Annotated in this window: 109 protein-coding genes and 1 pseudogene (1 of these 110 cut by a window edge); 67 read left to right on the forward strand and 43 right to left on the reverse strand. The window is 64.3% G+C overall.

The window, feature by feature from the left end; translation table 11 throughout:
• The 6 genes from MFF62_RS06375 to MFF62_RS06400 form a co-directional block, all read right to left on the reverse strand.
• A protein-coding gene (locus tag MFF62_RS06375; protein ID WP_238261337.1) for an amidohydrolase family protein crosses the window boundary here: on the reverse strand, positions 1-692 show its 5' portion. 448 nt of this gene lie to the left of the window's left edge; the window shows 692 of its 1,140 coding nt (coding positions 1-692); the start codon lies at positions 690-692; its stop codon lies off the left edge, out of view.
• A 156-nt stretch (positions 693-848) separates the two neighbouring features.
• On the reverse strand, positions 849-1,712 hold the full coding sequence (locus MFF62_RS06380; protein ID WP_238261338.1) for a fumarylacetoacetate hydrolase family protein: 864 nt from the start codon (positions 1,710-1,712) through the stop codon (positions 849-851).
• Between the two features lie 57 nt (positions 1,713-1,769).
• Entirely contained in the window at positions 1,770-3,047 is a 1,278-nt protein-coding gene (locus MFF62_RS06385; RefSeq protein WP_238261340.1) for an MFS transporter, read from the reverse strand.
• A 45-nt stretch (positions 3,048-3,092) separates the two neighbouring features.
• The gene (locus tag MFF62_RS06390) at positions 3,093-3,608 is read right to left on the reverse strand and encodes a flavin reductase family protein (protein ID WP_238261342.1); all 516 of its coding nucleotides are present in this window, start codon (positions 3,606-3,608) and stop codon (positions 3,093-3,095) included.
• Positions 3,605-4,519, reverse strand: a complete 915-nt coding sequence (locus tag MFF62_RS06395; protein ID WP_238261344.1) for a VOC family protein — start codon at positions 4,517-4,519, stop codon at positions 3,605-3,607. The genes MFF62_RS06390 and MFF62_RS06395 overlap by 4 nt, the downstream gene beginning before the upstream one ends.
• 10 nt (positions 4,520-4,529) lie before the next feature.
• Entirely contained in the window at positions 4,530-5,786 is a 1,257-nt protein-coding gene (locus MFF62_RS06400; protein WP_238261346.1) for an acyl-CoA dehydrogenase family protein, read from the reverse strand.
• Positions 5,787-5,899: 113 nt separating this feature from the next.
• On the opposite strand from MFF62_RS06400, the gene MFF62_RS06405 reads away from it, so the two are divergent.
• On the forward strand, positions 5,900-6,922 hold the full coding sequence (locus MFF62_RS06405; protein WP_238261348.1) for an amidohydrolase family protein: 1,023 nt from the start codon (positions 5,900-5,902) through the stop codon (positions 6,920-6,922).
• A gap of 61 nt (positions 6,923-6,983) precedes the next feature.
• Here the strand turns inward: MFF62_RS06405 and MFF62_RS06410 are convergent, their stop codons facing one another.
• A complete protein-coding gene (locus MFF62_RS06410; protein WP_238261350.1) occupies positions 6,984-8,444 on the reverse strand; it encodes an aldehyde dehydrogenase family protein in 1,461 nt (486 codons plus the stop codon).
• A gap of 174 nt (positions 8,445-8,618) precedes the next feature.
• Positions 8,619-9,533: a LysR family transcriptional regulator gene (locus MFF62_RS06415; protein WP_238261352.1), complete on the reverse strand. Its 915-nt coding sequence runs from the start codon at positions 9,531-9,533 to the stop codon at positions 8,619-8,621.
• A gap of 193 nt (positions 9,534-9,726) precedes the next feature.
• Between MFF62_RS06415 and MFF62_RS06420 the strand changes: the two genes are divergently transcribed.
• From MFF62_RS06420 to MFF62_RS06430, 3 genes and pseudogenes are all read left to right on the forward strand, one after another.
• Entirely contained in the window at positions 9,727-10,710 is a 984-nt protein-coding gene (locus tag MFF62_RS06420) for a Bug family tripartite tricarboxylate transporter substrate binding protein (protein WP_238261354.1), read from the forward strand.
• 20 nt (positions 10,711-10,730) lie between these two features.
• A pseudogene (locus MFF62_RS06425) lies at positions 10,731-11,870 on the forward strand (C45 family autoproteolytic acyltransferase/hydolase).
• 67 nt (positions 11,871-11,937) lie between these two features.
• Positions 11,938-13,317 carry an L-serine ammonia-lyase gene (locus MFF62_RS06430; protein ID WP_238261356.1) on the forward strand — a complete coding sequence of 460 codons (1,380 nt, stop codon included), beginning with the start codon at positions 11,938-11,940 and terminating at the stop codon, positions 13,315-13,317.
• Positions 13,318-13,372: 55 nt separating this feature from the next.
• Here MFF62_RS06430 and MFF62_RS06435 read toward each other — a convergent pair whose 3' ends face one another.
• On the reverse strand, positions 13,373-14,704 hold the full coding sequence (locus MFF62_RS06435) for an MFS transporter (protein WP_238261357.1): 1,332 nt from the start codon (positions 14,702-14,704) through the stop codon (positions 13,373-13,375).
• A gap of 266 nt (positions 14,705-14,970) precedes the next feature.
• Between MFF62_RS06435 and MFF62_RS06440 the strand changes: the two genes are divergently transcribed.
• Entirely contained in the window at positions 14,971-15,477 is a 507-nt protein-coding gene (locus MFF62_RS06440) for a 2,4'-dihydroxyacetophenone dioxygenase family protein (RefSeq protein ID WP_238261359.1), read from the forward strand.
• Positions 15,478-15,491: 14 nt separating this feature from the next.
• Here the strand turns inward: MFF62_RS06440 and MFF62_RS06445 are convergent, their stop codons facing one another.
• A complete protein-coding gene (locus tag MFF62_RS06445) occupies positions 15,492-16,148 on the reverse strand; it encodes a Crp/Fnr family transcriptional regulator (RefSeq protein ID WP_238261361.1) in 657 nt (218 codons plus the stop codon).
• A 220-nt stretch (positions 16,149-16,368) separates the two neighbouring features.
• Between MFF62_RS06445 and MFF62_RS06450 the strand changes: the two genes are divergently transcribed.
• Positions 16,369-17,406, forward strand: coding sequence for a LacI family DNA-binding transcriptional regulator (locus MFF62_RS06450; protein WP_238261363.1), 1,038 nt, complete (start codon positions 16,369-16,371; stop codon positions 17,404-17,406).
• Here the strand turns inward: MFF62_RS06450 and MFF62_RS06455 are convergent.
• Entirely contained in the window at positions 17,403-17,906 is a 504-nt protein-coding gene (locus tag MFF62_RS06455) for a carboxymuconolactone decarboxylase family protein (RefSeq protein ID WP_238261364.1), read from the reverse strand. The genes MFF62_RS06450 and MFF62_RS06455 overlap by 4 nt on opposite strands.
• A gap of 176 nt (positions 17,907-18,082) precedes the next feature.
• On the opposite strand from MFF62_RS06455, the gene MFF62_RS06460 reads away from it, so the two are divergent.
• The 4 genes from MFF62_RS06460 (at position 18,083) to MFF62_RS06475 (ending at position 21,017) form a co-directional block, all read left to right on the forward strand.
• Positions 18,083-19,066, forward strand: coding sequence for a Bug family tripartite tricarboxylate transporter substrate binding protein (locus MFF62_RS06460; RefSeq protein WP_238261367.1), 984 nt, complete (start codon positions 18,083-18,085; stop codon positions 19,064-19,066).
• Positions 19,067-19,070: 4 nt separating this feature from the next.
• Positions 19,071-19,847, forward strand: coding sequence for an SDR family NAD(P)-dependent oxidoreductase (locus MFF62_RS06465; protein WP_238261369.1), 777 nt, complete (start codon positions 19,071-19,073; stop codon positions 19,845-19,847).
• A gap of 99 nt (positions 19,848-19,946) precedes the next feature.
• Positions 19,947-20,477, forward strand: coding sequence for a VOC family protein (locus MFF62_RS06470; RefSeq protein WP_238261371.1), 531 nt, complete (start codon positions 19,947-19,949; stop codon positions 20,475-20,477).
• A gap of 33 nt (positions 20,478-20,510) precedes the next feature.
• Positions 20,511-21,017: a 2,4'-dihydroxyacetophenone dioxygenase family protein gene (locus MFF62_RS06475; RefSeq protein WP_238261373.1), complete on the forward strand. Its 507-nt coding sequence runs from the start codon at positions 20,511-20,513 to the stop codon at positions 21,015-21,017.
• A 457-nt stretch (positions 21,018-21,474) separates the two neighbouring features.
• Here MFF62_RS06475 and MFF62_RS06480 read toward each other — a convergent pair whose 3' ends face one another.
• Positions 21,475-22,308, reverse strand: a complete 834-nt coding sequence (locus tag MFF62_RS06480; RefSeq protein WP_238261375.1) for an oxidoreductase — start codon at positions 22,306-22,308, stop codon at positions 21,475-21,477.
• Positions 22,309-22,463: 155 nt separating this feature from the next.
• Here MFF62_RS06480 and MFF62_RS06485 point away from each other — a divergent pair, with 155 nt between their 5' ends.
• The gene (locus tag MFF62_RS06485; RefSeq protein WP_238261377.1) at positions 22,464-23,372 is read left to right on the forward strand and encodes an AraC family transcriptional regulator; all 909 of its coding nucleotides are present in this window, start codon (positions 22,464-22,466) and stop codon (positions 23,370-23,372) included.
• A 52-nt stretch (positions 23,373-23,424) separates the two neighbouring features.
• Here MFF62_RS06485 and MFF62_RS06490 read toward each other — a convergent pair whose 3' ends face one another.
• Positions 23,425-23,814 (reverse strand): tautomerase family protein, encoded by a 390-nt coding sequence (locus tag MFF62_RS06490; RefSeq protein WP_238261379.1) that lies wholly within the window; start codon positions 23,812-23,814, stop codon positions 23,425-23,427.
• Between the two features lie 127 nt (positions 23,815-23,941).
• Here MFF62_RS06490 and MFF62_RS06495 point away from each other — a divergent pair, with 127 nt between their 5' ends.
• A complete protein-coding gene (locus tag MFF62_RS06495) occupies positions 23,942-24,664 on the forward strand; it encodes a YoaK family protein (RefSeq protein WP_238261381.1) in 723 nt (240 codons plus the stop codon).
• 44 nt (positions 24,665-24,708) lie between these two features.
• Here the strand turns inward: MFF62_RS06495 and MFF62_RS06500 are convergent, their stop codons facing one another.
• Positions 24,709-24,978, reverse strand: a complete 270-nt coding sequence (locus MFF62_RS06500) for a DUF4148 domain-containing protein (protein WP_238261382.1) — start codon at positions 24,976-24,978, stop codon at positions 24,709-24,711.
• Positions 24,979-25,378: 400 nt separating this feature from the next.
• Positions 25,379-26,254, reverse strand: coding sequence for a hypothetical protein (locus MFF62_RS06505; protein WP_238261384.1), 876 nt, complete (start codon positions 26,252-26,254; stop codon positions 25,379-25,381).
• Between the two features lie 821 nt (positions 26,255-27,075).
• Between MFF62_RS06505 and MFF62_RS06510 the strand changes: the two genes are divergently transcribed.
• Positions 27,076-27,822, forward strand: coding sequence for a YoaK family protein (locus tag MFF62_RS06510; RefSeq protein ID WP_238261386.1), 747 nt, complete (start codon positions 27,076-27,078; stop codon positions 27,820-27,822).
• A gap of 27 nt (positions 27,823-27,849) precedes the next feature.
• Here the strand turns inward: MFF62_RS06510 and MFF62_RS30745 are convergent, their stop codons facing one another.
• Together MFF62_RS30745 and MFF62_RS06525 are read right to left on the reverse strand one after the other, a co-directional pair.
• Positions 27,850-29,439: a methyl-accepting chemotaxis protein gene (locus MFF62_RS30745; RefSeq protein ID WP_283205317.1), complete on the reverse strand. Its 1,590-nt coding sequence runs from the start codon at positions 29,437-29,439 to the stop codon at positions 27,850-27,852.
• 300 nt (positions 29,440-29,739) lie between these two features.
• Positions 29,740-30,633 (reverse strand): LysR family transcriptional regulator, encoded by an 894-nt coding sequence (locus MFF62_RS06525; RefSeq protein ID WP_238261388.1) that lies wholly within the window; start codon positions 30,631-30,633, stop codon positions 29,740-29,742.
• A 112-nt stretch (positions 30,634-30,745) separates the two neighbouring features.
• On the opposite strand from MFF62_RS06525, the gene MFF62_RS06530 reads away from it, so the two are divergent.
• A complete protein-coding gene (locus MFF62_RS06530; protein ID WP_238261390.1) occupies positions 30,746-31,489 on the forward strand; it encodes an SDR family oxidoreductase in 744 nt (247 codons plus the stop codon).
• A 68-nt stretch (positions 31,490-31,557) separates the two neighbouring features.
• Here MFF62_RS06530 and MFF62_RS06535 read toward each other — a convergent pair whose 3' ends face one another.
• Positions 31,558-32,526: a LysR family transcriptional regulator gene (locus MFF62_RS06535; protein ID WP_238261392.1), complete on the reverse strand. Its 969-nt coding sequence runs from the start codon at positions 32,524-32,526 to the stop codon at positions 31,558-31,560.
• A gap of 136 nt (positions 32,527-32,662) precedes the next feature.
• On the opposite strand from MFF62_RS06535, the gene gtdA reads away from it, so the two are divergent.
• The 6 genes from gtdA to MFF62_RS06565 all read left to right on the forward strand — a co-directional run bounded on the left by gtdA (position 32,663) and on the right by MFF62_RS06565 (position 38,417).
• Complete coding sequence (gtdA, locus tag MFF62_RS06540) at positions 32,663-33,709, forward strand: gentisate 1,2-dioxygenase (protein ID WP_238261394.1); 1,047 nt, start codon at positions 32,663-32,665, stop codon at positions 33,707-33,709.
• 90 nt (positions 33,710-33,799) lie between these two features.
• Positions 33,800-34,498, forward strand: coding sequence for a fumarylacetoacetate hydrolase family protein (locus tag MFF62_RS06545; RefSeq protein WP_238261396.1), 699 nt, complete (start codon positions 33,800-33,802; stop codon positions 34,496-34,498).
• A gap of 15 nt (positions 34,499-34,513) precedes the next feature.
• Positions 34,514-35,155 (forward strand): maleylacetoacetate isomerase, encoded by a 642-nt coding sequence (gene maiA / locus MFF62_RS06550; RefSeq protein ID WP_238261398.1) that lies wholly within the window; start codon positions 34,514-34,516, stop codon positions 35,153-35,155.
• Between the two features lie 30 nt (positions 35,156-35,185).
• Positions 35,186-36,400: a 3-hydroxybenzoate 6-monooxygenase gene (locus MFF62_RS06555; protein WP_238261400.1), complete on the forward strand. Its 1,215-nt coding sequence runs from the start codon at positions 35,186-35,188 to the stop codon at positions 36,398-36,400.
• A gap of 124 nt (positions 36,401-36,524) precedes the next feature.
• Positions 36,525-37,871 (forward strand): aromatic acid/H+ symport family MFS transporter, encoded by a 1,347-nt coding sequence (locus MFF62_RS06560; RefSeq protein WP_238261402.1) that lies wholly within the window; start codon positions 36,525-36,527, stop codon positions 37,869-37,871.
• Positions 37,872-37,943: 72 nt separating this feature from the next.
• Complete coding sequence (locus MFF62_RS06565) at positions 37,944-38,417, forward strand: RidA family protein (RefSeq protein WP_238261404.1); 474 nt, start codon at positions 37,944-37,946, stop codon at positions 38,415-38,417.
• A 53-nt stretch (positions 38,418-38,470) separates the two neighbouring features.
• On the opposite strand, the gene MFF62_RS06570 is transcribed toward MFF62_RS06565, so the two are convergent.
• Together MFF62_RS06570 and MFF62_RS06575 are read right to left on the reverse strand one after the other, a co-directional pair.
• Entirely contained in the window at positions 38,471-39,289 is an 819-nt protein-coding gene (locus tag MFF62_RS06570) for a hypothetical protein (protein WP_238261406.1), read from the reverse strand.
• A 625-nt stretch (positions 39,290-39,914) separates the two neighbouring features.
• Positions 39,915-40,445 carry an SRPBCC family protein gene (locus tag MFF62_RS06575; RefSeq protein WP_238261408.1) on the reverse strand — a complete coding sequence of 177 codons (531 nt, stop codon included), beginning with the start codon at positions 40,443-40,445 and terminating at the stop codon, positions 39,915-39,917.
• Positions 40,446-40,532: 87 nt separating this feature from the next.
• Here MFF62_RS06575 and MFF62_RS06580 point away from each other — a divergent pair, with 87 nt between their 5' ends.
• The 4 genes from MFF62_RS06580 to MFF62_RS06595 all read left to right on the forward strand — a co-directional run bounded on the left by MFF62_RS06580 (position 40,533) and on the right by MFF62_RS06595 (position 44,920).
• Positions 40,533-40,841, forward strand: a complete 309-nt coding sequence (locus MFF62_RS06580) for an EthD family reductase (RefSeq protein ID WP_238261410.1) — start codon at positions 40,533-40,535, stop codon at positions 40,839-40,841.
• A gap of 217 nt (positions 40,842-41,058) precedes the next feature.
• Positions 41,059-41,766, forward strand: coding sequence for a gluconate 2-dehydrogenase subunit 3 family protein (locus MFF62_RS06585; protein WP_238261412.1), 708 nt, complete (start codon positions 41,059-41,061; stop codon positions 41,764-41,766).
• Positions 41,767-41,876: 110 nt separating this feature from the next.
• Positions 41,877-43,646 carry a GMC family oxidoreductase gene (locus tag MFF62_RS06590; protein ID WP_238261414.1) on the forward strand — a complete coding sequence of 590 codons (1,770 nt, stop codon included), beginning with the start codon at positions 41,877-41,879 and terminating at the stop codon, positions 43,644-43,646.
• An 11-nt stretch (positions 43,647-43,657) separates the two neighbouring features.
• Positions 43,658-44,920, forward strand: coding sequence for a c-type cytochrome (locus tag MFF62_RS06595; RefSeq protein WP_238261415.1), 1,263 nt, complete (start codon positions 43,658-43,660; stop codon positions 44,918-44,920).
• A gap of 68 nt (positions 44,921-44,988) precedes the next feature.
• Here MFF62_RS06595 and MFF62_RS06600 read toward each other — a convergent pair whose 3' ends face one another.
• Positions 44,989-45,591, reverse strand: a complete 603-nt coding sequence (locus tag MFF62_RS06600) for a DUF2239 family protein (RefSeq protein ID WP_238261417.1) — start codon at positions 45,589-45,591, stop codon at positions 44,989-44,991.
• Positions 45,592-45,710: 119 nt separating this feature from the next.
• On the opposite strand from MFF62_RS06600, the gene MFF62_RS06605 reads away from it, so the two are divergent.
• Both MFF62_RS06605 and MFF62_RS06610 read left to right on the forward strand, forming a co-directional pair.
• The gene (locus tag MFF62_RS06605) at positions 45,711-45,920 is read left to right on the forward strand and encodes a YoaK family protein (RefSeq protein WP_238261419.1); all 210 of its coding nucleotides are present in this window, start codon (positions 45,711-45,713) and stop codon (positions 45,918-45,920) included.
• Positions 45,921-46,023: 103 nt separating this feature from the next.
• Positions 46,024-46,449: a DUF4279 domain-containing protein gene (locus MFF62_RS06610; protein ID WP_238261420.1), complete on the forward strand. Its 426-nt coding sequence runs from the start codon at positions 46,024-46,026 to the stop codon at positions 46,447-46,449.
• Positions 46,450-46,670: 221 nt separating this feature from the next.
• On the opposite strand, the gene MFF62_RS06615 is transcribed toward MFF62_RS06610, so the two are convergent.
• Complete coding sequence (locus MFF62_RS06615; RefSeq protein ID WP_238261422.1) at positions 46,671-47,711, reverse strand: AraC family transcriptional regulator; 1,041 nt, start codon at positions 47,709-47,711, stop codon at positions 46,671-46,673.
• Between the two features lie 76 nt (positions 47,712-47,787).
• On the opposite strand from MFF62_RS06615, the gene MFF62_RS06620 reads away from it, so the two are divergent.
• Positions 47,788-48,993, forward strand: coding sequence for an MFS transporter (locus MFF62_RS06620; protein ID WP_238262159.1), 1,206 nt, complete (start codon positions 47,788-47,790; stop codon positions 48,991-48,993).
• 521 nt (positions 48,994-49,514) lie between these two features.
• Here the strand turns inward: MFF62_RS06620 and MFF62_RS06625 are convergent.
• Complete coding sequence (locus MFF62_RS06625) at positions 49,515-50,351, reverse strand: amidohydrolase family protein (RefSeq protein ID WP_238261424.1); 837 nt, start codon at positions 50,349-50,351, stop codon at positions 49,515-49,517.
• Between the two features lie 101 nt (positions 50,352-50,452).
• Here MFF62_RS06625 and MFF62_RS06630 point away from each other — a divergent pair, with 101 nt between their 5' ends.
• From MFF62_RS06630 to MFF62_RS06640, 3 genes are all read left to right on the forward strand, one after another.
• Positions 50,453-51,214, forward strand: coding sequence for a GntR family transcriptional regulator (locus tag MFF62_RS06630; protein WP_238261426.1), 762 nt, complete (start codon positions 50,453-50,455; stop codon positions 51,212-51,214).
• Positions 51,215-51,251: 37 nt separating this feature from the next.
• Entirely contained in the window at positions 51,252-52,226 is a 975-nt protein-coding gene (locus MFF62_RS06635; RefSeq protein ID WP_238261428.1) for a tripartite tricarboxylate transporter substrate binding protein, read from the forward strand.
• A 77-nt stretch (positions 52,227-52,303) separates the two neighbouring features.
• Positions 52,304-53,302 carry a Bug family tripartite tricarboxylate transporter substrate binding protein gene (locus MFF62_RS06640; RefSeq protein ID WP_238261430.1) on the forward strand — a complete coding sequence of 333 codons (999 nt, stop codon included), beginning with the start codon at positions 52,304-52,306 and terminating at the stop codon, positions 53,300-53,302.
• Between the two features lie 172 nt (positions 53,303-53,474).
• On the opposite strand, the gene MFF62_RS06645 is transcribed toward MFF62_RS06640, so the two are convergent.
• The gene (locus MFF62_RS06645) at positions 53,475-54,449 is read right to left on the reverse strand and encodes an alpha/beta fold hydrolase (protein ID WP_238261432.1); all 975 of its coding nucleotides are present in this window, start codon (positions 54,447-54,449) and stop codon (positions 53,475-53,477) included.
• Between the two features lie 75 nt (positions 54,450-54,524).
• Between MFF62_RS06645 and MFF62_RS06650 the strand changes: the two genes are divergently transcribed.
• Positions 54,525-54,932 carry an Rrf2 family transcriptional regulator gene (locus MFF62_RS06650; protein ID WP_238261433.1) on the forward strand — a complete coding sequence of 136 codons (408 nt, stop codon included), beginning with the start codon at positions 54,525-54,527 and terminating at the stop codon, positions 54,930-54,932.
• Positions 54,933-55,114: 182 nt separating this feature from the next.
• Positions 55,115-55,486 (forward strand): single-stranded DNA-binding protein, encoded by a 372-nt coding sequence (locus MFF62_RS06655; RefSeq protein ID WP_238261435.1) that lies wholly within the window; start codon positions 55,115-55,117, stop codon positions 55,484-55,486.
• A gap of 383 nt (positions 55,487-55,869) precedes the next feature.
• On the opposite strand, the gene MFF62_RS06660 is transcribed toward MFF62_RS06655, so the two are convergent.
• The 3 genes from MFF62_RS06660 to MFF62_RS06670 form a co-directional block, all read right to left on the reverse strand.
• A complete protein-coding gene (locus MFF62_RS06660) occupies positions 55,870-56,250 on the reverse strand; it encodes an oxidoreductase (protein WP_283205325.1) in 381 nt (126 codons plus the stop codon).
• Between the two features lie 191 nt (positions 56,251-56,441).
• Complete coding sequence (locus MFF62_RS06665; RefSeq protein WP_238261439.1) at positions 56,442-56,789, reverse strand: YggL 50S ribosome-binding family protein; 348 nt, start codon at positions 56,787-56,789, stop codon at positions 56,442-56,444.
• A gap of 67 nt (positions 56,790-56,856) precedes the next feature.
• Positions 56,857-57,438: a DUF1294 domain-containing protein gene (locus MFF62_RS06670; protein ID WP_238261441.1), complete on the reverse strand. Its 582-nt coding sequence runs from the start codon at positions 57,436-57,438 to the stop codon at positions 56,857-56,859.
• A gap of 95 nt (positions 57,439-57,533) precedes the next feature.
• Here MFF62_RS06670 and MFF62_RS06675 point away from each other — a divergent pair, with 95 nt between their 5' ends.
• Positions 57,534-58,058 (forward strand): DUF3455 domain-containing protein, encoded by a 525-nt coding sequence (locus MFF62_RS06675; RefSeq protein ID WP_238261443.1) that lies wholly within the window; start codon positions 57,534-57,536, stop codon positions 58,056-58,058.
• Between the two features lie 99 nt (positions 58,059-58,157).
• Here the strand turns inward: MFF62_RS06675 and MFF62_RS06680 are convergent, their stop codons facing one another.
• From MFF62_RS06680 to MFF62_RS06690, 3 genes are all read right to left on the reverse strand, one after another.
• On the reverse strand, positions 58,158-59,204 hold the full coding sequence (locus MFF62_RS06680; protein ID WP_404990701.1) for a porin: 1,047 nt from the start codon (positions 59,202-59,204) through the stop codon (positions 58,158-58,160).
• 334 nt (positions 59,205-59,538) lie between these two features.
• Entirely contained in the window at positions 59,539-60,648 is a 1,110-nt protein-coding gene (locus MFF62_RS06685) for a CoA transferase (RefSeq protein WP_238261446.1), read from the reverse strand.
• 7 nt (positions 60,649-60,655) lie between these two features.
• Positions 60,656-61,642, reverse strand: a complete 987-nt coding sequence (locus MFF62_RS06690) for a tripartite tricarboxylate transporter substrate binding protein (RefSeq protein ID WP_238262161.1) — start codon at positions 61,640-61,642, stop codon at positions 60,656-60,658.
• 124 nt (positions 61,643-61,766) lie between these two features.
• Here MFF62_RS06690 and MFF62_RS06695 point away from each other — a divergent pair, with 124 nt between their 5' ends.
• The 5 genes from MFF62_RS06695 to MFF62_RS06715 all read left to right on the forward strand — a co-directional run bounded on the left by MFF62_RS06695 (position 61,767) and on the right by MFF62_RS06715 (position 67,007).
• Positions 61,767-62,750: a LysR family transcriptional regulator gene (locus MFF62_RS06695; RefSeq protein ID WP_238261448.1), complete on the forward strand. Its 984-nt coding sequence runs from the start codon at positions 61,767-61,769 to the stop codon at positions 62,748-62,750.
• Between the two features lie 183 nt (positions 62,751-62,933).
• Positions 62,934-63,584, forward strand: coding sequence for a GbsR/MarR family transcriptional regulator (locus MFF62_RS06700; protein WP_238261450.1), 651 nt, complete (start codon positions 62,934-62,936; stop codon positions 63,582-63,584).
• Positions 63,585-63,587: 3 nt separating this feature from the next.
• Entirely contained in the window at positions 63,588-64,952 is a 1,365-nt protein-coding gene (locus tag MFF62_RS06705) for a cytochrome ubiquinol oxidase subunit I (protein ID WP_238261452.1), read from the forward strand.
• Complete coding sequence (locus MFF62_RS06710; RefSeq protein ID WP_238261454.1) at positions 64,949-65,986, forward strand: cytochrome d ubiquinol oxidase subunit II; 1,038 nt, start codon at positions 64,949-64,951, stop codon at positions 65,984-65,986. Before MFF62_RS06705 ends, MFF62_RS06710 begins: the two co-directional genes overlap by 4 nt.
• A 73-nt stretch (positions 65,987-66,059) precedes the next feature.
• The gene (locus tag MFF62_RS06715; RefSeq protein WP_238261456.1) at positions 66,060-67,007 is read left to right on the forward strand and encodes an oxygenase MpaB family protein; all 948 of its coding nucleotides are present in this window, start codon (positions 66,060-66,062) and stop codon (positions 67,005-67,007) included.
• A gap of 10 nt (positions 67,008-67,017) precedes the next feature.
• On the opposite strand, the gene MFF62_RS06720 is transcribed toward MFF62_RS06715, so the two are convergent.
• Together MFF62_RS06720 and MFF62_RS06725 are read right to left on the reverse strand one after the other, a co-directional pair.
• Positions 67,018-68,562, reverse strand: coding sequence for an MDR family MFS transporter (locus tag MFF62_RS06720; RefSeq protein WP_238261458.1), 1,545 nt, complete (start codon positions 68,560-68,562; stop codon positions 67,018-67,020).
• Positions 68,563-68,826: 264 nt separating this feature from the next.
• The gene (locus tag MFF62_RS06725) at positions 68,827-70,797 is read right to left on the reverse strand and encodes a methyl-accepting chemotaxis protein (protein WP_238261460.1); all 1,971 of its coding nucleotides are present in this window, start codon (positions 70,795-70,797) and stop codon (positions 68,827-68,829) included.
• A gap of 919 nt (positions 70,798-71,716) precedes the next feature.
• Here MFF62_RS06725 and MFF62_RS06730 point away from each other — a divergent pair.
• The 11 genes from MFF62_RS06730 to rfbG all read left to right on the forward strand — a co-directional run bounded on the left by MFF62_RS06730 (position 71,717) and on the right by rfbG (position 82,219).
• A complete protein-coding gene (locus MFF62_RS06730; RefSeq protein ID WP_238261462.1) occupies positions 71,717-72,037 on the forward strand; it encodes an RNA chaperone Hfq in 321 nt (106 codons plus the stop codon).
• A 276-nt stretch (positions 72,038-72,313) separates the two neighbouring features.
• The gene (locus MFF62_RS06735) at positions 72,314-73,492 is read left to right on the forward strand and encodes a FliC/FljB family flagellin (protein ID WP_238261463.1); all 1,179 of its coding nucleotides are present in this window, start codon (positions 72,314-72,316) and stop codon (positions 73,490-73,492) included.
• A gap of 115 nt (positions 73,493-73,607) precedes the next feature.
• Positions 73,608-73,988, forward strand: a complete 381-nt coding sequence (locus MFF62_RS06740) for a flagellar protein FlaG (RefSeq protein ID WP_238261465.1) — start codon at positions 73,608-73,610, stop codon at positions 73,986-73,988.
• A 48-nt stretch (positions 73,989-74,036) separates the two neighbouring features.
• Complete coding sequence (fliD, locus tag MFF62_RS06745) at positions 74,037-75,452, forward strand: flagellar filament capping protein FliD (protein WP_238261467.1); 1,416 nt, start codon at positions 74,037-74,039, stop codon at positions 75,450-75,452.
• A 17-nt stretch (positions 75,453-75,469) separates the two neighbouring features.
• Positions 75,470-75,907, forward strand: coding sequence for a flagellar export chaperone FliS (gene fliS / locus MFF62_RS06750; protein WP_238261469.1), 438 nt, complete (start codon positions 75,470-75,472; stop codon positions 75,905-75,907).
• Positions 75,907-76,236 (forward strand): flagellar protein FliT, encoded by a 330-nt coding sequence (locus MFF62_RS06755; protein ID WP_238261471.1) that lies wholly within the window; start codon positions 75,907-75,909, stop codon positions 76,234-76,236. The genes fliS and MFF62_RS06755 overlap by 1 nt, the downstream gene beginning before the upstream one ends.
• A gap of 71 nt (positions 76,237-76,307) precedes the next feature.
• Positions 76,308-77,657: a flagellar hook-length control protein FliK gene (fliK, locus tag MFF62_RS06760; protein ID WP_238261474.1), complete on the forward strand. Its 1,350-nt coding sequence runs from the start codon at positions 76,308-76,310 to the stop codon at positions 77,655-77,657.
• Positions 77,654-77,932: an EscU/YscU/HrcU family type III secretion system export apparatus switch protein gene (locus MFF62_RS06765; protein WP_238261476.1), complete on the forward strand. Its 279-nt coding sequence runs from the start codon at positions 77,654-77,656 to the stop codon at positions 77,930-77,932. Before fliK ends, MFF62_RS06765 begins: the two co-directional genes overlap by 4 nt.
• A gap of 173 nt (positions 77,933-78,105) precedes the next feature.
• Entirely contained in the window at positions 78,106-80,379 is a 2,274-nt protein-coding gene (locus MFF62_RS06770) for an O-linked N-acetylglucosamine transferase, SPINDLY family protein (protein ID WP_238261478.1), read from the forward strand.
• Positions 80,376-81,149, forward strand: coding sequence for a glucose-1-phosphate cytidylyltransferase (gene rfbF, locus MFF62_RS06775; RefSeq protein ID WP_238261480.1), 774 nt, complete (start codon positions 80,376-80,378; stop codon positions 81,147-81,149). The genes MFF62_RS06770 and rfbF overlap by 4 nt, the downstream gene beginning before the upstream one ends.
• Positions 81,149-82,219 carry a CDP-glucose 4,6-dehydratase gene (rfbG, locus tag MFF62_RS06780; RefSeq protein ID WP_238261481.1) on the forward strand — a complete coding sequence of 357 codons (1,071 nt, stop codon included), beginning with the start codon at positions 81,149-81,151 and terminating at the stop codon, positions 82,217-82,219. The genes rfbF and rfbG overlap by 1 nt, the downstream gene beginning before the upstream one ends.
• A 14-nt stretch (positions 82,220-82,233) precedes the next feature.
• Here rfbG and MFF62_RS06785 read toward each other — a convergent pair whose 3' ends face one another.
• The 6 genes from MFF62_RS06785 to fliE all read right to left on the reverse strand — a co-directional run bounded on the left by MFF62_RS06785 (position 82,234) and on the right by fliE (position 87,462).
• Positions 82,234-82,722 carry an acyltransferase gene (locus MFF62_RS06785; RefSeq protein ID WP_238261482.1) on the reverse strand — a complete coding sequence of 163 codons (489 nt, stop codon included), beginning with the start codon at positions 82,720-82,722 and terminating at the stop codon, positions 82,234-82,236.
• A complete protein-coding gene (locus MFF62_RS06790) occupies positions 82,719-83,606 on the reverse strand; it encodes an NAD-dependent epimerase/dehydratase family protein (RefSeq protein WP_238261484.1) in 888 nt (295 codons plus the stop codon). The genes MFF62_RS06785 and MFF62_RS06790 overlap by 4 nt, the downstream gene beginning before the upstream one ends.
• Positions 83,607-83,616: 10 nt before the next feature.
• Positions 83,617-84,180, reverse strand: a complete 564-nt coding sequence (locus MFF62_RS06795; RefSeq protein WP_238261485.1) for a dTDP-4-dehydrorhamnose 3,5-epimerase family protein — start codon at positions 84,178-84,180, stop codon at positions 83,617-83,619.
• A 2-nt stretch (positions 84,181-84,182) separates the two neighbouring features.
• Entirely contained in the window at positions 84,183-85,499 is a 1,317-nt protein-coding gene (gene rfbH / locus MFF62_RS06800) for a lipopolysaccharide biosynthesis protein RfbH (RefSeq protein WP_238261487.1), read from the reverse strand.
• Positions 85,500-85,560: 61 nt separating this feature from the next.
• A complete protein-coding gene (locus MFF62_RS30750; RefSeq protein WP_283205318.1) occupies positions 85,561-87,081 on the reverse strand; it encodes an alpha/beta fold hydrolase in 1,521 nt (506 codons plus the stop codon).
• Between the two features lie 60 nt (positions 87,082-87,141).
• A complete protein-coding gene (gene fliE, locus MFF62_RS06815; RefSeq protein ID WP_238261489.1) occupies positions 87,142-87,462 on the reverse strand; it encodes a flagellar hook-basal body complex protein FliE in 321 nt (106 codons plus the stop codon).
• A 361-nt stretch (positions 87,463-87,823) separates the two neighbouring features.
• Here fliE and fliF point away from each other — a divergent pair, with 361 nt between their 5' ends.
• The 7 genes from fliF (at position 87,824) to MFF62_RS06850 (ending at position 95,897) form a co-directional block, all read left to right on the forward strand.
• The gene (gene fliF / locus MFF62_RS06820) at positions 87,824-89,503 is read left to right on the forward strand and encodes a flagellar basal-body MS-ring/collar protein FliF (RefSeq protein WP_238261491.1); all 1,680 of its coding nucleotides are present in this window, start codon (positions 87,824-87,826) and stop codon (positions 89,501-89,503) included.
• Positions 89,490-90,509, forward strand: a complete 1,020-nt coding sequence (gene fliG, locus MFF62_RS06825) for a flagellar motor switch protein FliG (protein ID WP_238261493.1) — start codon at positions 89,490-89,492, stop codon at positions 90,507-90,509. Before fliF ends, fliG begins: the two co-directional genes overlap by 14 nt.
• Complete coding sequence (fliH, locus tag MFF62_RS06830) at positions 90,496-91,332, forward strand: flagellar assembly protein FliH (RefSeq protein WP_238261495.1); 837 nt, start codon at positions 90,496-90,498, stop codon at positions 91,330-91,332. The genes fliG and fliH overlap by 14 nt, the downstream gene beginning before the upstream one ends.
• Positions 91,325-92,782, forward strand: coding sequence for a flagellar protein export ATPase FliI (gene fliI / locus MFF62_RS06835; RefSeq protein ID WP_238261497.1), 1,458 nt, complete (start codon positions 91,325-91,327; stop codon positions 92,780-92,782). Before fliH ends, fliI begins: the two co-directional genes overlap by 8 nt.
• Entirely contained in the window at positions 92,775-93,227 is a 453-nt protein-coding gene (gene fliJ, locus MFF62_RS06840; protein ID WP_238261499.1) for a flagellar export protein FliJ, read from the forward strand. Before fliI ends, fliJ begins: the two co-directional genes overlap by 8 nt.
• 16 nt (positions 93,228-93,243) lie before the next feature.
• Positions 93,244-94,725, forward strand: coding sequence for a flagellar hook-length control protein FliK (locus MFF62_RS06845; protein WP_238261501.1), 1,482 nt, complete (start codon positions 93,244-93,246; stop codon positions 94,723-94,725).
• Between the two features lie 161 nt (positions 94,726-94,886).
• Entirely contained in the window at positions 94,887-95,897 is a 1,011-nt protein-coding gene (locus tag MFF62_RS06850; protein ID WP_238261503.1) for an alpha/beta fold hydrolase, read from the forward strand.
• 63 nt (positions 95,898-95,960) lie between these two features.
• Here MFF62_RS06850 and MFF62_RS06855 read toward each other — a convergent pair whose 3' ends face one another.
• The gene (locus MFF62_RS06855) at positions 95,961-96,425 is read right to left on the reverse strand and encodes a helix-turn-helix domain-containing protein (protein WP_238261505.1); all 465 of its coding nucleotides are present in this window, start codon (positions 96,423-96,425) and stop codon (positions 95,961-95,963) included.
• Positions 96,426-96,536: 111 nt separating this feature from the next.
• Here MFF62_RS06855 and alkB point away from each other — a divergent pair, with 111 nt between their 5' ends.
• Positions 96,537-97,199 carry a DNA oxidative demethylase AlkB gene (alkB, locus tag MFF62_RS06860; protein ID WP_238261507.1) on the forward strand — a complete coding sequence of 221 codons (663 nt, stop codon included), beginning with the start codon at positions 96,537-96,539 and terminating at the stop codon, positions 97,197-97,199.
• A gap of 127 nt (positions 97,200-97,326) precedes the next feature.
• A complete protein-coding gene (locus MFF62_RS06865) occupies positions 97,327-98,778 on the forward strand; it encodes an SLC13 family permease (protein ID WP_238261509.1) in 1,452 nt (483 codons plus the stop codon).
• On the opposite strand, the gene MFF62_RS06870 is transcribed toward MFF62_RS06865, so the two are convergent.
• The gene (locus MFF62_RS06870) at positions 98,779-99,036 is read right to left on the reverse strand and encodes a helix-turn-helix domain-containing protein (RefSeq protein ID WP_238261511.1); all 258 of its coding nucleotides are present in this window, start codon (positions 99,034-99,036) and stop codon (positions 98,779-98,781) included.
• Positions 99,037-99,213: 177 nt separating this feature from the next.
• Positions 99,214-99,915, reverse strand: a complete 702-nt coding sequence (locus MFF62_RS06875) for a GntR family transcriptional regulator (RefSeq protein ID WP_238261513.1) — start codon at positions 99,913-99,915, stop codon at positions 99,214-99,216.
• A 150-nt stretch (positions 99,916-100,065) separates the two neighbouring features.
• On the opposite strand from MFF62_RS06875, the gene araD reads away from it, so the two are divergent.
• The 7 genes from araD to MFF62_RS06910 all read left to right on the forward strand — a co-directional run bounded on the left by araD (position 100,066) and on the right by MFF62_RS06910 (position 108,372).
• Entirely contained in the window at positions 100,066-101,805 is a 1,740-nt protein-coding gene (gene araD / locus MFF62_RS06880) for an L-arabinonate dehydratase (protein ID WP_238261516.1), read from the forward strand.
• A gap of 9 nt (positions 101,806-101,814) precedes the next feature.
• On the forward strand, positions 101,815-102,534 hold the full coding sequence (locus MFF62_RS06885) for a ribonuclease activity regulator RraA (RefSeq protein WP_238261518.1): 720 nt from the start codon (positions 101,815-101,817) through the stop codon (positions 102,532-102,534).
• 240 nt (positions 102,535-102,774) lie between these two features.
• The gene (locus MFF62_RS06890; protein ID WP_238261520.1) at positions 102,775-103,743 is read left to right on the forward strand and encodes a Bug family tripartite tricarboxylate transporter substrate binding protein; all 969 of its coding nucleotides are present in this window, start codon (positions 102,775-102,777) and stop codon (positions 103,741-103,743) included.
• Between the two features lie 38 nt (positions 103,744-103,781).
• Positions 103,782-104,717, forward strand: a complete 936-nt coding sequence (locus tag MFF62_RS06895; protein ID WP_238261522.1) for a 2-hydroxyacid dehydrogenase — start codon at positions 103,782-103,784, stop codon at positions 104,715-104,717.
• A gap of 97 nt (positions 104,718-104,814) precedes the next feature.
• A complete protein-coding gene (locus MFF62_RS06900; protein ID WP_238261524.1) occupies positions 104,815-105,696 on the forward strand; it encodes an intradiol ring-cleavage dioxygenase in 882 nt (293 codons plus the stop codon).
• Between the two features lie 414 nt (positions 105,697-106,110).
• On the forward strand, positions 106,111-107,700 hold the full coding sequence (locus tag MFF62_RS06905; RefSeq protein ID WP_238261526.1) for an EAL domain-containing protein: 1,590 nt from the start codon (positions 106,111-106,113) through the stop codon (positions 107,698-107,700).
• 51 nt (positions 107,701-107,751) lie between these two features.
• Positions 107,752-108,372, forward strand: a complete 621-nt coding sequence (locus MFF62_RS06910) for a LysE family translocator (RefSeq protein WP_238261528.1) — start codon at positions 107,752-107,754, stop codon at positions 108,370-108,372.
• A 42-nt stretch (positions 108,373-108,414) separates the two neighbouring features.
• Here MFF62_RS06910 and MFF62_RS06915 read toward each other — a convergent pair whose 3' ends face one another.
• Both MFF62_RS06915 and MFF62_RS06920 read right to left on the reverse strand, forming a co-directional pair.
• Entirely contained in the window at positions 108,415-109,404 is a 990-nt protein-coding gene (locus MFF62_RS06915) for a tripartite tricarboxylate transporter substrate binding protein (protein ID WP_404990685.1), read from the reverse strand.
• Between the two features lie 104 nt (positions 109,405-109,508).
• Positions 109,509-110,435 carry a LysR family transcriptional regulator gene (locus MFF62_RS06920; protein WP_238261531.1) on the reverse strand — a complete coding sequence of 309 codons (927 nt, stop codon included), beginning with the start codon at positions 110,433-110,435 and terminating at the stop codon, positions 109,509-109,511.
• A gap of 345 nt (positions 110,436-110,780) precedes the next feature.
• Here MFF62_RS06920 and MFF62_RS06925 point away from each other — a divergent pair, with 345 nt between their 5' ends.
• Entirely contained in the window at positions 110,781-111,254 is a 474-nt protein-coding gene (locus MFF62_RS06925) for a polyhydroxyalkanoate granule-associated phasin (RefSeq protein ID WP_238261533.1), read from the forward strand.
• Positions 111,255-111,414: 160 nt separating this feature from the next.
• On the forward strand, positions 111,415-111,816 hold the full coding sequence (locus tag MFF62_RS06930) for a hypothetical protein (RefSeq protein ID WP_238261535.1): 402 nt from the start codon (positions 111,415-111,417) through the stop codon (positions 111,814-111,816).
• Positions 111,817-111,823: the final 7 nt, after the last annotated feature.

Genomic DNA, 111,823 nt, shown 5'->3' on the forward strand with positions numbered 1-111,823 from the left:
TGCGGAAACTCGATCAGCGAATCGGGATGCTCGGGCAGCAGGCCGCGATGGCATTGGCACGACGTGGGATGCACGTAGACCACCGCGCGGCGGCGGTTCAGCTCCGCGAAGACCGGCGCGAAATCGGCATGGCCCAGGTACTTGTCGCCGTAATTGGTCATGAGTCCAATGCCGTCGGCCTTCAACACGTCGAACGCATGGGTGATTTCCGCCATCGCCGCGCCGACATCGGGCAACGGCAGCGCGCTGAACGTGCCGAAGCGGGTGGGATGGTCGCTGACCATCTGCGCGGCGAACTCGTTGCAGGCGCGCGTGAGCTGCCGCGTCTTGGCCATGTCCGGCATCCACAGCGGCGGGGCCGACACCACGGCGGTGGTAATGCCCTGCCGGTCCATCACGCCCAGCGAGTCGGCCACCTTCCACTGCGGCGCCACGCGATTCGGCGCCGGCGCGCCGATGGCTTCCTCGCCCATGGTCTTGCGGAAGACCGGCGGAAGAATATGGTGGTGCACGTCGATGCGCTGCACGCCCGCCAGGCTGTCCTGCGCCAGGGGTCGGGCTTGCGGCTGCGCGCCCGCCGGCACGGCCTGGCTTGCCAGCAGGCCGCCCAGCATCGCGCCCATCCTGCGGCGCATCGGGCTGGCCAGGGGTGCGCCCGTCGGATGATCTACGTCTTCGTTATTGGTATGCATTGGCGCAATCGTGTGGAGGTTGCGGGTGGAGGTTGGACTGCTGGCATGCCGTTTGTCCGGGCAACAGGCCGCCCTGCTCGCGCGGTGGCAGGCATGGCGGGCCGGTTGCCCGGCGGCGGTACGGGTGCTTGAGTGCTGCGGTGCTGCGGGTGCGCGTCAGGCCGGTTCGGCCACCACGCGGTTCTCGATATGGCCGATGCCTTCGATCTCCGCACGCATGACGTCGCCCACCTTCAGGTAGGACGGCGGGTCCATCGCCACGCCAACGCCAGACGGCGTGCCGGTGGCCAGCAGGTCGCCGGGCTCCAGCGTGAAGGCCTTCGACAGATGCACCACCTGGTCGTAGATGTCATGGATCATGGCGCCCGTCTCATCGTCCTGACGCAGTTCATCGTTGACCCACATCCGCAGGCGCAGCGCGTGCGGGTCGCCGAGTTCGTCGGGGGTCACGATCCACGGGCCGATGGGACCGCACGTGTCGAACGACTTGCCGATGGTCATGGTCTGCGAGGCCAGTTGCCAGTCGCGCACGGACACGTCGTTGCACACCATGTAGCCGGCGATGATGGACGGCGCGTCTTCACGGCTCACGTTGCGGCAGCGGCTGCCGATCACTGCGCACAGTTCCACCTCGTAGTCGAGCTGCTGCGAGACGGCCGGCATGTGGACATCGCCAAACGGGTCGTTGATGCACGACACCTGCTTGTTGAACCACACCTGCACAGGCGGCGTATGAACACCCACCTTGGCCGCCTCGGCCACGTGCTTGCGGTAGTTCATGCCGATGGCCAGGTATTTCGACGGCCGGGGCACGGGCGCCAGCAACGTGACCTCAGACAGCGACGCGGTGAAGCCGCCGCGCACGGCGCGCGCGCGATCCAGCGCTTCGGGGCCGGACTGCAGCAGTTCCAGCATGGTGTCCGGCAGTGCGGGGTCGTTGCGCGGCAGGTCGATCACGAGGTCTCCCTCGACCTTGCCGATGGAGGTGTTGCCTTGATGGAGATAGGTAACGAGCTTCATGATGAGACGATGATTCCGAAATGGTTGTAGAACAAAGGGAATGCGTAAGGACGGCGTTCAGACCGCCGTCGCGCGTGACGGCTCGTCTTGCCCGGCCGGTTGTGCATTGGCCTGTACCGGATACGGATACTGTCGCGGCAGCCGCAGCAGCATCAGCGCCGCGCAAGCCAGCACCGCGACAAAGCCGATGAGCGCCGGGCGGTAGGAGCCCGCCAGGTCATAGGTGGCCCCCATCACGAACGGGCCCAGCCCGGTGCCGACCGTGAATGCCGCGAACAGGTAGCCGTAGATCTGGCCGAATGCGCGCAGGCCGAAGTAGCGGCTTTGCAGATAGGCGATCAGGTCCACTTCGGCACCCATGCCGATGCCCACCAGCACCGCGCCCACTGTGGTAAGCGCCACGTCGCTGCTGCCGAGCAGCGTCAACACGCCCAGCGCCGGCAGCAGCACGAAGGCGATGGCGACATGCGGACCAAAGAAGTGGTCCAGCAGATAGCCGCACAGCAGGCGGCCTACGATCAGCGACGCGCCGATGCCGGAGAACACCGTCACCGCCTGGCTGGACGGAATGCCCCGGTCGGTCAGCAACGGCACCAGATGCACGATGGTCCCGTTGGCGACGATCGGGATGCACAGGAACACCACCGCCAGCACCCAGAAATCCTTGTGGCAAATCGCCTCGCTGGCCACCAGGCCCGGCAGTTGCCGCGCACGCGCCGCCACGCTGCCGGCGTCGGCCGACACGTCGCGTACCAGCAGGGCCACCGCAGGAAACGCGATGCAGAACACGGTGACACCCACCGCCACGAAGGCGCCGCGCCAGCCAAAGTGGTCGAGATAGGCCTGCGTCAACCGTGGCACCAGCGCCGCGCCAAGTCCGACGCCAGTCATCGCAATGCCCATGGCCAGACCGCGCTGGCGATCGAATGCGGCGGCAATCGCCTTGGCATAGGGCAGCGGCGCCTGGCCGGCACTGAACAGCCCCATGACCGAGAACATCGCCAGGAAAGCGAACGGCACGGCCGGCGCCAGCGACATGGCGGCAATGGCCAGCGAGAACAGCGTGATGGCGGTGAGCGTCACGCGCTTGATGCCCCGGGCATCGATCAGCTTGCCGGCGAACGGCGTGGCGATGGCCGCGAAGATCGAGCCCATCATCACGGCCGCCGACAGCACGCTGCGGTTCCAGCCGAACTCGGCCATGATCGGCTTCATGAGCACCGATGCCGAGAACTGCAGCACGGTCACGTTGCCAACGATCAGCCCGAGTACCGAGCCGATGACGATCCACCAGTGACCGCGAAACAGTTGAGTGGGACGGTTGGGGGCATGCACGATTGTCTCCAGATTGTTATGTCTTATGGTTGTAGCCGGCCGGTACTAGGGGTGCAGCGCCGGCGCGCGTTCCATGAACTTGCCCGCATGAAACAGCAGCGGCGACTCCGCGCCATAGCCGAACCGTTCCACCTGCCCCAGCATCATCACGTGGTCGCCAAACGGCACGACAGTGGTGATGCGGCACTCGAAGCAGGCCAGCGCGCCTTCCAGCAAGGGCACATCGCCCAGGCCGGGGCGCACGCCGTCGCCGACGATGGCGAACTTGTCTGGCGAGGGCCTGGCGAAATGCGCCGCAAGGTGCTGCTGCTCCGCCGTCAGCACATGCACGGCAAAGTATTCCGACTCCGAGAACGCGCGCAGGCTGGGTGCGCGGTCGCTCAGGTACCAGGCCACCAATGGCGGATCCAGCGACACGGAGCAGAAGGAGTTGATGGTCAGCGCCGCGCGTTGGCCGTCGGGGGTGCAGGTAGTAACAATGCAGACGCCCGTGGCAAACCGTCCCAGCGCATTGCGCAGGTCCCGGCTGTCGATAGGCGAGGTCATGACGTCGGCGCTCATGAGCGGATCTCCTCGGTAGCGGGCACGGCATTGGCGCCTGCGCCGGTAAAGCAGCGCGGGTCGCGGGTCGAGCCCCAGTAATCCAGTGACAACGGCGAAGGTTCGATGCGGCGCGGCGCGCGCGGGAAGGTCTCCGGAAACGCCTCCATGCCAAAGCTGTATTCCATCGTCAGGCCGTCCGGATCCAGGAAGTACAGGAAGACGCTGTCGGACGCCGGATGCCGGCCCGGCCCGAATACCACGTCGGAACCGGCCGCCTTCAGCCGCGTCAACGCCCGGCCAATATCGTCGATCTCGGTGACCATGTAGTTGACGTGGTGCAGGCAATGGCGGTCGAACTTCGCGATGCCGATGCCGTGGTGGTAGGGATTCGGCCAGCAGCGCATGAACGTGATGAAGTCGCCTACCGAATCCGATTCACGGAAGTTCAGCACGTCGCGCCAGAACGCGACGGCGCGCGCGGCATCGGGCGTGTTGAACACCACGTGGCCCAGACGCTGGATGCGGGTCACCGTTGGCGCGAACGGCCGCGCCGAGTCCGGCGCCGGCACGTAGAACTCCAGCATGGCACCCACCAGCGGCTCGAACACGCGGATCGCGCGCGCCTGCGCCCTAGCCGCGCAAATGGCGGCTGGCACCTCTTCCACGGGCAGGCCGGCGGCCGCCAGGCGATCCAGCAGCGGCGCGAACTGGGCGGCGTCTTCCAGCATGAAGCCCGCGCAGCGCAGCCCTGCTTGCTCGCCGGGAAACAGCACAAGGCTGTGGTGATCGTGGTCGCAGCGCAGCCGGATCTCGCCTTCGCTGCCGGTATCCACGTACTGCAAACCCACCACGTCCTCGTAGAAGCGGCGCGAGCGCTGCAGATCGGTCACATTGAGTTCGATGCGGCCCAGTTTCTGGTGTCGGATCATCGCGTGCCCCTCAATACTGCCCGCGCGGTTGCAAGCCGAGCCGCATCTGTCCGTACATGCTGGACACGGCGTGCCAGTTGACGCTGATGTGGTGGGCCACCGCGTTGATGTCGCGCCATGCACGCTGCACGCCGTTGTCCAACTGGATGCCGGTGCCGCCCACCACGTCATACAGTTCGTTGATGGCCTCCACGCAGAGCTGCACGGCATAGGCGTGACCGCGCCGCAGCGTGATGCGCTGCGCGGCGCTCAGCTTGGTGCCGGCGGCCACCAGGTCCGTGGCCAGTTGCAGGTCACGCTGCAGGATCAGTTGGGCGGCGTCCACGGCGGCTTCTCCGCGCGCCACCGCCGACTGCACGTGGCCAAACTGCGCGATCGATTGCCCGCCGCCCGCGAACGCGCCGCGTGTGGCACGCGCCGCCACACCGTCGACAAATTCGTCCAGCGCGCCGCGCAATGCGGACACAGCGGGGTTGGCCAGCAGCGGCGGGAATCCGCTCAGGAACGGCAGCCGGTAGATCAGCGACGCATGCAGTTCGGCACCGGGCCCGGCCTGCTCCAGCACATCAGCGAAAGCCACCGTGCGATGCTCCGGCACGAAAACCGGCTCGGTGATGGCGATGTCCTTGCTGCCGGTACCTGCCAGGCCAACCGTGTGCCAGGTATCGACGATCTCGTACTCGCCCTTGGGCACCAGCAGGAACACCGGACGCGGAGGCTGGCCCTCTTCCTGCTGGACCATCGCGCCAAGCGACATCCATTGGGCGTTGTCGCAGTTGCTGCCGAAGCTCCAGCGGCCTTGCAGGCGGAAACCGCCGGCCACCGGCTCGGCCTTGCCGGTCGGGGCGATGCACGAGGCGATCAGCGCGTCGGGCGATGCACCCCACACATCCTGCTGGGCCTCGCCCGGGAACATGCCCAGCACCCATGACGCCGCCGCGCTCAGGCCATAGCACCAGCCGGTGGAAGTGCATCCGCGCCCGAGTTCGAACGCCAGGCGGCGCAGCACTTCGAGCCCGAGTTCGTGTCCGCCGAAGCGCTTGGGCTGGACCACGCGGTACAGGCCGGCGGCGGTCAGCTGTTCCGTGATGTCCGTCGAGACGCGGCGGTCCAGCTCCGTCTGGCGGGCGCGTTGCGCAATGATCGGGCGAAGCCGCGCGGCGGCCTCCATCAGCTTGGTCTGCACGGCGGTGTCGGCAATCGTTGCCGGCGCCGATGCCGGGTTCAGTGCAGTGGGGCGATCCAGTACAGCTTGGGTTGTGGACATCGAACGACTCTCCTAAATTGTTGCAAAAGCAACCTATCCGTGCTCGAATTAAAGCGCATGACAGTTGCTTTTGCAACCGTTTAGCGCGCACTTCCCTATCAGGAGATACCCGAATGAACGCCCCCACCCTACCCGCCCGTTGCGGCTGCATCGACGTCCACACCCATGTGATACCGGCCGAATTTCCCCGGTATCTCGGCAATCGGGCCAACGTGCCGTGGCCGTCGATGCGCGACGCGCAGCCCTGCCATCGGCACGTTGTCATTTCGGGGCAGGTCTACCGCACGGTGCCGCACCACGCATGGGACACCGACGCCCGGCTAGCCGACATGGACGCTACCAACGTGAGCCACCAGGTGCTCTCGCCGATGCCGGAGCTGCTGTCGTACTGGATGGATGCGGAAGATGCCGGCGTGCTGTCGCGCTACCTGAACGAAACGCTCGCCGGCATGGTGGCGCGCGCACCGGCCCGCTTCAGCGCACTGGGCGCGGCACCGCTACAGGATGTGGACCGTGCCATCGCCGAACTCGACCATGCGGTGCACACGCTGGGGCTGGCAGGGATTGAAGTGGGCAGCAATGTGATGGGCGTGCCGATTGGCGACCCGCGCTTCTGGCCGTTCTTCGAGGCGGCGCAAGCGTGCAATGCGGCGATCTTCGTGCATCCGCTGCGCCCGGCCGGCATGGAGCGGCTGGTCGGTCCAGCGGCACTGGAGCAGATCGTCGCCTTCCCGGGCGAGATTGGCCTGGCGGCGGCATCGCTGATCACGGGCGGTCTGCTCGCGCGTTTTCCGAAGCTGCGGATCGCCCTGAGCCACGGGGGCGGATCGATCCAGGCACTGGTGCCTCGCATGCAGTTCGCCTGGGAAAAACAGAGCGCATTGCGTGACGCCATCGAACAGGCACCCGCCGAGGCAGCGCGCGCGCTGTACTACGACGATCTGCTCTACAGCCCCGAGGCCATTCGCGCGCTGGTGGATCTGGTCGGCGACCATCGCGTCATGATTGGCACCGACTATCCCTTCGCGATCATGGACCCGGACCCCGCCGCACGCGTTGCGTCGCTTGGCCTGTCGAACGATGTGATGGACCGGCTGCGGTGGAGGAATGCCGCCGCGTGGCTGGGCCGGATCTGACGCACCACGTTCACCCCGCCCGCCGCAATCCGGGCGGCGGGGTGCGCGGGCTCAATGGAGCTCAATGGTGATGCGGAATGAAATCCTGGGTGATCTGCTTGTACTCCAGGAAGTCTTCCACCGAAGCCAGGCCACCAAGCCGTCCCAGCCCGCTTGACTTGAATCCGCCCTCTTCCATTTCCACGGCGAGGTTGGCCCAGCTATTGATCGAGACAAGCCCTGCCTGCAGGCGCCGCGCCACGCGGATCGGGCGATCGGCATCGCGGCTCCACACGCAGGCACTCAACCCGTAGTCGCTGTCGTTGGCCAGGGCGATGGCCTCGGCCTCGGTGTCGAACAACTGCAGGGTCTGGACCGGGCCAAACGTTTCCTCGCGCGCGATCGGCAAACGCTGGTCGGCAATTTCCAGCAGCGTCGGCCGATAGAATGCGCCGCCCGCCAGCGCAGGGTCCTGCGCGGGTCCGCCTCGCACGATGGGCCTGGCGCCCGCCGCGATGGCTGCTTCCACCGCCGCATCCACACGCGTCACCGCTGCCTTGTCGATCAGCGGTCCCATCTGGCTCGATGACTCGCGGGCCGGGCCCACGCGTACTGCCTCCAAGCGCTGCGCCAGGCCGGCACGCACGGCATCGGCAATGCCACGCTGCACCAGGACGCGGCTGCCCGTCATGCAGAACTGCCCCGCGAACACCGTGCAGGACTTCTCCAGCACCGGCAACACGGCCGCCAGGTCGGCATCGTCGAACACGAGGTGCGGCGTCTTGCCACCGAGTTCGAGCCCGACGCGCTTGAGCCGGTCTGCCGCCGCGCGGGCAATGGCCCGTCCGGTCACCGTGCTCCCGGTAAAGCTGACCACTGGCACCAGCGGCGAATCCACCAGCAGACGTGCGCCTTCGGCGCCCGATTCGGTGACGATATTGACCACGCCCTTTGGCAACTCCGGTACGCTTGCGATGATGCTGGCGAGCAGCGCGGCGGTCTGCGCGGCCTGATGCGGCATCTTGACCACCGCCGTGCAGCCTGCGGCCAGCGCCGGCGCGAGCGCCCGGATGCACAGGTAGGCCGGCGAGTTCCAGGGAATGATGAGACCGGCTACGCCGACTGGTTCGCGAATGCTCATGGTTTGCTGGCCTGGCCGGCTTTCCACCACGCGGCCGAAGTTGTGCATCGCCAGCCCCGACACAAACCGCAGCGCGCGCGGAATCAGCGACGCCTCGAACGTCGCTTCCGGGCGGATCTTGCCGTTCTCGGCGCACAGGCTGTCCACCACCTCCTGCTGCCTGGCGGCAAACGCGTCGGCCAGATGGCCAAGCGCCGTGGCGCGCAGATAGGCATCGTCCCGCCAGTGGCTGCCTGCAAAAGCTTCGGCGGCAGCATCGATGGCCAACTGCATCGTGGCTACCGGTGCGTCGTGGAAATAGCCAATCACCTCACCCGTCGCCGGATCGATACTCTCCCTGCACTGCCCATCGGCGAGCCATTCGCCGCGGATCCAGTGCATGGCTTCAGCCTTTGCCGTCATGGAATGTCGCCTTGTCTGTAGTTGGTGCAAGCCGGTGGTTGGGCCGGTCATGCCTGTGCGTCGCCAGATCGCTTTTATGGTTGCTAAAACAACCTATGCGCGGGGAATTAAAGCATAGACAGGTTGCTTTTACAACCTGTGGGAACCATTGGGGAGACGGGAATTGGGGGGACGCTAGCCAAGCATGGATATGACAGCCTCGCGCATCCACCGGTGTGACAGTGACTGGTCCCAGCGTGAATGCCAGGCCATCGAGTAAATGCGATTCGGCAACTCTGCCGGCAGTTCCAGCATGCTCAGGTCGAACTGGCTTGCAAGAATCCTCGCCACACGCACTGGCAGCGTAATTGCCGCGTTGCTCTCGCGCATGGCGAACGGCGCCAGGGACAGCGTCGACACGTACATCGGGAACTTGCGCTTCGGCAATCCATGCTCCTTGAGCAGGTTGTCGACGTCGTTGTCTCGCCCGAGCATGTTGATCGTGCTGATGAAACGCATGTCGGCGAGATCGGCCAAGTCCAGCCGCTTTTCGGCAAGCGGATGGTCGCGCCGCACCAGGCATACGCGCCGCTCTTCGAACAGCGGAAAGAACGTCACGTTGCGCGCCTGGCGGTCGAAGCGGCCGATTGCGATGTCGATGGCGCCAGTTTCGAGATCCTCGACAGGCGTGACATCGCCATAGGCCGGGAAGAAATACGCGCCGGCATTGGGCGCGGCGGTTTCCAGGAATTTATGCAGCAATGGGGCCAGCAGCAGTTCGACGGCACTCGTCGTCCCGATCTTGAACACCTGCGTCGACTCCGACGGCCGGAAGCCCCCTCCCTCCTCCAGCGCGTGGTCAACGGCTTCGAGCGCTCGCCTGACCGATTCACGGAGATGGCGAGCCAGTTCGGTGGGCTCCAGTTTTCCCCGGACCCGGACAAACAACGGGTCGGACAACTCTTCCCGTAGCCGGGCGAGATCGCGACTCACGCCCGGCTGCGTACGCGCAAGCCGTTCAGCGGTCTTGGTAACGCTGCCCGTGTCCATCAGGGATTCGAAGACCACCAGCAGATTCAGGTCGAAGCGTCGGAGCGACAGGAGATTCATTTTTCGGTTCTGGAATATGGTCGGCCGCTAGCCCCTGCACTCATCAGGCGGTGCGACCACGGGCGCGACAAACATACCGAATATGGTATGTCATTGCCGATAAATATGATGAAAAGTTGAGGTTTCCCGGGTCCATACTGCTCGCACAAGCAGGTGTTGCAGATCGCAGCATCGAGATTTGCGGAGACTGAAGATGAACCGTGTTTTCCTGGCACTAACGTGCTGCAGTGCTGCGGCCGCCACCTGTCTGGCCCCCAGCGCATTCGCCCAGGACAACTTTCCGACGAAGCCGATCCGGCTGGTGGTGCCGCTTCCGCCGGGCGGCGGTGCCGATGGCCTCGCGCGCATCTGGGGCGATTACGTGGCGCGGCATCTGGGTGCGGCCGTCGTGGTGGAAAACCGCGCCGGCGCGAATGGCTCGATTGCGGCGGCATACGTTGCCACCCAGCCGGCGGACGGCTACACGATCCTGCTTGGCACCCAGTCCAATCTCGCACTCAACCGTTTCTCGTTTGGCAAGCTGAACTACGATCCCGACCAGAGCTTCGCTGGCATCGGCATTCTTGCCACTACGCCGCAGGTCTTGCTGGCCAACAACGCGGTTCCGGCCAACAACGTTGCCGATCTGATCCGTCTGGCAAAAGCATCGCCGGGCAAGTACTCCTACAGCACCGCAGGCAAGGGCAACTCGACCCATCTGAACATGGAGATTTTCGCCAGGCAGCTTGGCGTGGATCTGCTGAACGTTCCCTACAAGGGCAGCGCCGCCGCCCTGCTGGCCGTGGTGGGTGGCGAAACCCAGTTGACCAGTGCCGTGGTCTTCTCCGCCATCCCGTTCAGCAAGGAAAAGAAGGTCAAGCCGCTGGTCGTGTTTGCCGACAAGCGCGTGCCCGAGATGCCCGACGTCCCCACGCAGCCGGAAGTCGGTATCCCGAAATCGCTCGGCGGTGGCTGGTACGGCCTGGTGGTGCCGAAGGGCACACCCGACGCCGTCATCCAGAAACTCAATGTGGCCACCGCGAAGATGTGGGCGGACCCCGAGTCCCGGCAAAAGCTGGGCAGGATCTACATGGTCGAGCCAACCGACAAGGCGACGTCCGCTGTGGCGAAAGCCACCCGCCAGGACGCCGAGCAGTGGGGCCCGCTGGTCAAATCACTGAATCTCGCCGCGCAGTAAGACCCCTGAAGGACATTCGAATGCAAGCAGCGCAATACTTCCCGTTGGTGGACGTGACCGGCAGCCCATACAACCGCGGAATGCAACACGGGCGCGCGGTCCCCGAACGCATTGCGGCGGGCGCGGCGCTATATCGCGCCCAGCTTGGCCGTCGCGGACTGGACGATGCCACCATCGACCGCCTCGCACGCGCCATGCTCCCGCAGATCGAAGCGTTCGACCCCGCTTACCTGGAAGAAATCCAGGGCATCGCCGCAGGCGCGGGCACTTCGCTTGAAGACGTCGTCGTCATCAACTGCCGGACCGAGATGCTCTATGGTTTCTCGACCATCGGTAGCAATGCGCCATCCGAAGACGGCAATGAGCATGGCGATTGCACCGGACTTGTGGTGTTGCCAAAGCGCTCCGCCACGGGCCGGCTGCTGCACGCCCACAATTGGGACTGACGGCAGGAATGCGTGGACACCTGCATCGTGCTGCGCATCCGCGCCGACAGTGCGGCTGACAGCGGCCCCGATATCCTCGCGTTCACCGAAGCCGGCGCCCTGGCGCGGCACGGCTTCAACAGTCACGGCGTATCGCTCACGGGCAATGCGTTGTCCTGCCACGAGGACTACCAGCACGGCCCAGGCGTTCCGGTCGTGCTCTTGCGCCGGCGGCTGCTGGAGTCCACCAACCTTGCGCATGCGATGCGAGCCGTATGGAACGCGCGCCGCTACTGCTCCAGCAACATGATCCTCGCGCAGAGCAGCGCCACCGACGGGGCATGCGCCAGCCTTGAAGCCGCGCCCACCGACGTGTACTGGACCCTTCCCCAGGACGATGTGCTCGTGCATGCCAACCACTGGCTGTCGCCCGTGGCAATGTCGAAACTGCGAGACCCGGGCCTTGCCGCGCGGCCCGACAGCCTGTATCGGCAGCATCGTGTGGAGAACGGATTGCGGTCCATTACGGACCGGGGCATCGAATGGGACGACATCCGCACCATCCTGGCCGACGATTTCGGTTTCCCCGACGGGGTCTTGCGCAGCCCCAAGCCCGGCGACTTCAGCAGCATCTCGGCGACGGTGGCAACAACGCTGATGGATGTCGCCAAGAAGGTCATGTGGATAGCGCGCAAGCCGTATGAGTGCCGGGAGTTCCAGGAATACACGCTTTAGCTCCTGGGCACGAGGCGGCAGCGCCCCGCTCAGAAGTAAGAAATTTGCCCTCACCCCGGAGTTTTTCGTGGCATTCAGTGCGTTGGACCTTTTCAAGATCGGCATCGGGCCATCCAGCTCGCACACCATCGGCCCCATGCGGGCTGCACGGCAGTTCGTGCAGACAATGCAACACCACGGCACGCTCGGCAGCATGACGCAGCCGCGGAGCGAACTATATGGATCGCTTGGCGCAACCGGGAAGGGACATGGCAGCGACACCGCGATCCTGCTGGGCCTTTCCGGCCATGATCCCGATACGGTCGACGTCGCCCGCATCCCGGAATACCTGGCTGACATCCGCAACACAGGCACGCTTGCCCTGAATGGCGGCCAATCGATCGCCTTCGACGCACGCAAGGACGTCGTCTTCTACCGACGCAGCTTGCCGCTGCACGCGAACGGCATGCGCTTCGTCGCGTTCACCGCTGACGGCGCAGAACTCAATTCGTCGACGTTTTACTCGGTGGGCGGTGGATTCGTTGTGCCCGAGCCAGCGACAGACCGGGAAGGCATGGAATCGCCCCCGGGCGTGGAGGTGGCGCTGCCACTGCCATTCGACAACGCCGAAGACTTGCTGGCCATCGCGGGCAGGCTGGGCATCTCGATCGCCGAGATCATGCGCCGGAACGAGGAGTACTGGCGGCCCTCCACAGACACCCGTGGCGCACTACTGGCCATCTGGAAAACGATGCAAGACTGTGTAGCGCGAGGTTGCCGCACCGATGGCGTCCTGCCCGGCGGCTTCCAGGTTCGCAGGCGTGCGGCACCGCTGTTCAGCAAATTGAGCACGCGTGACGCCTCGGGCGACATGCTCGATGCCATGGACTGGGTCACGCTGTACGCCCTGGCCGTCAACGAGGAAAACGCGGCCGGCGGCCGCGTGGTCACCGCGCCAACGAACGGCGCCGCCGGCATCATTCCGGCCGTCCTGCACTACTACATGAAGTTCGAAGCCAGCGCCTGCGACGACGGCGTTGTCGACTTCCTGCTGACCGCCGCGGCCATCGGCATCCTCTTCAAGAAGAACGCATCCATCTCAGGCGCGGAAGTCGGATGCCAGGGCGAAGTCGGCGTCGCGTGCTCGATGGCGGCGGCCGGACTGTGCGCAGTACTGGGCGGCACCGTCGAGCAAGTCGAGAATGCCGCGGAAATCGCCATGGAACATCATCTGGGACTGACCTGCGACCCCGTTGGCGGGCTCGTCCAGATCCCGTGCATCGAAAGAAATGCGATCGGCGCGATCAAGGCGATTGGTGCCGCACGCATGGCGTTGCATGGCGACGGCCGGCATCACGTCAGCCTGGACAAGGTCATCAAGACCATGCGTGAGACGGGGGCCGATATGAAGACCAAGTACAAGGAAACTGCACGGGGTGGATTGGCGGTCAATATTGTTGAGTGCTGAGGCTGGTATCCGGCAACCCTTCATACCTCAAGCCAGCGAACCGATGGCGCCGCAGCTAGTGCGCCTCGGGCAACGGCGCCGGACCCTCATAGGCGCGATGTGTACGGAATGTCCACAGAAAGAGCACAGCCGCCAAGATGAGTGCAGAACTCAGGAGGTACAGGCTGACAATGAAGCCACCCGTAGCGGCCTTGATCGCGCCGACGGCCGCAGGCGCGACGATGCCCGCAGTCGCGGCCACCGTACTGATCAATGCAATGCCTCCGGCTGCACTGCGCCCACTCAGGACAGTGCTCGGCATCGCCCACACAACGACGTAGGCCAGCGATGTGCCTGCGGAGCTGAGTGCGAGGCAAAGAATGGCGGCGCCGGGACTGGCAGGGAACAGCGTCGTCAACATGAGGCCCGTGGCGGCAACGACTGCAGCCACCGCGAAATGCCACTTGCGCTCCCCTGTCCGATCCGAATGACGGCCCAGCACGATGGCGGAAGTCACCCCCGCGAGTGCCGGGATCGCGGAGTAGAGACCCGCCTGCATGATCGTAAGGCCCATGCCTTTCAGTATGGTTGGCTTCCAGAAGGCAAGCGCATAGATGCCTAGCAGTACGAGAAAGGCCACGATTCCAAGCGCCCACACCCGCCCATCCTTGATGACGTCTCGCAACCCTGCGCCATGTCCGGCGGTAGCGGCAGTTCCCGCGCCAATCAACTCACCAATACGCGCCTTTTCCTGGACGCTCAGCCAAGGCGCGTCCACGGGACGGTTTGGCAGGATCAGGAATGCCGCGACACCCAGGGCGATGCAGGGTATCCCTTCGAGGATATAGAGCCATTGCCAGCCATGCAGGCCGGACGTGCCGTCCATGTACGTCATGATCGCGCCTGCCGTCGGCCCCGCCACAATCGGCGCGACGCTGAAGGACATGAAGAAGATTGCCGTCACCTGCGCCAGGCGCTGCTGGGGAAACCAGAGCGTCAGGTAGTAGAGCACGCCGGGAGCGAAACCTGCTTCGAAGACGCCGACGAGAAAGCGCAGGAGATAAAACTGCGTCGGGGTACGCACGAACACCATCGCCGCCGAAGCCATTCCCCAAAGACACAGTATGCGCAATAGCGTGCCGCGCACGCCAATTCGCGCCATGAGCATGTTGCTCGGCACCTCGAAGAGTGCGTATCCGACGAAGAAGACGCTCGCACCCAACCCGAAGACCGCATCGCTGAACTGCAGGATTTCCTTCATCTGCAACTGGGCGTATCCCACGTTGGTTCGGTCCAGATAGTTGAAGACGTAGCAGACGCACAGGATCGGCATAAGACGCCACATGATCTTCCTGAACATCTTGTCGTCCGTGCTCGCTGATTGCGGGAGCCTTTCAGGGCTTTGCATCGTATGTCTCCGTTCTTCCGTGAGCCGCTTTTTGTTCCTGGGCCCGTGCGCCGATTATCGACATTCGGAAGAATCTGGACTGTCGCCTTTTGGCGCTTCGGCGTGAGGGATTTCCCCCTGTCGTTCGCTACGAGCTCTTGCATCGACGTTCGCGCCCGGGAAAGTACTGACGCGGAACTGCCAAGGGGCGACAGATTTCTGCGGGGCACGTCACCATAATCCGCTCACAGAAGAATCATCGACACCGCGCAGGAGACACGACACACATGGCACTTCCCGAAGTCACAACGCATCAGGACCGCTTGCTGACGGTCAACATCAACGTGGAACCCGCACTCCCGACCGAGAGCGAAGGCGTGACCATCACGCCGTTGTTTCTGGATCGGGAGCAAAGTATCTGGGTGCTCTACGGGCGCTTTGCACCCGGCACCCAGCTCCCCGCGCATTTTCATACGGGCACCGTGCACTTCTTCACGACCAAGGGTGCCTGGAACTATCTGGAGTATCCCGACGATCCGCAGACAGCAGGCAGCTATCTGTACGAGCCCGGTGGCTCGATCCATACGTTCGCCGTGCCGTCGAACGCCACGGAAGCGGCGGAAGGCTTCATGGTGGTCCATGGCGCCAATATCAACTTCGTGGGCGGCGAGTACCAGAGCATCATGGATGCGGGTGCCATCGAGGAGTCCATCCTGAATGCGGTGCGCGCCGGCATGATTGGCATGCCGTCATATATCCGCCCCAAGGGTGGTGCGAAGTTCTCGAGTGATTGACACTTAGCGGACTGCTAGGCCAAGGCGCGCAGTGCGTCCTGGTCCAGCAATGTCACGGTGCCGTATTCCAGGCGCAGAATCGCCTTGGCTTCCCATTCCTTGAGCTGACGGTTGACGCTTTGACGCGACACGCCAAGCATGTGGCTCAGTTCCTCCTGCGAAATCCGCAGCGATACTGGCTCACTGTGGCGCAGCGTCTGCCCGTGGATTGCCGTTGCCGCGATCAGCCGCCTTGCCAGCCGAACCGGCAGAGACAGCAGTATGGTCTCGTCGATCCAGTCGAGTGCAAACCGAAGACGCTGGCTGACCAGCCGTGTCAGCTCCAGCAGGAATTCGGGCCGGTCTGCAACAAGCCGATGGAACACTGCGGCCGTCACCACAAGTACATCGGTCGTCTCGGTGGCCCGCGTGTCATAGGGATGTGGCGCCCCGGAGAACAGCGATACCTCGCCGAACCATTGGCCAGCCTCATACATGCCAATGACGGCCTCCCGGCCATTGGGACCAGAAACACTCACACGGAGCCGTCCCTGCTCGATGCAGTAGAAGGCGTCCGGCGGGGATCCATGCGCGAACAGGATGTCCCCTCGGTGGATCCGCCGTTCTCCGGCCATTGAACGCAGTTCGGCATCAAAGCCTGGTGACAGGGCGCCCCATTGGTTTGACGTCACGTCGTGGTCTCCTCCCAAAAGCGCCGCCCGGCTGGTGCAGGCGGCAACCATATCCGTGGATTCTAAAAACGTTATTAGTATTGTGCAACCAGACTGTACCGCATTAGCTGGCAAAAAGTGGCTAAAGGGACGCTAAAACGGCGCAGTGAGTTGCGATTCGAAAGTCGGCATCGCGGGCTGGCTTACAATGGGCGCCCTTCCACGGCCCTGCCAACCCAACATGCCCGCCGAGAAAAAGCGAATCACAGTGCTCGACGTCGCCCGTCACGCGGGCGTGTCGCAGGGCACCGTCTCACGGGTCATTACAGGCAAGAACTGGGTATCCGAAGAATCTCGCCAACTGGTGGAGGCGGCGGTCCGCGAACTCGGCTATGTGCCGAATCCAATGGCGCAAGGCCTGAAGAGTCAGCGTTCGAACACGGTCGCTGCACTGGTCTCCGATATTTCCAATCCGCTGCACGGTGTATTCCTGGCCGCAGCCGAAGAGGTACTCGACGAAGCGGGCTACCTGCTTTTCGTATCCAGCACGCACAGCCAACCCGAGCGCGAGGTCGCGCTGCTGAACGCCTATGGCTCGGGACGGGTCGATGGCCTGATCGTCGCGCATGCCGATGAAAGCAACAAGCAGGTCGCGCAAGTCCTGAAGGCTACCAAGTTGCCGATTGTCTTTCATGACCGGGAGAGCCATGGCATGGGGGACGCCGTCATCGTCGATCATATGAGTGGTGCCCTGGAGGCCACGCGCTATCTGATCGGCCTTGGCCACAAGCGTATTGCCGTGCTGACGCCCGCATCGAAGATCCGCCCAGGCCGCGAGCGGCTGCGCGGTTATGAAATGGCGCTGAAGGAAGCCGGCATTCCGCTGGATCCCATGCTGATTGCGGAACTGGATGCCTCCAGCCAGGAAGCCTACAGCCAGACGCGCGCGCTACTGGAACACAAGCACCGTCCTACCGCCGTCATTTGCCTGGGAACAGGCATGCTGGCAGGTGTGCTTTCCGGCATCGCGTCTTCGGGACTCAAGGTACCCGAGGACATTTCCATCATCGGTATCGGTGACACGGATCTTGCACGGCTTCACACCCCGCCCATTACTTCCCTCAAATGGGATATTGGCGAGTGCGGCAGGGTTGCCGCGCGCATGCTGCTGGCCCGCCTTCGTGGCGATGCCAAATCCGGTCTGCAAGCGGAGACGACACGGGTACCGGTGGAACTGATGATCCGGCACTCCTGCGCGCCTCCGCGCGCCCGCTACTAGCTCTCGATGGCGATCTCGAACGTGCGCAGGTAGTTGCACACGAGCTGGTAGAAGCCTACGGTCATGACAATATCCATGAGTCCCTTGTAGCCAAACCTGGCTACAGCAGCCTCGCGCTCTCCTCCGACCAGTTCGTGATTGTTCACGATACTGTCCGTCCAGGTGATGAGCGCTCGCTCGTCGTCCGTCAGCCCTTCCGCATCGGCGCCCACTCTGGCGCCATTGATCCCCGACTCCGACAAGCCGGCATCGCGAGCCAGGCGCTCGTGGTGGAACAGTTCGTACGGGGCGTCATACAGATTTCCAACTCGCAAGATCACCAGTTCGCGCAGCGGACCCGGCATCGTATTGCCGCGGACGATGCCTTCGGCGAGACCGAAATAGCCAGGTGCCATGTTCGGCGAATGGAACAGCATCTTGAAGACGTTGAGGGGCTTTCGCTCCAGCAACGCTTGCCACTCCTGAGCAACACCCGTCGTGTCAGGGTACGGAATCGTCATTTTTTCTCCTCGATATTCGGTGTGAATGAGTGACCAGACGCCCAAGAAGTCTGCTTGCCCATGCAGATCCCTCTTGAAAACGACTAATAACGATATTAGTATGGATGCCATGCCGCTGGCTAGTGGTCATCCACCGCACAGCGCACCAGACCAAAAAATTATCTGGAGACAGCCTCATGATGAATCGCCGCAGGTTTCTGGCCACGCTCGCCGTTGCCGGAGCTTCCCCCTTTCCCACCCTTGCCAATGCAGCCAATGACGCCTTTCCCACCAAGCCGGTCACGCTCGTCGTGCCGAATCCTCCCGGTGGTGCTTCGGACGTGATGGCCCGCCTCATTGGTACCGGCCTGTCCCAGATGTGGGGACAACCGGTTGTTGTGGAGAATCGAGCCGGCGCTGGCGGCAGCATTGGGGCCGAATACGTTGCACGGTCTGCCGGCGACGGCTACACGCTGCTGATGGGCGGCATCGCATCACATGCGATCAACCCCGCCCTCTACAAGAACATCAAGTACGACCCGCTTCGCGATTTCACTGCGTTGACCCTGGTGGGAACGCTGGCCAACGTGCTGCTCGCCCACCCGAGCTTCCCTGCCGACAACGTCAGGCAGATGATCGAGCTCGTGCGCGCGAATCCCAACAAGTACTCCTACGCTTCAGTGGGCAACGGCACGTCTCCGCACCTTTCGGGAGAACTCTTCTGCGAGATGACCGGATTGAAGATGGTCCACGTGCCGTACAAAGGTAGTGCGGCAGCGCTGAATGATCTGCTTGCCGGACAGATCCAGCTCGGATTCGACAACCTTTCGGCGGGAATTCCCTTCATCAAGGACAAGAAGCTGAAGGCGCTTGCCGTTACCACCAAGACTCGATCGCCATTGCTACCGTCGGTGCCGACCATCGCCGAGTCCGGCGTACCGGGCTATGACCTGACCTCCTGGGCTGGCCTCTTCGCGCCCGCCCGTCTTCCCGCAGCCGTTGCGCAGAAGATCAGCACTGATGTGGCGACCATCCTTCGCAAGCCGGATGTGGCAGAGAAGCTGCTCACGCTCGGTGTGACCGCTGCGCCGAACACACCCACCGAATTCGCAGCCTTCCTGACGAGCGAAGTGAACAAGTACCGGTCGCTGTCGCAGAAAGCCAACCTTCACATCGGATAACGCCATGCAACGCAATCTAGAAGGTCGTATCGCGGTGGTGATCGGTGGCGGCAATCCGCCGCAAGGACTGAGCAATGGCGGCGCGGCCGCGCAATGCTATGCCAGGGAAGGTGCCACGGTGGTCTGCGTGGACATGGACGTGGCCGCCGCCCAACGCACGGTGGACAGCATCGTGGAGGCAGGCGGCAAGGCCGTGGCCGCGCAAGCGAACGCCGCCAGGCAGGAAGACATCATCGCGCTCAGGAACCAGACCGTGGAGAGGTACGGCCGCGTCGACATCCTTCATAACAACGTGGGCACCGAGCATGTCTGCGAGCTGGAGGACATCACCGAGGAAGCCTGGGACCGCATCCACGACATCAATCTAAAGAGTGTCCTGTTCGCGTGCCAGCAGTTCATTCCATTGATGGTCAAGCAAGGCGGCGGCTCCGTCGTCAACATTTCGTCGACCGCGAGCATCCGCCCCAGCCCCACCACGTTCTATCTCTCGTACAACACTTCGAAGGCCGCGGTGAATCACATGACCCGCGTCCTAGCCCGACGCTACGCCAAGGATCAGGTACGCGTGAACGTCATCCTGCCGGGGATGATTCGCACGGCGCACGCGACAAAGCTCTATGCGGACCCCGTTCAAGCAAACATCGAACGCGATGCGCGCTGCCCGATGGGACGCCAGGGTACGCCCGAGGATATCGGCAATGCCGCAGCGTTTCTCGCGAGCGACGACGCCAGGTACATCACCGGCATCGAGCTTCGGGTCGACGGCGCCCTCTCCCTCTAAGCCCTTGCAAATAGCTTCCAACCGCGCGGACCAGCCGTGCGGCAGGGCTTCATTCGCCTTCGCTTCACCCATTCAATCATCTGTTCGGAGTGCATACACATGAGCAAAATCTACGGCGGGATTCACCAGATCGGCTACATCGTCAAGGACATCGAGAAGGCCATGGAACACTGGTCGCGCGTACTCGGCGTTGGCCCCTGGTTCTACCGCGAAGACGCCACGCCGTCGGTCTTCACCTACTACGGCAAGGACTCCACGCCGCCGAAGATCTCGATTGCGGTGGCCAATTCCGACTACATCCAGCTTGAGTTGATCCAGCAGCACGACGACGCGCCGTCGCTGTATCGGGACTCTCTCAAGACAGCAGGCGGCGACTGCATGCAGCACGTGGCGTTCTGGACAGAGGACCACTACGACGAGCTTCGCGCACAGTTGATCGAAGCCGGCTACGTGGAAGGTCACGCGGGCCAGATGGGTCAACGCGGCCGTTTCACCTACCTGGTCCACAAGGACCTGCCGAGCTGCGTCATCGAGATCTCCGAAACGCGTGGCGGCAAGGGCGAGTACTTCAAGAAAGTTGCCGAGGCCGCGCGGGAGTGGGACGGGAAGGAAGGAATCATCCGCGTTTAAACATCAACCAGCAGTCTCTGTTCCGGAATCAGCATGTCCCTACCAAAAGTCGTTACCCATCAAGACCGTCTCCTCTCCGTCAACATCCACGACGTCCCCGAATTCCCGGGATCGGAAGCGGGCTCGACGATCACCCCCCTGTTCCTGGACCGTGAAAACGGTATCTGGGTGCTCTACGGCAAGTTCGAGCCAGGCACCCAACTGCCACCACACTTTCACACCGGCACCGTTCACTTCTTCACGACCAAGGGCCAGTGGAACTATGTGGAGTATCCCGAGGATCCACAAACTGCAGGCAGCTACCTGTACGAGCCCGGCGGTTCCGTGCATACGTTTTCCGTTCCCGCGGATGCCAAGGAGGCGGCGGAGGGCTTCATGGTGGTCTACGGAGCCAACGTGATTTTCAAGGACGGGGAATTCGACAGCGTTCGCGATGCGGGTGCCATCGAGGCTGGCATCCTCGCCGCAGCGCAGCGGGCCGGCATGCCTGTTCCCAAGTACATCCGCCCGGCAGGCGGCGCACGGTTTTCGAACGAGTAGAACGTTCGATTCGCCATTCACGCATGCTGCCGCCGTGCAGCATGCAATACGTCGTACCGCCACTCGCAACGGAGCAGTTCACAATGGAAGGCAAGAACCTGGATGAAGTCCGCAGACTCGGGCAATCGGATCTAGCCTCGGCGCCTATCGCGCTGGGGTGAAAGATGTGCGGATGCCTGCGGGAATACCGAACGCCGCGAAGCTGGCCTCGCTTTTCACTTGGTATTTATTTTCGGAAGAGCCGGACATCCTCCCAGGACACACATTTTCTGCCGCACCCGACGCACCAAAGTACATAGTCGAAGAAGCGACGCCAATTGCGTATCAGTCTGGCTCGCTATTCACAAACGAGTTTGGCACTTGGCAGCTCGTCCCGACGGCGACGCATCAATAGCGAGCGACCGCCATGGCAGGGCTTCCCGGGTAACAGCCGCCAGGACCCGCCCTCCCGCACCTCTCAACCATCCGTCGAAACCGTCACCGTCTCCCAAGCCCGGATTTCTTCATCAATCGCCGACAGCTTGCTTCGCACCAGGCGCAGTGCATCGCTGCCGAGCAGTAGATGAACGGGCGGGCTGTCGGCGGCGATGGCGGAAAGCATTGCGCGTGCCGCCTTGCGCGGATCTCCCAGTTGCTTTCCGCTTTTCTGTTCGCGCATCTTGCGGACGGGGTCGAACACCTTGTCGTAGTCCTCGATGCTCCGAGGAGTCCGCGTCATTGATCGCCCTGCCCAGTCGGTCCGGAAGGAGCCGGGTGCCACGGCGGTCACGGCGATGCCCAGATGCGCGACTTCCTTGGACAGTGCTTCGGAGATGCCTTCGAGCGCGAACTTGCTGCCGCAGTAGTACGTGATGCCGGGCATCGTGATGAAGCCGCCCATCGACGTGATGTTAAGGATGTGCCCGCGTCGGCGTGCGCGCATGAATGGTAGTACCGCCTTCATCATCGCGACCGCGCCAAAGACGTTGACGTCAAACTGTCGACGCATCTCCGACAGCGGCGATTCTTCCATGACGCCTTCGTGCCCGTAGCCGGCGTTGTTGATCAGCACGTCGATGGGCCCCACGGTCGTTTCGATTTCGGCCACCACGCCGTCGATGGCGTCGAAATCCGTCACGTCGAGAATCCGTCCGAAAGCACGTTCAGTGGAGAGGGCCTCGAAATCGCGCTTTGCCTCCGCGCTGCGCACCGTACCGACGACCCTGTGGCCCGCCGCGAGCGCCTCTTCGGCGAGCGCCCGGCCGAACCCGCTGCTCACGCCGGTGACAAGAAGAGTTTTGCTTGAATGCATGGAAACAGTCTCCATCGTGTTCAGTAGAGACTGCATGGTAGTCTTGCGATCAAGGCCATCAAAGGCCGATTTCGCTAAATTTCTTGCCTAAAACTATGAGTGGAGAATCCGCCTCAGCGGAGCGGCATACGAGCTCCCGTCAAGACCAGCGCCGCATGGTTGAACTGCTGCGCGGCCTGGCGCCTGACGAGGGATATAACCTGACGGCCCTGCCCAGCGTCCGGATCCTGCGCTCGAACCAGGCGTTGCCGCGTACGCCAGTGCTGTACGACCCCGGCATCGTGATCGTGTGCCAGGGCCGCAAGCGAGGTTACTTCGGCGATCAGCTCTTTCTGTACGACGAGCATCACTACCTTGCTGTCTCCGTCCCCGTGCCATTCACGATGGAAACCGACGCCACGCCGGATCGCCCGCTGCTTGCCCTGTACCTCCATCTCGATTTCACCGTGGCTGCGGAACTGGCTGCACAGATTGATCGCGAAGGCGCGTCGGAGCAGATACAGGCGCCACAGAGCATGATGTCGACGCCAATGGATGATGCAATGCTAGCGTCCGTGCTGCGCTTTCTGGAGGCGATGCACCGTCCGCTGGAGGCCGCCGTGTTGGGCCCGGCACTGCTGCGCGAGCTGTATTTCCGCGTACTGACGGGTGCGCAAGGACGCTCGATGCGGGAGGCCCTGGCCATGCGCGGGCAATTCGGCCAGATCGCCCGATCCCTGCGGCTCATCCACACCCGCTATGCACAGTCACTCGACGTGACGCAGCTTGCCGAGGAAGCGAACATGAGCGTTCCGAGCTTTCACAGCCACTTCAAGGCCATTACGCGAGTATCGCCGATGCAGTACGTCAAGTCGACTCGCCTGCATCAGGCGCGGTTGCTGATGGTGCGCCAGGGCCTGAGCGCGGACTCCGCCAGCCACGCCGTGGGCTACACCAGCGCTTCGCAGTTCAGCCGGGAGTTCAAGCGCCTCTTCGGTTTGTCGCCAGCCGCCGAGACCCGGCGCATGCGCGACAGTTTCGCCTTGCCGGCATTTGCCGATGCGACGTACGTGTCGTCGCATTGAGGCCGGCTTGCGGCGACGGAAAGCCAAGTCACCGCAGTCCGTTTAGCGATCTCTACTTCGGCGCGTACTGCATTTCACCATTCCCAAAGGACCAGTTTTCCCGCTGGACATCGACAAGATTGATCCAGACATCCTCGATTCGGGTGCCGGTGCGCTGGCTGATGCCCTCGGCCACCGCCTTGTAGAACGCCTTCTTTACTTCGACAGAACGCCCGGCATTCCAGGTCACCTGAATGAAGACGATATTCGGTGTGTACTGGATGCCAAGATAGCCCTCTTCTGGGTACACCAGCTCGCCGGGCGCATGACTGTGGATGATCTGGAATTTGTCGTTGAGGGGGACGCTCGCAACGTCGAGCATGACCTCATAGATGACGTCGCTGATTGTCTTCACCGTTTCTTTCGAGTGACTGGCGGAGAGGCTGATTCGAACCAAAGGCATGGTGATCTCCTGAAGGTATGGGATGGGACGGGCGTCGTGACTCCGAGATAGTAGTGCAATGGACGAAACCACACACTTGCCCTGATGAGTGCAGAATCTCTCCAATTCACTCATCTCCGGAGCCCCCATGCCCCCTTCCCCATCCCCAAAGGCGGTCGCTGGCAACAGCACGGTGGGCGTGCCCGGGTGGCTTTTGTCGTTCGTGGCCGGCTATGTCGATGTCGTTGGCTTTGCTGCCTTGTTCGGGCTCTTTACGGCGCACGTGACCGGCAACTTCATCATGATCGGTGTGCAGATGATTGGCACATCGGAAGGACTGCTTGCCAAGTTGCTGGCGTTGCCGACGTTCGTTGTGGCTGTGGCCGGAACCAGGCTCGTGGAGGTGGCGCTGCAGCGACGCAACTCCGATCCAGTTACCGTGCTGATCCTCGCCGAGTGTGTGCTGCTGGCGGGTTTCATGGCGATCGGACTTGAGGCATCGCCAATCCCGGATCCCGGCGCGCCGATTGTCGTGATCTGTGGTCTGCTCGCGGTCGCCGCAATGGGGATCCAGAACACCTTGTCCCGCACCGCGCTTGCCGATGCGGGGCCCACCACGATCATGACCGGGAACACCACGCAGATAGTGATAGACGCCGTGGATTATGCGGGTGCCACGGGGGAAGCGCGTAGCGCGATCCGCAAGCGGCTTGGGAAGATGCTGCCTGCCGTGCTCGGCTTCGCTACTGGCGCAATCGCCGGGGCCCTTGCCCTTGCGAACTGGTCGTTCTGGAGCATGTCGCTACCCATCGCCTTGTTGCTCATGCTCACGATCCGGCGCGCTGGGGCATTCGCGCGCCGGACGATCTGACCGACTCGACGGAGTTAGCGGACCGAGGTTGCACCAGGACCGAGTCACTGCTTGATGCCTGAGCGTTCTGCCTGATATGCCTCGAGTCGCCGCTGGTACTCAGGACTCGTGATGTTTGGGCCACCATTCCCGCGGAAGTACTCGGCGAGGCCGGCTCGTTGCCACGCTTCGAGGTCCGCGCGCACTTCGGCGCGTGTCAAGGCATGCGGGGCTTCGGCCGCTTGCGCAGCGACCGGGAAAGCTGCAGAGATACCCCACACAAGTCCAGAGACAATCAGGGTCGCGGCAAACGATGAAACTTGAAGGCGTGTCATGGCGTAACTCCAGTTGAAGGTTGTCGGACGGCAAGCACCACATGGCTGCGTCCATGACCTGTATTTGAAGTCGCGCAGGTGTACCGCATGTAGCGCCCGAACCTTCGGCTTGTGAGAACACGTATCCAGCCGAGCGCTTGATACTTCGGCTTACAAGACGGGCATTGGCCACCTATACGAGGTGGCCAGTTCGAAACATGCACGCCAAACACATGAACTCGCCCATTGCCCTGCCGATCGTTCTGGTTCGATATTCGCCCGCGCACGGCCGATGGCCGAGATGGGCCAGAAGCGGGCGTCCGACTCCGCCGCTTGAATCGTCGACAATCGAATTTCCGGAAGGTCGGCGTCCCGCGTCGGTGCGCTCTGCCAAGGCAATTCAGCCGTGCTCGTTCGTTATTTACCGCAGATCCGCAACTAGCATTGGAACTTCCAGGCGAACGCGACCGTTTGAGAAGCTGCTGTCTCCAAACAGGAAGCCCGAACCCGACTGGTCTCCCCAGATCGTCGCGGTTACCGAGCAGACGTAGTTTCGTCCGGGCTCAATGGGGAAATAGATCTCGAGCGCCGATCCAATTGAGCCCGTCTCACTTGCCACCCCATCCGTAGCGCTAAACAGCCGCAGGTTCTGCGTGCCTACCAGGCGACCGTTCTCTACAACGGTTGTAATGACATTGCCTTCGATTTCGGCGCCGAGGCAGAAGGAAGCCGTAATTGCGTACGACCATTGATAGTTGAGCCATGGACAGAACCGGAGTACGCCGGCAGTTGACGATCGAAGAACGATCGAAATTTGAGCGCTTGCCACCCTTGCCCCGCCGTCGTGGTCACCGGCCCCTAGCCCAACCGCCACAGCCGCCGCTACCCTGTCCGCACTTGCGGTAACCGCTGGTCCAGACATTTCGTTGACCGCATCAAGATCATAGGGAGGCGTGAACATATTCAGGTTCGGATGCAGGTCAAAGCTAGACCACCCACCTGTCACAGATCTAACTGGCAACAGATTCTTTCGGCGTTCGACGCTTTGCGCGATCAGTTCGCGCAAGCTCTTCCATGCTTCCTGCGCTTCTGCATCTTGGGAGATGAGTCGCAGCAACGGAGCGTACGCCTTGCTTCGGAGTTCCCGGTCGGCTGCAGCGAGCTTGGCCCTCTCCAACGCCGGTTCAATTGCAGCACGCTCGATCACCGCTCGGCTTGACGAATGCGCCTCAGAAATCAAGCCAGTGTCCGTGACACGCTCCAGGCGCGCCGGTAGGTCGCGACGCAGATCCATCATGTCCCTCCCGTCTTTACACAGTGCGCCGCATGCAAGCGCCGCCAGGACTTAGGAAACCTGATTTGGCAATCAGGCTACATCGGCGCGCCATTGGAAGCCTTGCGGCGCTCGATTTGTAGTGACCAATACCCGGTGTTTCCGATCTGGCAGTTTTTGGGCCGGGCGGATTTCCGTGCCAACCGCCTACGGCAGATAGAACGGAACGGTCACGAACGATCTGCCGATATTTTTCCTTCGGCATCAATGCTAAGGCTGTAGTAATCGTCCTCAGTCGTCTTAACTGCAGTTTCTATCAGATATCGAGGAACGTTAATACGAAGGTCTTTGCGGGAGTATCTCGCCTTCCAAGGCATGGCTTCTCCCGGGGCCTATGGGCAAAGAAAAGAATAGGCGCTCACGGGAAAGCCAACAAAGCCCAGTTTTCGTGAGTAGCCGTTCAAGTCGACATCGAGTGTCCTCAGCGTTGATGATCGGACGCGAAATTGAGAAATAGGTGCCGTCTACAAACATCTGGAAATCCGTCTGCCGTCCGCGAGATCTGATTTCTCATTGCAGCCGCACGAGTGGCTGCTCTCACAGCAAGCCAGATGACCGCTTCGGAGCAGTAAGCGACGGTCGCCGTTTCCGACATCATCGATACCCAATTGCTCGCCAGGAATTGGAGCTACCAGCTATCACTCCGAGGGCAGCGCCGACCGGCAGGCGAGTTCGACCAATTCAAGGTGATCCGAACCACGGCAAAGCAACAGCTTACGCAGCCTGCCCCTGCCCCCGTGAACTGCGCGATACTCTGGTCTGGCCGACTGAAACCCGCTGGAACCATGAGACGCCTCCGCTTTCTGACCCACCGGCACCGCACCCCTTCCTCAAACCTTGCGCTCGGCTTGCTACTTGCGCTGAATGCCGGCGCGGTGAATGCGGGTGGCTATATTGTGCTGCAGCGCTATACCTCGCACATGACCGGCTTTGCTTCGCAGGTGGCGGACGGCTTGATACTGAGGGATTTCGCGATGGTGGTCGCGTCTGCGGCGGCGATCGTCTCGTTCACCATCGGGGCTGCCGCCACAGCAATCCTGGTGAATTTCTCGCGCCGGATCCGGGCGCGCAGTATCTACGCTTTGCCGCTGCTGCTGGAAGCGGCTCTGCTGTTCCCTTTCGGCGTGCTCGGGACCGCCACGCTGAGCTGGCAAACGCCATTTGCGGCACCGGCCACTGTCTTGCTGCTTTGCTTCATGATGGGATTGCAAAACGCGATCGGCTCCAAGACATCCGCCGGAAGTGTTCGCACCACGCATATGACCGGCAACATCACGGATTTCGGGATGGAGCTGGGCAAGATGCTCTACTGGAACCGGCGCGCGCTGCCGGAACACGCCCGAATCCGCGCCGACCTGCCCCGCCTGAAGCGTACCGGCGGCCTGCTGCTGTCTTTCGTGCTTGGCGGCATGGCCGGTGCGGCGGGCTTCCAAAGCATCGGCTTTATCTTCGTCACGCCGTTCGCCTTGTTGCTGTTCGCGCTGGCGTGGATGCCCGCCAGAGCTGACTTCTCCCGGCGCCGTGGCGCCTAGGCGCCGGAATGCTCTTCGCACTAACCACTAGCCGCGCCGGGAGCCCCCGCCTGACTGCGACGCGTCCACTTCAAGTTTGAACACCCTTACGGCCTGAGCCAAGGTTTCTGCCTGCTCCTGCATGGACTGCGCCGCTGCGGACGCCTGCTCCACCAGGGCCGCGTTCTGCTGCGTGACCTCGTCGATCTGTGCAATCGCCTGGTTGACCTGCTCGATCCCCGCGAATTGCTCCTGCGTCGCCGCCGTGATTTCGCCCATGAGGTCCGTCACACGCGTGACGCCCGCCACAATCTCGCCCATCGTGGCCCCCGCCTCCCCCACAAGCTGGTTGCCCTGATCGACCTTCGTCACAGAGTCGTCGATCAACGTCTTGATCTCCTTCGCCGCTGCCGCAGACCGTTGAGCCAGCGCGCGCACCTCCCCCGCCACGACAGCAAAACCCCGGCCTTGTTCGCCAGCCCGCGCAGCTTCCACCGCCGCGTTCAGGGCGAGAATATTGGTCTGGAACGCGATGCTCTCGATCACGCCAGTGATGTCCATAATTTTCCTGGAGGACTCGCTGATCGATCCCATCGTCTCCACGACCTGCGACACCACGGCGCCGCCCTTCACCGCCACTTCCGAGACTGTCACCGCCAACTGGTTGGCCTGCCTGGCGTTTTCCGAGCTTTGCCGGATCGTGCCAGTCAGTTCCTCGATCGACGCGGCCGTCTCCTCCAGCGATGCTGCCTGCTCCTCGGTACGCGAAGATAGTTCGAGATTGCCTGCGGCAATCTGGCTCGATGCAGTGGCGATGGTGTCCGTGCCGTTGCGCACATCGCCGACGATTTGCACCAGGCTCCCCTGCATGGTTTCCATCGCGTTCAACAGGTTTTCCTCCGCCCCATCTGCGGCGCGGATGGTGCTGGTCAGATCGCCGGCCGCGATGCGATGCGCAACCTTGACCGCATACGCCGGCTCGCCACCCAGTTGCTTCCTGATGCTGCTGGAAATCACAACCGCGATGCCCAGGCCCAGGAGCACCGCAAGGCCACCCAGGATCAGCACTTGCTGCTGCGCGTCGCGTGACAGGCGCAGGATCTCTTCACTCATGCTCGTGCTGCGCGCCGAGTGATGGGCTGTCATTTTCCCGATCGTGGCCACGTAATCGTTCAATGCCGGCTCCAGGTTTGAGCGCATTAGATTGCGGGCATTATCTTCATTGACTGCCTTTTCCTTGAATACGCGGTCCCTCGCGGCAATATAGGCACTACGCTTTTCAGCGATCATTGAAAAAAACCCGCTTTCCTCCGACCCTTGCGCGGACGCCTCCAGCCGCTTTTGAATTTCACTGATCCTGCTGCTGGTTTGCTTGATCTGGGCCTGAATCTGTTTCTGCCGCTCCGGATCCGTGGTTTCCACAAGAATCATGGTGCGCGCGCCATTGGCATTGGTACTGGCCGCCCATTCGGATGACAGGCGCTCCTTCACGAGCACGTCGTCCATCATGGTCGTCATGACGCTGGAGCTGGCTTGCAGACGCCACCAGGCAATGCCGACGATGATCGCCAGCAGGATGAGTACAAAGAGGAAACCTGCCACCAGCCGGGTACTGACCCGTGTGTCCGCCAACTTCATCAAATGCTCCCCAAGGAATGCCTGCTCAAGAGCCAAAAAACTACCGCTGACGCCCTCCTTTCGCGGCCCGATAAATGGAAAACACAATGAGGAGGGAGGCTCAGAGACTAGACTCCGGGAGGTATATCCGGGTCAATAGTTATTTGCACCGATTAATTTGTGCGGTGCACATGCCGTCTGCGGCTGGTTCTCCGCGGCAAATAGAAACGGCTTTCGGGAAAATGGGCCGCATGGCAGGGAATGGGTCCTGCAGAGCCGGGGCGACACCATTTATTTAGTTCGGTCAGGGACTCCTGGCGCTCAAGCACCCGCCAGCGATTTCACCAGTCCATCGAACACCAGCCGAACACGAGGCGCCACAGGCCCCCGCTGGGGCCGGTAGACATAGAGGTCCCACGGACTTGGCTCGAGAGGTTGCATCACGCGCACCAGGCGTCCCGCCGCGATGTGATCCTCGGCCAGGAATCCGGCAATCTGGCCGAACGCCAGACCCGATAGCACCGCATCCAGCTCCGCTTCGGAGTCATTGCTGGCAAACGTCGGCGCCGAAGGCGTGTATTTGCGTCCCTGCGCGAATAGCCACGGCCAGGGGCGGCCGGTCGACGAGTCGTTCATGACCGTCGTTGGCAAGGTTTCGAGATCGTGGATTTGCGTCGGCGTCCCCGTTCGCTCGATAAGGGCGGGCGTTGCGACCACATGGAACGCATGACTATTGACCTTGCGCGCAATGAACCGGTTGTCTCGCACCGGCCCGAACCGCACACCAATGTCGATGCGCTCGTCCACGACATCAGCGGGGGTATCGCTGAGACTGAGGTCAATGCGCAGGCCGGGATGTGCAATGGCCACGCTTGTCAGCGGTGGGAGCAATCCGATTCGACCCAGCGCTTTCGGCGCGGTAATGCGAACGATGCCAGCGTAGTCCTCGTCCTTGACGGCTTCGCCTGGGGAGAACATCGCGTCGATCAACGCCAGGCGGTCACGCGCCGTCTGCGCGAGTGCCTCACCGAACGCCGTGATGCGGATCTGGCGTGTATTCCGGTGAAACAGTAGTTCCCCCTGCAAGCGTTCGAGCTCCTGGACCGCACGCGTCACGGCCTGGGGAGAAATGCCCAAGCGGATGGCGGCATCCTTGAAGCTGCCGGTTTCGGCGGCCGCCACGAATATCCGCAACATCTCCAGTCGGTTCAGCATTCCGATGCTTCCTTTTTTTGGAATTCTGAAAGCATATCGTTTCCATTTTCTGAAATCTTTGGCTCGCCGATACTTCCCTCATCGCTTCAGTTCTTATCGCAAAGGAGATGACATGAGCGCGAACATCGAAGGTAAGGTCGTTGTAATCACCGGCGCAAGCAGCGGTCTGGGAGAAGCCACCGCCCGGCACCTGGCGGCACGGGGCGCGGCAGTCGTCCTGGCCGCGCGCCGGGTGGATCGCCTGAATGCCATTGCAGCGGAATTGCGTGCGGCCGGCGGCAAGGCCGAAGTCGTGCAGACGGACGTGACCAAACAGGACGACATGCGCAAGCTGATCGACAGCGCCGTAAGCGCCTTCGGGAAAGTCGACGTACTCATCAACAACGCCGGCCTGATGTCGATCGCCCCGCTCAGCGAGACCAAGGTTGATGAATGGGATCGAATGATCGACATCAACATCAAGGGCGTTCTCTACGGCATCGCCGCTGCACTCCCCGTCTTCCAGAAGCAAGGTAGCGGCCACTTCATCAACATTGCCTCGGTGGCCGGCATCAAGGTGTTCAGCCCAGGCGGAACCGTCTACAGCGGCACCAAGTTTGCCGTGCGAGCCATCTCCGAAGGCTTGCGCGACGAAGTTGGCGGTGCGATCCGCACCACGACGATCGAACCCGGTGCGGTTGACTCGGAACTGAAGCACGGCAGCAGCCACGCGGATAGCGCGGCGTTTGTGAAGGACTTCTACAAGATGGCCATTCCTGCCGACGCCGTCGCTCGCGCGATCACTTACGCCATCGAGCAGCCGGCCGACGTGGATATCAACGAAATCGTCCTGCGACCGACCCAGCAGGAGTTCTAAACAGGCGCGGCGGGCAGGTGGCCTGTGGCAACGCCCAGGCCACCCTTGATCCACACAAGCCAGAGCGCTCAGGCGATATCCTGGTGCGGGCTGGTCACGTGGGCCCCGGCGCCATCGTCGGGCACTGACCGGTCCGCCGCCCGCCTGAGGCATTCCAGCATCGTCACCACCGCCGAGCGCTTGAGTCCGTCGTCGCGCCAGTACATCGACACCGAACCAAAGCCCGCCAGCCGCAGCGGCACGATCCGCAATGCGCCCAGTTCTTCAAGCCGGCGCGCCGTGCGGTGCGAAGCAAGGCCAATCATGTCGCTATTGTTCAGAAGCGTCAGGTTGAGCACCGTGGAATTGCTTTCGATCGAATCGGTCGGCAACGGGTAACCGGCGCTGGCCAGCGCCGCTTCCAGTGCGTTGCGAATCGGCGTGCCGCGTGGCCAGACCACCCAGCGATACGCCTGCAGGTCGTGCCACTCCACGTGGTCGCGCAACATCAGCGGATGGCGCGGCCGCGTCACAAAGTGGATCGGCTCCATATAGAGCGATTCGCTACGTACCTGCGTGTCCTGCAACTCCGGCGCCGAACGCCCCACCACGATGTCGAGTTCACTGTGGGCAAGCTGGCTCATCAGCCGGTCCATCGTCGTTTCCACCAGCCTGACCTGCGCACGCGGCTGCCGTTGCATCAGCCCAAGCACTGCCAGCGGCACGGTATCGGCGGCCGATGCGCCCGACGTTCCCACCACCACAATGCCGCTACCGCCATCCCGCATGGCCTGCATGTCATCACGGGCCGTATCGAGCTGGGCCTCGATGCGACGCGCATGTTCGATCAGCGATTCGCCATAGGGCGTCGGCCGCAGGCCACGGGCCTGACGCTCGAACAACGGCAGGCCAATGTCGTCTTCGAGATCCTTGAGCCACTTCGACAACCCCGGCTGGGTGGTGTTGAGCATGGCGGCCGACTGGCTCATGTTGCCGGTCTCCGCCAAGCTCAGGAGCATCTGCAAATTGCGCAGCCTGAGGCGCTGAGTCCAATCCATATCGGTCTACCTATACCTTTTTTAATATACATCCCAGCAAATTTTCATTTCAAATCTTATAGCGCGCGACGTATAAATCCAAGCAACAGCAGGTGCCGATCTCACAGGCGCCGCGACAAAAGCAGATGGAGACAACATGTCAGAGCACTCTCTCGACCAGGCGCGCGCCGCATATTACGAACGCATCGGCCAAAGCCACATGACACCGCTGTGGGAATCGCTGCATGCGCTGGTGCCGCCGCAGCCACGCCCGCAGATCGTTCCCGCCATCTGGAAATACGCGCAGATCCGCCCGCTGGTGATGCAGGCCGGCCGCGTCATCAGCGCCGAAGAAGCCGTGCGCCGCGTGCTGGTGCTGGAGAACCCCGGCCTGCCGGGCAAGTCGAGCATCACATCCACGCTGTATGCCGGCCTGCAACTGATACTGCCGGGCGAGGTGGCGCCGAGCCATCGTCATACGCAGTCGGCGTTGCGCTTCATCGTCGAAGGCCGGGGCGCATGGACCGCTGTCAATGGTGAGCGCACCACCATGCATCCCGGCGATTTCATCATCACGCCGTCGTGGACCTGGCATGACCATGGCAACCCTGCCGAAGCCGATGGCGGCGAACCCGTGGTCTGGCTCGACGGCCTCGATATTCCGCTTGTGCAGCAGTTCGATGCAGGCTTTGCCGAGAACTACCCCGAGGCGCAGCAACCCGTACTGCGGCCCGAGGGCGACAGCTTTGCGCGCTTTGGCCACAACATGGTGCCGGTGCGTCATCGGGTCAGCGATCCCACCTCGCCGATCTTCAGCTACCCGTACGAGCGTTCGCGCGAAGCGCTGGACCAGCTTTTCCGCAATGGCGACCTCGATGCGTGGGACGGCGTGAAACTGCGCTACGTGAACCCCGCCACGGGCGGCTGGCCGATGCCGACCATCGCCACGTTCATGCAGTACCTGCCGGCCGGCTTCCAGGGCAAGACCTATCGCAGCACCGACGCCACGGTCTACAGCGTCGTGGAAGGCAGCGGCACCGTGCGTATTGGCGATGCCCAGTTCCAGTTCGAGCCGCGCGACGTGTTCGTCGTGCCGTCCTGGGCCCCGGTGCAACTGGGTGCCATCGAGGACGCCGTGCTGTTCAGCTATTCCGACCGGCCGGTGTTGTCCGCGCTGAACCTGCTGCGCGAATCGCGTACCTGATCCACTTCGATTTCGACTTCGATTGCCATCGGCGCACATGTGATGCGCGCCGTGGCCCCGTTCACCCTTTTCTTGCTGGGAACCACAACCATGAAGTACGTCTTTACGCCCCCCGCCACTGTCGCCGTCCCCGTTGCCGGCACCGATGACGTGTTCGCCGTTCGCCGCGTCTACTGCGTTGGCCGCAACTACGCCGCACATGCCCGCGAGATGGGCTTCGATCCGGACCGCGAACCCCCGTTCTTCTTCTGCAAGCCGACCGATGCGGTGATTCCGGTGCAGGACGGCCAGACGCTGGAACTGCCCTATCCGTCGCAGACGCAGAACTACCACTACGAAGCGGAACTGGTGGCCGTGATCGGCAAGTCTGGCGCCAATATCGCCGTGGAAGATGCGCTGCAATACGTGTACGGCTACGCAGTGGGCCTGGACATGACGCGTCGCGACCTGCAGATGAAGATGCGCGAGATGGGCCGCCCCTGGGAAATCGGCAAGGCTTTCGACGCCTCGGCACCGATCGGCCCGATCCATCGCGTCAGCGAGGCAGGCCATCCGCAACAGGCCGCGATCACGCTGACCGTCAACGGCGAAACGAAGCAGAGCAGCGACGTGACGCACCTGATCTGGTCCGTGGCCGAGACCGTGGCCTACCTGTCGCAGTTCTTCCGCCTGGAACCGGGCGATGTGATCTACACGGGCACGCCCGAGGGCGTTGGCGCGGTCAAGGCCGGTGACCTCATGGTGACGGCCGTGGCCGGCCTTGGCGAACTCAAGGTGCGCGTCATCTGATCTTGCGGGGCCATCATGCAGCTCTATAGTTTCTTCAATAGCTCCACGTCGTACCGCGTGCGGATTGCGCTGGCCCTGAAGGGCCTGCCTTATGACTATCTGCCAGTCAACATCCGCACGGGGCAGCATCGCGAACCGGAGTATGTGGACGGCATCAATCCGTCGGCCAGCGTGCCCGCGCTGGTGGACGACGATTTCCACCTGAGCCAGTCGCCCGCCATCATGGACTACCTGGACGCACGCCATCCGGAACCGCGCCTGATCCCGCAAGACCCCGTGCACCGTGCACGCGTGCTGGAACTGGCCAACCTGGTCGGCTGCGATATCCATCCGGTCAACAACATGCGCGTGCTGCGCTACCTCGATAGCGTGCTCAAGGTGACGCCCGAACAGAAGGACGCGTGGTACCGCCACTGGATCGACGAAGGCATGGCCGGCGTGGAACGGCTGCTTGCACGCTACGGCCACGGCAGCTACTGCTTTGGCGATGCACCGACGCTGGCAGACGTGACACTGGTGCCGCAGATCGCCAACGCGCTGCGCATGGGCTGCGACCTGTCCGCCTACCCCCGCGCCATGGCCATCCACGATCACGCACTCGCCCACCCCGCGTTTGCAGCCGCCGCGCCGTCGCGCCAGCCCGATTACATCGCCTGACGTTGCGACCGACAGGCCAGGAGACAAAACATGACAACGACACCACGAAGCGATCGCAAGGTCCTGATCATCGGCGGCGGCATCGGCGGCCTTGCCGCGGCGCTGGCGCTGGCGCGCAAGGGCATCCGCATCGAACTGCTGGAGCAGGCCGAGCACATCGGCGAGATCGGCGCGGGCATCCAGCTTGCCGCCAATGCGTTCGCCGCGCTGGACGCGCTGGGCGTGGGCGAAGCCGCACGCAGCCGCGCGGTCTTCACCGACTATATCCACTTGCGCGATGCGATTGATTGCAGCGACATCGCACGCGTCGATGTGGGCCAGGCGTATCGCGAGCGCTTCGGCAACCCGTATGCCGTGATCCATCGCGCCGATATCCACCTGTCAATTCTCGAAGCCGTACAGCACCATCCGCTGATCGAGTTCCGTACCGCCACACGTGTGGAAAAGCTCGAACAGGACGACCGCGGCGTCACCGTGATCGACCAGCACGGCGAGCGTCATCGCGCCGATGCCGTGATCGGTTGCGACGGCGTGAAATCCGCCGTCCGCGAAGCACTGATCGGCGACGCCCCGCGCGTCACCGGCCACGTGGTCTACCGCGCCGTGGTCGAGGTGGACAACATGCCCAAGGACCTGCAGGTCAACGCACCCGTGGTCTGGGCCGGCCCCCACTGCCACCTGGTGCACTACCCGCTGCGCGGCGGCCAGCAGTACAACCTCGTGGTGACGTTCCACAGCCGCGAGCAGGAAGTCTGGGGCGTGCGCGATGGCAGCAAGGAAGAAGTGCTGTCGTACTTCGAAGGCATCCACGCGCTGCCGCACCAGATGCTCGACCGCCCCACGTCCTGGAAGCGCTGGGCCACGGCCGACCGCGATCCCGTGGAGCGCTGGAGCTTCGGTCGCGCCACGCTGCTGGGCGATGCCGCGCACCCGATGACGCAATACATCGCGCAGGGTGCCTGCCAGGCGCTGGAAGACGCGGTGGCGCTGGGCGCCGCCGTGGATGCGGCCGAAGGCGACTTCGAGGCTGCCTTCAAGCTTTACGAGCAGGCACGCGTTCCACGCACCGCGCGCGTGCTCTACGGCGCGCGCGACATGGGCCGCGTCTACCACGCCAAGGGCGTGGACCGCTTTGTCCGCAACACGCTCTGGGTAGGCCGCACGCAGACGCAGTTCTACGATGCGCTGCAGTGGTTGCACGGCTGGCGTGCGGACCAGGCGCTGAGCCCGACGCCCTGGCTTTAAGCCACCCTCCACGCATCACGCAGTAGCCACCTCGTAGCTTCAATTTTTCATTGCAGCGCAGGAAGGGTAGCGGCCACAAGAGCCGCCTCGCCCTTTCATTCCCCGAACTTCCGGAGGAGACAACATGCCCGCCAACACCACGGTGAACGTCACCACGTTCATCGATCGCCAGCCGCTGTCCGCTTTCCAGGTCACGATCGTCGTCCTGTGCTTTCTGGTCGTCGCCATCGATGGATTCGACACGGCCGCCATCGGCTTCATCGCCCCCGCCATCCGCGCCGAATGGCAACTCACGCCCGCACACCTGGCACCGCTGTTCGGCGCCGGGCTTGGCGGACTGATGGCCGGCGCGTTCCTGTTCGGCCCCCTGGCCGACCGCTTCGGCCGCAAGACCGTGCTGGTGCTTTCGGTGCTGTTCTTCGGCGTGGCCAGCCTGGCATCGGCATGGTCCCCCGGACTTTGGGAGCTGATCGTGCTGCGCTTCCTGACCGGCCTGGGCCTGGGCGGCGCGATGCCGAACGCCATCACGCTGACCTCGGAGTACTGCCCGGCCAAGCGCCGCTCGTTCCTGGTGACCACGATGTTCTGCGGCTTCACCGTCGGCTCGGCGGCGGGCGGACTGGCGTCGGCGGGCCTGATCGAGGCATTCGGCTGGCGCTCGGTGCTGATGATCGGGGGCGTGTTGCCGCTGATGCTGTCGGTGGTGCTGGTCTGGCTGCTGCCGGAATCGGTACGCTATCTCGTGGCTAAGGGCCGCGACCACGTGCGCGTCCGCGCCACGCTGCTTCGCATCGCGCCGCATGCCGACCTGCAACACAGCACGTTCGTCATCGCCGAGGCACCGGGCAACCACGGCTCGCCGGTACGGCACCTGTTCAAACCCGAACTGCTGCGCGGCACGCTGCTGCTGTGGTTAACGTTCTTCATGAGCCTGCTGGTGATCTACCTGTTGTCGAGCTGGCTGCCCACACTGCTGCGCACCACCGGCATGTCGCTGACCACGGCTGCACTGGTCACCACGATGTTCCAGGTTGGCGGCACCGTCGGCGCCATCGCACTGGGCTGGCTGATGGACCGCTTCAATCCGCACTATGTGCTGGCCGCCAGCTATGCACTGGCGGGCCTGTTTGTGGCTGCCATCGGCAGCCTGGCGGGCGAACCGGTCGCCGCCGGCGCCGCAGTGTTCCTGGCAGGCTTCTGCGTGTCGGGCTCGCAGGTGGGCGCCAATGCATTGTCGGCCAACTATTACCCCACCGATTGCCGCGCCACGGGCGTAAGCTGGGCCAACGGCGTGGGCCGCTTCGGCTCGGTGGTGGGCTCGGTGGGCGGTGCCACGATGCTGTCGATGGGACTGACGATGCCCGCTCTGTTCGTACTGGTGGGCATCCCGGCGGTCATCGCCGGCGGCACCATGCTGTCGCTCGGCATCGTGCGGCGCGGCAGCGCGGCGCATGAACTGGCCGCCGGCTAACGATAGCGGGAGGGACAAAACCAGGGCAATCGATTAGGCTTTAGCTTTACGTTTTCGACAGGTCGAATATCCATGACAAGAGACGACAAGCTACGGCAGATTGCGACCGAGTTCGGATTTGATCCCGACGAGGAAATCAAGATTGGCGGAAAGTACACCCCGATTCTGGTTGACGGGAACGTCGCCTACATTGCGGGTCAAATTCCGCGAGTCGGAGATACGGTGCGCTTCGTTGGCATAGTGGGCGAATCCATTTCACTAGACGAGGGACGCCGCGCGGCAGCAACTTCGACGCTACGCGCGCTGTCCCTCATCAGAAAGCACTGCGGATCGCTCGACGCCATCCAGGCGGTGCCGCGCATCACCGTGTACGTGCGAAGTGCGTCAGACTTTACGATGCAAAGCGAAGTCGCCGACGGCGCATCTGACGTGTTGTATTCCGTGCTCGGCGAGGTCGGCATCCACACTCGCACTTCTGTGGGCGTCATGCAATTGCCCAAAGGCGCGTCGGTAGAGGTTGATTTTATTTTTTCTGTGCGGACTTAGTAGTGATGCTTGTTGCTCTAGCAGCCGTCACTCTCCCCGATAAAGACAGCGGCCTAGTAGGGAGCTACCAGCTTCTCGAAGGAAAAAGTATTGAAGTCCTGGAGCAGACGCGTATCCTGCAATCCTCCTGAGTCAACGCTGGCGTCAAACAGCCGACCAGACTCAACCCACACGAGCCGCCTTTCATCGACATCCGCCCACGACCAGCTCGGCATTGCTATCGAGCGCCCGGTCGCTGGGTGCAAGAGCTCGTGGCGCTCTCGACTTCCGTGCACGCGCTTGCGTAGCCGCCATCGTAGTCCGACGGGCTTCTCGAAATGGACAATATCGCCCCTCCCAATCCAGCCGGAATCCATTCGCTGCCAGCCGTCCATCTGCAGGCGGATTTCATACAGACTGGTTAGCCCTATTGGAGGAAACTCATGCCACGGATAGGTACCTGTGCGCTTGGCCTTGGACTGGTCACGGACGATCTTGTGTCCATAGCCATCGTTGAGCCAGTACTCGCTCTCGGAAACAAACAGGCCACCGCCATGCCAGGTATCCCCTTTGGCCAGGAGCGTTTCGGCCTTGAGATACGGCGCACGCGATATCGCCGTATAGTAGCCTTTGCTTTCGGTTCTCCACTTGCCGGTGATCGCGAAATAGATCAGGTAGCTGCCGTCGGGTGACAAGTCGGAGCGTCGCTCATCAATTCGTCCGTTGAACCATTGTCCAACCTCGAACTTGTCGCGCCGCCTGTCCCAGCCAATCAATGCCGTCTTTCTCGATGGGCCGCGGCGTATTACAACTGCGGAACGCGCCTCACGAGCCATCAGAATTTGAACGCGCGCGGGCGGCGGTGGACGCTTTGGCAGCTCCTCCATTGTCATGCTCCCAACTTCCTCTTGGCAGCCCGCCGGCCACCAGCAGCTTTCAATTGAGATCTGTACAACAGGCGTCTAGCCACGTGTTCCCCAAGCGAAATGTCGGGCCACTTTGTCCATGGTCGTTTCTTTCGCCTGGCGATCCCAACTTGGAGTTCTGTGAGCACGAGCAATTCGTCCACTGGCTCCGACTTCAGTGTTTCAAGAGGCTGATTCTGGGCTCTGCGTGCAATCCTTGCGTAGGTGCGTTTTCGTTTCGGGACACAGCTTCCCCTTTCTCCGTGGTATGGCTGCCGGTGGTCCTTGGCGTAGCTCAGCCGCTTCTTTTCCTGCGGTGTTTTGAAGGTGCCCATTTTTGCCAAACTTGGTTATCAGTTTTGTCTAAGGACGGCGGTTGCCTCGGCGCCGGAACGGCTCCCGTCAGGGGTAGGTCACTCGCTGGATTCCAGGGTTTTCCCCAAGCGTGATTGCGCGCTAGCCTTTTGCTATTTCTAGCGCAAAATATATCAAAAATGTAAGACTCAAGCTTACTGGCGAGGCTCGGAAACTTCGAGTCGACTGGAGTCGCCACTATCAGCCACTGGCGGCGGGTTAGTGATAGCAGGACGTCGGCGCGGCGCCCCGACGCCGGCTACGCGCCCTCAAGTCGTGCCTTCAGTCGTGTCACCGCATCCGCTGACTCGGCATCGATCCGATTGCGCAGCGTTACCCAATTGAGTATCGAAAACAGAAGCGTTGGCGCCTGGTAATCGAAGTCGCGCTTGAACCGCGTTCCCGTCTCGCTGGGGGTCAGCGTGTAAGTCACGGTTCCAGCGCGCCGGCCCTCTATCAGGCCGTCGATACGCCAGAACGACGGCGCCCGGCGATCCGTCACGGTCCAGACGATTATCCCTTCGCGGCCCGCCACCCTGAACGCCTCTGTCACCTGCTCGCCAACCTGCAGCGAATGATCGGTGGCGCCCTGCACGCCCAGGGAAGAGGGATGCCATGCCGGCCAGTTCCCTGGCGTCGACACGTACTCGAACACTTCCGCGGGCGGCCGCTGAATCGTGACTTCGCTGTGAATGCGCGTGCTCGATTGCCAGGGTAATGGCGAAAAGAGCAGCACCGCAATCAAGCCGATTACCACAAGCAAGCGGATACCGGTCTTACGAGACAGCATGATTGAGGCTCAGACGATCATTGGCGTAATCCGACTATAGATCAGCGCGTATATTCAAGTGGCTGCTTCACAACCGGAGAAAGCAAAATGCCGAAGCTCATGGTGGTGTACAAGATGCCTGCGGACTGCGCAGCGTTCGATTCATACTATTTCACCAAGCACATCCCAATCGCCAAGGCGATTCCCGGCTTGCGCAGGTATGAAGTCAGTAACGGCGCGATCAAGACGGCCGCGGGCGACTCGCCGTTTCACCTGGTGGCGCTATTGAGCTTCGACTCGCTGGCGGACATCCAGCACGCTCTCAATTCTCCCGAGGGCGCCGCAGCCGCAGCAGACTTGGCGAACTTCGCGCAGGCCGGTGCTGATCTCCTGATCTTCGACACCAAGGAAGTCTAGGGCGCACGCGCGTTTGACCGTAGCGCCACCTCGAATGGACTGCTGCCCCGCATCCCCAACTGTCCAGATTCACGAACAATCTATTAGTAATCTAATCATTGCATTACATAACTAATTGGATGTACGATGTCCGACTTATTACCAGTCGTCTGACGAATCAGGGGTACAGAAGAAAGATTCGCGTGGGGACAGCGCCTGGCTTGCCATAGGACCCCACATGTCAACGCCCCCGTTCTCACGTCGCGCCTTCCTGAAAGCGACTGCCGTCGCCGTCCCCGTTGCTGCCATTCCGCTGCATGAGCTTCGCGCCAAGGGGCTCGAGGACGTTCACCTGCAGCACTACAAACCCATTTTCTTCAGCGCCGCCGAGTGGCCCTTCGTGCTCGCCGCGTGCGACCGGTTGATCCCTGCCGAAGGCAAGGGCCCGGGCGCGCTGGAAACCAACGTGCCGGTCTTCATCGATCAGCAACTGCACGATGGGCTGGGCGCAGACATCTACCTGCAAGGCCCGCATGACCCGAAAGCGCCGGCCACACTGGGCTTCCAGCTGCCGTACGCGCCGCAGGACATCTATCGCCACGGCATCCGGCTGGCACAGCAGGCCGCCAATTCCCAGCACGGCAAGCCGTTCGAGCGGCTTGCCGCCGAGCAGCAGGACGCCTTCCTGACCGCGCTGCAGAAAAACGGCGTGGATTTTGCCGCGCTGGGCGAGACGTCGCTCAAGGCGTCGCAGTTCTTCTCGCAACTGCTTGGCGATACCAAGAACGGCTACCTGGCCGACCCCAAGTACGGCGGCAACAAGGACATGAAGGCCTGGGTCGCCATCGGCTTCCCCGGCGCGCGCGGCCAGTACATCGAATGGGTGGACCAGCACAACGTGAAGTACCCGTTGGGCCCGGTCAGCCTCAGCGGCAAGCGCGCCTGAACGGCCGCCCTGCCCGCTTCGATTCCCGCTTCACTGCATCCGATTTTCCACGCCTGACCCGGCACGCCCTTGCGCGTGGCGGCGTCGTGCGTCCAGAACCAGAACATTTCATGCCCCACATCACCAACGACGACGTTGACGTCGTCATCGTCGGCCTTGGCTGGGCCGGATCGCTGATGGCGATCGAACTGGCCCAGGCCGGCCTGAAGGTCCGCGCGCTTGAACGCGGCCCGGACCGTCCGCCCGAAGACTTCGCCTATCCCAAGCCGGCCGACCAGTACGCCTACGCCACGCGCAACAAGGTCTTCGCCACGCCGCGCGAAGCCGCGCTGACCGTGCGCTACAACCGCGACCAGGCCGCGCTGCCCACGCGCAAATGGGGCGCCTTCGCGCCGGGCACCGGCGTGGGTGGCTCCGGGCTGCACTGGACCGGCGTGCTGATCCGCCCCACGCCGACCGACATCAAGCTCAAGACCTACGCCGACCAGGCCTACAAGCGCGGCACGCTCGACCCCGAGATGCGCGTCAAGGACTTTCCGTTCACGTGGGACGAGATCGAGCCGTACTACGACTTCTTCGAGAAAGTCTGCGGGCTGTCCGGCAACACGGGCAACCTGCGCGGCAACATCCAGCCCGGCGGCGATCCGTTCGAAGGCCCGCGCTCGAATCCGTACCCGCTGCCTGCGCTGCAGGACACGCTGAACTGCTCGATGTTCGCCGGCGCGGCGCGCAAGCTCGGCTACCACCCGTTCCCGAACCCGTCGGCCAACGTGTCGCAGGCATGGACCAACCCGTACGGCGCCCAGCTCGCCCCGTGCAACTACTGCGGCTACTGCAGCAAGTACCCCTGCCTGAACTACTCGAAGGCGTCGCCGCAGACCACCATCCTCGATGTGGTCAAGCGCATGCCGAACTTCTCGTATCGCGTGAACGCCAACGTGATCCGCGTGGACCTGCACGCCGACCGCAAGACCGCGCGCGGCGTGACCTATATCGACGAGCACGGCAAGGAAGTCTTCCAGCCGGCGAAGATCGTCGTGCTGTCGAGCTTCCAGTTCGCGAACGTGCGGCTGATGCTGCTGTCGGGCATCGGCAAGCCGTATGACCCCGTGTCGGAGACCGGCACGATTGGCCGCAACTACGCGTTCCTGAGCAATGGCGGCGCCACGCTGTTCTTCAAGGACAAGCACTTCAATCCGTTCGCCACGGCCGGCGCCACGGGCGAGATGTTCAACGACATCTCGCCGGGCAACTTCGACGGCCCGTCGCTGGGCTTTATCGGCGGCGCCAAGATCCACAGCTCGCAGGCCACCGGCGCGCCCATCGGCACGTCGCTGCCGTCTGGCACGCCCGCATGGGGCAAGGGCTGGAAGGACGCCATGGTGGACTGGTACGGCCGCTCGATGAAGATCAGCATCACCACCACGTGCATGTCGTATCGCGGCCACTACCTGGACCTGGATCCGAATTACCGCGATCCGTGGGGCCAGCCGCTGCTGCGCATGACCTTCGACTGGCGGCAGAACGAACTGAAGCTGCAGCGCTACCTGCGCGACATCGTGCTGAACATCTCGAAGGAGCTGAAGCCCGATGCGATGTCGGAGAGCTTCCTGGCGCTGGACTCGCACTGGGACATCACCAAGTATGTGTCCACCCACAACGTGGGCGGCGCGATCATGGGTGCGTCGCCGCGCGATTCGGCGCTGAACCGCTACCTGCAGTCATGGGACGTGCACAACGTGTTCGTGCCCGGCGGCAACGCATTCCCGCAGAACTTCCAGGCCAACCCGACGGCCACCATCGGCGCCATCACGCTAATGGCCGCCAACGCCATCAAGAAGCAGTACCTCAAGAACCCGGGGCCGCTGGTACAAGCCTGAGCACGACGACAATGAACATCCTCAAGTCATTCCTCATTGCCGCCACCTTCGGCACGGTCGCGGCGTCTGCCGCGCAGGCGGCCACGGACCCGGCGCTGATCCAGCGCGGCGCCTACCTGGCGCGCGTGGGCGACTGCATGGCCTGCCACAGCGCGCCCGGCAAGCCCGAGTACAGCGGGGGCCTGCCGATCGACAGCGGCCACGGCATCATCTACTCGACCAACATCACGCCGGACAGGCAGCGCGGCATCGGCGGCTATACCGAGAAGCAGTTCGCGGACGCGGTGCGCCGTGGCGTGCGCGCCGATGGCACGCACCTGTACCCGGCCATGCCGTATCCGAACTACGCGAAGGTCACGGATGCCGACATCCACGCGCTCTACGCGTTCTTCATGAGCGGCGTGAAACCCAGCAACGTGCAACCGCCGCAGACCAGCATGGACTTCCCGTTCAACCTGCGCTGGGGCATGGCGGTCTGGAACCTGGTGTTTGCCTCGGACAAGCCGTTCCAGCCGCAGCCGAAGTGGACCGATCAGGTCAGGCTGGGTGCGTATCTGGTGGAAGGGCTGGGCCACTGCAGCAGCTGCCACACACCGCGCGGCGTCGCCATGAACGAGAAAGCCGATTCCAGCGCCAACGCGCAGTACCTGGCCGGCGGCGACCTGAACGGTTGGCCCGTGCCTTCGCTGCGTGGCATGCCGCACTGGACCAACCAGGACATCGTCGACTACCTGCTGACCGGCCGTAACCGCACGGCCGCGGTGGCGGGCGAGATGACACAGGTGGTGGCGCACAGCACATCGCATATGCGCACGACCGACCTGGATGCGATTGCCGCCTACCTCAAGAGCCTGCCGCCCGTGCCGGGCAAGTCGCCGACCGTGAAGCCGCAAGGCGGCATGACGACGATCCGCAAGCTGACGGCGGCGAAGGACCTCACACTCGGTGAGCGGCTCTATCTGGACAACTGCGCGGCCTGCCACTTCGTCACGGGCAAGGGCGCCACGCGCGTGTTTCCGCAGCTCGACGGGGCGACGGTAATCAACGCCGGCAGTCCCGCCGCGCTGGTCAACGTGATCCTGGCCGGTGCCGCCACGCCGTCCACGGCCAAGGCACCTTCGGTGCTGGTGATGCCGGGCTTCGCGCATCGCATGAACGATGCGGAAGTAGCCGAACTGGCCACGTTCCTGCGCCAGGGCTGGAACAACCGCGCCGCACCCGTCACCGAGCGTAATGTGAAGGCAGTGCGCGCGACGCTGACGCCAGCGCACTGAGCAACGTCAGGCTGCTGCGGCCCATGATTCGCGCATGGGCCCGCAGCGCTGCAGCCAGGAGCCGCTACCTAGACGGTCACAGGCTCGGTGAGCAGTTGCAGCACGTACGCCTTCACATCGCGCGGCCATGCAGCCATATGCGCCGCCAGTCGATCTTCATCGCCAGCGAACAGCGCTCGCGAGGCTTCCTCGAAACCGGCCAGGTCACCTGCCAGCGTGGACATGGCGTGGTACGCGCGGTCGCGTGCCTGGCGTACGTGGTCCCGGCCGCCAGCGTTCCTACGCGCTTCGTGCACCAGCTTGCGTAGCGCGACAGAGGCGCCGCCCGGCTGCGTCGCCAGCCAATCCCAGTGCTCCGGCAACAGCGTGACTTCGCGCGCCACCACACCAAGCTTCGGGCGCCCCCTGCCCTTGGGCGCCTGGGCCGGTTGGTCTGGTTGGGCCGACTGAGCCGACTGGGCCACGGTGTAGCGCGCCGCGATGCCGTCCTCCCCGCCACGCAGGTCCAGGTCGACCGTTTTGCCGTCGACATCATTGAATACCAGCGGATATCTCTCGGGCTGGGTCGATTGCGCCCGCAGTACGGCGACTGCAACCTCGTGCAAGGAACCGGCGGCGAGCCGGCTCCCTTCGAGAAAGGCGGTGTAGGTGGGGGAGGTAGTTTGGTCCATGCGCCGAATTTTACCCGGGTTAAATTTGAAGTCAATAACATCCGGGTAAAATTAAACAGAGTGGCATTTTCGCCTCATTTCAAGGACCTGCGTAGCCGTGCCTGTCCCGTGAAGTTTTCATGATGGGATTGCAAAACGCGATCCGCGCCGACCTGCCCCGCCTGAAGCGCACCGGCGGCCTGCTGTTGTCTTTCATGCTCGGCGGCATAGCCAATGCGGCGGGCTTCCAAAGCATCGGCTATATCTTCGTTACGCCGTTCGTCTGTTTGCTGTTCGCGCTGGCGTGGATGCCCGCCAGAGCTGACTTCTTCCGGCGACGCAGCTTCTAGGTGCTGGAGGGCGCGATGTCCCAGAACGGCCAGAATCGGTCATTGAACTGATGCCTCACGTGACCAATAATCCCTGGCGCACCGAACTTCAGGTATTACGGAAATGGCTCGATTGCACGAATCTGCCGTGGGGCTCCGGATTATGGGAGACGATCTTGCTCCCGATGAAATCAGCCGACAGCTCGGCTGCCTTCCGACGTTTGCCCAGCTTAAGGGCGAAGCAATTGTCGGAGAGAGATCAGGACAAACGCGTGTCGCCAAGTGTGGAATGTGGCGACTGCGAGCACAGCCGCGCGAGCCAGAAGACCTCAACGGTCAGATCGCCGAAATTCTTGGGCAACTATCTGACGACCTCGACGTTTGGAAGGCGATATCTGATCGCTACTCAGTTGACCTGTTCTGTGGTCTCCTCATGGACGGTAGCAACGAAGGCTTGTCGGTCTCAGCAAGCTCACTCTTCGCACTAGGTGCTCGCGGTATCCAACTTTCTCTCGATCTCTATGGCCCCGGCAGCAGCGCGAGTGCTTGAAGCGATCGCCGAGACTTAACAGTCCGCTAAGGGTCGGCAGCGGCCCCACAGGCCTACGCGACGGCGCGTGGGCCGGGCCGACGACCGGGCTCGGTAAGTACCGACAGCCACTGGCGCTTAGTCGACGCCGTTCTAGGTTCGAAAGCAGGCACTAAGCCCGGTACTACTAGCAGTCGTCATTTGTTCGCCGGCTGCTGTTGTGGCACGACCGCCCGGCCCGTCTACGGCACAGCCCGCGTGGCATAGGCCACGCTATCCTCCGCGCGCACCGCCCCCGGCGGCCTCCCGACCACCCGCTTAAACGCACGGCTGAACGCAGCGAGCGAACCGTAGCCGAGCCGGAACGCAACGGATTCGATCGCCTCCCGGTCGCGTGCGATCCATTGCGCTGCGAGCCGCATCCTCAGCTCGGTCAGGTAGCGCACGGGTGTCATCCCAGTCGCCGCGAGAAATCGCTCGGCGAACACCGAACGCGACACTCCCGCTTCAACTGCCAATTCCGCGACGCTCCAGTTTCGGCCCGGATCGCGATGCAGCGCGACGATCGCGCGGCCGAGCTTCGGATCGAGCAGCGCTTGCACCCAACCGGTTGCGTCGCCGCAACCGCACTCGACCCAGCCGCGGACGATGAACGAGGCGACTACGTCTGCGAGTCGCGCGAGGATCCCCGCGAAGCCTGCGCGCTCCGAGCAAGATTCGCGCTCCATCGCATCAAGCATCGGGCGGATTTCGGGATAGCGCGCGAGCAATGTGCCTACGTGCATGAACTCCGGCATCGTGCCGACCAGCGGCTGCATACCGCCAAGATCAAACTCCATGCACCCGCTGAAGATCAGCGCGTCGCTGACCGTCGGATCGGATGTCCCGCACGGCGGTGGCGTTCCGACCGACGCGATTGAATCACAGATTTTCGCGGTCTCGAAAGCACTGAGGGGACGGCACAGCGCGTCTGGATCGGACACAAGCGAGTGCATGCTGCCGCGCGGCAACAGGATTGCGTCACCAGTTTCAAGCCTCATCGTCGCGCCATCCGCGTCGCGCAGCAGGACGGGCCCGCGCCCGACAAAATGGAACTGCGCGCGCCCCGGGACGTGGCCGAAGCTCAACCCGAACGGGCGCAGGACCTGGATACGGCGATATTGGACGCCGCTCAGGCGCATCCCCAGCAGCAACTCGCTGACGAGGTCGCGCACGTCTGGAACGGAAAAGGAAGCGGACATTGGATCCGGACGATTGATCAATGATTGCGGATTGTATGTCATATACCGTCCTGCCATCGTTGCTTACGATACGCCGTCATTGGCACTTTTCCCGATTTTTCCCGACATGGAACAACGTATGAATCCCGGAATTTCAAAGGCCGCCCCGCTAGTGGCCCCCAGCGAACCCGCCTGGGGTGCGGTCTTCGCAATGTCGCTTGGCGTGTTCGGCCTTGTCACCGCCGAATTCCTGCCCGCGAGCCTGCTCACACCGATGGCCGACAGCCTCGGTGTGACAGAAGGTGTCGCCGGGCAGACGGTGACGGCCACCGCAATGGTCGCGCTCGTCGCGAGCCTGCTGACCGCTGCCGCGACGCGTACGATCGACCGGCGGCGCGTTCTGCTCGCGTTTTCGGTGCTATTGGTCGCATCGAATCTCGCCGTTGCGTTTGCGACCAACCTCACAATGATTCTGATCGGTCGCGTTGTGCTCGGCATCGCGCTTGGAGGCTTCTGGACGATGGCTACGGCCACAGCGATGCGGCTCGTGCCTGCTGCGATGGTGCCGCGCGCGCTGTCGATCATCTTCAGCGGCGTCGCAGTCGCGACGATCGCCGCTGCCCCCCTCGGCAGCTATTTCGGCCACCTGATCGGCTGGCGCAACGTGTTCCTGTTAGCAGCCGCGCTTGGCGGCGTCGCGTTTCTGTCGCAGGTCGCGACACTGCCATCGATGCCGCCGAGCGGGACGACGCGTCTGCGCACGCTGATCGACGTGCTGCGTCGGCCGACCGTCGGCCTCGGAATGTTCGCGACGACGCTTGTGTTCACTGGACATTTTGCGTTCTTCACGTACCTGCGGCCGTTCCTCGAACAGGTTGCGGGCGTCGGAGTAAACGAACTGTCGGCGATCCTGCTCGGCTACGGGGTCGCGAACTTCGTCGGCACGTCGCTCGCCGGCCGCGTACTCGAACACCGGCTGCGGCCAATGCTGATCGCAATGCCAGCGCTGATGGTTGTGCTCGGCATCGGGCTCGTAGCGCTCGGCCGCGCGCCGATGATCGACGCGGTGCTCGTAGCACTTTGGGGGATGGCGTTTGGCGGCGTGCCGGTCGCATGGTCGACATGGGTCACGCGCACCGTACCCGATGAAGCCGAGAGTGCGGGCGGCCTGATCGTCGCGGCCGTGCAGCTCGCGATCGCGACCGGTGCCGCGGCTGGCGGCGTCGTGTTTGATGCAAACGGCGCGGCGGGGGTGTTCGTCGGGGCCGCCGTCGTGCTTGCCATCGCGGTTGCGACGATCGCGACGGGCGTGCCGAAACGAGTGCAGACAGTACCTGCGCGCTAGTCGAGCGTAGACCGCACTGAATCTGTCACTGTTCGAGCAGCAAAAATGTCAACACGCCGGCGCCCCCTAACGCGGAGCCTTGCCGGCTGGTGGCGGCATCGGTACGCCACATTAATGGTCTGCTTGGGAAGATGCTAGTCCGCCCAGGACCGGCACCAGCCGGCCGGCCGGCAACGATATCTTCGCAAATGATGTAGGGCGACTGGACCCGAATGCCGTGGCCGGCGAAGGCCGCCGCTCGAAGAACCTGACCCTCGTTCAAGTCCAGTACCTGGTGACAGGCACCGACTCCGCCCTGCCGCCCTTCCAGAGATGCAGGACAAGCGGGCCAGCAGTTCGCCCGCCTGCAGCTTTGTGCAGTTCATCGCCAGACTGAAACGTGCAGAGCTCTCCGGGCATACGCCACCCAGCAACCAAGCGCCAAGCTGTTGCGTTGACCGGTTGAATCCGCGCGGCACGAGAATCCCTCCACTTGAACCGTCCAATCCTGCCCACATCAACGTGGATTCGTCCTGCAACGTTCAGGCCCTCACCACAAACCCATACAGCGCAGCAGCATTGCGCCAACGCAGCCCCTCCTCAAGGTCCGGACGTTTCGCGAGCCATGCCATCGTTGCGCGGCATTCGTCGGCACGCGCCGGGGCTTCGTAGTTGGTCCAGGGCCAGTCGCTACCCCATAGCAGCCGATCCGGTCCGGCAACCTCCGCCCAACGTGTAGTCAGAGTCGGCCACAGGCCCGGACTCAACAACCGATATGGCGCGCTGACTTTGACCCACAGCGGACGTCGCGCGCCCACGGCACGGGCCGCGTCGAAGATCGGATCATCGACGCCCAGCGGACCGGGTCGACCGAAGTGATCGAGCACGACGGGCGCGGGCGTACTGCCAAGCGCGGCATCGAGCGCGCACAGCACGGTCGCGCCCTCCCCGTTACTGGTATGGAGTTCGACGTGCCAGCCCAATGCCCCGATGCGCTGGAACAGCGTGCGCCACGGCGCAGTGTCGATGCGGCGCCAGTCATCGTCGCCATACAGGTTCAGGCGGATGCCGCGTACCCCGGCTGCATCAAGCCCGGCCAGCTCGGCGTCGGCCACGGCGGGATCGACCACCACCACGCCGCGAAGTCGCGTCGGCATGCGCCGCAATGCGGCCAGCATCGCCGAGTTGTCGGTGCCGAGGAAACTGGTCTGTACCACCACCCCGTAAGCATCCGACTCCGCCCCGCCCACCGAGCCGGTCAGGGAGAGCCAGTCCGTCAGCGGCGCTGCGTAAGGCGGGAGATAGCGCGCCGATGCCAAGCCTACGCCGGCATCGAAGACATGGAAGTGGCAATCCACCAACGGTTGGCTAGTCATCATGGGCACGGTTCTCCTGTGTACGGGTTAGCCCCGATATGGCGGTGTGGGCTAGCCCGGATACTCTAGTCCTCTATAGGAATAGAATCTAACACGGACACCAGATGCCAGACAATGCCATCGCCCAACTGGCCGCCGCCTCCGCAGGCATGAGCCGCTACGGGCAGATTGCCGCGCAATTGCAGAACAACATTCTCACAGGCAAATGGGCGCCGGGCAGCGCCATTCCGGCCGAGAGTGTGCTGGCGAGCGAGTTCGGCATTGCGTTGGGCACGATCCGGCAGGCGATTGCGGTTCTGGTCAAACAGGGACTGCTGGAGCGCGTGCAAGGCAAAGGCACGTTCGTGCGCACTGGCCTTTCCGGTGCCAGCATGATGCGCTTTTTCCGTTTCCGCTCGGAGGCCGATGCCGAGGCGGCCCCCACGGAAGTGCCACGCTCCGAGATCCTGTCCTGCCGCAGCGTGCGCCTGGACAAGGCGATGGCCGTGCGCTTCGGGCTCGACACCGGCGCGCGGGGCCTGGCCATTACACGTCGGCGCTGGGTGGCGGATACCCCGGGCCTGCTCGAATCGATCTGGCTGCCGTTGCCGCGCTGCGCGGCGCTGCAGGACACCCCCGTGGCCGAATGGGGCCAACTGCTTTACCCGTTGCTGAGCCAGCGTTGCGGCATCACGGTGCACCGGGCGATGGACGAGGTGACCTTCCGGCTGCTCGATGCTGACGAAGCCGACCTGCTCGCGCTGCCGGCGTCCCACCCCTGCGCCCTGGTCACGCGCCAGGCGTTCGATATCCAGGGCCAGTGCATCGAATACCGCCAGACCAGGGGCGATGCCTATGCCTTCCGCTATACAGCCGAGATCCGCTGATCTCGCGCACCAAACCAGAATCTGACGGAGACCCCTCATGCGCTATCTGATTTCCCTCACTCTGGCCGGCCTGGCCCTGCAGTCGACCGTGCTGCACGCCGCCGATTCCGCACAGCCGTGGCCTACGCGCCCGGTGACCATCGTCGTCACCTATCCGCCCGGCGGTGGCGCGGACCTGATGGCGCGGCTGATCGCGCCCGGCCTGGGGCGCGAACTTGGCCAGACCGTGATCGTGGAGAACCGGCCCGGTGCGGGCGGGCAGATCGGAGCGTCGTACGTGGCCAAGGCTGCGCCCGATGGCTACACGTTGATGGTCGATGCGTCGTCCTACACGGTGAACCCGAGCCTCTATCCGCGCCTGCCCTACGACCCCGCCAAGGCGTTCCGCGCGGTGGGCGTGATGGCACGCTATCCCAATGTGCTGGTGGCCAATCCCGCCTTCCCTGCAGCCAATGTCAAGGATGTGCTGGCGCTGGCGCGGCAGAAACCGGGCACGGTGGCATTCGCATCGTCGGGCAATGGATCGGCGCAGCATCTGTCCGGCGTGCTGTTCGAGCAGCGCGCCGGTGTTGACCTGCTTCATGTGCCCTACAAGGGCGGTGGTCCGGCAATGACCGACGTGATCGCCGGACAGGTGCCGCTGTTTTTCGCCAACGTGGCGTCGAGTCTTCAGCACATCAAGGCGGGCAAGCTGCGGCCGCTGGCGGTGACCAGCCACAACCGCACCTCGGCGCTGCCCAATGTTCCGACCATGCAGGAAGCGGGCGTGGCGGGATACGAGGTCTACGAATGGAACGCCGCATTCCTGCCTGCCGCCACGCCGGAAGCAGTGGTGACCCGCCTGTCGGACGCGCTACAGAAAGTGATGGCCAGCGCGGAGATCCGTCAGCGCGTGGGTGAACTGGGCGGCGAGGTGGTGGGAGGCCCGCCGGCAGATGCCGCACGCTTCATCGACACCCAGACCCGGCTCTGGGCCAAGGTCATCAAGGACGGCAACGTCAAACCGGAATAAGCACCGGAACAAGTATCGGAACTCGCGACCATTCGCCATGCGGCAGGCGCACGGAATAATCAAACACAAGGAGACCCATGTCCACCAATCACCCCCATGATGCCAATCGCCGACACTTGCTTGGCCTGATGGCCGCACTGGGCGCCGGGGCACTCGCCCCCACGCTGGCGCGCGCACAGGCCTGGCCGTCCAAGACCATCCGGCTGGTGGTGCCGTTCGCGCCGGGAGGCAGTTCGGAAATCGTCGCACGATCCACCGCCGCAGAACTGACCAAGCTACTCGGCGTATCGGTCTTCGTCGAAAACAAGCCGGGCGGCGCAGGCAATATCGCCATGGGCGAGGTGGCACGGGCCGACGACAATCACACGCTGATCCTCGGCCATATCGGCACGCTGGCGGTCAATCCGTACATTTTCCCGAAGCTGCCCTACGATCCGATCAAGGACTTCCGGGCCATTTCACTGCTTTCCAAGGTACCCAGCCTGTATGTCGTGCATCCCGACGTGCCGGCGAAGAACCTCAAGGAGTTCGTGGCCCTGGCCAAGAGCAAGCCGGGCAAGCTCAACTATGGATCGGCCGGCAATGGCAGCGCCGGCCACCTGGCCTTCGAATACCTGAAGGCAACCACCGGCACCTTCATCACCCATGTGCCGTATCGCGGTAGCGGCCCGCAGATTACCGACCTGCTGTCCGGGCGACTGGATGCAGCGGCCATTGGCGCACCGGCCATCCTGCAATTCATCAAGACGGGCAAGGTGCGTTGCATTGCCACGGGCACCGCGCAGCGTATCCCGCAGTTGCCCGACGTGCCGACCGTGGCGGAGCAAGGCTATCCAGGCTTCGAGATGACGCAGTGGTACGGGCTGCTGGCCCCGGCGTCGCTCCCCCAGCCTGCAGCCGCCAAGCTGGCCGAGGCCACCATCAAGGCCGTGAAAAGTCCCACGTCGGTCGAGCGGCTCAGCGCGGACGCAGCGCTCGTGGCGGGTAGCACGCCAGAAGAATTCTCGCGCTTTATCGCGGCGGAGCAGCTGCGCTGGAAGCCGATCGTGGCGCGCGCTGGGATCAAGCCGGACTAAGGCTCACGTCTTGGGAAGCCGGCGCCAATCGCGGCCGGCGTAGCGGCTTCCCTTGCCCGCATATGTCGAAGTAGTGTGTCTGGCCCGTACAACACAGTAGGTCGAATCACCAGTGGATAGATCCGCCATGAGCCAAAGGGCAATGCGGACGACTAGTACGGCATCGAATCACTTAGAGGTGACGAAGGAAGTCAATCAGAAGAGCATTGACATGAGCCGGCGCCTCCTGTTGAAGCCAATGTCCCACGTGCGGCACAACGTGCGACCCACGATGATGTGGCGCCAGCTTGGGTATGGCGTCAATGATGTCCAGCATGCCCGGCATCAACAGCCCTGTGTCACGCTCGCCGACAAGAAAAAGCGACGGGACCTTCAATGTCCGCCCCTCGAACGCCGCCTGCATTTCCCAGTTTCGGTCCAGATTGCGGTAGTAGTTCAATCCCCCTCGAAACCCCGAGCGTAGGAATGCTCGTACGAGAGCATCCAGATCATTGGGGGCAAGCCAGACCGGTAGCGACGAGAAATCGTGCAGTTCTTCGAGATATCCGCGTTGTCGCTTCACAAGCCCAAAAGGATTTGGACTCCTCTCATCTCTAGGGCCGACGTCACCTGATGCCGAGAAGTAGATCTTGCGCAGGGAGCTTTCAACATCTCGCTCGAGTTCGGCTTCGGCAAGTCCGAGCTGCGAAAAATAGTGTGTGTAGAACCACATCCGATCGGTTTGCGGAAAAAGCTGGCTCGGTGCCATCGGCGCCCGGTTCATCAGCGGTACCCCCAGCGCGACGACTGCGCGGAAGCGATCCGGCCGCAGCGTTGCGGCTTGCCATGCGACGGCGGCTCCCCAGTCGTTGCCCACAACCACTGCGTGCCGCTCTCCCACTGAATCCAGAAGACCGACCAAGTCGCCGATCACGTCGATGGTGGTGTATTGCTCCATCTTCGCTGGGCAATCGCTGAAGCCAAAGCCGCGTAGGTCAGGCGCAATCGCGCGGAAGCCAGCATCGGAAAGTGCCGCCAGTTGGTGTCTCCAGACATGCGAGGTTTCCGGAAAACCGTGGAGAAGCAGCACAAGCGGTCCTTTGCCGCTCTCGACGGCATGAAGGCGGATTCCATTGGCGTCAATGAAGTGCTGGGTGGCGGTGATCATAGCGGTCCTGACAGAGGTACGAACGCATGTATAATATCGTAACCACAGACGTTACGGTTATGGGAGATCTACGGCGTGCAACGCGACATCAGACTAGCCCGGCTTCTTCACGTGTTGATTCACATGCACCTTCGAGGCGGCACAACGACATCGGAGACGATTGCGTTGATGTTGCATACCAATCCGGTCCTTGTTCGACGCACAATGGCAGCACTTCGTCAGGCTGGCTATGTCCATTCGGTACCGGGGCCTGGAGGGGGGTGGGCCCTCTCGTGTGAGCTCGATCAGCTCACAGCTCGAGACATCTACATCGCCATCGAGCACAGGGGATTGTTTGCGATCGGCCTCGCTGAAGACAACTTGTCTTGTCCCGTTGAATCGGCAGTCAATCGGGTTCTCGACAACGCGATGACGTCCGCGGAGGCGGCGTGGCTAAGTTCGCTTGAAGAGGTTCGTCTTTCAGAAATCGCCAAGAGTATCTAGGCGCAGATAACCCGTCGGTGGCGGAGGGGGAATAGGTGGCGTCCGACCGGCTCTCTCGATGACAGAAAGCAGCCAGAAGCCGCCCCTCGACATATACACCTGGCTTGCACGCAACCACAGCGCGCGGTCAGATAATTCAATTCAAGCCTGGGCGGTAGTCGTCCGGGATAGCGAGGTGAAGAATGATTGATGGTCTAGTTGGTGGCAAGGTTTACGGAAAGTCCGCAGAGCGCCAAGGGCAAGGTGGTACAGCCTATGTCACAACGAAGGTGCTCGCGCCCGCTAGCGACGGCGAATCGCTGTTCGTCAACGTCATTGCGTTCAACGACGAAGCACGGGCAGCACTGCTCGCGCTGGATGACGGAGATTCAGTTGCCCTGTCTGGCACGCTCACACCAAAGGTATGGACTGACAAGAACGGCGATACACGCCCAGCGCTGGACATGGTGGCCCATGCAGTGCTGACGCCCTACCACATCAACCGAAAGCGGGAAGCTGTCCAACAGCAGTCACCATCGACCAGCGCAGACGGCCTGGACGACAGATCTGTCTAAGGCAGCGGCGAAAAGATAAACGGCGGGGGTCAACCCGCGATGCGATCTGAGGCGAGAGTCCACAAGAACCGGGCGAGAAAAATTCTCGAAGAGAATCAAACGCTGTCAGGCGCAACGAATTGCGGCCATCTCCGCATGTGGGCGATAAAGCGTTCACTCAGGCCACCCGAACGCAGGTAATGCGCAGTTACTGGCAACTGCGGACTTTGGTAGAACGGGCTCTCTCTCACCTGCCGGGGAAAGTCACGTTGCAGAATGCCTGCGCGTCCGATCAACACGAAGTCACATCCCTCATCCAGCAACTGGGCCGCTCGCTGGGCGCTCATGATTTTCCCGGCGACACCGAGACGCACGCCCTTGCGCGGCAAATTGGCAAAGACGCTCTACATGGTCTGCCCCCGGAACGCGCCTTCCTGAACGATCTGCGCCGAATCCCAGAGCGCGAGGTCCAGATAGTCGATGAACTCCCGATCGAGAATATGCGCGGCGATCTCGCGCAGGTCTTCCAAACGCAATCCGTAGCGTTCGACAGACAATCTCCAGCCGATCTGGAAGTCCTTGCCGCAAACCTCGCGAATTGCCTGCATGACCTCGATGGTGAGACGTGCCCGGTTCTCGACGCTTCCGCCGTAGCGGTCTGTCCGCGTATTAAGCGTCGGCGACATGAATTCAGACAGAACCCACCCGAACGCGCCATGTAACGCCACACCATCGAAGCCCGCCATTTTTGCGCGCCGTGCCGCATCGACAAAGCTGTCGCGGATACGAACCCCAGATGATGTGGTCGCGGACCTACCTAATTTGCCGCCATCACTCTAGGCGGACGGAAAGTTCCGCGACAACTGAATTGTTTCGCAAGCGATCTGAACTATTTCGCTCCCAACAGCGGCGCGACCGTTGCCAGCCCCAATCCGAAAGCTACGCAACGTCAACCAGTGACAAGCAATAAGCGCCGCTAGCCAGCCGCAAAATCGCCATACCAAGCGTCAATCAAAGGACCAACGGTCACAGCCCGGAATTCAGCGCGGCTCTCCAGCCAGTCGATGACAATCCGACGGTGCTCCTCGGTGGAGGAGCTACGGTTGCCCTCTGGCGACACGAATCCATCCAGGCGATCGTCGATGGCGCCGCCATAGGTCAGCCGGTTCGCTTCGATGCCATCGCGAATGAAGGCATCACAGGCCGCAACTCGCGCCTCGGCATCAAGGCCTTCAGCAAGATCAGCGGTGACATGAAACCCGAGTTCTTGAAATTCGGCCACGCGCAGTTTTTTCCGCTGGCGAAGGTTCCGTCCTTTGCTCATAATGCAATCCTCTGAAAAGTGGGACATACACGGTCGGACAAGCAATACCGGGGCCCCTATTTGTCCCTCAAGGGGTAACGACGGTCTTCCAAAGCACAAGTGCGCCGATGTTCAGGACCACTGTCGCCCAGAAGACCACCTGAAACGCTTGCTTCCGATTCTTGTGCCGAAGCAGGTGTTGCGCAGCCAGCGCGCCCGGCCATCCTCCGCACAGTGCAACCAGATGCAGATTGGCCTCCGGAATACGCCAGGCCTTCCGATTTGCGCGAGCCTTGTCGTCGGCGTACGCAATGAAGGCGATGAAACTGGCAATCGCGCTGACAATGCCAACGAGCCGGGGAAGATAGCTCCCCAGCGCACCCAGGACGATTGCCGCCAACGCCACCACGCCAACCAACGCCGGTAACCAGTTCGCCCCGGCGCCGGCACCTGACTTTGGGGCGCCCGCTATGGCGACATTGAGCGCCTGCATTCGACCATCCTTGCCTTTGGCAAGCTCGAAGCTCACGCGGTCGCCCACCTTCGGCTGGACAGCGTGCGTCTGCAGCGCACTCACATGAAAGAACACGTCCTTGAGATCCGCGTGGATGTCGATGAAGCCATAGCCCTTGTCGGCATGCCAGGATTTGATCCGCCCCGCTTTCTTCATGTTCTTTGGATTGGTGCTGCTGGTTGGTGTTGCTGGAGGCACGCAGTGTACGCTTTTGGACTATCCTCCTCCAAGGGCCAAGGCAAGGAGCCGACATGGCAATCCCACAGCATTTTTACGGCGCATGGCTCACTGTACTGGGCCTGTCAGGCGTACTCGCCTCGTGCGCCACATCCCGGGTCGCGGCCCCGCCCGACCTTCAGCCCGCAGATGTTCGTGGAACGGTCGCCGTGCTGCACGCCGCCGGTACGCAGAACTATCAGTGCAAGCGAGGCAGCGACGGCCGGCTGCTATGGACCCTCGTGGCACCGGATGCCACCCTGAAGGATGACCTCGGGCAAGTCGTTGTCAAACACTACGCGGGGCCCACCTGGGAAGCGCCGGACGGCAGCAAGATAACCGGCAAGGTATTGAAACAACTACCGAACGCGCAAGCGCCGGATAGCATTCCACTCTTGCTGTTGCAGGCGACGAGCACCGGTGGCTCTGGCCTGCTATCACGGTCGCGTTACGTGCAACGTCTGAATACGCAAGGCGGGCAGGCTCTCCCTCAGACGTGCACCCAGGAAGGGCAGGAGAATCGCATGCCCTATCGGGCTGACTACGTCTTTCTGGAATAGCTGGGCGAGTCCGAACAGGACTAGAACTGCCCCGGGTCCGGTGTCCCATCTCACAGTGCATGGGAAACCTGACGTCTAGAAATCAAGGGCCTTTGGAGCCTAGAATCTATGTCGCAACCCCACACTTACTGATCGCGCATCGTCGCCGCTCCCCGGCTCGATTGCGATGCTGTTGATGCTGGTGCTACCACCGGGACTGTTGTGGACGTAGACCATTCGTAGGTACGCCGTGGTTCGCTTGCTTAGATCGTGATCCCAGCCAATCGTCATTGACCATGGGCGCTCGCCTCCCCCAAGCACCTGACGTTTTAACGCTACGGCCTTGAACGTATCTTTTGCGGTGACCAACCAGTTCAACGTGACGCCGTAGTGCCGCGCCACGCGAGTGTTGGGCAAGCGGCTGCTAGCGCTAGCGAGAAGGACGCCAACTTCTACCGGTTGAATGCGATACGACCCACCGAGAAAGTGATTTGACGTCAAGGCCGTTGCCACTTGTGGCAGGTTTGCGCCCGTGTACATGCCTTGGTAACTATAGAAGGCATAGGCCCTGTCGCCCTCGTAGGTCAAGTTCATGCCGAAATTTGTGCCGGAGCGAGGCGCTCCTGGAACTTCACCCGGTGCCACGGCCGCGCCAAACGACACGCCACCCCAGGTCGGCGAGAAATACTGGATGGCGTTGTCGAAGCGCGATCCATAGGCAACGTGTCCCAAGCCTTGTGACGCAGTCCCGCTGAGCAGATTGAACGGTGATACCTGGCCATTCAGCAGGAAAGGATCCAAGCGCAGCAATGCGTAGAACGACGGCGTGTACTGCCGACCCAGCCGCAGTTCACCCCAGCTTTCGTTCGACAGCCCTAACCAGGATTGCCGCCCAAAGAGGCGACCATTACCGAAGAATTCGCTCCCGGTATCGACGTTGATGCCCGACTCGATGAGGAAATTCGCTTTCGTGCCACCGCCGATATCTTCAATTCCGCGCATGCCCCAGCGCGATGCCGCCTGCTGGCCATCCCGCATCCGCACCACCCCTTGCGATCCCTTGGCGTACTCGAGCGACGCGTCGACAACGCCGAACAACTGCACCGTCATGGCACCTGCTGCCCCGCACCAGCTTGCGGCCGCTAGTGCCGTGACAATCCTGGCTATCCCTTTTGCGCCTGTTCTATCAGCCACGCTACTGCCTTCCTTTCTTGTTGGATATTGATTTCGTCTGTGTAGTGGGTGCGCTGCTCTGCGCGATTGCCCGATCCGCGCACAGCAAAATTGACGGTGAACAGGCGAACAAGGGCCATCCGACGCACGGATTGCGCCGGTTCGGCACTTGCTACCAGTTCAATTGGGGGTGATGAGGCGTCGCCGGGCCATGCCACACTGACCGATGACCCGGCTTACGAGCGCTAGCAAGGCACGATGCCTTGAACGAATCCCTGCGTACGACCAACTACGCCCGGACTGCGCCGTCAATCACAGCACCTGGACCTCACTGAAACGTGCGGACACCAAAGCCGAGCCCAGGTGAGATCACAGTGGCGTCTTCGCCTTGCAGCACCACGGTCGACATGTGTTCTCGGCGCATCGACTCCGTCGCAAACTCGCCAAGCTTTTGCACTTTTGCAGCAGGCACGCCGCAAAGAGCGAGTTGCGCTTCAAGGTGCTCTGCCGTCATGGACTTCAGGCGGCCAGCAAGAACTGCCTTCAGCCGTTCGGGATCCACGGAACGCACGAAAGACGCCGGTGAATCTTGATCCAATGGTTCGACGAAGAACGCCGGATCAGATGCCACATGCACGAGGTCCAGCACCTCCAGAAGCCTGATCAATTGACGCGGTGTGTTGGCACCCAGGGCGATCCAGCCGTCCTGGGTAGAGAAGAAATCCGCGGCCGGGCTACCCGAATACCCTTGATTGCCCACCCGTGCAGGAGATGTGCCGTTGGTGAGCGCTTCGCAGGCAAAGGAATACATGAGCTGCATTGCTGCGCCAGTCATCGAGACGTCCAGTTGCACGGCACAGTTGTTGCGGTCCCGCTCGCGCAGACCAGCCAGTATTGCCAGCGCGGCCTGCATCGCGGTTGCTGCGTCGACCACAGGAAAGCCCGTCTTGATCGGTGGATCGTTCTCGGTGCCAGCCATAAAGGCCATCCCAGTAGCGGCCTGGATCACATGGTCGTACGCGGGCCGACTGGCGACGTCTGCACTACTACGCCCATAACCCGAAATCGTGCAATACACCACCCTCGGATTTACCTTCCGAATGGCCTCAAAGCCGAGGCCGAACCGCTCCAGCACGCCTGGGCGAAGGTTGTCGACTACTACATCGCAGGACGATGCCAGCGCCAGCGCCCGGGCATGATCCACCTCATTCCCGAGATCGACGGTATGGCTTTCTTTTCCAGCATTCAGTGCGACAAAGCCTTGCCGGCCTTTCTCGGAGCGACGCATCACGTCGCCGCCGTTGGCGTTTTCCATCTTCAGGACCGTAGCCCCAAGCTGCGCCAAATAAAACGTCGCCAGCGGCCCGGCAATAACGTGCGAGAAATCGAGCACGCGCACGCCGCTAAGCGGAGCAAAGGATTGATCTGCTGTTTTCATGTTGGGCTCACTGAAGCGCGATGTGACTCTGTTCGACTATTTGCCGGTACTTGGTCGTTTCATCCGCAATAAAGCGGTCGAACGCTTGTGGCGACGATGTGGGGTCAATGACCGTTCCAGCCTTCTGGTAGAAGTCGCGCACACCAGGATCGTTGAGCGCCTTCTGGAAGGCGACATTCAGGCGCGCGACAACTTCCGGCGGCACGCCTTTGGGGGCCCAAATGCCGCTCCAGGAATCCAACGCTAAATCCTTGCGCCCGAGTGCCTCGCCAAGCGTAGGCACGTCAGGCAAGCTCGCGAGCCGGCCAGCCGAGGTCACTGCCAGCGCCCTCACACTCCGATTCTGCAATTGCGGGATGGCAGTCGATACGACGGGAAATCCAACCGCCGTATCACCGCGGATCAGTGACGGTACGATTTCGACCGATCCTTTGTATGGCACATGCACGAGCTGGACTCCGGCTGCGTTGGCGAACGCTGCACCAGCGAGGTGCGCCGCACTACCGATGCCTCCCGATGCGTAGTTGAGCGCTCCCGGGTGATTGGCCGCAGCCTTCACGACATCCGCGACCGTACGATACGGGGCACTGCTTTTCACCAACATGATCTGAGGACTGAAGCCCGTACGGATGATGTGTGTGAAGCTGGTCATCGGATCGAACTTGACCGACGGCTGCAGCAATTTCTGTGTCACATGCGTGGAAGCGCCAATCATCAGCGTATAGCCGTCCGCAGGCTGCTGCGCGACGACCTCGGCCGCCAGAATGCCACCGGCGCCCACCTTGTTTTCCACTACTAGCGCTTGCCCCAACTCCCGTGCCAGGACTTCGGCCAGTTTGCGCGCCTGCACGTCGGGGCCACCGCCCGCTGCGTACGGAACAATCAGCCGAATCGGCCGTGTAGGAAAGGCGGGCTCGGCAGATGCCGCCGCTGCATATGACGCGGTGGCATTGCACACACCGGCTATGGCGATCGCCAGGCTGAATCTGACCATCGTATTGACTGTCTTGCGCACGGGCCTTGTCTCCTTCTCGTTGTATGAACTTCTGGGGTCGATTGTGGGAGCGCCGCTCTTTCCTGTAAATTATTAAGTCATTATCAGGTCATCACGTTTTGATATGAGCGACAGTACGCCACACAAACGCAAAGTGCCTCTTGCCGCAAGAATCGACCGATTACGCATTCGGCATCTACGGTTCCTTGAACTCGTGGATGAGCATGGTTCGCTGTCCGGCGCGGCGGCTCAACTCTCTCTGAGCCAGCCGGCTGCCACGAAGATGCTCCACGAACTCGAATCGGCATTCGAGCGTGAATTGGTCGCCCGCACCACTCGCGGCGCAGTTCTCACGCAAGCAGGCCAAATTGCGCTCAGGCGATTACGGGTTGCGCTCAATGCGCTGGCTGCTGCAATCGAGGCAATTGAAATCACGGCTCCGGTGCCAGTGGTTCGGCTTGGCATCCTGCCTCTAGTCGGCGTTGAAGCACTGCCTATGCTGCTCGCGAAGATGGCTTCGGAGCCCAACTGCCCGCGTCTGGTGATCCAGGAATCTACGGTCGACGGCCTGTTTGGCATGCTCGAGCGTGGAGAAGTCGACTGCATAGTCGGGCGCGTCAGCCGCAGCCTCGACGTGCAGGCCACGCGCCAGATGCGAGTCACGCCGCTTTGGGAAGAATGCCTTGCCATTGCCTGTGCCATGGATAACCCAGTGGCACGCAAGCGCGCCATCCAGTTGGCCGACCTGTGCGAGCAAGACTGGATTGTCACGCCGCGCGGCGCACAAACGCGAACGCTTTTCGAGGCGCCGTTTCTTAGTGCCGGTCTCGTGCCCCCGCAGCCGGTAGTGGAATCCTCTTCGTTCCACACCAATCTCTGTATGGTGGCCAGAAGTCACCATCTGACCATCGCGCCGGAAAGCGCCGTACGACACTACGCAAAGCTGAACATGGTCAGGCGGATACGCCAGGACGCCTGGTTTCCGCCCGGACGTACCGTCTTTGTGACCCGCAACGATGTCGCAGACTCGCCGGGGGTTATCGCCGTCGACAAAGCGCTGGCGAGTTTGGTGAAGGACAAGAGTCTGGGCGCCGCTTTCTCGGCCTGACCTTGTGTCTTGCTGTCACGTCTCGAAATTGGTGGGAAGACCCAGGAACTACGAGGCGTGACAGAGACGTGACAAGCGCACTTCGCCCTCCCTGCGACACCCCGTCACACCCCAACACACTCCCTCACACTCATCTCAGTTTTGTTTTAAACTTTCACAAATTTCTGAAAGTTCAAAAAGACAATGCAGCTCTCGCCCCTGATCCAGCGCTTTGTCCTCCACTTCGGTGAGATGGGCAGCCGCTGGGGGATCAACCGGACGGTTGGTCAGATTTATGCCCTTCTTTTCACTGCGGCGCGCCCCCTCAACGCCGACGAGATCGCGGAATCGCTTGGTTTCTCGCGGTCCAACGTCAGTATCGGGCTCAAGGAACTGGAGTCCTGGAACCTGGTGAAGCTGTCGCACCAGCCGGGTGACCGCCGCGAATACTTCTCCGCGCCTGACGATGTCTGGGCCATCTTCCGCACGCTGGCCGAGGAACGGCGCCGGCGCGAGATCGATCCCACGTTGTCGATGCTGCGCGAAGTCCAGCTGGAAACGCCGCTGTCCGACGAAGACCGGCACGCGCAGGCCCGCATGAAGGAAATGTACGGGCTGATCCTGCTGGTCACCACATGGTTTGGCGACATGCAGAAGCTCGACGTCGCCACGCTCGAAAAACTGATGCGCCTGGGCTCGCGCGTCACCAAGCTGCTGGACGTCAAGGACCGGCTGACCAGCGCCATCGGCCTCGGTGGTGCTGCAAAGGCCAGTAAGGACAATAAGGCGGAGAAAACCGCCAAGGCCGCCAGCAGCAAATCCCCCGCAAAGTCTGCCCGCCCCCGCAAGGAGTAACCCGTGTTTGCAAGTGTCGATCCGGTGATACTGGCGCGCATCCAGTTCGCCGCGAATATCACGTTCCACATCCTGTTTCCCACCATCAGCATCTCGCTTGGCTGGGTGTTGCTGTTCTTCAAGCTGCGCTACAACAAGACCGGCGATGAAAGCTGGATGGACGCGTATCGCGTCTGGGTCAAGATCTTCGCGCTGACGTTCGCGCTGGGCGTGGTCAGCGGCATCACCATGAGCTTCCAGTTCGGCACCAACTGGCCTGGCTACATGGAGACCGTAGGCAATATCGCGGGTCCGCTGCTGGCCTACGAAGTGCTGACGGCGTTCTTCCTGGAGGCCACGTTCCTGGGCATCATGCTGTTCGGCATGCGGCGCGTCAGCAATCGCACGCACACCATCGCCACGCTGCTGGTGGCGGGCGGCACCACGCTGTCGGCGTTCTGGATCCTGGCGTTGAACTCGTGGATGCAAACCCCGGCCGGCTTCGAGATGATCGACGGCCGTGCGCATGTCACGAGTTGGATCGAGGTGATCTTCAACCCGTCGTTCCCCTACCGGCTCGTGCACATGCTGCTGGCATCGGGCCTGACCGTAGCCTTCCTGCTGGCCGGTATCTCGGCCTATCGCTGGTTGCGCAACGACCGTGCCCGTGAAGTCATGCATTCGCTGCGCACCGGCGTGATGCTGGCGGCGATGCTGATTCCGCTGCAGATCGTGGCTGGAGACCTGCACGGCCTGAACACGCTGCACCATCAGCCCGCCAAGATCGCCGCCATGGAAGGCATCTGGAAGACCGAGAAAGGCGCGCCGGCCGTGCTGTTCGGCATCCCTGATGCCACGACCCAATCGAACAAGTTTGAAATTGCCATTCCCAAGCTCGCGTCGATCTACCTGACACACAAGGCCGACGGTGAAATCAAAGGCATCGACGCGTTTGCCGACCGGCATCCGCCCGTGACGCCACTGTTCTTTGCCTTCCGCATCATGGTGGGCGTGGGCCTGCTGATGCTGGCCGTGTCGTGGCTCGGTACCTGGCAGATCCGCCGGCAGGGCGCGCCCGCGCCGTGGCTGGCCCGCGTACTGGTGGCGATGACGTTCTCTGGCTGGATCGCGCTGGTGGCAGGATGGTATGTCACCGAGATCGGCCGCCAGCCCTACCTGGTCTATGGCGTGCTGACCACCGCGCAGGCCGCGTCGAAGGTGCCAGCCACGATGATCGGCTCCACGCTGGCCATGTACCTGTCGCTATATCTGATGCTGATCGTCGCCTACATCTCGGTGGTGTTCCACCTGGCGCGCAAGGCCGGCAAGCCCGGCGCCCCCACCGAAATGCCGCAACCCGTCATCGGCCAACCCAGGAGCGCACAATGAACCCGGCCACGATTCATGACCTGAGCCAGCCGGCCGGCTGGATGCCGCTGGTGTTCCTTGCGCTGATGGGCCTGGCGATGCTGATCTACGTGATCCTGGACGGCTACGACCTGGGCGTGGGCGTTCTGCTGCGCCGTGCGGACGATGCCGACAAGGACACGATGATCGCGTCGATCGGACCGTTCTGGGACGCCAACGAAACCTGGCTGGTGCTTGGCGTGGGCCTGCTGCTTACGGCGTTTCCGCTGGCGCATGGCGTGATCCTGACGAACCTCTACCTGCCCGTGGCATTGATGCTGGCCGGCCTGATCATCCGTGGTGTGGCCTTCGACTTCCGGGTGAAGGCGCGCGACCCGCACAAGCCCTGGTGGAATTTTGCGTTCTACGCGGGGTCGCTGCTGGCCAGCTTCTCGCAGGGCCTGATGCTGGGGCTGTACATCACGGGCTTCCGCTACGACCTGCCGAACCTGCTGTTCGCCGTGGCGGTTGGCCTGTGCCTGGTGGCCGGCTACTGCCTGCTGGGCGCCAGCTGGCTGATCATGAAGACCACGGGCAGCCTGCAGTTGCGCGCCATCTACTGGGCGCGCCGCAGCCTGTGGCTCACGGCGGCCGGCGTGGCCGCGATCTCGGTGGTGACGCCGATGGTCAGCACGCGTATCTTCGACAAATGGTTCGCGCTGCCCAACATCATCATGCTGGCGCCGATCCCGTTGCTGACGATGGGCCTGTTCGTGGCGATCGAACGGTTCCTGCGCCGCATGCGGAACCTGCACGACACCGGCAACGACCGCTGGTGCTGGGTGCCGTTCGCGGGCACGGCCGTGATCTTCCTGCTGGCGTTCAACGGCCTGGCCTACAGCCTGTTCCCGTACTTGGTGGTGGACCGCATCGACATCTGGCAGGCCGCCAGCGCGCCGGAATCGCTGATGGTGATCCTGGTGGGCGCCGCCGTGGTGCTGCCCACAATCCTGGGCTACACGGCCTATGCCTACCGCGTGTTCTGGGGCAAGGCCACGGACCTGCGCTACGACTGACGCCCCGGCGTCCACGGAATGCGGGTGTATGCTTGGCGAGACGCCATCCATACACCCGCTTTTTTCTTTCCCCTTGTCCGCCTCGCCCGATCCCACCCACCGCGCGCCCGCGGGCGCGACCAGCGGCCCGCTGCTGCGGCGCCTGCGCAGCCGCGCCGGCGACCAGGTACGCGCACTTACGCGCAGTAATTCCGGGCTGACGCTCGACTACGACAATCCGCCTGGCGATCCCGGCCTGTTTGGCCCCGATGCGGTCTGCTGGCGCGTGCACGCCGATTTCCCGGCGATGCTGGCCGGCGGCGTCAGCGCGCTGCTGCTGCAGGCGCTGCATCCTCGCGCATTGGCCGGCGTGTGGGACCATTCCACGTTCCGCACCGACATGCAGGGCCGCCTGGGACGCACCGCGCAGTTCATCGCCGGCACCACCTATGGCAGCCGTGCCGATGCCACGCGGCTGATCGAACGCGTGCGCCGCATCCATGCGTCGATCAAGGGCACCGCTCCGGACGGCCAACCCTACGCCGCCGACGATCCCGATCTGTTGACATGGGTGCATGTGGCCGAGGTATCGAGCTTCATGGCCGGCTACCTGCGCTATGTGGGACCGCTGTCCGTGGCGGAACAGGACCGGTATTTCGACGAAGAGGCCACGGTGGCGGCATTGCTCGGCGCGCCCGACGTGCCGCGCTCGCGCGCACAGGTGGACGCTTATCTCGATGCGCAGCGGCCGCATCTGGTCAACAGCGAGCGCACGCGCGAAGTGGTGCGCCTGGTGATGGCGATGCCGGTAGCCAATCAGCTGCTGGTGCCGGCCGTGCGTACCATGACCGATGCCGGCGCCGCGCTGCTACCCCCTTGGACGCGCCAGATGCTGGGACTGCATCGGCCGTCGCTGCGTCGTTCGCTGGCACTGGCCGGCATGCGTGGCCTGGCGCCGACGCTGCGCTGGGCGCTCGGCCCCGGTCTGGCCGCGCGTGCCCGGCGGCGCGTGGCGCGGCCCGCCAACAGCGACGCCGGCTGAGCGTCTTCGCTTATTCGGCTGCCGCGCTGGGCGCCGGTGCCGCGCTGCCGCGCAGCGTCGTCTCTTCCAGGCGCGCCACGAAGAACGGCGCGATCAGCGACACGGCGGCGCTCATCAGGAACAGCACGCGGAACGCACGCTCGGCGGCCACGCGCACGGCGGCGGCATCGCCCTGGTCGCCCACCGACATCGCGCGGCGGAACATGCTCATCAGCACGTCCTCGCCACCGCCCGTATCCGACAAGGCCACGCCACTGTGGCGCAGCAGCGCGATCAGCACCGTGGTCAGCACGGCCACGCCCACGGCACCGCCGAGCAGCCGCGAGAACGCGGTCAGCGCGGTGGCGATGCCCACCTGCTGGGGCGGCACGGAGTTTTGCGTCGCCACCAGGCCGCTGGGCAGTTGCAGGCCGATCGACAGGCCCAGCACGACCATCACCACGGCCGCCAACGTCACCGACTGCGGCGGCGTAAAGGCCAGCGCCACGATGGCAAGCGGCGCCACCAGGCAACCGGTCATCTGCAACGGCTTGTAGCGGCCACTCCACGACATCAGCCGTCCGGAGATATACGCGCCGAACGGAATCGCCAGCGTCAGCGGCACCAGCCGCAGCGCGGCCGTGTCGGCATGCGCGCCACCCACCACCTGAAAGCGCAGCGGCAGCAGCACTGACATGGCAATCAACTGGAAGAAGCACAGGAACAGCGTCAGGCAGCAGATGGCCACGGTCGGCACGGCGAGCATTCCCAGCGGAATCACGGGGTCGGTGGCACGGCGCTCCTGCCAGATGAACAGCGCCAGGCCCACCAGCCCGGCGGCCAGCAGGCCGATGGTCTGGGGTTCAAGCGGCGAATGGCCCTGCCCCAGCCGGGTCAGGAACACCAGCACGCCGGACAGGCCGCCGCCGAACAGCAGCGCGCCCAGGTAGTCGATCTTGTGCCGCCGCCCGCTGACCGGCAGGTGGCGCAGCGCGCGGCGAACCACCACCAATGCCAGCAGCGACAGCGGAATGTTGATCCAGAAAATCCAGCGCCACGACAGAAAGTGCGCCAGATAGCCGCCGATGACCGGGCCGGCCATGCTGGCCACGGCCCACACGCCACTGACATAGCCCTGGTACTTGCCGCGCTCGCGCAGCGGCACCACGTCGGCAATGGTGGCCTGCGACACCGAAATCAGTCCGCCGCCGCCCAGCCCCTGGAGGATGCGCGCGACGATCAGCATCGGCATGGTCGTGGCCATCGCGCAGGCAATCGACGCCAGCAGGAACAGCACGATCGAGAAGGTCAGCACCGAGCGGCGGCCCAGCACGTCAGACAGCTTGCCGTAGATGGGCGTCACCACGGTGGACGCCACGAGGTAGGCGGAAATCACCCACGCCATGTCCTCGAAGCCATTGAGCTGCAGCGCGATGTCAGGCAGCACCACGGCCACGATCGACTGTTCGAGCGCACCCAGCAGGATGGCCAGCATCAGGCCGAAGATGACCTGCATGACGGGCACGTCGGCGGGCGGTGCGTCAGGAGAAAGCCGGGAGGAAGGCGCTGCGGACATTGTGTAGCCTGGCTGGCAGATGTCGGCCCGAACGGACCTGGCTGCTCTTCTGTCGATGGAGGAGAGCGGCCATTTTAGGCGACTGCTGAAAACCCTGCTTGTCGATTACCTTTCAGCAGCGCCGCGTCGACGCGAAAAAGCGACACAAAAGTCACTCGAAGCTTGCTGGCTACTGCCGGCGATCCGGCGCGCGACGGGTCCGGAGACCCTCCGCGCCGACGTCCACACTTAGGCCGGACGCCGGAGATTCAACAGATCACCCGATCAGAAGGTTTCCCAGTCGCCGCTGTCGGCCGTGGACGGCGTCGGGGCGGCTGCGGGACGGCGGCGTGCCGGCGTGGCCAGCACGGGCTCCTTGCGCTGGTGCGAGACCGGGGCGCGCGGCGCCGCGGGCTTGGCGGCCTGGCGCGACAGTACCGGCTCTGCCTTGGTCTTGCGTTGGACCGGCGGACGCGCCGCGGCGGGAACGGCCGCCACGCGGACCGAAGCCGGCTGCGGTGCGGCGGCCTTGGCAGCCTTGACCGGCTTGACCGCCGGAGCGGGCTTGACCGGCTTGGCGGGGATGGCTGCCACCTTTGCCGCCTTCGTCACCTTGGCCGGCGCGGCCAGTGCCGCCACCGGAGCCGGCCTCGCGGCGACCTGGCGCACCGGCCTGGCGGCTTCCACAACCGCCATGCCGCCCTGCCCCAGCTCGAAACGCGCCACTTCGGTCACCAGTCCGCCCGCTTGCTGCATCAGGCTCTCGGCAGCGGCGCTGGCTTCTTCCACCAGCGCGGCGTTCTGCTGGGTCACGCTTTCCATCTGGGTGATGGCCAGGCTGACCTGCTCGATGCCGGCGGTCTGTTCTTCACTGGCCGACGAGATCTCGCCCATGATGTCGGTCACGCGGCGTACGGCATTGACGATGTCGTCCATCGTCTTGCCGGCCACCTCCACCTGCTTCGCGCCGTCCTGGACCTGGCGCGCCGACCCGTTGATCAGTTCGCCGATCTCCTTGGCCGCCGACGACGACCGCTGCGCCAGGCTGCGCACCTCGGCCGCCACCACGCTGAAGCCGCGCCCCTGCTCGCCGGCGCGCGCCGCTTCCACGGCGGCGTTCAGCGCCAGGATGTTGGTCTGGAAGGCAATGCCCTCGATCACGCCGATGATTTCCGACACGCGGGCCGACGACTTCGAGATGCCTTCCATGGTGTCCACCACGCTGCGCACCACGCGGCCCCCCTCGGTCGCCACGTCCGATGCGGTCACGGCAAGCTGGTTGGCCTGACGCGCGTTCTCGGCGTTCTGGCGCACGGTCGACGTCAGTTGCTCCATCGACGCGGCGGTCTGTTCCAGCGACGCGGCCTGCTCTTCCGTGCGTTGCGACAGGTCGGTATTGCCGCTGGCAATCTCGCGGGCGGCGGTGTCGATCGAACCGGCGGTCTGCTGGATGCCGCGCACCAGCATGCCCAGTTGGCCGAACGCGCGCTCAAGCGCCCCAAGCATGCGGCCCATTTCGTCCTGGCTGCGCACGTGGATGGCGTGGCTCAACTGGCCCTGCGCCAGCGCTTCGGCGGCATCCAGTGCCTGGTTGGCCGGACGCGTGACCGAGCGGGTCAGGCCGATGCCGAGCAGCGTGGCAATCACGGCGGCCGCCACGGACATGCCGATCAGCAGGTTGCGCGTGAATACATAGTGCTGCGCGGCCTCCTCGGTGGCGACCATGGCCATCTTGCGGCCCATTTCCGCCACGGCGTCGAGCTTCTCGAAGTAGGCAGCCTGTGCGGCCGGCAGCGTCACCACCAGGCCGGCACGCGCGCCATCGAAAGCGCTGCTGCGCAGTTGCTGCAGCACCAGGTCGAGCTGGCCGTTGTAGTTGGCGCGCACTTGAACCAATTCGTCGAACTTGGCCTTGGAATCCGGGCTGGCCGATGCCGCCATGACCTTGCCCAGCGACTCCAGCGTGGCGCTGACCTGCTCGCGCAGCTTGCCGATCTTCTCGGCGTTCTGCTCGGCCATGGCCGGGTCCTCGGTCAGCGCCGCGTCACGCACCAGGATGCCGATGGTCAGCACCTGTTCCTTGGCCTGCTTGATGTCCATCACCCGCAGCAGCCGCTGCTCCACGGCCTGATGCATGGCGTCGTTCATGCCGCCCAGCGCCCTGACCCCCACCGTGGCCACGACCGCCAGCAATACCACCACCACGGCAAACGCCAGCGACATCCGCGCGCCAATACCCATTTTCCGCAAGCCCATCTGTTCGTACCTTTCGATTAGTCCGGTTGTTTTGTACGAGCTGCGTCCACCCGAAAACGGGGGTCGCACGGCCGGGCTATCGGCAGTGGAACTGAAGCCTTGAGCGAAAAAATGAAAAGGGGGGGAAAGTCGCTGCTCTTCCACTAATTGGTGGGGCAGCGCATGGCGTCTAATGCCATCCGTGCACTTCGAACCCACCGCAAACCGGCGGGTCGCGACGGACCTGGCAAGACCCGGTCGTCAGCGAAGGACGCGGGCTCAAAAAAAAAGAAGCCCACGCGCGGGGTGCTCGTAGGCTTTCAGGACTGCTTTACAGGGCCCGGCTGTACCCGGACCCGAACCGGGAATATAAACCCGGCTTACATGAGGTGTAAATCGTGCTTCTATCAGGGATTTCCCTCATGGCGGGTGTAACGCATGACGCACTCGTTTGCCAAAAGTGATCGGTAATATCACTTTTAAGCGTATCGATGAATTACGGACGATTGCCGGAAACCTTTAGCTGGCGCGGGATGTGGAGCAACAGTCGGTTTCCGGGAGTCGTCGAATTATCGAATGTGCTACACGAATCACAATTACCCAGCAACAAAATAAGTAGAGCAATTCCTCTAGGCCCAGCCATGCCGGGCCTTCGTCAATGCTTGTAAAACTTTGTTACTCTCCGGCCTGAAGTATTCCCCTTCTCTCCTGGCAGCGTCGAATCCATTCGGCAGCTGGGCAGCGTGGTTCGCTCGACCGAAACGCCTGTCTGCCGCGATCATGTCGCCATGTCCCTGCGCCGGTTCCGAGAGCGAATGTTTCAATTCTCGCCGGGATCGGGCTGCATTGGGCGTCACTTTTAGAGCGACGTATTCTGAAGTTTCCGATCCACGGACCGTTGTCAGCCGCCAGAACCCTCGCGGGCTCTTCCGGAGAAGTTGTGAAGAAGGAAATCAAGGCTCCCAGACCCAGCAGAAAGCTGCAGCAACTGCAATTCGCCGCGCACAGTTCCAGCCGCTCCGCGGTGATCGTGCACCTGTCGAATGGCACGCGGCTGAACGGCATCGTGCTGGCGTCGGACAATTACATGATCCTGCTCGGGCGGTCCGCGGAGGATCCCACCCCGACGCTGATCTACAAGCGCGCCATCACGGTGGTCACACCGGCCCACGCGTCGAACGACGACATGGCGATGCTGGACGCGGAAGGGTCGCCGGACTTCGTGCGTCTTTTCATCCCGCGCACCCGCAAGCGCCGCTGAACGGCGCCGCGCGGCCGGCCAGCCCGGCCGCCGCACCCCACGGTGCTCCTATATATATAGCGTCACACCCCAGGGCACCCGCCGCCGCCATGCGGCCGGCCGGAGGCCATACACCAGATCGGGCTACGCCCGCAACTCGCGCAAAGATCACTCTAAAGTCTTCCTACCCACGGTCGATAACCTTTGCAACGGAGGCACTCTACGCCCTGCACTGCAGGCAGCCAACGTTACGGCACCCGCCGGAATGCCTACAACATTGCATATAGGAGTCGTACCATGGCGCAAGTCATCAACACCAACATTCTGTCGCTGCAAACGCAGAGCAACCTGAACACGTCGCAAGCTTCGCTGAACAGCGCGATCCAGCGTCTGTCGTCGGGCCTGCGCATCAACAGCGCCAAGGACGATGCAGCTGGCCAAGCCATCGCCAACCGCTTCACCGCCAACATCAAGGGCCTGACGCAAGCTTCGCGTAACGCCAACGACGGTATCTCGATCGCTCAAACGACCGAAGGCGCGCTGACCGAAGTCAACAACAACCTGCAACGTGTCCGTGAACTGTCGGTGCAAGCCGCCAACGGCACGAACTCGCAGTCGGACCTGAAGTCGATCCAGGACGAAATTACGCAACGTCTGGCTGAAATCGACCGCGTGTCGGCTCAGACCCAGTTCAACGGCGTGAAGGTTCTGGCCAAGAACCAACAAATGACGATCCAAGTTGGTGCCAACGACTCGGAATCGATCTCGATCAACCTGCAACAAATCACCTCGAAGACCCTGGGCGCCCTGGGTTACAACGTGAACGGCCCGCAAGGCGCCGTGACCGCCGTGACCGCTGGCGACAAGGCCGTGACCGACGTGTTCGGCGCTGGCGCAACGGGCGCTGCTGACGCAACGACCGCCAACACGACGGCTGCCCTGCGCACCGCCCTGGGCGTGTCGACCAACACCGGCGCTACCGCTTCGCTGGTGAAGGACGCCAACGGCAAGCTGTTCATGCAAGTTACGCTGACCACGCCGACCGCGGCTGCCGACATCGCTGCCCTGAACGGCAAGAACATCGACGAAACGAAGCCGGTGTACATGGCTGTTGACTCGTCGTCGGGCACGCTGAACACGACGACCGGTGTGGTTGCTCTGACCGCCGCCACGACGTCGTCGAGCTTCACCAACGCTGCTACGGCCAACCCGCTGGCAACGCTGGACAAGGCCCTGGCTTCGGTTGACTCGCTGCGCTCCTCGCTGGGTGCTGTGCAAAACCGCTTCGAATCCGCGATCAACAACCTGAGCACGACGATCAACAACCTGTCGGCCTCGCGTTCGCGTATCGAAGACGCAGACTACGCAACGGAAGTGTCGAACATGACCCGCGCGAACATCCTGCAACAAGCTGGTACGTCGGTTCTGTCGCAAGCGAACCAAACCACGCAAAACGTGCTGTCGCTGCTGCGTTAATCGCAACACCGCAAAGAAGCCGGGCCGCAAGGCCCGGTTTTTTTGCCGGAGTGTTTTGGAGGCAGTCCACTGCCTCCAAAGCATTTCAACCTTGCCCTACCGGACGGAGCTGATCATGGCATCTTCCACTCCCGTTTCCTTGCCGGCGGCACGCTTCATCGCCGACGCAACGGTCAACAGCGCCGCCCCGGCCCAGCCGGTGGCGGCGTCCGTCGTGCGCGCTGGCGCCGCCTACCCGGCCACGTCCGGTGCCAGCCAGTTGCCGCCCGACGCTTCGCCGGACATGACCGCCGCCGTGAACGAACTGGTCGACGTACTGAAGACCACCTCGATCGGCCTGCGGTTCGAGATCGACGAAGACACCCATCGCGTGATCACCAAGGTGATCGACAAGGACACCGGCGAACTGATCCGCCAGTTGCCGAGCGAAGAGGTACTGCGCTTTGCGCGGGCCATCGACAAGCTCCAGGGGCTGTTCGTCAGCCACGCAGTCTGATTTCACGTACCAAGTCAGTTGAAGCACAACAACAACAGGTAAAAAAACATGGCCTCGATCTCGAACATCGGCGTTGGTTCCAACCTCGACCTGCAAGACCTGCTCGACAAGCTGGAAGCCAGCGAGAACACCCGGCTTGACGTGATCAACACGCAAGCCAAGAGCTACCAGACCAAGCTGAGCGGCTACGGCACCATCAAGAGCGTGCTCGACGCCTACGCGGCGGCCGCCAAGACGCTGGCCAACGCGCAGACGTACAGCGCCGTGACCGCATCGGTGGGCAGCGACAGCGTGCTGTCCGCCACCAACGACGCCACCGCGGTGGCCGGCACGTACACGGTCAACGTTACCGCGCTGGCTTCGGCGCAGAGCGTGGTCTCGAAGCAGGTGGCCGACCAGAAGGCAGCCATCGGCGGCGGCACCATCACGTTCGATCTGGGCGAGAACCTGGGCAGCGGCGGCACGCCGACCAGCACCAAGACCGTGACCATCGGCTCGGACACCTCGCTGCAAGGCATCCGCGACTCGATCAACAAGGCTGGCGTCGGCGTGACGGCCAGCATCATCAACGACGGCACCGGCAACCGCATCGTGCTGACGTCGGACCAGACCGGCACGAAGTCGGGCTTCCGCGTGACGGCCAGCGACAGCGCCGTGAGCGACGTCGTCGCCTACGATCCGACGGTGGCCGTACAGCCGAACGGCAGCTCGGAAAAGGTCAAGGCCGCCAACGCCGCGCTGACGATCAACAACATCGCCGTCACGAGCCAGAGCAACACAATCTCCGAAGCCGCCCAGGGCGTGACGCTGAACCTGAAGAGCCTTGGCACGACCAGCCTGGACATGAAGCTGGATACGGCGTCGATCAAGACCGCCGTCAGCGGCTTCGTGGCCGCCTACAACAACGTGCTGACGGCCGCCAAGACGCTGACCGCCTTCGACACCGACGCCGAGACCAAGGCCGCGCTGAACGGCGACAGCACGCTGCGCAACATCCAGTCGCGCATGCGTTCGATGCTGAACACGCCGATGTCGGACGGCAACGGCGGCTCGATCACGCTGTCGGACATCGGCGTGGAGTTCTCGATCGACAGCACCAACTCGGGTGCGCTGAAGGTCAACGACGACAAGCTGAACAAGGCGATCACCGGCAACATCGACAAGCTGAAGGCGGTGTTCGCGGGCGTGAACGGCAATGCCGGCATCGGCAAGAACATCACCGACTATAACGACTCGCTGAACGCCACCGGCGGCGCGCTGTCCGCGGCTACCGACGGCATCACCGCCACGCTGAAAGACCTGGAAAAGCGCTACGACGCCACGCAGACCCAGATCACGGCCACGATGGACCGCTACCGCGCGCAGTTCACGCAGCTCGACCTGCTGATCTCGCAGATGAACCAGACCAGCAGCTACCTGACGCAGCAGTTCAGCGCCCTGAACGGCACCAGCACCAAGAAGTAACCAACCGGAGTCAAGCCATGTTCGCGCGCCAAGGTATCAACGCCTATGCCCAGGTCGGAGTCCAGACCGGGGTCATGAGTGCCAGCCCGCACAAGCTGATCGTGATGCTGTACGACGGCGCGCGTTCGGCCATTGCCCGGGCCAAGTTCCATCTGGAGAACAACGAGCTCGAAGCGCGCGGCAATGCCATCTCCAAGGCCATCAACATCATCGACAACGGCCTGCGCGCGGTGCTGGACCACGAGGCGGGCGGAGAAATCTCCGCCAACCTCGAATCGCTGTACGAATACATGACGCGTCGCCTGATGCTGGCCAACCTGCGCAGCGACGTGGAATTGCTCAATGAAGTGGACGCCCTGCTCGAGAATCTTGCCTCGGCCTGGGCAGCCATCGACCCCGATGCACCCGCGCCGGAGTCGGCCGTGGAGTCCCAACCCGTCTTGCAGGACAACTGATGATGTTTGCCATGTCCCCCATCGTGCGCAGCTATGAAGAGCTGCTGGTACTGTCCGAGCAGATGCTCGACGCCGCGCGCGCGTCCAACTGGGATGCGCTGACCGATCTGCAGAAGGTCTACATGGCCGAGGTGGATCGCCTGCGCCTGCTCGACCACAGCGCGCCCTTCAACGACAACGAGCGCCTGCGCCGCTTTCAGTTGCTGGAACGCATCCTGGCGTACGATGCCCGGATCCGCGACCTGACCATGCCGCGCCTGGCCGAACTGGGCAACCTGCTCAACAACTCGCGCCGCAAGCTCGAACTGTCCGCCGCCTACGGCGCCTGAACCGCGCGCTGCGCCGCGCACAGGTTGCCGCCACGCGTATCACCGACGTTTTACTGCCCTGACACGCGTCAATGACCGGCATCCAGATTCCTTCCAGCCTGATTCCGCAGCAGGCACCGGACCCGCAGCTTTCGCGTCCCGCGCTGGCAATCGACAAGCTCGCCGCGCTGATGCCGGTGCCCGAGGTATCGCAGGGCAACGTACAGACGTCCACCGGCGAGGCCGCACAGGCACGCCAGCCCAACGCCCTCGGCCCAGGCGGCACGGATCCGCGCCTGGCCGGACAGCCCGGCTCCACGCGTGAAACACTGAGCTTTGCCGCCAAGGCCATTCTCGACCTGTTCGAAGGCGGCAGTGCCGCGCCCGCGCGTCCCGCGACGCCGCTGCTGGCGGCTTCGCCAACTGGAAATCCCGCCGCGACCCAGGACCTGGCCAGTGCGCTGGCGCGCTTTGTCGACCAGAGCGGCCTGTTCTACGAATCGCACGTCACCCAGTGGGTGATGGGGCAGCGTCCGCTGTCCGAGTTGCTGCAGGAGCCACAGGCCGCATTGCGCAATCCGGCCCAGTCGCCGACGCAAATGCCGGCACCATCGGCGCAGCCGCAGGCCCAGCCCGCCGCGCCCGCACCGGCCGCCCTGCTGCCCTACGGCGGCCCGGCCGCACCGGGCGCGCTGCCGCCGCCCAGCGCCACGATCCTGGCCGAACTGACGCGGCCGGTCATCTATCCGCTTTCCACCGGAATTCCCGCGCAGGCAGCGCATGGCCAGCCGCAGGCCGCCAACGCGCAGCCAGCCGCCAGTAACGCCGCCGCGCTCCAGCCGCAGACGCCGCAGAGCCCCGCCGCCGAACAGCGGCTCGCGGCACATGCCAGCGCGGCCGCGCATGCGTACCAGGTCACGGCCGAGATTTCGCAGGAAGGCCACCATGTTGCCCGCGCCCAGCACGCCGCCATCGTCGCGAGCTGGAATGCGCCAGATAGCAGCGCCACGCAAGCGCAGCCTGACCGGGGCCCGCCCATCCATCCGTCCAGCGAAGGCGTGGTGCGTCAGCAGCTTGAACTGCTGGCATCGCAGCAGTTCCGCGCCACCATCGACGCCTGGCCCGGCATGCCCGTGGACTGGGAAATCACGCGCGACTACGACCGCGAAGCCGGTGGCACCACGCCGGAGGCCGCCACCTGGAGCACCCGGCTGCGCCTGAACCTGCCGCAGCTTGGCAGCGTCGATGCCGTGCTGACGCTCGGCGCGCAGGGGCTCGAAGCGCGCCTGGTGGCTGCCGACAGCGACGCCGCCGCGCGCCTGATCCAGGGCCGCGCCGACTTCCGCAGCCAGCTCGATGCACGCGGCATCGCGCTGCTGAACCTGAACGTGTCGACGCAGGACACCCCGTCGACGCCCACCGTCATCGCCCTGCCAGCATGAGCGACAACCCGTCCGATCGCGGCGCCGCCGTCGCCCTCTCCTACCAGTCCAGCGACAACGCGCCGCGCGTGGTGGCCAAGGGCTACGGCATGTCCGCCGAGGCCATCATCACGCGCGCCCGCGATGCCGGCGTCTATGTACATGGTTCCCCCGCGCTGGTGAACCTGCTGATGCAGGTAGATCTGGACAGCCAGATTCCCCCGCAGCTCTATGTGGCCGTGGCCGAACTGCTGGCCTGGCTGCATCGCATGGAAGGCGAGCCCGCCGCAGCCTGAGCGGGAGAGCGCCGCATCCATCACGCCCGGCGCCCTGCCGGGCGAATTAGCCCCTGTTTTCCGCTGTGTTCGCGCCGTCGTATCTGGCGGCGGCTTGTTAATTTGTTGGCATGGGACCAGACCATCCATACGGATCGTCTGGGCGTCAGCAGTCCATCGAAAGACACAAGCCAATGAAGAAACAGCCAAGGGGAAGCGGTTCGCATGCACTGGAAGAGGCGTGGGCGCTGTTCCGCGTCGGTAACTATCCGGCAGCGCATGCCACGGCCGAGCAGGCCGGACGGCGCGGCGCGCCGCCTGTGCAGGTGGAATACCTGAAGGGATACTCGCTGCTGCTGCTCGACCGCGATGCCGAGGCGCTGCAGATCGCCCAGGCCGGTCTGGCCAAGTGGCCCGGCGACGTCGCGCTGCAAGGGCTGACCGGCATGCTGCTGGTGCGCCAGGACAATCCCGACGAAGCGCGCCCGCTGCTAGAGCGCGCGCTGGAAGTGCGTCCCGACGACACGAACCTGCTGCTGTCGATGGCACGTGTCCACAGCATGATGAACGAGCGCCCCGCCGCGCAGGCCCTGTACCAGCGCCTGGTCGAGGCCGATCCCACCAACTACATCGCGTTTTCCAACCTGGGCAACGAGCGGCGCGCCAATGGCGACCCCGCCGGCGGCCTGCAGGCCTATCGCATGGCGCGCCACGGCAATCCGTCGCTGGTGACCAACCGCTCGAACGTGCTGCTGGGCATGCTGAGCGCGGAAGACACCACGGCGCAGACGCTGCGTGCCGAGGCCGAGGACTTTGCCGCGATGCTCGCACGCGACACGGTGGCCGCCAGCGGCCCGCTGGGCAGCACGTCGCCGCGCATCCGCATCGGCTTCCTGTCGGCCGACCTTTCGTGGCACGCGGTTGCCTACTTCCTGATCCCGCTGATCGCGAACATCGACCGCAACCTCTTCGACGTGTTCCTGTTCCGCATGAACCGCAAGCAGGACAAGCTGACCGAGAAGCTGGAGCAGTACGCCACGGCGATGATCGACGTCAGCCGCCTGTCGACGCTCGACACGGTCCAGCGCATCCGCCGCGAGCAGATCGACGTGATGGTCGACCTGGGCGGTTACACCGGCCATTCGCCGCTGCTGGTGTTGTCGCACCGCGTGGCGCCGGTGCAGATGACCTGGCTGGGTTTTCCGGGCACCACCGGCATGCCGTCGATCGACTATCGCATCTCGGACTGGGTGGGCGATCCGGAAGGCGCCGAAAGCCACTATTCGGAAAAGCTGCTGCGCGCGCCGGTGTTCTGCGCGTTCCACCCGCTGGTCACCGCGCCGCTGCAGGTCTATGAAGACAAGTACCGCGTCAAGGACACGCCGGCACTGCGCAATGGCTTCATCACGTTCGGCTCCTGCAACGGCCTGACCAAGCTCAGCGACCTGACCCTGAAGCTGTGGGCCGATGTGCTGGACGCCTGCCCGAACAGCCGCCTGCTGATCGAATCCCAGAACGTGGCCCTGTCGGGCGTGCGCGAGATGTTCGAAGCGCGCCTGACGGCCCATGGCATCGACCTCGATCGCGTGGAACTGTTGAATCGTGTGGCCGACAACCAGTACGTCATGTACAACCGCATCGACATCGCGCTCGATGCCACGCCGTACACGGGCGGTACCACCACGTGCGACGCGCTGTGGATGGGCGTGCCCGTGGTGTCGCTGACCGGCGAGGCGTTCCACCAGCGTATCTCGGCGATCTTCCTCAAGGACTGCGGCCTGGAGCCGCTGGTCTGCGAGGACGCCGCCGCCTACGTCAACATGGCCAGCGAACTGGCCAGCGATATCGGCCGTCTCAACGAACTGCGCCTGTCGCTGCGCCAGCGCGTGGAAAGCAGCGCGATGACCGACGCGCCGCGCTTTGCCGCGTGGTTCGAGCAGCAAGCCTACGCACTGAGCCACGCCCGCAAGGGCCTGCCGGAAGCCATGCCCGAGCGCGAGCAGGGCGTGTACTTTGGCGGCACGTGGTACACGGCCACCGACATGGCATTGAGCGTGGCCGCTCACATCGAGACCGGCGAATTCGACAAGCTCCACAACGTGCTGGAGAACCTGAGCTCCACCTGGTATCGCCACTGGATGGTCACGTACGGCCTGGCCGTCTACAAGTACCACATGTCGTCGCGCTCCGAAGCCATCGACCTGCTGATCGAAGCCATTGGCCAGCGCCCGTACGCGCTGCCGCTCTATCGCCTGCTGGCAGCATGGCTGAGCGACAACGGCTTCGAAAAGGACGCGCTCGCCGGCCTGCTGGGCGAGCAGTTTGGCCTGGACCTGGCCACGCTCGAAGCCAGCCCGGTGCCGAGCGCCTTTGAAGTGGCGGGCATGAAGGTGGAAGTGGTTGCTGACGAACCGGCCAACACGCACGTCAACATCCGCATCAACGCCGACAGCGAGGCCCTCGCATGAAAGCCGTGATCCTGGCCGGTGGCCTTGGCACCCGCATTTCCGAAGAGTCGCACCTGCGTCCCAAGCCGATGATCGAGATCGGCGGCAAGCCGATCCTGTGGCACATCATGAAGATGTACTCGGCGCATGGCGTGAACGAGTTCGTGATCTGCCTGGGCTACAAGGGCTACGTCATCAAGGAATACTTCGCCAACTACTTCCTGCACATGTCCGACGTGACGTTCGACATGTCGGGCAACCGCATGGAAGTGCATTGCCAGAAGGCCGAGCCGTGGCGCGTCACGCTGGTGGACACAGGTGAGGACTCGCAAACCGGCGGCCGCCTGCGCCGCGTGCGCGACTACCTGCCGGCCGGCGAGTCGTTCTGCTTCACCTACGGCGACGGCGTGTCCGACATCAACATCAGCGCGGAAATCGAATTCCACCGCCGCCATGGCCGCTGGGCCACCGTGGCCGCCGTGCAGCCGCCGGGCCGCTATGGCGCCCTGCAGCGTACCGACGAGAACATGGTGACCGGCTTTGCCGAGAAGCCGCGCGGCGACGGCGGCTGGATCAACGGCGGCTTCTTCGTGCTGCAGCCCGAAGCCATCGACCTGATCGCCGGCGACCATATCGCCTGGGAACAGGAACCGATGGGGCAACTGGCGCGTGACGGCCACCTGCTGGCCTTCGAGCATTCGGGCTTCTGGCAGCCGATGGACACGCTGCGCGAGAAGAACCAGCTCGAACAACTGTGGCAAACCGGCAAGGCGCCCTGGAAAGTCTGGTGATGGAAGCGCTTGCTCACTACCGTGGCCGGCGCGTGTTCGTGACCGGCCATACCGGTTTCAAAGGCGCGTGGCTGTCGATGTGGCTGGCGCGCGCCGGGGCCAAGGTCACCGGCTATGCGCTGGCACCGGCCACCGAGCCGAACCTGTTCACGCTGGCCGGCGTCGGACGCACGCTGCACGCGCACCACATCGGCGACATCCGCGACACGGCGCAACTGCAGCAGGCCATGCGCACGGCCGAGCCCGAGGTCGTGTTCCACCTGGCCGCCCAGCCACTGGTGCGCGAAAGCTATCGCACGGCGGTGGATACGTGGTCGACCAACGTGATGGGCACAGTCAACGTGCTCGAAGCGGTGCGCGCCAATCCCTCGGTGCGCGCTGCCGTGGTGATCACCACCGACAAGTGCTACGAGAACCGTGAGTGGTTGTGGGGCTACCGCGAGACCGATCCGCTGGGTGGCCACGATCCGTACAGCGCCAGCAAGGCCGGCGCGGAACTGGTGGTGTCCAGCTATCGCCGCTCGTTCCTGGCGGCATCGGGCCAGCACCTGGCCAGCGCGCGTGCCGGCAATGTCATCGGCGGCGGCGACTGGTCGGCCGACCGGTTGATTCCCGACGCCGCGCGTGCCGCAGCGGCGGGCCAGGCGCTGCGTATCCGCCATCCGGAAGCAACGCGTCCGTGGCAGCACGTGCTGGAGTCACTGCACGGCTACCTGCTGTTGGGCACCAAGCTGCTCGGTGACGATGGCCGCACGTACGCCGATGCCTTCAACTTCGGCCCGGCCGCCACCGACAACCAGCCGGTACAGGCTGTGCTGCAAGGCTTGCAGCGGCACTGGCCGCAACTGCGTTGGGAACTCGATGCCGCGATGCGCGCAGCGGCGCCGCATGAAGCCGGCTATCTCTATCTGGATTCGTCGAAGGCCGTGCGCACGCTCGGCTGGCAGCCGCGCTGGACGCTCGACCGCGCCTTGCAGGAAACGGCGCGGTGGTACAGCCAGGTGCAGGCCAATCCCGACCAGGCCCGCGCCATCACCGAAGCGCAGATCGAAGCGTTCTCGGCAGCCTGATCGGCAGGCTACCCTTACTCGCGATACCGTACGATCCGGGCCGGATTGCCAGCAATCACTGCGTAATCCGGCCACTCGCCCTTGATCACGGCGCCCGCGCCGACCACGCAGCCCTTGCCCAGCGTGGTGCCATCCAGCAGCACGCAGTTCGCGCCAATCCAGCAGTCGTCGCCAATCACGATGCCGCCACGCGACGGCATGAAGCGCTGCTCGATGATCGTCCGGTTGCGGTCGCGATACTCGTGGTTGGTCGACGCCAGCGTGGTATTGGCCGCGATCAGCACGCCAGTGCCCATGCGCACGCCGTTGCCGGAGTAGATCACCACGCCCGAGTTCAGGTAGCAGCGCGGACCGATTTCCACGTTGCCGTCGCCGCCCGCGAACTTGATTTTCACGAAGCTGTCGATGGTGACGTCGTCGCCCACCGACACATGGTTGCCGCGCACCGAACGCTCGATGTCGGCCAGCGGCGAGATCTTCGCCAGCGTTGAGATTCTGTTCATCGCGAACGTTCCTTCAGCAGTCGGGTGGCCACATCGCGTACGAAGACGGTCATGCGCGTCCCATCAGTATCGGCTTCATCGTTCCAATGCGCCGAACCGAACGTGTAGGCGGCTTCCTGCGGACGATTGGTGCCAAGCGATACCGGCACCTCACCACCACCCGCAGCGGCCACCACGCCGGCACACAGCGTGGCCAGCGCATCCATGCGCCACGGCTGGCCCGACACGTGCGTCAGGCCCGGCAGTGCCAGGTCCAGGCCCTGCACCACCGCCACCACCAACCGGTCCAGCGAGACATAGCAGCGCACCGGCGAGCCATCTGACAGCAGGCGCAGCGCGCCCTCGCCCACGGCCTGGCGTGTGAAATCAAAAGGCGCCAGCGTCCAGCGGTCGAAGGTCGACCAGTCGGCCGGCGTGCCGAACAGATTGGCAGGCCGCAGGATCGTGGTGCGAAAGTCCTGCGCGGCCAGCAACTGCTCGGCCAGCAGGTGGGTCAACCCATAGTCGTTGGCAGGCACCGGCACGGCGGCTTCATCGAGCCGGCCGGCCGGCTTGCCGAACACGTGGAACGTGGACAGGTAGACCACGTGTTTCACGCCCGCCTCGCGCAGGCGGCCGGCCAACGCACGTGTGGCGGTGACGTTGGCCGTGTATGCGGCGAGCGGGTCCTGGCGGCACAGGATCTCGTTGGCGGCGGCCGCGTGCACGCAGGCGTCGATGCCGGCAGGCAACGCGGCCAGGCTTTCGGGATGCAGCAGGTCGAACCGCACGTCGTCAGTTGGCCGGCGGCCCGCCGTGAGCACCTTCCAGCCGCGCGCACGCAGGCCGCCGCGGATCGCGCCGCCCGCGTAGCCCGATGCACCGGTCAGCAACACTGTCTGCATGGTCTGTGGATCAGGAGAAATCGGTCTGCGCCAGATAGGTGGCCAGCGCGGGATGCTGCGTGTCGCGCGGCGACAGCACCGGGGCGCCAGTCACATGCGGCGCGCCGTCGAACCAGTCGATGCCGACGCTGTCGACATGCACCCCGGCATCCGCTTCGGGCGCGTGCACCGACGACACCAGGTACCAGAGGCGCGTGTCGTCGACGTGCGCGGCAAAGCCGTGGGCGATGCCGCGCGGGATGTACAGCATGGCCGGCGCATCGGCGCTGAGCATCAGGCTGATGCCCTGGCCAAACGTCGGCGAGCCGCGCCGCAAGTCCACCAGGCCGTCGCGCGCGCGGCCCGTCAGGCAACTCACGATCTTGGCGTGATCGTGCGGCGGGCGCTGGAAGTGCATGCCACGGATCACGCCGGCATGCGAGGTGGAGACATAGGACTCCGCGAAGTCCGTCTCCAGCCCTTGCGCGGCCAGCGTGGGCGCATGAAAGAGCTTCATGAAGTCGCCTCGGCTGTCGCCGATGCGCGCTCCATGCAGCAGGAAGCAGCCCGGCAGCGCAAGCGGCTCGGCACGCATGATCAGAACCCGATGCCGAAGAACTGTTCGAGCTTCTCGCCGACGAAGTCGAGCATCGACTCCGACAAGCCCGGGTAGATGCCCAGCCAGAACGTGTCGTTCATCACGATGTCCGAGTTGGTCAGGTCGCCCACCACGCGGTAGTTGCGGCCCATCATGTACGGCTGGCGCGTCAGGTTGCCGGCGAACAGCAGGCGCGTGCCGATGCGGTGCTGCTCCAGGTACGTGACCACGTCGGTACGGCGCACATTGGCCTCGGGGCGCAGCGTGACCGGGAACCCGAACCACGACGGATCGGAATTCGGCGTGGCGTGCGGCAGGATCAGCATGTCGCTGCAGGCGGCCAGGCGCTCACGCAGGAAGGCGAAGTTGCTCCGGCGCGCGGCGATGAAGCCTTCGGCGCGGTCGATCTGGGCCAGCCCGCATGCGGCCTGCATGTCGGTGATCTTGAGGTTGTAGCCCAGGTGCGAATACGTGTACTTGTGGTCGTAGCCTTCGGGCAGGTTGCCGAGCTTCCAGCAGAAGCGGCGATTGCACGTGTTGTCCTTGCCCGGCGGGCAGTAGCAATCACGGCCCCAGTCGCGGAACGACTCGGCAATGGTCTTCAGCGCGTGGTTGTTCGTGAACACCGCGCCGCCCTCGCCCATCGTGATGTGGTGGGCCGGGTAGAAGCTCAGCGTGGCGATGTCGCCGAACGTGCCGACGAGCTGGCCGTTGTAGGTGGCGCCCAGCGCGTCGCAGCAGTCTTCCACGAGCCACAGGTTGTACTTGCGGCACAGCGCCGTCACCACTTCGAGGTTGAACGGGTTGCCGAGCGTGTGGGCCAGCATGATGGCCTTGGTGCGCGGCGTGATCGCGGCCTCGATGCGGCTGGCATCGATGTTGTACGTGCCCAGTTCCACGTCGACGAAGACGGGTACCGCGCCGCACTGCAGGATCGGGTTGACGGTGGTCGGGAAGCCCGCGGCCACGCCGATGACTTCGTCACCGGGCTGGATGGCGCGGTCGCCCAGGCGCGGCGACGTCAGCGTGGCAAATGCCACCAGATTCGCCGACGAACCCGAGTTCACGGTCAGCACGTGCTTCACGCCCAGCAGCTTGCCCAGCCGCTGTTCGAAGGCGTCATTGAAGCGGCCCGTGGTCAGCCAGGCGTCGAGCGAAGCCTCGACCATGGCCTTCATCTCAGGCGCGCCCACCACCTTGCCAGACGGCGGGATCACGGTTTCACCAGGCCGGAATCCCTGGGTTTCGCTCTGGACCAGTGCCGCGTATTCGTCGACCAGCCCTGCGATCTTCGCGCGTAGTGTTTCCTTGTTCATTCCCAAGCTCTATTGGTTATATCTGCGCGGCTCTAGCGGCCGCAGCATTGTTCGGTCGTACTTAAGCGGCCTTTTTGTCAGCCGTCTGCGCCATGGCATCCATCTCGGCCACCACGGCCTGCGGATTGTCATGAATCAGGTCGTGGCCGCCGCGTACCTGCGTCACGGCGATGCCGCGTGCGCGCAGTTCGTCCAGGTCGTCCTTGTCCAGGCAGCAGGCCACCTTGTCGGTGCGGCGTTGCGGATGCATCGACACGTCGCCCGTCAGCGTGTGCACCGGCGTCTGCAGGCCATCGAGCAGATGCCAGAACGTGCGCTCGGCGATCACGGTTTCGGTCACGCCGTAGATGTCCCACGCGAACTGCCGCGCGTGAAGATTGTCCGGCGACGACGCCAGCACGCTGCGCAGGAACGCGTGGTTGTGCCAGAGCTTCTGCGCCGAGAACGGCGTGTCCAGCAGCAACACGCCCTTGCAGCGTTCGTCCTCGCGCGCCAGTGCCAGTCCTACGGCGCCGCCAAAGCTGACGCCCACCACCTGGTAGTCGCCCTGAATCTCGCGCGCAATCGCCGGCAGCAGTTCGCGGGCGAAGCCTTCGGCCGAATACTCGGCCGGCCGCCAGCTCTTGCCCGAACCGGGCAGGTCGGCGAACACCAGGTTCACGTGCGATGCCACGCCGGCAAAGTCGGCCACGGTCTCGATATTGCCCAGCGATCCATGCAACACCAGCCACGTGGGCGCGTCGGGCTTCCAGGTCTGCGGCACGCGCAGGCGCACCACGCCGGTGGCGCCCGCGATGATGCGCTCGCCCTTGGTCTGCGACCGCATGCGGTGGATCATCGTCGCCTTGGCCTCGTCGAGCTTGCCCAGCGCCGGCGTCTCGCCGTTCATGATCCAGCGGATGTTGGCTTCCACGTCGGCCTTGGGCCAGTCCCACCACCGCAGCGCCTGCAGGTGCGCACTGGTGGCCTCGTCGAAGCGGCGACGGATGAAGGTGGCCGGATTGCCGGCCCAGACCTCGTAGGGGCCCACGTCGCGCGACACCACCGCGCCCGCGCCGATCACGGCGCCATCGCCAATCGTGACGCCAGACAGGATGGTCGAATGCGCGCCGATCCAGACGTCGTTGCCGATGGTCACGCCGCCGCGCGTGGACGAAAAGTCCGGCACCGGCACGGTCTTGAACAGCGTGCCGAAGTGCGGCGCGGTGAACGGATAGATCGTGTGCCAGTCGTGGCGGTGATAGCTGCCCAGGATGACCTTCACGTCATGCCCGATCGTGCAGTAGTTGCCGATGGCCAGCCGCGCGTATTCGCCGGGCTGGTTGTGCGGGAAGACCGACGGCACGCCGTAGCTGTAGTCGCCAATGCTGTACTGGGTGGGCTGGTGCAGGTGCACGGCGGTGAACTGCAGGCCCTGGACGTTATGGCCAACGGTCCACTGCAGGTGCGTGGCGCCACGATGCTCGGGACGCACCGCCAGGATCTGGCGCGCCACGTCCGCCGCCTGGCTTCGGTTGCCCTGCATCAGGGCATTCACCGCCAACTGCATGGCGTCGTCGATCGTCATGGTCTGTTCGGCCATGCGCCTCCTTGTCTTCTGAGCTGGGTTGCCCGGCAAGTCTGCCGGGCAGGTCTGCCCGGCTTAAACCGGCATGTTCATCATTTCCTGGTACGCCGCCGCCAGGCGGTTACGCACCTGCACCGTGGTCTGGAAGGAAATGTTGGCCTTCTGCATGTCGATCATCACGTCGTTCAGCGACACACCGGGCTTGCCCACTTCAAACGCCTCGGCCTGGCCATAGGCGCGTTCCTGGGTGGCGTTCAGGCGCTGCAGCGATCGCTGCAGTTCGCCGCCAAAGCCGGTGGATGCGGCCGCGGCCGTCTGTGAGGCGTTGCCGCCGCCAGCCACCTGCGCCAGGCCGCGCAGTTGCTGGAGCATGCCTTCGATAGAGGAAATGGTCATGGCTCGTACAGGTTGGATAGGGTCGATCCAGGACGCGCGTGACGAAAACACCACTCACCATCCTGTTTCAGCCCTCGCACTGTACTGGCGGCCCCTCTCCTCCCAAAGGATGAAATCGGTGGGAAAACCCGGCCTATTCAGCCAATTGGTCATCGGCCGTCTGACCGATCATCGCTACCGTGCCGGATCTGGCGGATCGACGTGTTTTCGTCTTGCCGCCCGAATCCACGGAAGATCAACTATCGCGGGGAGTGCGCGTGTTTTTTCAGCAGCGTAAAGTGAGCCGTGCCGAGATGAATAACGGCAGCGAAGGCCAGAGTGGTAAGGGCAGGGTATGCCCGGCCAAGCCGGAGACGCGCGCATGAACGCGACCGCCACCCTGCCCAACGGCGCGGCGCTGGTCGAGCGCCTCAAGGGCAACCCGCGCCTGCCCATGATGCTGGGCGGTGCCGCGCTGGTCGCGGCCATCGCCGTGGGCGTCATGTGGTCGCGCCAGCCCGACTACAAGGTGCTGTACACCAACCTGTCCGAGCGCGACGGCGGTGCAGTGATCCAGTCGCTGCAGCAGATGAACGTGCCGTACAAGTTCGCCGAAGGCGGCGGTGCGGTGATGGTGCCGTCCGACAAGGTGGCCGAGACGCGTCTGCGCCTGGCCAGCCAGGGCCTGCCCAAGAGCGGTACGACGGGCATGGAACTGATGGACAACCAGAAGTTCGGTATCAGCCAGTTTGCCGAGCAGGTGAACTACCAGCGCGGCCTGGAAGGCGAGCTGGCCCGCTCGATCGAATCGATCGGTGCCGTGCAGTCGGCCCGCGTGCACCTGGCCATCCCCAAGCCCACGCTGTTCGTGCGCGAACGCCAGAAGCCCACCGCTTCGGTGGTGCTGCAGCTCTACCCGGGCCGTGCGGTCGATGAAGGTCAGGTGGCCGCGATCACGCACCTGGTGTCGTCGAGCGTGCCGGAACTGACCCCGAAGTCGATCTCGATCGTCGACCAGCACGGCAACCTGCTGTCTGGCAGCAGCGACCGTTCGATGGACGCCACCCAGCTCAAGTACGTGCAGCAGGTGGAACAGAGCTACGTCAAGCGCGTGGAATCGATCCTGGCCCCGATCCTCGGCAAGGACAACGTCCACGCCCAGGTCACGGCCGATGTCGACTTCGCGTCGGTGGAACACACCGACGAGAGCTTCAAGCCGAACCAGGACCCCACCCGCGCCGCCATCCGCAGCCAGCAGACCAGCGAATCGAACCAGCAAGGCGGTTCGCAGGTGGGTGGCGTGCCCGGCGCGCTGTCCAACCAGCCGCCGGCCGCCGCCGTGGCCCCGGTGACCACGCCGCAGCCGCCGCGCCAGCCCGGCCAGCCGAACCCGCCGGCCCAGGCCAACCAGGCCACGCAGACCGCCGAGAAGACCGGCCCGAGCAACAGCCGCCGCGACGCCACCACCAACTACGAACTCGACCGCACCGTGCGCCACGTGCAGCAGGCACCGGGTGGCGTGAAGCGCCTGTCGGTGGCCGTGGTGGTGAACTACCGCAGCAAGGTCGACGCCAAGGGCAAGCCGATCACCGAGGCGCTGTCCGCCAAGGAACTGGCCCAGATCGAAAACCTGACCAAGGAAGCCATGGGCTTCTCGGCTGACCGTGGCGACTCGCTGAATGTGGTCAACAGCCCGTTCACGGCCGAGAACAACAAGGAACCCGAAGTGCCGCTGTGGAAGCAGCCGCAGATGATCGACCTGGCCAAGACTGGCGTGGGCTACGTGCTGCTGGCGCTGCTGGCCGTGTTCCTGTGGTTCAAGGTGGCGCGTCCGGTGCTGCGCAAGTACACCGCGCCGCCGGTACCCGCGACCATCGAGGCCTCGGAATCCAGCGCCGCCGATGCCGTGCTGCCGCCGCCGGAAGAGGAAACCAATCCGGAAGTGCTGCGCCTGGCTGCTAAGTACGAAAGCGATCTCGCCCTGGTGCGTGACGCCGCGCAACGCGACCCGCGCCTGGTCGCCAGCGTAATCAAGACCTGGATGGCAAATGACGAAGGCTAACGCTAGCAAGGGGGCCCCGGAGAAGGGCCTGCAGAAGAGCGCCATCCTGATGATGGCGGTGGGCGAGGATTCGGCCGCCGAGGTGTTCAAGCACCTGTCGCCGCGCGAAGTGCAGCAGCTGGGCTCCGCCATGGCCAACCTGTCGGCCGTGACCCGCGAGGAAATGGCCGAGGTGCTGGCCGAATTCCGCGGCGAGACCGAGCAGTACCTGGCCCTGAACGTCGACTCCAGCTCGTTCATCAAGAGCGTGCTGAACAAGGCGCTGGGCGAGGAACGCGCGCTGTCGGTGATCGAGGACATCCTGGAATCCCGCGATCCGGGCGGCGGCATCGATTCGCTGAACTGGATGGAAGCCACGTCGGTGGCCGAGCTGATCAAGGACGAGCACCCGCAGATCATCGCCACCATCCTTATCCACCTGGACCGCCAGAAGTCGTCGGAAGTGCTGGGCTTCTTCACGGAACGCCTGCGCAACGACGTGGTGCTGCGTATTGCCACGTTCGGCGGCGTACAGCCGGGCGCGCTGCAGGAGCTGACCGACGTGCTGACCAAGCTGCTGGCAGGCCAGAGCCTGAAGCGCAGCCGAATGGGCGGTGTCCGCACGGCGGCCGAGATCATCAACCTGATGAGCACGGCCCACGAGGAAGCAGTCATCGACGGCGTGCGCACGCACGACGCGGACCTGGCGCAGAAGATCATCGACGAGATGTTCCTGTTCGAGAACCTGATGGAAGTGGACGACCGCGGCATCCAGCGCGTGCTCAAGGAAATCGCCACCGAATCGCTCATCGTCGCGCTCAAGGGCGCGCAACAGGAACTGCGCGACAAGTTCATCCGCAACATGTCGACGCGTGCCGGCGAAATGCTGCGCGAGGACCTGGAAGCCCTGGGTCCGGTGCGTGTGTCGCAGGTCGAGGCCGAACAGAAGGCCATCCTGCAGGTGGTGAGACGCCTGGCCGAGGCCGGCGAAGTCCAGATTGGCGGAGGAGACGATGCCTACGTTTGAGCGCGGCTTTGCCGCTGGCCGCGGCCCGGGCCGCGGCGACCCCGGTTTCTTCGGCGCGCCCAGCGCGCCGCAAGGTGGCGGCCTCACGAACGTCCACCCCAGCGACGAAGGCTTCAAGAGCTTCGAGCGGCCCGCCCCGGGCCACGCCGGTGGCAACCCGTGGCAGCGCTGGCAGATGGAATCGCTGGACCCGCGCGACGCGCTGAGAAAGGCCCTGGCCGCGCAACTGCCGGTCGAGCCCCCGCCCCCGCCGCCCATCGACTTCGCCGCGCTTGATGCGATGCGCGAAGGCGCCCGCAAGGAAGGCTATGCGCAGGGCTACAACCAGGGCCAGACGCAGGGCTACGGCGACGGTCACCGCGAAGGTTATGCGCGTGGTCTGGAATCGGCCCGCAACGAAGCGGCCCGCCTGCACGAACTGGCCGGCAACTTCCAGAACGCGCTGGGCCGTGTCGACACGGAAATCGCCGACGCACTGATCTCGCTGGCGCTGGACGTGGCGCGCCAACTGGTGCGCAAGACGATGGAAATCGATCCGGCCGCGCTGGTCCCCGCCGCGCGCGAGCTGATCAACGCAGAGCCGCCGCTGTCTGGCGCGCCTTGCCTGCTGCTGAACCCCGAAGACGTGGCGCTGGTGGAAAACCACCTGCGCGGCGAACTGGAAGCCGCCGGCTGGACCGTGCGTGCCGACGCCACCGTGGCACGCGGCGGCTGCATCGCCAGCGCGGCCAGCGGCGAACTGGACGGAACCCTGGCTACCCGCTGGGAACGCGTGATCAAGGCCCTGGGCCGCAACGATCCGTGGGAGCCCCCCCATGCATGAACCCCAGGCCACCGCGCCCGAAGCTGCCACCGCAGCCGCAGCAGCCCACACCGGCCGCTGGCGTGATGCGCTGGCATCGGCATCGACGAGCATCGCCGAGATCGACAGCAAGCGTACCTGTGGCCGCCTGACGCGCGCCGCCGGCCTGGTGCTGGAGGCCGTGGGCCTGCGCATGCCGGTGGGCAGCGACTGCCTGATCGAACTGCCGGGTGGACAGCATGCGCACGGTGGCCCGCGCACGGCCGAGGCCGAAGTGGTGGGCTTTGGCGCCGACCGCCTGTATTTGATGCCGCAATCGGACGTGGCCGGCCTGGTGCCGGGCGCCCGCGTCTATCCGCTGGAACCGTCGCCGCTGCCCAAGGGTGTAAGCGCACCGCGTGAGCCCGGTTCCAAGCGCCTGCCCGTGGGCGATGGCCTGCTGGGCCGCGTGCTGGATGCTGCCGGCCGTCCGCTGGACGGACTGGGCCCGATTTCGGCCGCCAGCGAGGTGCCGCTGTCGGGCGCCCAGATCAACCCGCTGATGCGCGCTCCGATCGAAACGGTGCTCGACACCGGCGTGCGCGCGATCAACGGCATGCTGACCGTGGGTCGCGGCCAGCGCATGGGCCTGTTCGCGGGCTCCGGCGTGGGTAAGTCGGTGCTGCTGGGCATGATGGCTCGCTACACGAACGCCGACGTGATCGTGGTGGGCCTGATCGGCGAGCGCGGCCGCGAAGTGAAGGAATTCATCGAGAACATCCTGGGCGAGGAAGGCCGCAAGCGGTCCGTGGTGGTAGCCGCACCGGCCGACTGCTCGCCGCTGCTGCGCATGCAGGGCGCCGCCTATGCCACGCGCCTGGCCGAGTACTTCCGCGACAAGGGTCAGCACGTGCTGCTGATCATGGATTCGCTGACCCGTTATGCGATGGCCCAGCGTGAAATCGCGCTGGCCATTGGTGAACCGCCGGCCACCAAGGGCTATCCGCCTTCGGTGTTTGCCAAGCTGCCCACGCTGGTGGAGCGCACCGGCAACGGCCCCGAGGGCGGCGGTTCCATCACCGCGTTTTACACGGTACTGACCGAAGGCGACGATCAGCAGGACCCGATCGCCGATTCGGCCCGCGCCATTTTGGACGGCCACATCGTGCTGTCGCGAAGTCTCGCCGAAGCGGGCCACTATCCCGCCATCGACGTCGAAGCATCGATCAGCCGCGCCATGACCGCACTGATCGAACCGCCGCAGTTTGCCTCCGTGCGGCGCTTCAAGCAGTTGATGTCGCGCTACCAGCGCAATCGCGACCTGATCAGCGTGGGCGCCTACGTGCCCGGCAACGATCCGGAGCTGGACCTCGCGATTCGCCTACACCCGCGCATGGAGGCTTTCCTGCAGCAGGATATCCACGAACGCGCGGATTACGAGGCCTCGATTGCCCAGCTGCACGCGACCATCGGAGCAACGCACCATGGCTAAGACTTCGCCGCTGAACACGCTGGCAGACATCGCCCAGGACAACACCGACAAGGCCGCGCGCGAACTCGGCCGCCTGCAGGGGCTGCGCACGCAGGCCGAGCAGCAGCTGCACGCGCTTACCGAGTATCGCCACGAATACCGTGAGCGCATGCAGGCCATCGCCGCCGAGGGCATGACGTCCAGCCGCTGGCAGGATTTCTCGCGCTTCCTGGACTCGCTCGACCACGCCATCCGCCAGCAAACTGCCACGCTGGCGAAGGCCGAAGCCGACCTGCTGGCCGGACGCACGCACTGGCAACAGGAAAAGCGCCGCCAGAACTCGTTCGACACACTGATTACACGCGCCGAAGTGCGCGAGCAGCAGATTGCCACGCGCCGCGAACAGCGCGCCAACGACGAATACGCCGCCCGAATCGCCCGTCAGCCGGCGAGCGGCCATAACTGACCTGCCCGAACCCACAATGATCGATATCAGCCAGATCGTCGGCAACGCCGCCGCAGCCCTCAGCTCTCCCAAACTGCCGGACGCCAGCAAGGACGGCAACGTGTTCCAGGACGCGCTGACGCGTGCACGCCAGGACGGCAAGCCCGCCACGCCGGCCGCACCGCAGGTGAAGGTGCCCGCGAAGGACAGCAAGCAGGCCGATGCATCGAAGGAGAGCGCCGCGCAGAAGCCGCAACAGCCGGCCGCCAACAATGCGCTGCCGCAGAAGGACTCCGGCAAGGTTGCCGGCAAGACCGATGCGAAGACCGACGACGCCAAGGATGGCGAGACTGAAGACACGGCATCGAGCGACGCCGCAGCAGCCGCCGCAGCACTGGCCGCCGCCGCGCTGCTGATCCAGCCCCTGCCCCAGCAACCCGCTGCTGCTGCCGCAACGGGCGCAGACACCGCCGCCATCAACGCGCTGCCGACGCTGCCCGCGCAGGGCGCGGCACAGGCCGCCGCTGCCGCCGCCACGGCAGCAGCCAACGCCGCAACGGCTGCCGCCACGAAGGCGGATCCCGCTGCCGATGCTGCCGCACTGCAGGCACAGGTCGATGCACAGCTGCCGGCCACGACCGTGGACACGGCCGCCAAGGGCACCACGCCGAGCCCGACCGACACCCTGGCCCTGATCGCCCAGCAACGCGCCGCGCTGCAGAACACCGCACCGACCACCGCCGACAAGATCGCCGCCGCCGTGACCACGCCGGCCCAGACCGCTGCACAGGATGCACGCGGCCAGGGCGCCGGCCAGCAGCACGCCAACCTGGGCCAGTCGAGCAAGCAGGCCCCGCTGGCCGCCGACAGCACGCAAGCCGCCGCCAACACCACGGCACCCGCCACGCCGTACGCTGCCGCTCAGGCCAGCGCACGCACCGGCGAGGCCGCGGACACCGGCGCCACCAATTCGAGCAGCGCCGCCACCATCGCATCGGCACTGGCAGCGCAAGCACCGGCCCATACCGCCCAGGCCAGCGCCGCCGCTGCGGCAGCACGCCCGGTCATCACGCCGAACCTGAACGACAGCCAGTGGTCGCAAGCGCTGGGCCAGCAGATGGTGCGCATGTCGACGCAAGGCAACCAGACTGCCGAGCTCGACCTGAACCCGCCCAACCTGGGACCGCTGAAGGTGGTGCTGAACGTGGTGAACGATCAGGCCCAGGCCCAGTTCGTATCGCCGCACCAGGCCGTACGCGCCGCCGTGGAAGCCGCGCTGCCGCACCTGCGCACGTCGATGGCCGAAGCCGGCATCCAGCTTGGCCAGACGTCGGTGGGCGCGGACAGCTTCGCCCAGGCCAACTCGGGCGGCCAGCAACAACAGCAGCAACGCCAGGCCAGCAACGGCAGCTTCGGCCAGGCCATGGGCTTCGGCAACGACCCGGCCACGCCGGCCACCCCCGCCACGCCGCGCGCCCCGCGCACACTGGCACGCGGTAAAGTGGATACGTTTGCTTGAGTGTAAGGTTTTGCTGAGGGCTGCCGCCCCTCTCCCGCCCTTTTTTTTCTCCCCTCTCCCACTTCGTGGGAGAGGGGAGAAATCCAGAGGTTCTTCCAAGGAACTTCCCCCGCCCCCGCATGGTCCCCTGTAGCGCCCCTCCTCCCACAAGGCGCCCGACCATGTCCAGACTTCGCCCCCTGCTGCTTGCCCTTACGCTGACCGCCACGCTTGCCCATGCCGCCGACGATGGTCCGGCTTATGGTCCCGAGCTGGAAGGCTTCGACTACCCCTATCCCGTACAACGCTACAAGTTCTCGTCGCAAGGCCAGCCGCTGGAGATGGCGTTCATGGACGTCAAACCCGACAAGCCGAACGGCCGCGCCGTGGTGCTGCTGCACGGCAAGAACTTCTGCGGGGCCACTTGGCAGGAAACCATCCGCCAGCTCAGCAACGCCGGCTACCGCGTGGTGGCGCCCGACCAGATAGGCTTCTGCAAGTCGACCAAGCCCGCGCACTACCAGTACACATTCCAGCAACTGGCTCGCAACACCCACGACCTGCTGGCATCACTGGGCATCCGCGACGTCACGGTGATGGGCCATTCCACGGGCGGCATGCTGGCCATGCGTTATGCGCTGATGTATCCGCAGGCAACCAGGCAGTTGGTGCTGGTGAATCCGATCGGACTCGAAGACTGGAAGGCCAAAGGTGTGCCATCACTCTCGGTGGACCAGTGGTACGCCCGTGAGCTGAACACCACCGCCGACCGCATCCGCAACTACGAGAAGTCCACCTACTACGTGAACCAGTGGAAGCCCGAGTACGAGCCTTGGGTGCAGATGCTGGCCGGCATGTATCGCGGACCGGGCAAACAGATCGTGGCGTGGAATTCGGCGCTGCTGTACGACATGATCTACACCCAGCCCGTGGTCTACGAACTGGGCGCCATCCAGGCGCCCACGCTGCTGATGATCGGCGACAAGGACACCACCGCCATCGGCAAGGACGCCGCACCGCCCGAGGTGCAGCCCAAGCTGGGCCGCTACCCGGAACTGGCGCAGGCCACAGCCAGGGCCATCCCGAACACAACCCTGGTGGAATTCCCCGAAATGGGCCACGCGCCACAGATGCAGGACCCGGCGGCGTTTCACAAGGCGTTGCTGGAGGGGATGGGAAAGGTGACCCGGTAGTTCGAGTGCGGCTACAACATTGACCTGAACCCGGACAGGGCTTTGACTGTCCGCGTGAACATCTCATTCGTAGCCCATGCCCAGGGCCTGGGCCTGGCGCGCCAACTCTCCCATCAGCCGTTCGCTCTCATCGTGCCGGGCAGCCTTGTAGGCCATCAGGTCGGCAAAACGCACGCGGCGATGCTTGCCGGTCTTGTGGAACGGCAGCTCGCCATCTTCGAGCAGCTTGACTAGGTAAGGTCGGGACACGTTCAGCAAATCGGCGGCTTCCTGGGTCGTCAGTTCGGCGTGAACCGGAACGACTTGCACCGCATTGCCAGCCGCCAGTTCCGCCAGGATATCGAGCAGCAAGCATACGGCTGTGGTTGGCAATTCAATTTGATGCGCCTCATCCCGCTCATCGAAAATCTGGATGCGCTGTGTGTCAATGTGTGTCCGAAGAAAGGCAGCCAGATCGCGCTGGCCGCGCACGGCAGCTTCGACTTCCTTTTCGACGGGCAAGGTGGTGCGAGGATCGAGGATGGGCATTGCAAGACTCCCTGAAAACGTCGCCTGACCTTAATCGAAATAAACGAAACGGGCAATCACCATGGTCAAGGGAACGCGAGTCTGACGACCGCCCGGTATGATCGGGGCACCATGACCTTCGACCTCTTCGACGCTCTCCCTGCAGACCCCGACACCCCGCCCGCCAGCGAACCCCTGGGCCCTGGCGCCGTTGTCCTGCGTGGCTTTGCGCGCGAGGTGGGGCCTGCGCTGCTGGAGGCCGTGGGCGAAGTCAGCACCGGCTCACCGTTTCGGCATCTGATCACGCCGGGTGGGCTGCGCATGTCGGTGGCGATGACCAATTGCGGCGAGCGCGGGTGGGTGTCGGATCGCACCGGGTATCGCTATGACGAGATCGATCCCGATCTGGGCCGGCCCTGGCCGACGATGCCCGACGCGTTTCGCGCGCTGGCGCATGACGCGGCGCAGGCTGCCGGCTATGACGATTTCCGCCCCGACGCCTGCCTGATCAACCGCTATCTGCCCGGTACGCGGCTGTCGCTGCATCAGGATCGCGATGAGTTGGACCTGCGGGCGCCAATCGTTTCGGTGTCGCTGGGGCTGCCGGCCATCTTTCTCTGGGGCGGGCTGCGCCGGGCCGACCGGCCGGCGCGCGTGCGGCTGGCGCATGGCGATGTGGTGGTGTGGGGCGGGCCATCGCGGCTGGTGTTCCACGGCATTGCGCCGCTGGCTGCAGGTGATCACCCACTGACCGGCGGCGAGCGGATCAACCTGACGTTCCGGAAGACACGCTAGGAACAGGGCGATGCCATACGGCAGTTGCCTGCTTTGTAATACATGCCTACGATAGCGACTCAGCACTTCCGCTCATAAAACAAGACCCGCGCCGCAAAACCAGCCGGGCCCAGCGAGACAATCCCTGATGTCAGCCACCCCCGGCCGTGCCGACGCGCGTCCCGATGCCCCGCCTCCCAAACCGGCGCCCCTTGCCGGCCGTCCTGCAGATTCCATTCGCGCCGCCCTGCTGATTGCCGCGTGCATTGCCGCGGTCTGGATCGCGGGCACCGCGCTGCATGCGCCCCCTGCCCTGATCTGGGCCGGCGCGCTGGTGTTGTCCACCGTCAGTTGCTGGGCCGTCGGCGTGTTGCCGGAACCCACGGCGACGCTGCTGTTTTTCCTAGCCGCCGTGGTGTTCCACATCGCGCCGTCGACCGTGGTGTTTTCCGGATTCACCTCCGCGGCGTGGTGGCTGATGTTCGGCGGCGCCGTGACCGGGGTGGCGCTGCGCAACACCGGGCTGGCGCTGCGCCTAGCGGACATCATCTTCCACAAGCGGGTGGGTACTTACCCACAGGTCATCACCACGGTGGCGCTGAGCGCGGTGGGCCTGGCGTTCCTGATGCCGTCCACCACGGGCCGCGTGCTGCTGCTGATGCCGATCGTACTGGCGCTGGCCGACCGGCTCGGCTTTGCCGCCGGATCGAACGGCCGCATCGGCATGGTGATGACCGTGGCCCTGGCCAGCTACATGCCGCCTACCACGATCCTGCCGGCCAATATTCCGAACAGCGTGCTGCTGGGCGCCGCCAGTTCGCTGTATCACATCAACCTGAGCTACGGCAGCTACCTGCTGCTGCACTTTCCGATCCTCGGCGCGCTGAAGACCGTGGTGCTGATCTGGATGATCTGCAAGCTGTTCCCGGAAAATGGCCCGATGCCCGCGCAGGCGGCCACGGTCAGTACCGCGATGGGTGGGCAGGAACGCGCGCTGGCCATCATACTGGCGCTGGCGGTGGCGGGGTTCGCCACCGATGCCTGGCATGGCATCTCGCCCGCGTGGATCTCGCTGGCCGCATGCATCATCTGCCTGTTGCCCGGCATCGGGCTGGTGCCGCCCAAGGCCCTGGCCGAAGGGGTGCATCTGGTACCGCTGATTTATGTGGCCGGCTTTCTCGGACTGGGCGCGGTGGTGGAATCCACCGGCCTGGGCAGCGCCATCAGTGCCGGGCTCCTGCAAGTGCTGCCGCTGACGCCGGGCCATACTGCCGCCAATGTCGGCACCATCGGGGCGATGGGCGCGGTGCTGGGCATGATGTCGACGCTGCCAGCCTTGCCGGCGGTGCTGACGCCGCTGGCGCGCGACCTGGCCAACGCCACGGGGCTGCCACTGGAAACGGTGCTGATGCTGCAGGTGCCGGTGTTCTCGACGGTGTTCTTCCCGTACCAGTCGCCGCCGATCGTGATCGCGATGCAACTGGGCGGCGTGGGCTTGCGCCACGGTACGCGTCTTTGCCTGGCCGTTGCGGCCATCACGATCGTCGTGCTGCTGCCGCTCGATTACTTCTGGTGGAAGTTGCTGGGCTACCTGCCCTGACTACCACTCCAGCTTCTCGATCAGCTCGTCGTGCACCGCGCGCGGCTCGACGATCAGGTCCAGCTCGTAGGCGCCCAACAGCGCCAGCAGCTGGGCCACGCTGATGGTTTCTGGGTTCAATTCCATATGAGAAATGCGGCTCTGGCTGATGGCCAGCCGCGCGGCGGCGTCGGCCTGCGTCAGGCCGGCGATCTTGCGCGCGCCCTGGAGCACCTGCCCCAGTTGGTCGCTGCTGGTAATGGTGACTCTGGCGGACATCTTCGTCTACCCGGCAGTAAGTACATCTGGAATCTATCAATTTTCGCCAGCAATCGACAAATTCTTCGTCGGTGACGAATGCGGAGATGTTGCCAATACCCATGCGGTGGGTAGATTGACTGCAATGCGTTGCCAAAAACAAACGCCGGCCGCGCCGGGCCGGTCGCCGCCGGGATTTCAGCGCAGGTAATCGCGAAAACGCGAGCGGATTTCCTCGACGTTGGCGAGCGTTCCGGTCAGGTGACCGCGCAATGCGGCTTCGGCGCCGGCCACATCCCCTGCCGCGATGGCGTCGACGATGGCCGTATGGTCGCGCAGTACGGCATTGGCCTTGCCCGGAATCGGCAGGTGCAGGCGGCGCAGGCGGTCCAGGTGGCCGCTCTGGCGGCGCACCAGCCCGAACAGGTCCGGCACGGCGGCCGCTTCGTAGAGCTGGCGATGGAAATACTGGTCGTTGGCGGTGAATTCCGCCAGGTCGTCCAGTTCCAGCATGCGCTGCTGGCGGGCAATCGTGGCGCGCAGGCGGTCTACCAGCGCGGGATCGGGCGATTCGGCCAGGTTCCGCACGATTTCCACTTCCACCGAGCGCCGCAGGAAATGCGCCTGCCGCGCCAGCGCCACATCCACGCGGCTCACGCGCGTGGCGTGCTGCGGAAACACGTCGACCAGCCCTTCCTCGGCCAGGCGCATCAGCGCATCCCGCACCGGTGTCTGGCTGATGCCATATTGCAGCGCCAGTTCCGGGCGCGACAGCACCGTGCCCGGCGGCAGCGTCATCGAGATGATCTGGTCGCGCATGTGCTCGAACACCTGCGGCGCCGCCTGGCGCGTGCGGTCGAACTGGAACTGCGCGGACGGGTTGGGAAGAATGGCGGCCATGCGAACAAGGATTAGACGTTGGGCGCGATTCTAGCTGAACGGGTCAGGGTCATATCGCGTTGACGTACTAATACATTAGTGCTTTAATCCTTCAAAGCCCAGTCATCGTACAACTAGGTGGCTGCAAGATTACTAGTGGAAGAGACAACCATGACGGCACAGAAGAAAACGCCGGACCAGCTGCGCAGCGCGCGCTGGTTCGCGCCCGACGACTTGCGTTCGTCCGGGCATCGCTCGCGGATCATGCAGATGGGCTACGCGCCCGATGAATGGATGGGCAAGCCGCTCATTGCCATCATCAACACGTGGTCCGACATCAATCCGTGCCACTCGCACTTCAAGCAGCGGGTGGAAGACGTGAAGCGCGGCATCCTGCAGGCCGGTGGTTTCCCCGTGGAGCTACCGGCCATTTCTTTGTCCGAGAGCTCGGTCAAGCCCACCACGATGCTGTACCGCAACCTGCTGGCCATCGAGACCGAGGAGCTGATCCGCTCGCACCCGATCGACGGCGCGGTGCTGATGGGCGGCTGCGACAAGACCACGCCGGGGCTGCTGATGGGTGCCACCAGCGCGGGTGTGCCAGCCATCTACGTGCCCGCCGGGCCGATGCTGCGCGGCAACTACAAGGGACAGGTACTGGGCTCCGGCTCCGACGCGTGGAAGTTCTGGGACGAACGCCGCGCGGGCAATATCAGCAAGACCGAGTGGATCGGCATCGAAGGCGGCATTGCGCGCAGCCACGGCACCTGCATGACGATGGGCACGGCCAGCACGATGACCGCGATTGCCGAGACCATTGGCATGACCCTGCCCGGCGCGTCGTCGATTCCGGCCGCTGATGCCAACCATATCCGCATGTGTTCCGAAGCCGGCCGGCGCATCGTCGACATGGTCTGGGAAGACCTGACCCCGAAGCGCATCCAGACCCGCCAATCGTTCGAGAACGCGATTGCCGTGGCCATGGCCATGGGCTGCTCCACCAACGCCATCATCCACGTGATTGCCATGGCGCGCCGCGCTGGCCACGACATCGGGCTGGAAGACTTCGACCGCGCGAGCCGCCACGTGCCCGTGATCGCCAATATCCGACCCAGCGGCGACACGTACCTGATGGAGGACTTCTTCTACGCAGGCGGGCTGCCGGCGCTGATGACGCGCATCCGCGACAAGCTCCACCTGGACGCGCCCACGGTCACCGGCCGCACGCTCGGCGAGAACATCGCCGGCGCCGAGGTGCACAACGACGACGTGATCCGCACCTGCGAGAACGCGCTGTACCAGGAAGGTGCGCTGGCCGTGCTACGCGGCAACATCGCGCCCGACGGCTGCGTGATCAAGCCCAGCGCCTGCGAGCCGCGTTTCTTCAAGCACACCGGCCCGGCGCTGGTGTTCGACGACTATCCGTCGATGAAGGCTGCTGTCGAGGACGAGAACCTGGACGTGACCGCCGACCACGTCCTGATCCTGCGCAACGCCGGCCCGCTCGGTGGCCCCGGCATGCCCGAATGGGGCATGTTGCCGATTCCCAAAAAGCTCGTGAAGCAGGGCGTGCGCGACATGCTGCGCATGTCCGATGCACGGATGAGCGGCACCAGCTACGGTGCGTGCATCCTGCACGTGGCACCCGAGGCGTACATCGGCGGCCCGTTCGCGCTGGTCAAGACCGGCGACCTGATTTCGGTCGACATCGAACAGCGCAGCATCCACCTGGAAATTTCCGACGAAGAAATGGCCGCGCGCCGCGCCGCCTGGACGCCGCTGCCCCCGCGCTATGCCCGCGGTTACGGCTACCTGTTCTCGCGCCACGTGCGCCAGGCCAACGACGGCTGCGACTTCGACTTCCTGCAAACCGACTTCGGCGAGCCCGTTGGCGAACCGAGCATCTACTGAGACCCGCCCATGACCCAGCTCAGCACCAGCGTGCGCGACGCACTGAAGACCGTCAGCACCGCAACGCTCTGCACCGCGCTGTTCAAGCGCGGCCTCCGCAACCAGTTCATCCAGGATGTGCGGCCGCTCAACCCGGATGGGGCATCCATGGTGGGCGAGGCGTTCACGCTGCGCTACATCCCCGCGCGCGAAGACCTGAACCCGATCACCGTGTTCCAGGACCCCAACCATCCGCAACGCCAGGCCATCGAGCAGTGCCCGCCGGGCGCAGTGCTGGTCATCGACAGCCGCAAGGACGCGCGCGCCGCGTCGGCCGGATCGATCCTGGTGACGCGGTTGATGCAGCGCGGCGGCGCCGGCATCGTCACCGATGGCGGCTTCCGCGACTCGCCCGAGATCGCGCAGATGGCGATGCCCGCCTATCACCATCGCCCGTCCGCGCCCACCAACCTGACGCTGCATCAGGCGCTGGAATTCAACGTGCCGATCGGCTGCGGCGACGTGGCCGTGTTCCCCGGTGACGTGGTGGTGGGCGATGCCGAAGGCGTGGTCATCATCCCGCGCCACATGGCCGAGGAAATCGCCGCCGAGGCCGTGGAGATGACCGCGTTCGAGGACTTCGTGACCGAGGCCGTGCGCGACGGCCGCTCGATCATCGGGCTCTATCCGCCGACGACGGAACAGGCGCGTGAGGATTTTGTGGTGTGGCGGAAGGCGCGGGGGCGCTAGTTTTTTCCCAACGGTTTGCTCCCCTCTCTCGCACCACCGTTTTGCTCCCCTCTCCCGCGTCGCGGGAGAGGGGCCGGGGGAGAGGACATAGCGTGTCGTGCTTGACTTGCCTTGTTAGTACTTCAAGCGCCCGCCCTCTCCCCTCTCCCGCACGCGGGAGAGGGGAGAAAACCAAGAGCTCATAGCCAACGTTTTCGCTACACCAATTTCGCCATTCCATAAAAACACCGGAGACAAAACATGTTGAAGATTGCCCGCATCGCCGCCGCTGTGCTGACCGGCACGTTTGCCCTTGCCACCCACGCCCAGGGCGAATGGCCCACGCGCGCCGTCACCATCATCGTGCCGTTCACGCCCGGCGGCGGCACCGACATTGGCACGCGCCTGGTGGCGCAGCGGCTGGCGCAGCTGTGGAACCAGCCTGTCGTCGTCGACAACCGTCCCGGCGCGGCCGGCAACGTCGGGCTGGAGCTGACCGCACGCGCCAAGCCCGACGGCTACACGCTCGTGGCCGGCAATGTCGGCACGCAATCGATCAACCCGTTCCTGTACAAGAAGCTCAACTACAAGCCGGACAGCTTCGTGCCCGTGACGATGATGGCCGAATTGCCGTTCGCACTGGTGGTCACGCCGGGCCTGCCCGCCAAGACGCCGAAGGAACTGGTAGCGCTGGCCAAGGCCAAGCCCGGCAAGCTGACGTTCGCCAGTTCCGGTACGGGCGGGTCGCCGCACCTGTCGGGCGAGATCTTCAAGGCCGCCACCAGTACCGACATGCTGCACGTGCCGTACAAGGGCGGCGGCGCGGCCATGACCGACCTGATGGCCGGCAATGTCGACATGCTGTTTGCCTCGATCCTGGAAACCACGGGCCACGTGAAGGCCGGCAAGCTGCGCGCGCTGGCCGTGACCGGCAACGTACGGTCGCCGTCGATGCCCGATGTGCCGACGCTGGCCGAAGCCGGTATCCAGAACGCCGAGTCCGGATCGTGGGTGGGCCTGCTGGCGCCCGCCGGCACGCCCAAGGACATCGTCGACAAGATCGCCGCCGACGTGAAGAAGGTGGTCGCCATGCCCGAAGTGAAGAAGCAACTGATCGAGCAAGGTGCGATTCCCGTGGGCAGCACGCCGCAGCAGTTTGCCGAGACCATCGCCAATGACCGCAAGCGTTACGCAAGGATCATCGCTGATAATCACCTGAGCGCCGACTGACCGCGCGCCCAGCCATTCATAAAAAGGACACTTCTCGCATGAAACCCCGCCTCCTGCAGCATGGCCGGCTCCCGGAACAGACCGAAGCCCGTCTGGCCGAGCATTTCGATGTGCATCCGCTCTGGGCCGAAAGCGACCCCGCCGCCTACCTGGCGCAACATGGCGGCGAGTTCGTGGCGATGACCACGCGCGCGGCCACCGGTGTCGACGCCGCGATGCTGGGCGCGCTGCCCAACCTGCGCGTGATTTCCAGCTTTGGCGTCGGCCTGGACAAGCTGGACCTGGACACCGCCCGCGCACGCGGCATCGCGGTGGGCTACACCCCCGACGTGCTCAACGACTGCGTGGCCGATACCGCCTTTGCGCTGCTGATGGATGCGGCACGCCAGGTCAGCGCGGCGGACCGCTACACGCGCCGCGGCGAATGGCTCAAGGCACCGTACCCGCTGACCACGCGCGTCAGCGGCAAGCGCCTGGGCATCGTCGGCATGGGCCGCATCGGCCGGGTCATCGCCAAACGTTCGAGCGGCTTCGACATGGAGGTGCGCTACTTCGGCCGCAAGCCGCAGGAAGGCGTGGATGGTTTCGAGCCGTCGCTGGAAGCGCTGGCCAAGTGGGCCGACTTCCTGGTGGTGGCCACCTCGGGCGGCCCGGCCACGCGCAACCTGATCTCGGCGGCCGTGCTCGACGCGCTCGGGCCGCAGGGCTACCTGATCAATATCGCGCGCGGCACGGTGGTCGATGAAGCCGCGCTGGTGGACGCGCTCACGCACAAGCGCATTGCCGGCGCCGGGCTGGACGTGTTCGAGAACGAGCCCAAGGTGCCCGAAGCGCTGTTCGCCCTAGACAACGTGGTGCTGCTGCCCCACGTGGCCAGCGGCACCCACGAGACCCGCGCCGCCATGGCCGGGCTGGTGTTCGACAACCTGAAGAGCTTCTTCGACACCGGCGCGGTCCTGAAATCGGCCGTCTGACCCACTGCAAAGCGTAGCCGGGGCGACACAGAGCGGAAATACTGCCGCCTGCGGCCCGGCGCTACACTGGGCATCCCACTTCCACACGGAGCGTGCGATGCCCGCAAACCCCGCGCAGCCAGCTTCGGCGTCGCGCCGCCGGCACCTGCTGGCGGCGGCGCTCGGCGGTGCTGGCCTGCTCACTCTTTCGCGCACGGCACCCGCCGCCGCGCAGGTCCTGCCCACCGCCACGGCACTGCCGCTGACGGCGCAGACCACCGAGGGGCCGTTCTATTTCGATCCGGGCAAGACCCGCCAGGACATCACCGAAGGCCAGCCCGGCGTGGCGCTCGAAGTCCGCTTCACGGTGGTCGATGCGCACGGCCAGCCGCTGACCGGCAAGCGCGTGGACCTCTGGCACTGCAACGCGGCCGGCGTGTACTCCGGCTATGCCGGCCAGATCGACGACTACGACCAGCGCGTGTCGACCAAGGGCCAGACCTTCCTACGCGGCAGCCAGCAGGTGGGCGCCGATGGCGTGGCCACCTTCCGCACGGTCTATCCGGGCTGGTACGAGGGCCGCGCCACGCACCTGCATATGAAGGTGCTGGACGGCAACCGCGCGTTGCTGACCACGCAGTGCTTCCTGCCCGACGCGCTCAGCGAATACCTGTACACCCGGCTGCCCGCGTACAAGCGCCAACGCGTGCGCGAGACCCTGAACAGCAACGACGGCATCGCGCTGCGCGCCGGCGATACGGTGCAGGGCGCCGTGCGCGAGGCCAAGGGCCGCTATATCGCCACGCTGATGCTGGTGGTGGACCCCGCCGCGACGTCGCCGCGCGAGATGTTTCCGCCGCAAGGCCAGCACGATGACCCCGCCATGAGTTCGCCCGCCGGATCGCACGCCGGGCCACCCCCCGGCCCGCCGCCCGGCCACGGCCCGCATGCGGCGCTGGAAGGCGAGCCACGCGTGGCCGCCATGGTGCCGGGCGTCTAGCCTCATCCCCGCGCCGCCCAAGCCAGTCAATCCTTCCCTCCGCGCCCCGGCCGCCAAGCGCCGGGGCCGCCCCTTCGCCCTCGTCCCGGGCCCCGGCCAGTGTGCGCCGGCCTACACCCCACCATCGGTATGAACCGGGCGTAAAGAAATATCCCTTACCCTGTGCCAGACGCCGCGCCGCGTGCCGCCTTGCCGCCGGCACGCGCCCGGGCGAAATGCAAAAACGAGTACGAAGTAACAGACGTGATGGGCCATTGTTAGCTATGCTCCCCAGAGCAGGTGCGTGATTTTGTGGTGCAGCAACCGAAGGACTCACTCCAGTTTCAGGCAACACTGACAAATCCGGTTTGTGAATGGGACGGTGCCGCAAGCGCCGTGGGCGCCGCGCGCGGCGCACTATCCAGAGGGCTCCTGATGCAGCGCAGCTGGTTCCTGGTTGTGACGATCGTGCTGGCGACGATGGCCACGCTTTTCCCCGTGGGGATCGGCGTGTTCATGGCCCAGCTCGAAGCCAGCCGGCGCGAATCCGAGCAGTTGAGCGTGTTCGCCGACGCTGCCGTCACGCGGGCCGAGACGGTCATGACGCAGGCCCTGAACGCGCTGCAAGACCTGGAATCGCTGCGCGAGGACCCGTGCTCGTCGTCGCATCTGGTGGAGATGCGGCGCATCACCTATACCTACCGCCATATCCAGGACGCCGGCGCATATAAAGGCGGCAAGCGGCTGTGCTCGGCGCTGCTGGGCGCCGTGCAGGCCGACCAGTTCATACTGCCGCCCCCCGACTGGCGCACCCCCGACGGCCTCGACTACTGGTTCGACCAGCCCAACCCGTTTGCCGCCCCGCGCCGCTCGATGCTGCTGGGCCGCAACGGCAGCTACGTCGGGCTCGATCCCCAGACCTTTGTCGACGTGGTCGATCGCGAATCGCGCATGCTGGCCACGGTGCAGACCGATGCCGGCCGCATCTTCGCGGCGTCGCAGGGCGCCAGCCTGGCGCGGCTGCAGCGCGCCTACGCAGACCACTCCTATGGATCGGGCGGCGACGCCACTCATGACGACGATGCATCAATCGTCCTGCGCAAGTCGCGCACCATGCCGCTGGCCGTGGTGGTGCTGGCCCCGCGTGCGGCCCTGCTGACCAACTGGCGGGCGCTGCTGGCCGGTGGCCTGATCGTGGGCCTGGCGGCCGGCGTGCCGCTGGGCATCCTGGTCTGGCGGCGCGCCACCCGGCGCTTCAGCCTGGAGGGCGAACTGCGCGGCGCGGTACGGCGCCACGAGATGGCCGTGCACTACCAGCCCATCGTGTCGCTGGCCGACAACCAGTGGGTGGGCGTGGAAGCCCTGGTGCGCTGGCGGCGCCATGGCCGCCTGGTGCGCCCCAACCTGTTCATTCCGATGGCGGAGAATGCCGGCCTGATCCAGCAGATCACCGACCAGGTGCTGGACATCGTGCTGGCCGAAATCGGCACCCTGCTGCGTCGGCATCCGCACTTCTACGTGTCAATCAACGTTGGCGTGGAAGACCTCAAGAGCCGCCGCTTCCTGAGCGTGCTGACCACGCGGCTGCGCGGCAGCGGCATTTCGCCGGACCAGATCCGCATCGAGGCCACCGAACGCGGCTTCCTGGAGCCCGACGTGGCGCGCGACACGATCCAGGCGTTCCGCGATGCCGGGCACCCGGTCTATATCGATGACTTCGGCACCGGCTATTCGAGCCTGTCGTACCTGCAGAGCTTCAAGGTCGACGCGCTCAAGATCGACAAGTCCTTTGTCGACACGATCGGCCAGGAGGCGGCATCGAGCACGGTGGCACCGCACATCATCGCCATGGCTCAATCGCTGGGGCTGCAGGTGGTGGCCGAAGGCATCGAGGACCGCAACCAGGCCGACTTCCTGCGCGCGCAGGGCGTGGACTACGGCCAGGGCTGGCTGTTCGGCAGGCCGGTGCCTGCTGTGGAATTGGCGCAACTGTTGGCGCGCGGCGCCTCGCAGGCGGCGGCCTAGCCGATAGAATCGGCAGACAATTCCCAGATCAAACGCGAGACCCCTGCCGCCATGTCCTCACTGCCCGCCCTCTTTCTCACCGCCGCCGGCGTTGGCCTGGCCGTGGCCGCTCCTGTCGGCCCGATGGGGATGCTCTGCATCCGCCGCACGCTGACCGACGGCCCGCGTGCCGGCTTGTCGATCGGGCTGGGTATCGCGCTTGGTGATGCCGTGTATGGACTGGTGGCCGCGCTGGGCCTGGTCGGGGTGTCGCAGTTCATGCTGGCCTACGACAAGCCGCTGCATATCGCGGCGGGATTGTTCCTGATCTACCTGGGGCTGCGCACTTTCTTCCACAAGCCCACCGAGCAGGTGGCCACGCTGCGCGGCAACGGGACGGGGATGCGCGCGTTTGGCAGCGCGTTCCTGCTGACGCTGACCAACCCGCAGACCATCATCATGTTCGCGGCGCTGTTCGCCACGCTGGCCCCGCGCGGTCCGTTCTCGACGACCATCGCGATGACCACCGTGCTGGGCGTGTTCTGCGGATCGGTGGCCTGGTGGTGCGTGCTGGTGGCGATGATCACTGGCGCACGCCATGCGCTGGGCGCGCGCCTGCGCCAGTGGATCGACCGGGTGGCCGGCCTGGCACTGGCCGCGTTCGGCCTAGCGGAGATCCGCCGCGCGATGTAGGCCGCGCGGCGTACCGGGGCTGGGTCGGCTAAAGCGCCCCGGTTACTCGGCCTTGGCGCCCGAATCCTTCGCCACCTTGGTCCACTTGGTGGTTTCGGTCTTGATAAAGGCGGCCAGTTGCTGGGGCGTCATGTCGCCGGCGGTCACGCCCTGTTCGTCGAAACGCTTCTGCACATCAGGCTGCTTGAGCACCTTGGCAAGTTCGGCGCTCACGCGCTGGCGCACTGCCTCGGGCGTGTTGTGCGGCGCCATCAGCGCATACCAGGTGGTGACCTCGTAGCCGGGCACACCGCTCTCCGCCACCGTGGGCACGCCCGGATAGGCGGCCGACCGCTTGGCCGACGTCACGGCCAGCGCCTTGACCTTGCCGCTCTTGATATGCGGGTTGGCCGACGGGCTGGTCTCGATGGCCATCTGGATCTGACCGGCCATCAGGTCGGTCATCATCGGTGCACCGCCCTTGTACGGCACGTGCGAGATATCGGTGCCGGTGGACGCGCGGAACAGCTCGCCCGACAGGTGCTCGGTGCTGCCAATACCGGCCGAACCGTAGTTGACCTTGCCCGGATTGGCCTTGATGTACGCCACCAGTTCCTGCACGGTCTTGGCCGGAATCGACGGATTCACGATCAGCACGTTGGGCGTCAGCGCCACCATGCCGATGGGCTCCAGGTCTTTCTGGAAATCGTAGGGCAGCGTCTTGTAGATGCCGGGCGCCATCGTGTGCGCCACGGTGGCCAGCAGGAACGTGTAGCCGTCCGGATTGGCACGCGCCACCACGGCGCCGCCGATGGTGCCGCCCGCGCCGGGACGGTTATCGACCACCACGGGCTGGCCCAGCGCTTCACCGAGGCGCTGGCCGACGGCGCGGCCGATGATGTCGGTGGTACCGCCCGAGGCAAACGGCACGACCAGCGTGATCGGCTTGGAAGGCCAGGCGTCGGCGGCAAACGCGGCCGAGGTGGAAGCGGCGGCCAGGGCCATGGCACCGAGCGCCTTCAGCGCGATGCGGCGCGGCATGCGTGGGGTCATGCGAGTCTCCTGCGGGAATCGTTGGAATAATGGTTCTTGAAACTTGTCCCGCGACTCTACGCACCCTGCGACATGTGCACCAGCCCCCACGCTGCGGACGGTCTTCAGGATTTGTGAAGGGTCGCCCCCGGCCAGCGCCCGGCGGTGACCAGTTGGCGGGCCACCTGCTCCAGCACGCTGCGCGCGGCCAGGCCGGCTGGCGACAGCTCGTCGTCCGACAGGCTCACCAGCATGTTGAGCCGGCTCACCCCGGCGTCGGCAATCTCGATCATCGTCAGCGGATCGCCCAGATGGCGCGCCACGGCCGCCCCGGGCTGGATGGTGGCGCCGATGCCGGCCCGTACGGCGTCCATCAGCACGGCCAGCCCGTCGATTTCCGCCACCACGTTCAACGGCCGCTGATTTCGCGCCGATGCCGCGTTCAGTACCGCGCGCAGGCCGTGGGCGCCGCTCGGCAAGATCAGCGGCAGGTCGCCGATGGCTTCCAGTCGCATGGTCTTGGCGTCGGGCAAGCCCGGCTGGTCTGATCGCGCGATGACGAACAGCCGCTCGTCCAGCAACGGCACGCTGCTCCAGCGCTGGCCAGGCTCCAGCTGGAACAGCACGGCCAGGTCGAGCTGGCGCGCGCCGATCATCGTGGCCAGGCCCCCGGACAGGCTCTCCACGAGGTGCAGGCGGATATCGGGATAGCGGTCGCGCATGGCCGTCATGAACGACGGCCCGAGCACGGCCAGCGTGCTGGGCGCCATGCCCACGCTGACATGCCCCGACAGCCGTGCGGTGCGCGCCGCGTGGGCGGCATCGTCGGCATGGCGCAGCGCCAGTTGGGCCTGGCGCCAGAAGGCCAGCCCGGCGTCGGTGGGCACCACGCCGCTGGACGTGCGTTGCAACAGCCGCGTGGACAGCTCGCTTTCCAGCCGGCTGATCTGCTGGCTCAGCGCCGATGTGACCACGCCCAGCCGCTGGGCTGCCTGCCCCATGCTGCCAAGCTCCACCACGTGCACGAAGTAGCGCAGTTGCCGCAGTTCCATTTTCCAGTCCCCTTGCCCGTCCCCAGCCCATGAACCGGTATTGTGCCTGCGGTGCACGCAAACGGCGAATGACGTGACCAATCAGGCACGCGATGGGTGCCAGGCCGCGCCAGATTCCGCGCGCGGTTTTTGCTTCGATCCCACCTATATCGCCCACCCGTAACAGGCGTTCGGGAATTCTGCCGGTTGACCCGTGTTCGTTCATGGAAGAGGATGTGTCGGTCGCCCCCGGAAATACCGTGATGCCCGCATCACTCTCGCCCGGAAATACGCGTTCAACAAGCCGGCACGTCTTGCGTTTGCAGCTTTTTTTCTTTACTGCTTACCTACCTGGAGCCTTCCAGCATGCCAAGCAATACGACGACCCCCTGGGCCAACTGGCCCTCGCCCTTTGCCTCGTACGCATTCGCGCCGTTTGCGCAATTCGTACCGTTTGACCAGAAGCTGCTCGAAAACTGGCAGAAATTCATGGGGCTGAATAGCGACTTCACTCGCGCCATGACCGAGGAAGCCCAATTCGACTGGGCCTCCTGCTTCGTGCCGCAGGACCCCGAGGAATTCTATGCACGGCAATGGACCAGCCAGATGCCGATGATGTCGATTCCGCTGCACTACGCCACCGCCATGCTGGAACTGGGCGCGGCCACGCAGCGCGCGTGGATGGATGCCTGGGGCCACATGCTCGGCCTGCCCGCGCTGTTGCCGGCCATGCCCGTGATGCCCGACGTGGCGGCGGTGGCCACCGCTTCCGGCGATGTCGTGGATGTGCCGGCCGTGAAGATCCGCGAGCCGCGCGGGCGCAAGGACAGTGCGCATTAGCAATCACAGTGCGCATTGAACAGCAGGTAAGGCCAGCAGGGACTATCCTTTAAAGATACTGTCAAGACAGCCCACGAGGCTTGCTATGCCGCCTGCCCGACAAGCTGAGGGCGCAGTCGGGCGGGCCCCTGAATCGCGCCCCAACTGGCGAGGCACCTGCATGAAAACCACACTTCTTTCCAGCCTGATCTTCGCGGCGGCGGCCATGGCACTGGCACCCATCGCGCAAGCACAAACCAAGCAGTTCGACCCCTATTCGCAGGGTGCAAAGGCCGGCAAGGCGGATCCCTATACCGACGGCGCCAAGGTTGGCAAGCCAGACCCGTACACCGACGGCGCCAAGACCGGCAAGTTCGATACGTACACCGACGGCGCGAACCAGTCGACGCGCACTGACCTGGCACCGTCCGCGAAGGCCGACCCGTACACCGACGGCGCCAAGTCGGACAAGTACAACCCGTACACGGACGGTGCCCGCGTAGGCAAGCCTGATCCGTACACCGATGGTGCCAAGGTCGGCAAGCCCGATCCATACACCGACGGCGCGAAGTCGAGCAAGTAAGCGTAGC

It is taken from the genome of Cupriavidus pauculus, from assembly GCF_022179805.1.
Taxonomy (GTDB): domain Bacteria; phylum Pseudomonadota; class Gammaproteobacteria; order Burkholderiales; family Burkholderiaceae; genus Cupriavidus; species Cupriavidus pauculus_E.

What these genes read in the sequence shown, in the direction of transcription:
- MFF62_RS06735 (WP_238261463.1), top strand. Translation starts at nt 72,314, where the DNA reads ATGGCGCAAGTCATCAACACCAACATTCTGTCGCTGCAAACGCAGAGC.
- MFF62_RS06565 (WP_238261404.1), top strand. Translation starts at nt 37,944, where the DNA reads ATGACAAGAGACGACAAGCTACGGCAGATTGCGACCGAGTTCGGATTT.
- MFF62_RS06560 (WP_238261402.1), top strand. Translation starts at nt 36,525, where the DNA reads ATGCCCGCCAACACCACGGTGAACGTCACCACGTTCATCGATCGCCAG.
- MFF62_RS06755 (WP_238261471.1), top strand. Translation starts at nt 75,907, where the DNA reads ATGATGTTTGCCATGTCCCCCATCGTGCGCAGCTATGAAGAGCTGCTG.
- MFF62_RS06460 (WP_238261367.1), top strand. Translation starts at nt 18,083, where the DNA reads ATGATGAATCGCCGCAGGTTTCTGGCCACGCTCGCCGTTGCCGGAGCT.
- MFF62_RS06545 (WP_238261396.1), top strand. Translation starts at nt 33,800, where the DNA reads ATGAAGTACGTCTTTACGCCCCCCGCCACTGTCGCCGTCCCCGTTGCC.
- MFF62_RS06555 (WP_238261400.1), top strand. Translation starts at nt 35,186, where the DNA reads ATGACAACGACACCACGAAGCGATCGCAAGGTCCTGATCATCGGCGGC.
- MFF62_RS06850 (WP_238261503.1), top strand. Translation starts at nt 94,887, where the DNA reads ATGTCCAGACTTCGCCCCCTGCTGCTTGCCCTTACGCTGACCGCCACG.
- MFF62_RS06855 (WP_238261505.1), bottom strand. Translation starts at nt 96,425, where the DNA reads ATGCCCATCCTCGATCCTCGCACCACCTTGCCCGTCGAAAAGGAAGTC.
- fliG (WP_238261493.1), top strand. Translation starts at nt 89,490, where the DNA reads ATGACGAAGGCTAACGCTAGCAAGGGGGCCCCGGAGAAGGGCCTGCAG.
- MFF62_RS06675 (WP_238261443.1), top strand. Translation starts at nt 57,534, where the DNA reads ATGGCAATCCCACAGCATTTTTACGGCGCATGGCTCACTGTACTGGGC.
- MFF62_RS06695 (WP_238261448.1), top strand. Translation starts at nt 61,767, where the DNA reads ATGAGCGACAGTACGCCACACAAACGCAAAGTGCCTCTTGCCGCAAGA.
- MFF62_RS06450 (WP_238261363.1), top strand. Translation starts at nt 16,369, where the DNA reads ATGCCCGCCGAGAAAAAGCGAATCACAGTGCTCGACGTCGCCCGTCAC.
- MFF62_RS06420 (WP_238261354.1), top strand. Translation starts at nt 9,727, where the DNA reads ATGAACCGTGTTTTCCTGGCACTAACGTGCTGCAGTGCTGCGGCCGCC.
- MFF62_RS06895 (WP_238261522.1), top strand. Translation starts at nt 103,782, where the DNA reads ATGAAACCCCGCCTCCTGCAGCATGGCCGGCTCCCGGAACAGACCGAA.
- MFF62_RS06405 (WP_238261348.1), top strand. Translation starts at nt 5,900, where the DNA reads ATGAACGCCCCCACCCTACCCGCCCGTTGCGGCTGCATCGACGTCCAC.
- MFF62_RS06690 (WP_238262161.1), bottom strand. Translation starts at nt 61,642, where the DNA reads ATGGTCAGATTCAGCCTGGCGATCGCCATAGCCGGTGTGTGCAATGCC.
- gtdA (WP_238261394.1), top strand. Translation starts at nt 32,663, where the DNA reads ATGTCAGAGCACTCTCTCGACCAGGCGCGCGCCGCATATTACGAACGC.
- MFF62_RS30750 (WP_283205318.1), bottom strand. Translation starts at nt 87,081, where the DNA reads ATGGCCGAACAGACCATGACGATCGACGACGCCATGCAGTTGGCGGTG.
- MFF62_RS06700 (WP_238261450.1), top strand. Translation starts at nt 62,934, where the DNA reads ATGCAGCTCTCGCCCCTGATCCAGCGCTTTGTCCTCCACTTCGGTGAG.
- MFF62_RS06925 (WP_238261533.1), top strand. Translation starts at nt 110,781, where the DNA reads ATGCCAAGCAATACGACGACCCCCTGGGCCAACTGGCCCTCGCCCTTT.
- MFF62_RS06435 (WP_238261357.1), bottom strand. Translation starts at nt 14,704, where the DNA reads ATGCAAAGCCCTGAAAGGCTCCCGCAATCAGCGAGCACGGACGACAAG.
- MFF62_RS06630 (WP_238261426.1), top strand. Translation starts at nt 50,453, where the DNA reads ATGCCAGACAATGCCATCGCCCAACTGGCCGCCGCCTCCGCAGGCATG.
- rfbG (WP_238261481.1), top strand. Translation starts at nt 81,149, where the DNA reads ATGGAAGCGCTTGCTCACTACCGTGGCCGGCGCGTGTTCGTGACCGGC.
- MFF62_RS06795 (WP_238261485.1), bottom strand. Translation starts at nt 84,180, where the DNA reads ATGCGTGCCGAGCCGCTTGCGCTGCCGGGCTGCTTCCTGCTGCATGGA.
- MFF62_RS06790 (WP_238261484.1), bottom strand. Translation starts at nt 83,606, where the DNA reads ATGCAGACAGTGTTGCTGACCGGTGCATCGGGCTACGCGGGCGGCGCG.
- MFF62_RS06490 (WP_238261379.1), bottom strand. Translation starts at nt 23,814, where the DNA reads ATGCCTTTGGTTCGAATCAGCCTCTCCGCCAGTCACTCGAAAGAAACG.
- MFF62_RS06470 (WP_238261371.1), top strand. Translation starts at nt 19,947, where the DNA reads ATGAGCAAAATCTACGGCGGGATTCACCAGATCGGCTACATCGTCAAG.
- MFF62_RS06885 (WP_238261518.1), top strand. Translation starts at nt 101,815, where the DNA reads ATGACCCAGCTCAGCACCAGCGTGCGCGACGCACTGAAGACCGTCAGC.
- MFF62_RS06670 (WP_238261441.1), bottom strand. Translation starts at nt 57,438, where the DNA reads ATGAAGAAAGCGGGGCGGATCAAATCCTGGCATGCCGACAAGGGCTAT.
- MFF62_RS06410 (WP_238261350.1), bottom strand. Translation starts at nt 8,444, where the DNA reads ATGACGGCAAAGGCTGAAGCCATGCACTGGATCCGCGGCGAATGGCTC.
- fliE (WP_238261489.1), bottom strand. Translation starts at nt 87,462, where the DNA reads ATGACCATTTCCTCTATCGAAGGCATGCTCCAGCAACTGCGCGGCCTG.
- MFF62_RS06655 (WP_238261435.1), top strand. Translation starts at nt 55,115, where the DNA reads ATGATTGATGGTCTAGTTGGTGGCAAGGTTTACGGAAAGTCCGCAGAG.
- MFF62_RS06870 (WP_238261511.1), bottom strand. Translation starts at nt 99,036, where the DNA reads ATGTCCGCCAGAGTCACCATTACCAGCAGCGACCAACTGGGGCAGGTG.
- MFF62_RS06590 (WP_238261414.1), top strand. Translation starts at nt 41,877, where the DNA reads ATGCCCCACATCACCAACGACGACGTTGACGTCGTCATCGTCGGCCTT.
- MFF62_RS06890 (WP_238261520.1), top strand. Translation starts at nt 102,775, where the DNA reads ATGTTGAAGATTGCCCGCATCGCCGCCGCTGTGCTGACCGGCACGTTT.
- MFF62_RS06845 (WP_238261501.1), top strand. Translation starts at nt 93,244, where the DNA reads ATGATCGATATCAGCCAGATCGTCGGCAACGCCGCCGCAGCCCTCAGC.
- MFF62_RS06535 (WP_238261392.1), bottom strand. Translation starts at nt 32,526, where the DNA reads ATGGATTGGACTCAGCGCCTCAGGCTGCGCAATTTGCAGATGCTCCTG.
- MFF62_RS06390 (WP_238261342.1), bottom strand. Translation starts at nt 3,608, where the DNA reads ATGAGCGCCGACGTCATGACCTCGCCTATCGACAGCCGGGACCTGCGC.
- MFF62_RS06595 (WP_238261415.1), top strand. Translation starts at nt 43,658, where the DNA reads ATGAACATCCTCAAGTCATTCCTCATTGCCGCCACCTTCGGCACGGTC.
- MFF62_RS06645 (WP_238261432.1), bottom strand. Translation starts at nt 54,449, where the DNA reads ATGATCACCGCCACCCAGCACTTCATTGACGCCAATGGAATCCGCCTT.
- MFF62_RS06615 (WP_238261422.1), bottom strand. Translation starts at nt 47,711, where the DNA reads ATGACATACAATCCGCAATCATTGATCAATCGTCCGGATCCAATGTCC.
- MFF62_RS06610 (WP_238261420.1), top strand. Translation starts at nt 46,024, where the DNA reads ATGGCTCGATTGCACGAATCTGCCGTGGGGCTCCGGATTATGGGAGAC.
- MFF62_RS06770 (WP_238261478.1), top strand. Translation starts at nt 78,106, where the DNA reads ATGAAGAAACAGCCAAGGGGAAGCGGTTCGCATGCACTGGAAGAGGCG.
- MFF62_RS06625 (WP_238261424.1), bottom strand. Translation starts at nt 50,351, where the DNA reads ATGATGACTAGCCAACCGTTGGTGGATTGCCACTTCCATGTCTTCGAT.
- MFF62_RS06900 (WP_238261524.1), top strand. Translation starts at nt 104,815, where the DNA reads ATGCCCGCAAACCCCGCGCAGCCAGCTTCGGCGTCGCGCCGCCGGCAC.
- MFF62_RS06875 (WP_238261513.1), bottom strand. Translation starts at nt 99,915, where the DNA reads ATGGCCGCCATTCTTCCCAACCCGTCCGCGCAGTTCCAGTTCGACCGC.
- MFF62_RS06905 (WP_238261526.1), top strand. Translation starts at nt 106,111, where the DNA reads ATGCAGCGCAGCTGGTTCCTGGTTGTGACGATCGTGCTGGCGACGATG.
- araD (WP_238261516.1), top strand. Translation starts at nt 100,066, where the DNA reads ATGACGGCACAGAAGAAAACGCCGGACCAGCTGCGCAGCGCGCGCTGG.
- MFF62_RS06505 (WP_238261384.1), bottom strand. Translation starts at nt 26,254, where the DNA reads ATGATGGATCTGCGTCGCGACCTACCGGCGCGCCTGGAGCGTGTCACG.
- MFF62_RS06920 (WP_238261531.1), bottom strand. Translation starts at nt 110,435, where the DNA reads ATGGAACTGCGGCAACTGCGCTACTTCGTGCACGTGGTGGAGCTTGGC.
- MFF62_RS06635 (WP_238261428.1), top strand. Translation starts at nt 51,252, where the DNA reads ATGCGCTATCTGATTTCCCTCACTCTGGCCGGCCTGGCCCTGCAGTCG.
- fliH (WP_238261495.1), top strand. Translation starts at nt 90,496, where the DNA reads ATGCCTACGTTTGAGCGCGGCTTTGCCGCTGGCCGCGGCCCGGGCCGC.
- fliK (WP_238261474.1), top strand. Translation starts at nt 76,308, where the DNA reads ATGACCGGCATCCAGATTCCTTCCAGCCTGATTCCGCAGCAGGCACCG.
- maiA (WP_238261398.1), top strand. Translation starts at nt 34,514, where the DNA reads ATGCAGCTCTATAGTTTCTTCAATAGCTCCACGTCGTACCGCGTGCGG.
- MFF62_RS06380 (WP_238261338.1), bottom strand. Translation starts at nt 1,712, where the DNA reads ATGAAGCTCGTTACCTATCTCCATCAAGGCAACACCTCCATCGGCAAG.
- MFF62_RS06415 (WP_238261352.1), bottom strand. Translation starts at nt 9,533, where the DNA reads ATGAATCTCCTGTCGCTCCGACGCTTCGACCTGAATCTGCTGGTGGTC.
- MFF62_RS06395 (WP_238261344.1), bottom strand. Translation starts at nt 4,519, where the DNA reads ATGATCCGACACCAGAAACTGGGCCGCATCGAACTCAATGTGACCGAT.
- MFF62_RS06475 (WP_238261373.1), top strand. Translation starts at nt 20,511, where the DNA reads ATGTCCCTACCAAAAGTCGTTACCCATCAAGACCGTCTCCTCTCCGTC.
- MFF62_RS06400 (WP_238261346.1), bottom strand. Translation starts at nt 5,786, where the DNA reads ATGTCCACAACCCAAGCTGTACTGGATCGCCCCACTGCACTGAACCCG.
- MFF62_RS06640 (WP_238261430.1), top strand. Translation starts at nt 52,304, where the DNA reads ATGTCCACCAATCACCCCCATGATGCCAATCGCCGACACTTGCTTGGC.
- MFF62_RS06785 (WP_238261482.1), bottom strand. Translation starts at nt 82,722, where the DNA reads ATGAACAGAATCTCAACGCTGGCGAAGATCTCGCCGCTGGCCGACATC.
- MFF62_RS06485 (WP_238261377.1), top strand. Translation starts at nt 22,464, where the DNA reads ATGGTTGAACTGCTGCGCGGCCTGGCGCCTGACGAGGGATATAACCTG.
- fliD (WP_238261467.1), top strand. Translation starts at nt 74,037, where the DNA reads ATGGCCTCGATCTCGAACATCGGCGTTGGTTCCAACCTCGACCTGCAA.
- MFF62_RS06495 (WP_238261381.1), top strand. Translation starts at nt 23,942, where the DNA reads ATGCCCCCTTCCCCATCCCCAAAGGCGGTCGCTGGCAACAGCACGGTG.
- MFF62_RS06720 (WP_238261458.1), bottom strand. Translation starts at nt 68,562, where the DNA reads ATGTCCGCAGCGCCTTCCTCCCGGCTTTCTCCTGACGCACCGCCCGCC.
- MFF62_RS06465 (WP_238261369.1), top strand. Translation starts at nt 19,071, where the DNA reads ATGCAACGCAATCTAGAAGGTCGTATCGCGGTGGTGATCGGTGGCGGC.
- MFF62_RS06740 (WP_238261465.1), top strand. Translation starts at nt 73,608, where the DNA reads ATGGCATCTTCCACTCCCGTTTCCTTGCCGGCGGCACGCTTCATCGCC.
- MFF62_RS06455 (WP_238261364.1), bottom strand. Translation starts at nt 17,906, where the DNA reads ATGACGATTCCGTACCCTGACACGACGGGTGTTGCTCAGGAGTGGCAA.
- MFF62_RS06575 (WP_238261408.1), bottom strand. Translation starts at nt 40,445, where the DNA reads ATGCTGTCTCGTAAGACCGGTATCCGCTTGCTTGTGGTAATCGGCTTG.
- MFF62_RS06580 (WP_238261410.1), top strand. Translation starts at nt 40,533, where the DNA reads ATGCCGAAGCTCATGGTGGTGTACAAGATGCCTGCGGACTGCGCAGCG.
- MFF62_RS06665 (WP_238261439.1), bottom strand. Translation starts at nt 56,789, where the DNA reads ATGAGCAAAGGACGGAACCTTCGCCAGCGGAAAAAACTGCGCGTGGCC.
- alkB (WP_238261507.1), top strand. Translation starts at nt 96,537, where the DNA reads ATGACCTTCGACCTCTTCGACGCTCTCCCTGCAGACCCCGACACCCCG.
- MFF62_RS06685 (WP_238261446.1), bottom strand. Translation starts at nt 60,648, where the DNA reads ATGAAAACAGCAGATCAATCCTTTGCTCCGCTTAGCGGCGTGCGCGTG.
- MFF62_RS30745 (WP_283205317.1), bottom strand. Translation starts at nt 29,439, where the DNA reads ATGAAGTTGGCGGACACACGGGTCAGTACCCGGCTGGTGGCAGGTTTC.
- MFF62_RS06605 (WP_238261419.1), top strand. Translation starts at nt 45,711, where the DNA reads ATGATGGGATTGCAAAACGCGATCCGCGCCGACCTGCCCCGCCTGAAG.
- MFF62_RS06530 (WP_238261390.1), top strand. Translation starts at nt 30,746, where the DNA reads ATGAGCGCGAACATCGAAGGTAAGGTCGTTGTAATCACCGGCGCAAGC.
- MFF62_RS06510 (WP_238261386.1), top strand. Translation starts at nt 27,076, where the DNA reads ATGAGACGCCTCCGCTTTCTGACCCACCGGCACCGCACCCCTTCCTCA.
- rfbF (WP_238261480.1), top strand. Translation starts at nt 80,376, where the DNA reads ATGAAAGCCGTGATCCTGGCCGGTGGCCTTGGCACCCGCATTTCCGAA.
- MFF62_RS06600 (WP_238261417.1), bottom strand. Translation starts at nt 45,591, where the DNA reads ATGGACCAAACTACCTCCCCCACCTACACCGCCTTTCTCGAAGGGAGC.
- MFF62_RS06480 (WP_238261375.1), bottom strand. Translation starts at nt 22,308, where the DNA reads ATGCATTCAAGCAAAACTCTTCTTGTCACCGGCGTGAGCAGCGGGTTC.
- MFF62_RS06585 (WP_238261412.1), top strand. Translation starts at nt 41,059, where the DNA reads ATGTCAACGCCCCCGTTCTCACGTCGCGCCTTCCTGAAAGCGACTGCC.
- MFF62_RS06620 (WP_238262159.1), top strand. Translation starts at nt 47,788, where the DNA reads ATGAATCCCGGAATTTCAAAGGCCGCCCCGCTAGTGGCCCCCAGCGAA.
- MFF62_RS06500 (WP_238261382.1), bottom strand. Translation starts at nt 24,978, where the DNA reads ATGACACGCCTTCAAGTTTCATCGTTTGCCGCGACCCTGATTGTCTCT.
- MFF62_RS06570 (WP_238261406.1), bottom strand. Translation starts at nt 39,289, where the DNA reads ATGACAATGGAGGAGCTGCCAAAGCGTCCACCGCCGCCCGCGCGCGTT.
- rfbH (WP_238261487.1), bottom strand. Translation starts at nt 85,499, where the DNA reads ATGAACAAGGAAACACTACGCGCGAAGATCGCAGGGCTGGTCGACGAA.
- fliS (WP_238261469.1), top strand. Translation starts at nt 75,470, where the DNA reads ATGTTCGCGCGCCAAGGTATCAACGCCTATGCCCAGGTCGGAGTCCAG.
- fliF (WP_238261491.1), top strand. Translation starts at nt 87,824, where the DNA reads ATGAACGCGACCGCCACCCTGCCCAACGGCGCGGCGCTGGTCGAGCGC.
- fliJ (WP_238261499.1), top strand. Translation starts at nt 92,775, where the DNA reads ATGGCTAAGACTTCGCCGCTGAACACGCTGGCAGACATCGCCCAGGAC.
- MFF62_RS06765 (WP_238261476.1), top strand. Translation starts at nt 77,654, where the DNA reads ATGAGCGACAACCCGTCCGATCGCGGCGCCGCCGTCGCCCTCTCCTAC.
- MFF62_RS06915 (WP_404990685.1), bottom strand. Translation starts at nt 109,404, where the DNA reads ATGACCCCACGCATGCCGCGCCGCATCGCGCTGAAGGCGCTCGGTGCC.
- MFF62_RS06930 (WP_238261535.1), top strand. Translation starts at nt 111,415, where the DNA reads ATGAAAACCACACTTCTTTCCAGCCTGATCTTCGCGGCGGCGGCCATG.
- MFF62_RS06710 (WP_238261454.1), top strand. Translation starts at nt 64,949, where the DNA reads ATGAACCCGGCCACGATTCATGACCTGAGCCAGCCGGCCGGCTGGATG.
- MFF62_RS06440 (WP_238261359.1), top strand. Translation starts at nt 14,971, where the DNA reads ATGGCACTTCCCGAAGTCACAACGCATCAGGACCGCTTGCTGACGGTC.
- MFF62_RS06910 (WP_238261528.1), top strand. Translation starts at nt 107,752, where the DNA reads ATGTCCTCACTGCCCGCCCTCTTTCTCACCGCCGCCGGCGTTGGCCTG.
- MFF62_RS06525 (WP_238261388.1), bottom strand. Translation starts at nt 30,633, where the DNA reads ATGCTGAACCGACTGGAGATGTTGCGGATATTCGTGGCGGCCGCCGAA.
- fliI (WP_238261497.1), top strand. Translation starts at nt 91,325, where the DNA reads ATGCATGAACCCCAGGCCACCGCGCCCGAAGCTGCCACCGCAGCCGCA.
- MFF62_RS06865 (WP_238261509.1), top strand. Translation starts at nt 97,327, where the DNA reads ATGTCAGCCACCCCCGGCCGTGCCGACGCGCGTCCCGATGCCCCGCCT.
- MFF62_RS06725 (WP_238261460.1), bottom strand. Translation starts at nt 70,797, where the DNA reads ATGGGCTTGCGGAAAATGGGTATTGGCGCGCGGATGTCGCTGGCGTTT.